This is a genomic window from Demequina maris (genome assembly GCF_000971155.1).
In the GTDB taxonomy this organism is placed as follows: domain Bacteria; phylum Actinomycetota; class Actinomycetes; order Actinomycetales; family Demequinaceae; genus Demequina; species Demequina maris.
Genome location: NZ_BBLX01000012.1, coordinates 1 through 93,092, shown reverse-complemented (window position 1 = coordinate 93,092; position 93,092 = coordinate 1). Strand labels below are relative to the sequence as shown.

At 71.6% G+C, this 93,092-nt stretch carries 86 protein-coding genes, 5 tRNA genes and 1 pseudogene; 46 read left to right on the top strand and 46 right to left on the bottom strand.

Going from position 1 to position 93,092, the window contains the following annotated elements; all coding sequences use genetic code 11:
* Nucleotides 1-97: 97 nt before the first annotated feature.
* Nucleotides 98-568, bottom strand: a complete 471-nt coding sequence (bcp, locus tag AOM02_RS12515) for a thioredoxin-dependent thiol peroxidase (protein WP_062299716.1) — start codon at nt 566-568, stop codon at nt 98-100.
* A 109-nt stretch (nt 569-677) separates the two neighbouring features.
* Between bcp and AOM02_RS12510 the strand changes: the two genes are divergently transcribed.
* Nucleotides 678-750, top strand: a tRNA-Lys gene (locus AOM02_RS12510).
* A 62-nt stretch (nt 751-812) separates the two neighbouring features.
* Here AOM02_RS12510 and AOM02_RS12505 read toward each other — a convergent pair.
* Both AOM02_RS12505 and AOM02_RS12500 read right to left on the bottom strand, forming a co-directional pair.
* Entirely contained in the window at nt 813-1,484 is a 672-nt protein-coding gene (locus tag AOM02_RS12505) for an SDR family NAD(P)-dependent oxidoreductase (RefSeq protein ID WP_062299715.1), read from the bottom strand.
* A complete protein-coding gene (locus tag AOM02_RS12500; RefSeq protein ID WP_062299712.1) occupies nt 1,481-2,911 on the bottom strand; it encodes a DUF6421 family protein in 1,431 nt (476 codons plus the stop codon). Before AOM02_RS12500 ends, AOM02_RS12505 begins: the two co-directional genes overlap by 4 nt.
* A 154-nt stretch (nt 2,912-3,065) precedes the next feature.
* On the opposite strand from AOM02_RS12500, the gene AOM02_RS12495 reads away from it, so the two are divergent.
* Together AOM02_RS12495 and AOM02_RS12490 are read left to right on the top strand one after the other, a co-directional pair.
* Nucleotides 3,066-3,521 carry an Lrp/AsnC family transcriptional regulator gene (locus AOM02_RS12495; protein ID WP_062299709.1) on the top strand — a complete coding sequence of 152 codons (456 nt, stop codon included), beginning with the start codon at nt 3,066-3,068 and terminating at the stop codon, nt 3,519-3,521.
* Between the two features lie 344 nt (nt 3,522-3,865).
* A complete protein-coding gene (locus AOM02_RS12490) occupies nt 3,866-4,918 on the top strand; it encodes an NAD-dependent epimerase/dehydratase family protein (RefSeq protein ID WP_062299707.1) in 1,053 nt (350 codons plus the stop codon).
* Nucleotides 4,919-4,985: 67 nt separating this feature from the next.
* Here AOM02_RS12490 and AOM02_RS12485 read toward each other — a convergent pair whose 3' ends face one another.
* The 3 genes from AOM02_RS12485 to AOM02_RS12475 form a co-directional block, all read right to left on the bottom strand.
* Complete coding sequence (locus tag AOM02_RS12485; protein WP_062299705.1) at nt 4,986-5,972, bottom strand: glycine betaine ABC transporter substrate-binding protein; 987 nt, start codon at nt 5,970-5,972, stop codon at nt 4,986-4,988.
* Between the two features lie 132 nt (nt 5,973-6,104).
* Complete coding sequence (locus AOM02_RS12480; protein ID WP_228373848.1) at nt 6,105-6,836, bottom strand: ABC transporter permease; 732 nt, start codon at nt 6,834-6,836, stop codon at nt 6,105-6,107.
* Nucleotides 6,833-7,534, bottom strand: a complete 702-nt coding sequence (locus AOM02_RS12475) for an ABC transporter permease (protein WP_228372638.1) — start codon at nt 7,532-7,534, stop codon at nt 6,833-6,835. Before AOM02_RS12475 ends, AOM02_RS12480 begins: the two co-directional genes overlap by 4 nt.
* A gap of 59 nt (nt 7,535-7,593) precedes the next feature.
* On the opposite strand from AOM02_RS12475, the pseudogene AOM02_RS12470 reads away from it, so the two are divergent.
* Nucleotides 7,594-8,319: pseudogene (locus AOM02_RS12470) on the top strand (ABC transporter ATP-binding protein); the annotation flags it as partial.
* A 73-nt stretch (nt 8,320-8,392) separates the two neighbouring features.
* On the opposite strand, the gene AOM02_RS12465 reads toward AOM02_RS12470, so the two are convergent.
* From AOM02_RS12465 to orn, 3 genes are all read right to left on the bottom strand, one after another.
* The gene (locus tag AOM02_RS12465) at nt 8,393-9,058 is read right to left on the bottom strand and encodes a DUF4126 domain-containing protein (RefSeq protein WP_082099619.1); all 666 of its coding nucleotides are present in this window, start codon (nt 9,056-9,058) and stop codon (nt 8,393-8,395) included.
* A 101-nt stretch (nt 9,059-9,159) separates the two neighbouring features.
* Nucleotides 9,160-9,235: transfer RNA gene (locus AOM02_RS12460), tRNA-His, on the bottom strand.
* 42 nt (nt 9,236-9,277) lie between these two features.
* A complete protein-coding gene (gene orn, locus AOM02_RS12455) occupies nt 9,278-9,895 on the bottom strand; it encodes an oligoribonuclease (protein WP_062299694.1) in 618 nt (205 codons plus the stop codon).
* A gap of 136 nt (nt 9,896-10,031) precedes the next feature.
* On the opposite strand from orn, the gene AOM02_RS12450 reads away from it, so the two are divergent.
* The 9 genes from AOM02_RS12450 to AOM02_RS12410 all read left to right on the top strand — a co-directional run bounded on the left by AOM02_RS12450 (nt 10,032) and on the right by AOM02_RS12410 (nt 19,630).
* A complete protein-coding gene (locus AOM02_RS12450) occupies nt 10,032-10,388 on the top strand; it encodes a GntR family transcriptional regulator (protein ID WP_062299691.1) in 357 nt (118 codons plus the stop codon).
* Complete coding sequence (locus AOM02_RS12445; RefSeq protein WP_062299689.1) at nt 10,385-11,275, top strand: ABC transporter ATP-binding protein; 891 nt, start codon at nt 10,385-10,387, stop codon at nt 11,273-11,275. Before AOM02_RS12450 ends, AOM02_RS12445 begins: the two co-directional genes overlap by 4 nt.
* Nucleotides 11,272-12,033, top strand: coding sequence for a hypothetical protein (locus AOM02_RS12440; RefSeq protein ID WP_062299687.1), 762 nt, complete (start codon nt 11,272-11,274; stop codon nt 12,031-12,033). Before AOM02_RS12445 ends, AOM02_RS12440 begins: the two co-directional genes overlap by 4 nt.
* A gap of 280 nt (nt 12,034-12,313) precedes the next feature.
* Nucleotides 12,314-13,315, top strand: coding sequence for an ABC transporter substrate-binding protein (locus AOM02_RS12435; RefSeq protein ID WP_062299685.1), 1,002 nt, complete (start codon nt 12,314-12,316; stop codon nt 13,313-13,315).
* Between the two features lie 107 nt (nt 13,316-13,422).
* Complete coding sequence (locus AOM02_RS12430) at nt 13,423-14,958, top strand: sugar ABC transporter ATP-binding protein (RefSeq protein ID WP_062299682.1); 1,536 nt, start codon at nt 13,423-13,425, stop codon at nt 14,956-14,958.
* On the top strand, nt 14,955-16,019 hold the full coding sequence (locus tag AOM02_RS12425) for an ABC transporter permease (protein ID WP_062299679.1): 1,065 nt from the start codon (nt 14,955-14,957) through the stop codon (nt 16,017-16,019). Before AOM02_RS12430 ends, AOM02_RS12425 begins: the two co-directional genes overlap by 4 nt.
* On the top strand, nt 16,016-17,038 hold the full coding sequence (locus AOM02_RS12420) for an ABC transporter permease subunit (RefSeq protein ID WP_062299677.1): 1,023 nt from the start codon (nt 16,016-16,018) through the stop codon (nt 17,036-17,038). The genes AOM02_RS12425 and AOM02_RS12420 overlap by 4 nt, the downstream gene beginning before the upstream one ends.
* A gap of 55 nt (nt 17,039-17,093) precedes the next feature.
* Entirely contained in the window at nt 17,094-18,611 is a 1,518-nt protein-coding gene (locus AOM02_RS12415) for a sugar ABC transporter ATP-binding protein (protein WP_062299675.1), read from the top strand.
* Nucleotides 18,612-18,613: 2 nt separating this feature from the next.
* On the top strand, nt 18,614-19,630 hold the full coding sequence (locus AOM02_RS12410) for a LacI family DNA-binding transcriptional regulator (protein ID WP_062299673.1): 1,017 nt from the start codon (nt 18,614-18,616) through the stop codon (nt 19,628-19,630).
* 4 nt (nt 19,631-19,634) lie between these two features.
* On the opposite strand, the gene AOM02_RS12405 is transcribed toward AOM02_RS12410, so the two are convergent.
* From AOM02_RS12405 to AOM02_RS12395, 3 genes are all read right to left on the bottom strand, one after another.
* On the bottom strand, nt 19,635-20,744 hold the full coding sequence (locus AOM02_RS12405) for an NADH:flavin oxidoreductase/NADH oxidase (protein ID WP_062299671.1): 1,110 nt from the start codon (nt 20,742-20,744) through the stop codon (nt 19,635-19,637).
* 106 nt (nt 20,745-20,850) lie between these two features.
* Nucleotides 20,851-21,450, bottom strand: a complete 600-nt coding sequence (locus tag AOM02_RS12400; RefSeq protein WP_062299669.1) for a TetR/AcrR family transcriptional regulator — start codon at nt 21,448-21,450, stop codon at nt 20,851-20,853.
* A gap of 9 nt (nt 21,451-21,459) precedes the next feature.
* Nucleotides 21,460-22,185, bottom strand: coding sequence for a TetR/AcrR family transcriptional regulator (locus AOM02_RS12395; protein ID WP_062299667.1), 726 nt, complete (start codon nt 22,183-22,185; stop codon nt 21,460-21,462).
* Between the two features lie 113 nt (nt 22,186-22,298).
* Here AOM02_RS12395 and AOM02_RS12390 point away from each other — a divergent pair, with 113 nt between their 5' ends.
* Nucleotides 22,299-22,991, top strand: a complete 693-nt coding sequence (locus AOM02_RS12390) for a DUF4386 domain-containing protein (RefSeq protein ID WP_062299664.1) — start codon at nt 22,299-22,301, stop codon at nt 22,989-22,991.
* Between the two features lie 57 nt (nt 22,992-23,048).
* On the opposite strand, the gene pntB is transcribed toward AOM02_RS12390, so the two are convergent.
* Together pntB and AOM02_RS12380 are read right to left on the bottom strand one after the other, a co-directional pair.
* The gene (gene pntB / locus AOM02_RS12385; RefSeq protein WP_062299662.1) at nt 23,049-24,455 is read right to left on the bottom strand and encodes a Re/Si-specific NAD(P)(+) transhydrogenase subunit beta; all 1,407 of its coding nucleotides are present in this window, start codon (nt 24,453-24,455) and stop codon (nt 23,049-23,051) included.
* Nucleotides 24,455-26,014 carry a Re/Si-specific NAD(P)(+) transhydrogenase subunit alpha gene (locus tag AOM02_RS12380; protein WP_062299660.1) on the bottom strand — a complete coding sequence of 520 codons (1,560 nt, stop codon included), beginning with the start codon at nt 26,012-26,014 and terminating at the stop codon, nt 24,455-24,457. Before AOM02_RS12380 ends, pntB begins: the two co-directional genes overlap by 1 nt.
* Before the next feature lie 288 nt (nt 26,015-26,302).
* Here AOM02_RS12380 and AOM02_RS12375 point away from each other — a divergent pair, with 288 nt between their 5' ends.
* The gene (locus AOM02_RS12375) at nt 26,303-26,938 is read left to right on the top strand and encodes an SRPBCC family protein (RefSeq protein WP_228372637.1); all 636 of its coding nucleotides are present in this window, start codon (nt 26,303-26,305) and stop codon (nt 26,936-26,938) included.
* 767 nt (nt 26,939-27,705) lie between these two features.
* On the opposite strand, the gene AOM02_RS12370 is transcribed toward AOM02_RS12375, so the two are convergent.
* Nucleotides 27,706-27,778 (bottom strand) — tRNA-Arg (locus AOM02_RS12370).
* A gap of 165 nt (nt 27,779-27,943) precedes the next feature.
* On the opposite strand from AOM02_RS12370, the gene AOM02_RS12365 reads away from it, so the two are divergent.
* The 5 genes from AOM02_RS12365 (at nt 27,944) to AOM02_RS12345 (ending at nt 34,057) form a co-directional block, all read left to right on the top strand.
* Nucleotides 27,944-29,536 (top strand): dynamin family protein, encoded by a 1,593-nt coding sequence (locus tag AOM02_RS12365; RefSeq protein WP_062299658.1) that lies wholly within the window; start codon nt 27,944-27,946, stop codon nt 29,534-29,536.
* Nucleotides 29,533-31,020: a GTPase gene (locus AOM02_RS14535; protein ID WP_169746638.1), complete on the top strand. Its 1,488-nt coding sequence runs from the start codon at nt 29,533-29,535 to the stop codon at nt 31,018-31,020. The genes AOM02_RS12365 and AOM02_RS14535 overlap by 4 nt, the downstream gene beginning before the upstream one ends.
* Nucleotides 31,021-31,154: 134 nt before the next feature.
* The gene (locus AOM02_RS12355) at nt 31,155-31,709 is read left to right on the top strand and encodes a single-stranded DNA-binding protein (protein ID WP_062299653.1); all 555 of its coding nucleotides are present in this window, start codon (nt 31,155-31,157) and stop codon (nt 31,707-31,709) included.
* 106 nt (nt 31,710-31,815) lie between these two features.
* The gene (gene ettA, locus AOM02_RS12350; protein ID WP_062299650.1) at nt 31,816-33,498 is read left to right on the top strand and encodes an energy-dependent translational throttle protein EttA; all 1,683 of its coding nucleotides are present in this window, start codon (nt 31,816-31,818) and stop codon (nt 33,496-33,498) included.
* 79 nt (nt 33,499-33,577) lie between these two features.
* On the top strand, nt 33,578-34,057 hold the full coding sequence (locus tag AOM02_RS12345) for an acyl-CoA thioesterase (protein WP_062299647.1): 480 nt from the start codon (nt 33,578-33,580) through the stop codon (nt 34,055-34,057).
* A 266-nt stretch (nt 34,058-34,323) separates the two neighbouring features.
* On the opposite strand, the gene AOM02_RS12340 is transcribed toward AOM02_RS12345, so the two are convergent.
* The 6 genes from AOM02_RS12340 to AOM02_RS12315 form a co-directional block, all read right to left on the bottom strand.
* Nucleotides 34,324-35,220 (bottom strand): glycine betaine ABC transporter substrate-binding protein, encoded by an 897-nt coding sequence (locus AOM02_RS12340; RefSeq protein ID WP_062299644.1) that lies wholly within the window; start codon nt 35,218-35,220, stop codon nt 34,324-34,326.
* A gap of 143 nt (nt 35,221-35,363) precedes the next feature.
* A complete protein-coding gene (locus AOM02_RS12335; protein WP_062299641.1) occupies nt 35,364-36,305 on the bottom strand; it encodes an ABC transporter permease in 942 nt (313 codons plus the stop codon).
* Nucleotides 36,305-37,603, bottom strand: a complete 1,299-nt coding sequence (locus tag AOM02_RS12330; RefSeq protein ID WP_062299638.1) for a quaternary amine ABC transporter ATP-binding protein — start codon at nt 37,601-37,603, stop codon at nt 36,305-36,307. Before AOM02_RS12330 ends, AOM02_RS12335 begins: the two co-directional genes overlap by 1 nt.
* 339 nt (nt 37,604-37,942) lie before the next feature.
* Nucleotides 37,943-38,818, bottom strand: coding sequence for an acyl-CoA thioesterase (locus tag AOM02_RS12325; protein WP_062299635.1), 876 nt, complete (start codon nt 38,816-38,818; stop codon nt 37,943-37,945).
* Nucleotides 38,818-39,240 (bottom strand): globin, encoded by a 423-nt coding sequence (locus tag AOM02_RS12320; protein ID WP_062299632.1) that lies wholly within the window; start codon nt 39,238-39,240, stop codon nt 38,818-38,820. The genes AOM02_RS12325 and AOM02_RS12320 overlap by 1 nt, the downstream gene beginning before the upstream one ends.
* A gap of 11 nt (nt 39,241-39,251) precedes the next feature.
* Nucleotides 39,252-40,343: a mechanosensitive ion channel family protein gene (locus AOM02_RS12315; RefSeq protein ID WP_169746637.1), complete on the bottom strand. Its 1,092-nt coding sequence runs from the start codon at nt 40,341-40,343 to the stop codon at nt 39,252-39,254.
* 64 nt (nt 40,344-40,407) lie between these two features.
* Between AOM02_RS12315 and malQ the strand changes: the two genes are divergently transcribed.
* A complete protein-coding gene (malQ, locus tag AOM02_RS12310; protein ID WP_062299627.1) occupies nt 40,408-42,552 on the top strand; it encodes a 4-alpha-glucanotransferase in 2,145 nt (714 codons plus the stop codon).
* Nucleotides 42,553-42,603: 51 nt separating this feature from the next.
* Here the strand turns inward: malQ and pepN (AOM02_RS12305) are convergent, their stop codons facing one another.
* Together pepN (AOM02_RS12305) and pepN (AOM02_RS12300) are read right to left on the bottom strand one after the other, a co-directional pair.
* Nucleotides 42,604-45,198 carry an aminopeptidase N gene (pepN, locus tag AOM02_RS12305; RefSeq protein ID WP_062299625.1) on the bottom strand — a complete coding sequence of 865 codons (2,595 nt, stop codon included), beginning with the start codon at nt 45,196-45,198 and terminating at the stop codon, nt 42,604-42,606.
* Nucleotides 45,199-45,454: 256 nt separating this feature from the next.
* Nucleotides 45,455-48,049 (bottom strand): aminopeptidase N, encoded by a 2,595-nt coding sequence (gene pepN / locus AOM02_RS12300; RefSeq protein ID WP_062299622.1) that lies wholly within the window; start codon nt 48,047-48,049, stop codon nt 45,455-45,457.
* 83 nt (nt 48,050-48,132) lie between these two features.
* On the opposite strand from pepN (AOM02_RS12300), the gene AOM02_RS12295 reads away from it, so the two are divergent.
* Nucleotides 48,133-48,567 carry a GNAT family N-acetyltransferase gene (locus tag AOM02_RS12295; protein WP_062299619.1) on the top strand — a complete coding sequence of 145 codons (435 nt, stop codon included), beginning with the start codon at nt 48,133-48,135 and terminating at the stop codon, nt 48,565-48,567.
* 31 nt (nt 48,568-48,598) lie between these two features.
* Nucleotides 48,599-49,978, top strand: a complete 1,380-nt coding sequence (locus AOM02_RS12290) for an MFS transporter (protein WP_082105086.1) — start codon at nt 48,599-48,601, stop codon at nt 49,976-49,978.
* A gap of 45 nt (nt 49,979-50,023) precedes the next feature.
* Here AOM02_RS12290 and AOM02_RS12285 read toward each other — a convergent pair whose 3' ends face one another.
* The 4 genes from AOM02_RS12285 to AOM02_RS12270 all read right to left on the bottom strand — a co-directional run bounded on the left by AOM02_RS12285 (nt 50,024) and on the right by AOM02_RS12270 (nt 54,431).
* A complete protein-coding gene (locus AOM02_RS12285) occupies nt 50,024-51,370 on the bottom strand; it encodes a hypothetical protein (RefSeq protein ID WP_062299617.1) in 1,347 nt (448 codons plus the stop codon).
* Nucleotides 51,367-51,906, bottom strand: a complete 540-nt coding sequence (locus tag AOM02_RS12280; RefSeq protein ID WP_082099623.1) for an RNA polymerase sigma factor — start codon at nt 51,904-51,906, stop codon at nt 51,367-51,369. The genes AOM02_RS12285 and AOM02_RS12280 overlap by 4 nt, the downstream gene beginning before the upstream one ends.
* Before the next feature lie 108 nt (nt 51,907-52,014).
* Entirely contained in the window at nt 52,015-52,602 is a 588-nt protein-coding gene (locus AOM02_RS12275; protein ID WP_062299613.1) for a hypothetical protein, read from the bottom strand.
* A gap of 68 nt (nt 52,603-52,670) precedes the next feature.
* On the bottom strand, nt 52,671-54,431 hold the full coding sequence (locus AOM02_RS12270) for a chloride channel protein (protein WP_228373847.1): 1,761 nt from the start codon (nt 54,429-54,431) through the stop codon (nt 52,671-52,673).
* Between the two features lie 70 nt (nt 54,432-54,501).
* Between AOM02_RS12270 and AOM02_RS12265 the strand changes: the two genes are divergently transcribed.
* Nucleotides 54,502-54,957, top strand: a complete 456-nt coding sequence (locus AOM02_RS12265; RefSeq protein WP_062299610.1) for a MarR family winged helix-turn-helix transcriptional regulator — start codon at nt 54,502-54,504, stop codon at nt 54,955-54,957.
* Between the two features lie 6 nt (nt 54,958-54,963).
* Here AOM02_RS12265 and AOM02_RS12260 read toward each other — a convergent pair whose 3' ends face one another.
* Together AOM02_RS12260 and AOM02_RS12255 are read right to left on the bottom strand one after the other, a co-directional pair.
* Nucleotides 54,964-55,440 (bottom strand): tRNA (cytidine(34)-2'-O)-methyltransferase, encoded by a 477-nt coding sequence (locus AOM02_RS12260; protein WP_062299607.1) that lies wholly within the window; start codon nt 55,438-55,440, stop codon nt 54,964-54,966.
* Between the two features lie 66 nt (nt 55,441-55,506).
* Entirely contained in the window at nt 55,507-56,388 is an 882-nt protein-coding gene (locus AOM02_RS12255) for a trypsin-like serine protease (protein ID WP_062299604.1), read from the bottom strand.
* A gap of 169 nt (nt 56,389-56,557) precedes the next feature.
* Here AOM02_RS12255 and AOM02_RS12250 point away from each other — a divergent pair, with 169 nt between their 5' ends.
* Together AOM02_RS12250 and AOM02_RS12245 are read left to right on the top strand one after the other, a co-directional pair.
* Entirely contained in the window at nt 56,558-58,402 is a 1,845-nt protein-coding gene (locus AOM02_RS12250) for an ABC transporter ATP-binding protein (RefSeq protein ID WP_062299601.1), read from the top strand.
* 33 nt (nt 58,403-58,435) lie between these two features.
* Entirely contained in the window at nt 58,436-60,136 is a 1,701-nt protein-coding gene (locus tag AOM02_RS12245; RefSeq protein WP_062299598.1) for an alpha-glucosidase, read from the top strand.
* Between the two features lie 156 nt (nt 60,137-60,292).
* Here AOM02_RS12245 and AOM02_RS12240 read toward each other — a convergent pair whose 3' ends face one another.
* Nucleotides 60,293-60,880, bottom strand: coding sequence for a DUF3558 domain-containing protein (locus AOM02_RS12240; RefSeq protein ID WP_062299596.1), 588 nt, complete (start codon nt 60,878-60,880; stop codon nt 60,293-60,295).
* Nucleotides 60,881-61,022: 142 nt separating this feature from the next.
* A complete protein-coding gene (locus tag AOM02_RS12235) occupies nt 61,023-62,960 on the bottom strand; it encodes a M13 family metallopeptidase (RefSeq protein WP_062299594.1) in 1,938 nt (645 codons plus the stop codon).
* A gap of 199 nt (nt 62,961-63,159) precedes the next feature.
* On the opposite strand from AOM02_RS12235, the gene AOM02_RS12230 reads away from it, so the two are divergent.
* Nucleotides 63,160-63,612: a ribose-5-phosphate isomerase gene (locus AOM02_RS12230; RefSeq protein ID WP_062299591.1), complete on the top strand. Its 453-nt coding sequence runs from the start codon at nt 63,160-63,162 to the stop codon at nt 63,610-63,612.
* 9 nt (nt 63,613-63,621) lie between these two features.
* Here AOM02_RS12230 and AOM02_RS12225 read toward each other — a convergent pair whose 3' ends face one another.
* The 3 genes from AOM02_RS12225 to AOM02_RS12215 form a co-directional block, all read right to left on the bottom strand.
* Nucleotides 63,622-64,881 carry a GNAT family N-acetyltransferase gene (locus tag AOM02_RS12225; protein ID WP_062299589.1) on the bottom strand — a complete coding sequence of 420 codons (1,260 nt, stop codon included), beginning with the start codon at nt 64,879-64,881 and terminating at the stop codon, nt 63,622-63,624.
* A 103-nt stretch (nt 64,882-64,984) separates the two neighbouring features.
* A complete protein-coding gene (locus AOM02_RS12220; protein ID WP_062299586.1) occupies nt 64,985-66,253 on the bottom strand; it encodes a GNAT family N-acetyltransferase in 1,269 nt (422 codons plus the stop codon).
* Nucleotides 66,254-66,340: 87 nt separating this feature from the next.
* Entirely contained in the window at nt 66,341-66,850 is a 510-nt protein-coding gene (locus AOM02_RS12215; RefSeq protein ID WP_062299582.1) for a CoA-binding protein, read from the bottom strand.
* Between the two features lie 165 nt (nt 66,851-67,015).
* Between AOM02_RS12215 and AOM02_RS12210 the strand changes: the two genes are divergently transcribed.
* Nucleotides 67,016-67,516, top strand: a complete 501-nt coding sequence (locus AOM02_RS12210; protein WP_062299580.1) for a Dps family protein — start codon at nt 67,016-67,018, stop codon at nt 67,514-67,516.
* Nucleotides 67,517-67,618: 102 nt separating this feature from the next.
* Here the strand turns inward: AOM02_RS12210 and AOM02_RS12205 are convergent, their stop codons facing one another.
* The 3 genes from AOM02_RS12205 to cysK form a co-directional block, all read right to left on the bottom strand.
* The gene (locus tag AOM02_RS12205) at nt 67,619-68,551 is read right to left on the bottom strand and encodes an aldo/keto reductase (protein WP_062299577.1); all 933 of its coding nucleotides are present in this window, start codon (nt 68,549-68,551) and stop codon (nt 67,619-67,621) included.
* Between the two features lie 88 nt (nt 68,552-68,639).
* Nucleotides 68,640-69,287 (bottom strand): serine O-acetyltransferase, encoded by a 648-nt coding sequence (gene cysE, locus AOM02_RS12200; protein WP_082099626.1) that lies wholly within the window; start codon nt 69,285-69,287, stop codon nt 68,640-68,642.
* A 49-nt stretch (nt 69,288-69,336) separates the two neighbouring features.
* Nucleotides 69,337-70,272: a cysteine synthase A gene (gene cysK / locus AOM02_RS12195; RefSeq protein ID WP_062299574.1), complete on the bottom strand. Its 936-nt coding sequence runs from the start codon at nt 70,270-70,272 to the stop codon at nt 69,337-69,339.
* A 374-nt stretch (nt 70,273-70,646) separates the two neighbouring features.
* Between cysK and AOM02_RS12190 the strand changes: the two genes are divergently transcribed.
* From AOM02_RS12190 to AOM02_RS12170, 5 genes are all read left to right on the top strand, one after another.
* Nucleotides 70,647-71,114, top strand: coding sequence for an SRPBCC family protein (locus AOM02_RS12190; RefSeq protein ID WP_062299571.1), 468 nt, complete (start codon nt 70,647-70,649; stop codon nt 71,112-71,114).
* A 56-nt stretch (nt 71,115-71,170) separates the two neighbouring features.
* Entirely contained in the window at nt 71,171-71,641 is a 471-nt protein-coding gene (locus AOM02_RS12185; protein WP_062299569.1) for an SRPBCC family protein, read from the top strand.
* Between the two features lie 197 nt (nt 71,642-71,838).
* Nucleotides 71,839-72,255 carry a DUF1761 domain-containing protein gene (locus tag AOM02_RS12180; protein ID WP_062299566.1) on the top strand — a complete coding sequence of 139 codons (417 nt, stop codon included), beginning with the start codon at nt 71,839-71,841 and terminating at the stop codon, nt 72,253-72,255.
* A 46-nt stretch (nt 72,256-72,301) separates the two neighbouring features.
* Nucleotides 72,302-73,249 (top strand): aldo/keto reductase, encoded by a 948-nt coding sequence (locus AOM02_RS12175; RefSeq protein WP_062299564.1) that lies wholly within the window; start codon nt 72,302-72,304, stop codon nt 73,247-73,249.
* Between the two features lie 75 nt (nt 73,250-73,324).
* A complete protein-coding gene (locus tag AOM02_RS12170) occupies nt 73,325-76,207 on the top strand; it encodes an aminotransferase (RefSeq protein WP_062299561.1) in 2,883 nt (960 codons plus the stop codon).
* A gap of 101 nt (nt 76,208-76,308) precedes the next feature.
* On the opposite strand, the gene AOM02_RS12165 is transcribed toward AOM02_RS12170, so the two are convergent.
* Nucleotides 76,309-76,379 (bottom strand) — tRNA-Gly (locus AOM02_RS12165).
* Between the two features lie 90 nt (nt 76,380-76,469).
* Here AOM02_RS12165 and AOM02_RS12160 point away from each other — a divergent pair.
* The 3 genes from AOM02_RS12160 to AOM02_RS12150 all read left to right on the top strand — a co-directional run bounded on the left by AOM02_RS12160 (nt 76,470) and on the right by AOM02_RS12150 (nt 79,265).
* A tRNA-Pro gene (locus tag AOM02_RS12160) sits at nt 76,470-76,543 on the top strand.
* A 468-nt stretch (nt 76,544-77,011) separates the two neighbouring features.
* Entirely contained in the window at nt 77,012-78,865 is a 1,854-nt protein-coding gene (locus AOM02_RS12155; RefSeq protein ID WP_228373846.1) for an alkyl sulfatase dimerization domain-containing protein, read from the top strand.
* A gap of 28 nt (nt 78,866-78,893) precedes the next feature.
* A complete protein-coding gene (locus AOM02_RS12150; RefSeq protein WP_082105085.1) occupies nt 78,894-79,265 on the top strand; it encodes a SpoIIAA family protein in 372 nt (123 codons plus the stop codon).
* A gap of 416 nt (nt 79,266-79,681) precedes the next feature.
* On the opposite strand, the gene AOM02_RS12145 is transcribed toward AOM02_RS12150, so the two are convergent.
* Nucleotides 79,682-80,101: a DoxX family protein gene (locus AOM02_RS12145; RefSeq protein WP_062299552.1), complete on the bottom strand. Its 420-nt coding sequence runs from the start codon at nt 80,099-80,101 to the stop codon at nt 79,682-79,684.
* 132 nt (nt 80,102-80,233) lie between these two features.
* Here AOM02_RS12145 and AOM02_RS12140 point away from each other — a divergent pair, with 132 nt between their 5' ends.
* From AOM02_RS12140 to AOM02_RS12130, 3 genes are all read left to right on the top strand, one after another.
* Nucleotides 80,234-80,815 carry a hypothetical protein gene (locus AOM02_RS12140; RefSeq protein WP_062299550.1) on the top strand — a complete coding sequence of 194 codons (582 nt, stop codon included), beginning with the start codon at nt 80,234-80,236 and terminating at the stop codon, nt 80,813-80,815.
* Between the two features lie 40 nt (nt 80,816-80,855).
* Nucleotides 80,856-81,452, top strand: coding sequence for a cation efflux transmembrane domain-containing protein (locus AOM02_RS12135; RefSeq protein ID WP_062299546.1), 597 nt, complete (start codon nt 80,856-80,858; stop codon nt 81,450-81,452).
* A 62-nt stretch (nt 81,453-81,514) separates the two neighbouring features.
* On the top strand, nt 81,515-81,736 hold the full coding sequence (locus AOM02_RS12130) for a hypothetical protein (protein WP_062299543.1): 222 nt from the start codon (nt 81,515-81,517) through the stop codon (nt 81,734-81,736).
* Nucleotides 81,737-81,746: 10 nt separating this feature from the next.
* Here the strand turns inward: AOM02_RS12130 and AOM02_RS12125 are convergent, their stop codons facing one another.
* Together AOM02_RS12125 and AOM02_RS12120 are read right to left on the bottom strand one after the other, a co-directional pair.
* Nucleotides 81,747-82,133: a DUF1304 domain-containing protein gene (locus AOM02_RS12125; protein ID WP_062299540.1), complete on the bottom strand. Its 387-nt coding sequence runs from the start codon at nt 82,131-82,133 to the stop codon at nt 81,747-81,749.
* The gene (locus tag AOM02_RS12120; protein ID WP_062299537.1) at nt 82,133-82,717 is read right to left on the bottom strand and encodes a GNAT family N-acetyltransferase; all 585 of its coding nucleotides are present in this window, start codon (nt 82,715-82,717) and stop codon (nt 82,133-82,135) included. The genes AOM02_RS12125 and AOM02_RS12120 overlap by 1 nt, the downstream gene beginning before the upstream one ends.
* 32 nt (nt 82,718-82,749) lie before the next feature.
* Between AOM02_RS12120 and AOM02_RS12115 the strand changes: the two genes are divergently transcribed.
* Nucleotides 82,750-83,307 (top strand): NYN domain-containing protein, encoded by a 558-nt coding sequence (locus tag AOM02_RS12115; RefSeq protein ID WP_062299534.1) that lies wholly within the window; start codon nt 82,750-82,752, stop codon nt 83,305-83,307.
* A 14-nt stretch (nt 83,308-83,321) separates the two neighbouring features.
* Here AOM02_RS12115 and AOM02_RS12110 read toward each other — a convergent pair whose 3' ends face one another.
* Nucleotides 83,322-83,789 (bottom strand): MarR family winged helix-turn-helix transcriptional regulator, encoded by a 468-nt coding sequence (locus AOM02_RS12110; protein ID WP_062299531.1) that lies wholly within the window; start codon nt 83,787-83,789, stop codon nt 83,322-83,324.
* A gap of 206 nt (nt 83,790-83,995) precedes the next feature.
* Between AOM02_RS12110 and tig the strand changes: the two genes are divergently transcribed.
* A complete protein-coding gene (tig, locus tag AOM02_RS12105) occupies nt 83,996-85,321 on the top strand; it encodes a trigger factor (RefSeq protein ID WP_062299528.1) in 1,326 nt (441 codons plus the stop codon).
* Nucleotides 85,322-85,416: 95 nt separating this feature from the next.
* On the opposite strand, the gene AOM02_RS12100 is transcribed toward tig, so the two are convergent.
* The 3 genes from AOM02_RS12100 to AOM02_RS12090 all read right to left on the bottom strand — a co-directional run bounded on the left by AOM02_RS12100 (nt 85,417) and on the right by AOM02_RS12090 (nt 87,139).
* The gene (locus tag AOM02_RS12100; protein WP_062299526.1) at nt 85,417-86,001 is read right to left on the bottom strand and encodes a DUF4190 domain-containing protein; all 585 of its coding nucleotides are present in this window, start codon (nt 85,999-86,001) and stop codon (nt 85,417-85,419) included.
* A gap of 78 nt (nt 86,002-86,079) precedes the next feature.
* On the bottom strand, nt 86,080-86,520 hold the full coding sequence (locus AOM02_RS12095; RefSeq protein WP_062299523.1) for a DUF4190 domain-containing protein: 441 nt from the start codon (nt 86,518-86,520) through the stop codon (nt 86,080-86,082).
* Nucleotides 86,521-86,632: 112 nt separating this feature from the next.
* Nucleotides 86,633-87,139 (bottom strand): DUF4190 domain-containing protein, encoded by a 507-nt coding sequence (locus AOM02_RS12090; RefSeq protein WP_062299521.1) that lies wholly within the window; start codon nt 87,137-87,139, stop codon nt 86,633-86,635.
* 177 nt (nt 87,140-87,316) lie between these two features.
* On the opposite strand from AOM02_RS12090, the gene AOM02_RS12085 reads away from it, so the two are divergent.
* The 4 genes from AOM02_RS12085 to AOM02_RS12070 all read left to right on the top strand — a co-directional run bounded on the left by AOM02_RS12085 (nt 87,317) and on the right by AOM02_RS12070 (nt 91,249).
* A complete protein-coding gene (locus AOM02_RS12085; RefSeq protein ID WP_062299720.1) occupies nt 87,317-87,895 on the top strand; it encodes an ATP-dependent Clp protease proteolytic subunit in 579 nt (192 codons plus the stop codon).
* 5 nt (nt 87,896-87,900) lie between these two features.
* Nucleotides 87,901-88,587 carry an ATP-dependent Clp protease proteolytic subunit gene (locus tag AOM02_RS12080; RefSeq protein ID WP_062299718.1) on the top strand — a complete coding sequence of 229 codons (687 nt, stop codon included), beginning with the start codon at nt 87,901-87,903 and terminating at the stop codon, nt 88,585-88,587.
* Nucleotides 88,588-88,813: 226 nt separating this feature from the next.
* The gene (clpX, locus tag AOM02_RS12075) at nt 88,814-90,070 is read left to right on the top strand and encodes an ATP-dependent Clp protease ATP-binding subunit ClpX (RefSeq protein ID WP_062299519.1); all 1,257 of its coding nucleotides are present in this window, start codon (nt 88,814-88,816) and stop codon (nt 90,068-90,070) included.
* A 249-nt stretch (nt 90,071-90,319) separates the two neighbouring features.
* Complete coding sequence (locus AOM02_RS12070; RefSeq protein WP_062299517.1) at nt 90,320-91,249, top strand: endonuclease domain-containing protein; 930 nt, start codon at nt 90,320-90,322, stop codon at nt 91,247-91,249.
* A gap of 44 nt (nt 91,250-91,293) precedes the next feature.
* Here AOM02_RS12070 and AOM02_RS12065 read toward each other — a convergent pair whose 3' ends face one another.
* Nucleotides 91,294-92,373, bottom strand: coding sequence for a flavin-containing monooxygenase (locus AOM02_RS12065; RefSeq protein WP_062299515.1), 1,080 nt, complete (start codon nt 92,371-92,373; stop codon nt 91,294-91,296).
* 65 nt (nt 92,374-92,438) lie between these two features.
* Between AOM02_RS12065 and AOM02_RS12060 the strand changes: the two genes are divergently transcribed.
* A complete protein-coding gene (locus AOM02_RS12060) occupies nt 92,439-93,074 on the top strand; it encodes a TetR/AcrR family transcriptional regulator (RefSeq protein WP_062299513.1) in 636 nt (211 codons plus the stop codon).
* Nucleotides 93,075-93,092: the final 18 nt, after the last annotated feature.

Below are 93,092 nucleotides of genomic sequence, written 5' to 3'. Positions count from 1 at the left end.
TGGCAGTCCGAGACCTCGCGAAACCGTCGCTCAGCTCCCCGCAGCGGGCGCAGCGGGGACCGGCGGGTGGCGCGAGGCGGGGCGGAGGCGGGGTAGGTCAGCCGAGCTTGAGGTCGCGGCGCAGCTTCGCCACGTGGCCCGTCGCCTTGACGTTGTACTGCGCGAGGGCGACCTTGCCGTCCTCGTCGACCACGACGGTGGAGCGGATCGAGCCCTCGACCTCCTTGCCGTAGAGCTTCTTCATGCCCCACGCGGCGTAGAGGTTCTGGATCGCGAGGTCCTCGTCCGACACGAGCGTGAACGTGAGGCCCTCCTTCTCGCGGAACTGCGCAAGCTTGGCGGGCGAGTCCTTGGAGATGCCGACGACGTCGTACCCGGCGGCGTTCAGCGCGTCGAGCGAGTCGCGGAAGTCGCACGCCTCGGTGGTGCAGCCGGGCGTCATCGCGGCGGGGTAGAAGTAGAGGATGACCTTCCTGCCGCGGAGGTCGGCGAGGCTGAAGGTGCCGGTGTCGGTGGGGGCGGTGAAGTCCGGGGCGGTGTCGCCCACGCTCAGACGGTTGTCGCTCATGGGGTCCACCGTAACGGTGGCCGCGAACGCCCGGCCGCCCCCCGGTGCCGATTTCACTTTGCGCGGCAAGTCCTGTATCGTTATTTCTCGCGCCGCGATGGTGTGCGATGCGCCTCTAGCTCAACTGGCAGAGCAGCTGACTCTTAATCAGCGGGTTCAGGGTTCGAGTCCCTGGGGGCGTACGGAGTGCGAAGGCCCGGTCCATGAGGACCGGGCCTTTCGCGTTTCCAGGGGAGTCCCGGGCCTACTCCGCGCCGATCTCGACGATCGACCCGTTCACCTCGGCCCCCGCGTCCCACAGCCCCACGAACGCCTCGGCGACGGCCTCCTCGCGCCCCGCGAGGCTTGCCACGCGGAAGACGACCGCCGCCGCCGTGGGAGCCGCGCCCGCGTCGCGCGCACCTTTGTCGAAGCCGTGCGCGACCGCCCGGACCCACGCCTCGCTGGCCGCCTTGACGGCGGCGTAGCTCGCCCCGCCCGCGAGCGGACGGGCGACCGCCGTCGACGAGACGATCGCGAGCCGGCCCGCGGGGGAGCGGGTGAGGTCGTCGAAGAACGCCCGCGACACGTGGCGGAGCGCGGTGAAGGAGGCCTCGAGGACCCGGTAGTCCGCCTCGGACTGCCCCGCGAGCCCTCCGCCGCCGCGCCACCCGCCCACGAGGTGCAGCACGCCGTCGACGCGCACGTCGTCCGCGTGGAGCCTTCCGGCGAGCGCGAGCACCGCGGCCTCGTCGGCGAGGTCGGCCACCTCGCATCGGGCCCCGAGCGTCGCCAGCGGGGCGAGCCGCTCGGGGGAGCGCCCCACGGCCACGACGCGCGCGCCCGCGGTGACGAGCGCGCGGGTCGCCGCGATGCCGACGGCGCTGGTCGCGCCCGCGACCAGCACCGTCCGCCCGGCCAGACTCGGAGCGGTCACGCAGCCGTGCCCCCGATGCCCGCGGTCGACTCGATGACGGGACCCATCTTCTTGTCGAGCGCCTCGTAGAACATCGACAGCGGGAACTCGTCGTCCATCACGAGGTCGGTGTAGCCCTTCGGCGGCCCGGCGAGCACCTCGCGCGGCAGGCCCGCCGCCCAGGCGGATGCCGGGTTCGGCGCGAGGACGCCCGAGATCAGCTCGTACGCCTTGAGCCAGTGCACGGGCTTGGGCCGGTCGATGGACTCCCAGTACAGGTCGTTGATGCGGTCGCTGAGCTCGACGACCGCGTCCGCGACCCGGGCCCAGTCGACGCTGAGCTCCACGTCGCGCCACTCGAGCACGTGCTGCTGGTGCAGCCACGCGAACAGCAGCTGCCCGCCGAGCCCGTCGTAGTTGCGCACCCGCGACCCGGTGATCGGGAACCGGAAGATGCGGTCGAAGAGCACCGCGTACTGGACGAGCGTCGCGTGACGGCGCGTGTCCTCCTCGGTCGCCGTGAGCTCCTCGCCCGCCGCCGCGCGGGCGTCCAGCGTCCGCTGGATCCGGACGGCCTCGCGGAACGCCGTGAGGTCGCAGCGCAGCTCCTCCAGCGTGTAGAGGAAGAACGGCATGCGCTGCTTGATCATGAACGGGTCGAACGGCAGGTCGCCGCGCATGTGGGTCCGGTCGTGGATGAGGTCCCACATCACGAACGTCCGCTCGGCGAGCGCCTGGTCCTCGAGCAGCGCGGCCGCGCCCTCGGGCAGCGCCAGCTTGGTGACGTCGGCGGCGGCCGCGACGACGCGGCGGTAGCGCGCGGCCTCGCGGTCCTGGAAGATCGCGCCCCAGGTGAAGCGCGGGATCTCCCGCATCGCGACGGTCTCGGGGAACAGCACGGCCGAGTTGGTGTCGTAGCCCGGCGTGAAGTCGAGGAGCCTCAGCGACACGAACAGCGCGTTGCCGTAGTCGCCCGCCTCGAGGTCCGCGATGAAGTCGGGCCAGATCGCCTCGGCCAGCAGGGCCTCGACGTGACGCTCGGACGACCCGTTCTGCGTGTACATCGGGAACACGACCAGGTGGCGCGTGCCGTCCACGCGATGGCGCTGCGGCTGGAACTCCACCAGGGAGTCGAGGAAGTCGGGCTCGCCGAAGCCGCCGTCGACCCACCGCGCGAAGTCGCGGGGGAGCGCGTCGAGGTACGCGGCGTCGTGCGGGAACAGCGGGGCGAGCGCCCGGATCGCGCCGACGATCGTGTCGACATGGCCGCGGGCGGCCTCGTGCTGCGCGGAGTCGGGGATCGCGCCGTTCTTGACCTGCATCGGCTGCAGCGCGGTCGCGGCGGCCTTCAGGCGCCGCCAGGCCCCGCTCGACTCGACGAGGCGCACGTCCTCGACCACCTCGGGCTCGCCGATGACGGGCTGCGTGGTGCCAGCTGACAGGGACATGGGGACCTCCCTCGACGCTTTGATGGAACTTTTCCTGCGCAACGTACGCATTACAGGAAGCATTTCATCGGACGATGCGTGGGTCAAGGATTCTGCCTGTCCCGGGCGGCGTCGCGCGCACGCCTCAGAGGGTGCATGCGGTAGCGTCCCTGTCATGCAGGATCCGGTCGACGCGCGGCTCGTGGCGGAGGTCTCGCGCGATGCCCGCGCGACCCTCGCGCAACTCGCCGCGCATGTCGGGCTGTCGACGTCCGCCGTCCAGGCGCGGCTGCGCCGGCTCGAGGCGAGCGGCGTCATCACGGGGTACATGGCGCTCGTCGACCCGGGATCCGTCGGGCGCCCGCTCTCCGCCTTCATCGAGATCACGCCGTTGGATCCGGCGCAGGTCGACGAGGTCCCGCGGCTCATCGAGCATCTCACCGCGGTCGAGGCGTGCCACTCGATCGCCGGCGACGCGAGCTACATGCTGTTCGTGCGTGTCGGCACGCCCCCCGATCTGGAGACGCTGATCCGCGACATCCGCCAGGCCGTGAACGTCACCACGCGCACGACCGTGGTGCTCCAGACCTTCTTCGAGAACCGCCCGCTGGTCCCCGCCGACCAGGACTGATCCGCGCGCCGCGCCGCGCGGAACGTGCAGCGAAGCCGCCGCATCGGCCCCCTCGCGCGCTCCGAATCGTCGCGCAAGAACCGTGCGAATCGCGCAAACCGCCGGAATCAGCACTGGCGAATCGCCCATCCGTGCGCTAAAAGTAAGAACGTGGGCAAAAGGGACAAAGCCGGACGGAAGTGTCCGGTGGAGGACCTCGAACCCGCCGGGTGAGGGCAACGACCTCCTAGGCCGAGGGGCTGGGGGAGCGGGGTCGCGATCCGTCCAGGGGGGATCACAACATGGGGGAAGTGATGGACATGGCTGAGCGGGCTGAGGGCATGCCGGATTTCACTGGCAGGACCGTGCTTGTCACGGGGCACAGCGGCTTCATCGGCGCGTGGCTGACGACGGTGCTCGAGCACCTCGGAGCCAACGTGATCGGGTACTCGATCAACGACGATCCCTCCGCGGCCGCGCGCGCGGAATGGCTCGGAGACGTCTGCGCGCGGCAGTACGAGGCGGACATCCGCGACCGGGACACGCTGTTCTCGGTCATCGAGGAGCACCGTCCCGACCTCGTCTACCACCTGGCGGCGCAGGCGCTCCTGTGTCGCGGCTTCGACGACCCGCACCTCACCTTCGAGGTGAACCTGCGCGGCTCGCTCAACGTGCTCGAGGCGGCGCGCCTCGGCATGATCCCGGCGCTCGTGCACGTCACGTCGGACAAGTGCTATGTGCCCATGAAGCCGGGCGACAGCAAGCTCACCGAGGACAGCCCGCTGGGCGGCGTCAGCCCGTACTCGGCGTCGAAGACCATCGCGGAGATCCTGTTCCGCGAGTTCACCGACCTCGCGCGCCTCGACGGCGCGCCGTACCGCGCCACCTCGGTGCGGCTCGGCAACGTGATCGGCGGCGGTGACGACGCCGACCGGCTCGTGCCCAACTGTATCCGTGCCTTCGAGGACGAGCGTGTCTTCGCGGTCCGCGACCCGCTGGCCGTCCGCCCGTTCCAGCACGTCCTCGACGTCGTCGCGGGCTTCGTGCTCGCCGGGACCCGGCTGCTCGGCGCCGACGAGCGCGCCGTCGACGCGCTCAACTTCGCGCCGCCGAGCTCGGGCTACACCGCAGGCGAGATGGTGTTCGAGCTCGCCCGCGCCTGGGGCGAGCCGTCGCTCATCAGCCCCGCGTGCGAGGCCTGCGCGTTCCCGGAGGACAAGCTCCTCTGGCTCGACGGCTCCAAGGCCTCCGAGATGCTCGGCTGGCAGCACGCGTTCGACCTGCGCGGCTCCGCCGAGCGCATCGTCGACTGGGTGCGCTGGGTCGACGCGGGCATGTCGCCGGCCGACGCCACGCGTCGCCAGGCGGCCGAGTACTTCGTCCGACCCGTGGTGCACCACCTGCACGCCGCGGCCTGACGACCCTCAGACGAAGGCCCGGCCCCCACGGGGGACCGGGCCTTCGTAGCGCGCGGGTGCGGGACGGCTAGCCGAGCTCGCCGTCGGAGCTGAAGACCAGTCCCACCATGACCTCGCCCTGGCGCAGCGCGGCCTTGGTGAGCGGGCCGCCCGGGTCGAGCGAGGAGAACTGCGACACCTCGAGGCCGTACTCCTCCTCGAGCCCGATCTGGCAGAACGGGCGCTCCGGGCACTCCGGGGGCCCGCCGAGCGAGATCGTGCCGCAGGTCTCGGCGAGCTCGGTGAGCGACGTGACGCCGTACTCGTCGGCGAAGGCCTGCGTGACGGCGAAGGCGTTCTGGTCCTGCGCCGCGGCCGGGGCGCCGAAGACGAGGCCCGCGGTCTCGGCGAGCGGCTCGAGCGCGGCGACCGTCGCGTCGACGTCGCCCGAGGCGACCGCGGCGGCGTCCGCGCCGTTCTGGTCGACGTTGAGGAACTCCGTCACGGTGGCGGCGTACTCCGGCACCACCTGGATGTCGCCCTTCTCGAGCGCGGGCAGGTACGTCTCGCGGCTGCCGATCGTGCGCACCTCGGTGTCGAAGCCCGCCGATGCCAGCACGGCCGAGTAGATCTCGGCCACGGTGATGTTCTCGGAGAAGTTCGCCGCGCCGATCACGACGCTCCCGGACCCCTGCTCGGGCGACTCGATGGAGTTGTCGGCCACGTACTGCGTCGCGGCCTCCTTCGAGGTCTGGCGGTCGATGTCGACGGCCTTGTTCAGCTGGATGAGGTCGTCCGTGGTGAGCACCGCGGACACGGCGTCGAGGCCGGCGAGCAGCTCGGGCGTCGCGGCGTCCGCGTTGACGGCCGGGATGAGGTTGTCGGCGTTCTGCAGCATCAGGTCGTCGGCGAGCACGGTGAGCGCGTCGCCCGGGACGGGCAGGCACTCCTGCGCCATCGCGCCGCCCTCGGAGGCGGATCCGGACGACTCGGCCTCGGAACCTCCCGACGCGCATCCGGCCAGCAGCAGCGTGCCGGCGGCGGCCGCGACGATCAGTGGGTTTCTCGTTCGCATGTCACTCCTCGGGTAGGGGACTCACAGGGCCGCAACCTCCGACGCGGGCGCGTTGTTCCCGTGCGGCCCGGTTTCCAGGGTATTCATCGTTCGGCGCCCGCGCACGGGCGGACGGGTGGACGATGCGTCGGCTCAGGTCGCGACGGCGGCGGTGAGGCGCAGCGGGGCCGGGGTGACGGCCCGCTGCACGCGGCCGAGCACCCAGTCGATGCCGAGGCACACCGCGGCGACGAGGATGCCGCCGGCGAGCACCTGCCCGTAGCGCTGCGTGGCGAGCCCGGTGTTGATGATCACGCCGAGGCCGCCGCCCGCGACGAGCGCGGCGAGCGGCACGGTCGCGACCGTCTGGGTCGCCGAGGTGCGCAGCCCGGCGGCGATGAGCGGCAGCGCGAGCGGCAGCTCGACCCGGAGCGCGACCTGGAGCCGCGTCATGCCCTGCCCGAAGGCCGCCTCGCGGACGTCGGCGTCGACGCCCGACATGCCGGTGAACGTGTTGGTGAGGATCGGCGGGAACGCGAAGATCGCTGCTGCGATGATGACGGCGCGGTTGCCGAAGCCGATCGCCGACGCCGCGAACAGCGTGAGCAGCGCGAGGGTGGGCATCGCGCGCGACACGTTGGAGATCACCGTCGTGACGCCCCCGCCCCGGCGCACGTGGCCCAGCCAGAGGCCGAGCGGCAGCGCGACGGCCGCCGCGATGCCGACCGCCGCGAACGACATGTAGATGTGCTCGATCGTGAGCGCGATGATCGAGTCCTGCTGGAAGCGCAGCGACCCGTCGAAGCTCGTGCCGAACATGCCGTTGGCCCCCACCCAGCTCTCGGGGGTCGTGAGGTAGTCCCACGCGTCGCCGATCGTGCTCACGCGGAGGCCTCCGCGGTGCGGGCGGCGGCGCGTGCGCGGCGCGACCGCCGCCGCGTGCCCCGCTGCCACGGCATCAGCCACCACCCGAGCAGCACGAGCGCGAGGTCGAGCACGAGCGCGAGCGCCAGGCACAGCAGGGAGCTCGTCGCGATCTGGGCACGGTAGTTGGACTGCATCCCGCGGAACATCAGCTGGCCCAGCCCGCCGTAGCCGACGACGACCCCGACCGTGACGAGCGCGACCGTGGACACGGTCGCGATCCGCAGGCCGGCGAGGATGCTCGGCAGCGCGTTGGGCAGCTCGACGGCGAACAGCATCCGGTTGCGCGTGTACCCCTGCCCGCGGGCCGCGTCGACGATGTCCGGGTCGACCCCCTGCAGGCCGACCACGGTGTTGCGCACGAGCACGAGCAGCGCGTACGCGACCAGCCCGATCAGCACCGTGGTGCGCCCGATCCCCGTGAACGGCGCGAGCAGCGCGAACAGCGCGAACGACGGCACCGTGTAGAGCACGCCGGTGACGCCGAGGATGGGCCCGGACAGGCGCGGCGAGCGGCGCACGAGCACGGCGAGCGGCAGCGCGATCGCCGCCGCGATCGCGACCGCCTCGAGCGTCAGCGTCGCGTGGATGACGAACTGCTCCCAGACCTCGTCGCCGCTGCGCTGCAGGTAGTCGAGCGACAGCCAGGGATTGTCCACCCCTCGACCGTACACGGCGCTCCGGCGGGTCCCGCGGGGTCGCGCGCTACGGTGGACCGATGGACACCAGCGGGATCGTGCTCGAGGCCGTGCGCAAGGTCTACCCCGACGGGACCGTCGCGGTCGACTCTCTCGACCTCGAGGCGCGCCCCGGTGAGGTGCTCGCGCTCGTGGGTCCCTCGGGCTGCGGCAAGTCGACCACGCTGCGCATGATCAACCGGCTGGTCGAGCCCAGCTCGGGCCGCATCCTCGTCGGCGGGACCGATGTGATGGGCCAGGACCCCGTCGAGCTGCGGCGCGGCATCGGGTACGTCATCCAGCACGTGGGCCTGTTCCCGCACCGCACGGTCGCGCAGAACGTCGCGACGGTGCCCGGCCTGCTCAAGTGGGACAAGGCGCGCACCGCGGAGCGGGTCGCGGAGCTGCTCGACCTGGTGGGGCTGCACGCGGACACGTACGGGCCGCGCTACCCGCACGAGCTGTCGGGAGGCGAGCGTCAGCGCGTGGGCGTGGCCCGCGCGCTCGCGGCCAGGCCGCCGGTGATGCTCATGGACGAGCCGTTCGGCGCGGTCGACCCGCAGGGCCGGCGCCGGCTGCAGCGCGAGTTCCAGGCGCTCCAGCGCGAGCTGGGCCTCACGGTGGTGATGGTGACGCACGACATGCGCGAGGCCGTGCTGCTCGCGGACCGCATCGCGGTGCTGTCGCGCGGCGGCGTCCTCGAGCAGCTGGGCACCCCCGACGAGGTCACCGGTCAGCCGGCGAACGACTTCGTCGCGGACTTCCTCGCGGACTTCGGCGAGGCGCCCGCGGCGTGACGCGCGCATCGTCCGGCGGGACGATGCACCGGTCGGGAGGGTCTCAGCGCCAGCGGCCGCGCCACCACGGCGTCTTGATGCCGGCGGCGGCGCGCTCCTCGCGCTCGGCGCGCTCCTCGGCCTCGAGCTGCGCGCGCCGGCGGCGGCGCCTGCGGCCGGTGGTGACCACGCGGTAGAAGACCGCGCCCATGGCGATGAGCACGACGACCACGAGGATCGGCACGAAGATCGCGATGAGGCTGAGCGCGACCGCGGTCGCGTCCTCCGCGAACGACGCGACCGGCGCGCCGGTGCCGGCCGTGGCGGCGTTGACCGACGGGCGCGACGCGGACTTCGCGGTGTGGACGCCGGCCGCGATGATCGCGCCGACGATGCCCGCGATGAGCGGGTTGTCCTGCCAGAAGTTGCTCTGGTCGATCACCTGCGCGGCGGCGGTGGCGGCGAAGATCACGCCGCCGACCAGCGGGCGCACGAGCGACTGCAGGAGGTCGTTGATGTGGTCGACGCCGGGGATCTTGTCGAGGACGAGCTCGGCGGCGAGCAGGAGGAGGCCGATGATGATCGCGGGCCACGACTGCAGCCAGTCGAGCTGCTCGGGCAGGACGATGAAGTCCGTGAAGCGCGCGAACAGCCCGACCATGACGAGCGGGATGAACGCGTTGAGTCCCGCGGCGGCGGACAGGCCGGCGCCGGTCAGGGCTGCGAACATGGGACCTCCTCAGATGCGCGCCGCGGGGCGGCGCCCCCGCAAGGATAGACCGCGCGGGAACGTCGAAGCCCCCGGCGTCCCAGACGCCGGGGGCTTCGTGATGGGGTGGCTAACGGGACTTGAACCCGCGGCCCCCGCGACCACAACGCGGTGCTCTACCAGCTGAGCTATAGCCACCATCGGCCCTCACGAAGAGGGCCACGGAAGAGTATACCGGGTCTACGGCGCGGCGGTTGACGCGTCCGGCGTGACGCTCGCCGCCGCCGCCTTGGCGGCGTCCGAGTCCGGGCCGGGCAGCGGCACGAGGATGGTCTCGCGGTAGTAGCGCAGCTCCGTGATCGAGTCGCGGATGTCGCCGAGCGCGCGGTGGCCGCCCGTCTTCGCGGGGGCCTGGAAGAACACGCGCGGGTACCAGCGGCGCACGAGCTCCTTGAAGGAGCTCACGTCGACCACGCGGTAGTGCAGGTGCTCGATCACCTGCGGCATGTCGCGCTCGAGGAACATGCGGTCCATGCCCACGGTGTTGCCGGCGAGCGGCGACTTGCCGGCGACCGGCACGTGCGCGCGGATGTACGCGAGCACCTGCTCCTGCGCGTCCTCCATGGTGGTGCCGTGCTCGAGCTCGGGCAGCAGGCCCGACTCGACGTGCATGTTGCGCACGAAGTCGCCCATGCCGGCGAGCGCCTCGTCCGACGGCTTGATCACGACGGACACGCCGTCGCCCAGGATGTTGAGGTCCGAGTCCGTCACGAGGCACGCGACCTCGACGAGGGCGTCGGCGCCCACGTCGAGTCCCGTCATCTCGCAGTCGATCCAGACGAGAGGGGTGTCGGTCATGGCCCTCACCTTACCGAGCGGCGGGGACACGGGCGCGGCCCGTCCGTCCCAGGGACGATGCGCGCCCCCTTGACAGCGTCCGGCACGCATGGTTGGTTAGTTAGTGAAGTAACTAACCAGTAGACCGGGAGGGCACGTGGACGACGGCAGGCCGATCTTCCAGCAGATCGCGGAGCGGCTCGAGGCGAGGATCCTCGACGGCTCGCTGCCGGAGGAGTCCCAGGTGCCGTCCATCAACGAGCTCGCCGTGTTCCACCGCATCAACCCGGCCACCGCCCTCAAGGGCGTGAACCGGCTGGTGGACGAGGGGACGCTCTACAAGCGACGGGGGATCGGGATGTTCGTGGCGGAGGGCGCACGGGCGCGGCTGCTGGCCGCGCGGCGCGACACGTTCCGGGAGGAGCACATCCGGCCCCTCGTCGAGAGGGCCGCGACGCTCGGGCTGAGCCCGGCGCAGCTCGCGGACATGATCAGGAAGGAGGCGGGGGAGTGACCGCCATCATCGAGGCCACGGGCCTCAGTCGCCGCTTCGGCGCCGTCCGCGCCGTCGACGACGTGACGTTCGCCGTCGAGGAGGGGTCGATCTGCGGACTGCTCGGGCGCAACGGCGCCGGCAAGACCACGCTCATGAACCTCGTGACGGGGCAGGACTTCGCGAGCGCCGGCACGGTCCGCGTGTTCGGCGAGGACCCCGTCGAGAACGCCCGCGCGCTCACGCGCCTGTGCTTCATCAAGGAGTCGCAGAGCTACCCCGACGCCTACCGCGGCCGCCACGTGCTCGCGATGGCGCCGCACTTCTTCCCGCACTTCGACGCGGCGCTCGCGGAGCGGCTCGTCGCGGACTTCGGCGTCCCGGTCGACCGCATGGTGAAGAAGATGTCCCGCGGCCAGCGCTCGGCGATCGGCGCGATCGTCGGCATCGCGTCGCGCGCCGAGCTGACGCTGCTCGACGAGCCCTACGCGGGCCTCGACGCGGTGGCACGGCACATCTTCTACGACCGCCTGCTCGAGGACTACGCGGCGCACCCGCGCACCATCGTGCTGTCGACGCACCTCATCGACGAGGCGGCCGACCTGCTCGACCACGTCCTCGTCATCCACGAGGGCCGCCTCGAGATCGACGCGGACACCGAGGAGCTGCGCGGCACGGCCTCGACCCTCGTGGGTCGCGCCTCGGACGTCGAGGCGTTCGTCGCCGGTCGCGAGGTGCTCGCCCGCGAGCACATCGGCGGGATCTCCTCGGCGACCGTCGCGGGGCTGGGCGCCGACGACAAGGCGCGCGCCGCATCGTCCGGCCTCGAGGTGACGCCGGTCTCGCTCCAGCAGCTCATCGTGCGCCGCACCGGCGGCGCGACCCGCACCGAGGAGGCGGCATCATGACCGCGATCGCCGACACCGCGCGCCCCGGGGCCCTCGTGCCCGCCGGCCGCCGCGTCTGGAACGTCGTGCGCCTGCACGTCGCGAACCCCTGGCCCGCGCTGATCCTGCCGTGGATCGTGCTCGTGTCGATCCACGCGCTGACGTGGTCCATCTGGGCCATCATCAGCCACTACGCCGGGCCGGGCATCGAGGAGGACGCGTTCCGCTACGCCGGCGGCGTGAGCTGGCTCGTCATCTACATGATGATCATCGCGATCCAGGCGATGAACGCCGGCTTCCGCTTCGCGCTCGGCTTCTCGTCGACGCGGCGCGACTACTACCTGGGCACCGTGACGTTCTTCGCCATCATGGCGGTGGTCTTCGGCATCGGCCTCGGGCTGCTCGCGCTCCTCGAGCGCGCCACCGACGGCTGGGGGCTCGACGGCTCGTTCTACGCCCCGGCGTACCTCTACGACGCGCCCTTCGCGGTCGTCGCGTTCCACTACTTCGCGCTCTACCTGCTGTTCACCACGATGGGAGCGATGATCGGCGCGCTGTTCGTGCGGTGGCGCGCGAACGGGCTCTACCTGTACTTCGGGGCGCTCGCGCTCGCGGTCGTGGCGCTCGTGTGGTGGCTGCTGGACGCGGGTTGGGGGCCCACGGCCGACTTCTTCACCACCAACCCGCTGGCGGTGGTGATGGCGTGGACGCTCCCGGTGAGCGTCTCCTTCGCCGCCGTCGGCTGGGTGGTGCTGCGCCGGGCGCCCGCGCGCGGCTGACGCGCACGGCGCCGACCGGGCCCGCGCATCGTCCCTCCGGACGATGCGCGGGCCTCGTCGTCCCGGAAAAGAGTGAGCATTCACATTCGCGGGCACGCGTCCCCGGGCTGAGAGCGCGACCATGCGCGTGCCGCTGTTACAGAAACGTGACCGTTGCGCACTTGTGAGGGTTCACATTGTGAGCGCTAATATCCAAAGCACGGGGTCCTTCGCGGGGCTCCGGGGGCAACGCGCTCGACCACCGGCAAGGACGCCGGACCAGAACAGGGAGGTTCTGAGAATGAAGAAGCGTTTTCTTTCGACGATCGCGATCGCGGGTGCCGCAGCCATGGCGCTCACGGCGTGCTCGTCCGACTCCGACCCCGCCGCGAGCGGCTCGTCGGGTGACGGCGGCGGCGGCGGTGGCGATGTCATCACCGTCGGCTTCGCGCAGACCGGTTCCGAGTCGGGCTGGCGCTCGGCCAACACCGAGTCGATGAAGACCGCGTTCTCCTCGGAGAACGGCTTCGAGCTCGTCTTCAACGCCGCGGACAACGACACGGCCGCGCAGATCGCCGCCGTGCGCTCGTTCATCAACCAGGGCGTCGACGCGATCGTCATCGCGCCGATCGTCGAGGACGGCTGGGACGACGTGCTGCAGGAGGCCGCAGACGCCGGCATCCCCGTGATCCTCGAGGACCGCACGGTCTCCGCCTCGGACGACCTCTACGCGGCCTGGATCGGCCTCGACTTCGAGCAGGAGGGCGTCACCGCGGGCGAGTGGGCCGCCGCCGAGTTCGGCGACACCGAGACCAACATGGTGGTGCTCGAGGGCACCACGGGCTCGGCTCCCGCCAACGACCGCGCGACGGGCTTCGACGCCGCGATCGAGGGCACGATGATCACCAAGATCGACTCGCAGACCGGCGACTTCACCCGTGATGGCGGCAAGTCCGTGATGGAGGGCTTCATCCAGAACTACGGCGTCGACGGCATCGACCTGGTCTACGCGCACAACGACGACATGGCGCTCGGCGCCATCGAGGCGATCGAGGCGGCCGGCGCGGTGCCGGGCGAGGACATCAAGATCATCTCGATCGACGCGGTCCACGACGGCATGCAGGCGCTCGTCGACGGCAAGATCAACTACATCGTCGAGTGCAACCCGCTGCTCGGCGACCTCGTGGCCGCGGCGGTGACCGGCGTGGTCAACGGCGACTCCGTGGAGGCGGTGCAGTACGTCGAGGACCTCGCCTTCGACCAGGCCGCGGCCGAGGCGGCGCTGCCGGACCGCAAGTACTGATCCTCGCGATCACGACCTTGCAGGGCAGGGACACCGTTCGGGGGGCCGGCGCCAGCCGGCTCCCCGGACGGGCCCCCGCGACAACCCGAGCCAGAAAGCTGCACACCATGCCTGCGGACAACGAGGTCCCCCCGATCGTCGAGATGCGCGGAATCACCATCCGCTTCCCCGGCGTGCTCGCCCTCGACAACGTCGACTTCACCCTCCGGCCCGGCGAGGTCCACTCCCTCATGGGGGAGAACGGCGCCGGCAAGTCCACCCTCATCAAGGCGCTCACCGGCGTCTACGCGATCGACTCCGGCACCATCACGGTGGCCGGGGAGCAGCGCACCTTCCACACCGCGGCCGACGCCCAGGAGGCGGGCATCTCGACGGTGTACCAGGAGGTCAACCTCTGCGCGAACCTCACGGTGGGCGAGAACGTCATGCTCGGCCACGAGCCCCGCAGGGCGGGCGGCATCGACTGGCGCGCCACCCAGCGGGAGGCCGCGCGCCACATGGAGAGCCTCGGCCTCGCCATCGACCCGCGCTCGATGCTCGCGAGCCACTCGATCGCGATCCAGCAGCTGGTCGCGATCATCCGCGCGATGGTCCTCGAGGCCAAGGTGCTGATCCTCGACGAGCCGACGTCCAGCCTGGACCGCGGCGAGGTCGACCAGCTCTTCGCCGTGATCCGGGACCTGCGCGCCAAGGGCGTCGCGATCCTGTTCGTGTCGCACTTCCTCGACCAGGTCTACGAGATCTCGGATCGCATCACGGTGCTGCGCAACGGCGCGCTCGTGGGCGAGCACCCCATCGAGGAGCTGCCGCGCGACGCGCTGGTCACCAAGATGATCGGCCGCGAGCTCGAGGACCTCGCCACGCTGGAGAAGTCCTCGCACCGCGCGATCGACCGCACCGGCACCCCGGTCGTCAAGGCCGAGGGCCTGGGCAAGCGCGGCGTGCTCGAGCCCGCCGACCTCGAGATCTACGAGGGCGAGGTCGTCGGCATCGCCGGACTGCTCGGCTCCGGGCGAACCGAGCTGGTGCGGCTCCTCTACGGCGCCGACCGCCCCGACGCGGGTCAGGTCGAGGTCCAGGGCGCGCCCGCGAAGGTGCACTCGCCCCGCCACGCGATCGACCACCGCATCTCGTTCTCGTCGGAGAACCGCCGCGAGGAGGGCGTGGTCGCGGACCTCACGGTCGCGGAGAACATCGTGCTCGGCATGCAGGCCCGGCAGGGCTGGATGCGCAAGGTGCCCAAGAAGGACCAGGACGCGGTGGTCGCCGAGTACATCGAGGCGCTCGGCGTCCGGCCGGCGAACCCGAACGCGCTCGTGGGCAACCTCTCCGGCGGCAACCAGCAGAAGGTGCTCCTCGCGCGATGGCTCGCGACGGCGCCCGAGCTGCTGATCCTCGACGAGCCCACGCGCGGCATCGACGTCGGTGCCAAGGCCGACATCCAGAAGAAGGTCTCCGAGCTGTCGTCTCAGGGACTCTCCGTCATCTTCATCTCCTCCGAGCTGGAGGAGGTGCTTCGATTGGCACAGCGGGTCGCGGTGATGCGTGACCGCAGGAAGATCGGCGAGCTCGACGCGACCCAGGTCGATCTCGACGGGCTCATCGACTACATCGCCAACGCCGGCGAAGGGAGCGCGGCATGAGGTCCATCTGGAGGCACCGGCTCTTCTGGCCGGTCGTGGCGCTGCTGACGCTCATCGCGGTCAACTCGATCGCGCGCCCCAACTTCATCAAGCTCAGGGTCCGCGACGGCGAGCTCTTCGGCGCGATCATCACGATCCTGCGCGACAGCGCGCCGCTCATGCTCGTGGCGCTCGGCATGACCATCGTCATCGCGACGCGCGGCATCGACCTGTCGGTGGGCGCGATCATGGCGGTCTCGGGCGCGGTCGCGCTGACGATCATCGACGGCTCCGACGACCCGGGCAACCTCGCGACGGTGCTCATCGCCGTGGTCGTGGCGATCCTCGTGTCGATGGTGCTCGGCGTGTGGAACGGCTTCCTGGTCTCGGTGCTCGGGATACAACCGATCATCGCGACGCTCGTGCTCATGCTCGCCGGCCGCGGCGTCGCGCTCCTCATCACCGGCGGGTTCATCACCACGGTCAACTCCGAGCCGTTCTCGTACATCGCGACCGGCTACCTGTTCGTGCTGCCGTTCGCGTTCTTCATCTCGGTGGCCGCGATCACGGTGATCGGCCTCGTCGAGCGCCGCACCGCGCTGGGCGTGCTCACCGAGGCCGTGGGCATCAACCCCGAGGCGAGCCGGCTCGCGGGCGTGCGGTCGCGCGGCATCATCTGGGGCGCGTACATCGTCAGCGGCACGCTCGCGGGCCTCGCGGGCATCCTCTACGCCTCGAACATCCGCGCCGCGGACGCGAACGCGGCAGGCGTCTTCATCGAGCTCTACGCGATCCTCGCGGTGGTGCTCGGCGGCACGTCGCTCAACGGCGGCAAGTTCTCCATCGCGGGCACCGTGATCGGCGTGCTCATCATCCAGACGCTCGACTCGACCATCCTCTTCCTGGGCGTCCCGTCCGCGCAGAGCCCCGTGTTCTTCGCGGTCGTCGTGGTCGTCGTGGTGGTGGTGCAGTCGCCGCGCATCAGGAACGCGTTGGGGAGGATGTCCCGCTCACGGAAGCCGAAGGCGGCCGTGGCCGCGGCCGTGGTCGAGGACAAGCAGAAGGCTGAGGTGGGGCGATGACCGCGATGGCGACCCGGACCGAGTCCCGGGAGTCGGGCCCCTCGTTCCTCCAGACGTTCGTGAGCCGGCACGGCAGCATGATGCCGACGTTCGCGGCGGTGGCGATCCTGCTGGTGCTGTTCGTCGGGGCGGAGATCTTCCTGCGTGGCGACTTCATCACCCCGCGCAACATCTCGGCGCTGCTGCTCGACAACGCCTACCTCCTGGTGCTCGCGGTCGGCATGACGTTCGTGATCCTCACGGGCGGCATCGACCTCTCCGTCGGCTCGGTGATGGCGTTCTCCGGCATCCTCGGCGCGAAGCTGCTCGCGGAGGGCGTGCCCGCGTTCGTCGCGGTGCCCGCGATGCTGCTCGGCGGCGCCGCGATCGGCCTCATGATCGGCATCCTCGTCCAGTACTTCAACGTGCAGCCGTTCATCGCATCGCTCGCGGGCCTGTTCCTGGGACGCGGCCTCGCGTACGTGGTGAGCCTGTCCTCGATCAAGGTGGAGGAGCCCGGGATCCTGTGGCTCCAGTCCACCCGCATCCGGCTGGGCGACTGGTACATCACGCCCACGGGCCTCATCGCGCTGGGCGCGGTCGCGGTCGCCGCGTTCGTGCTCCACCTCACGCGGTTCGGGCGCACCATCTACGCGATCGGCGGCAGCGAGCAGTCGGCGCGCCTGATGGGCCTCAAGGTGGCCCGGGCGAAGGTGATGGCCTACGTCATCAGCGGCCTGTGCGGCGGCCTCGCCGGCCTGGTGCTCACCGCCTACTCGGGCGCCGGCTATCCGCGCAACGGCATCGGCACCGAGCTCGACGCGATCGCCGCCGTCGTCATCGGCGGCACGATCCTCACCGGCGGCCGCGGCTACGTCATCGGATCGATGATCGGCGTGTTCGTGTACGGCACCATCAAGACGATCATCTCGTTCATGGGCGCCGAGCAGTCCTGGATGCAGATCATCGTCGGCGCGCTGCTGCTGCTCTTCATCGTGGTGCAGAGGGCCATCGTGGCCCGATCGGAGGGTCGACGTTAGCGGTCTGCCAGCCGCGTCGACCGTCGCACCTCGTCCCTGCCCTGATAATGGGGCGGTGGACGAGGTGCGGCCGTTGCTGGAGCTCACCGGCGCGACGGTGCGCTTCGGTGCCGATGCCGCGCTGGACCGCGTCGACTTCCGGCTGTTCCCCGGCGAGGTGCACTCGCTCATGGGCGAGAACGGCGCCGGCAAGTCGACGCTGATCAAGGCGATCACCGGCGCGCTGCCGCTCGACGAGGGGGAGCTGCGCCTCGAGGGCGACCACGTGGCCTTCGCGAGCCCCCACGAGGCGCAGGCGGCGGGCATCAGCACCGTCTACCAGGAGATCGAGGTGCTGCCCAACCTGTCCGTGGCGGAGAACATCTGCCTCGGGCGCGAGCCGCGCCGCGGCGGGGTCATCAGCACGCGGCTCATGCAGGCGCGGGCGCGCGAGATCCTGCTCGACCTGGGGCTCGACATCGACCCGGCGTCGATGCTCGGCCAGCACTCGGTCGCCGTCCAGCAGCTCGTCGCCATCGCGCGCGCGATCTCCACCGACGTGCGGATCCTGGTCCTCGACGAGCCGACCTCGAGCCTCGACCTGGACGAGGTCGGCGAGCTGTTCCGCGTCATCCGTGACCTCAAGTCCCGCGGCGTCGCGATCCTGTTCGTGTCGCACTTCCTCGACCAGGTCTACGAGATCTGCGACCGCGTCACGGTGCTGCGCGACGGCGCGTTCGTGGGGGAGTACCTCACGACCGAGCTGCTGCGCATCGACCTCGTGCAGAAGATGCTCGGCCGCGACGTGGCCGACCTCAAGGAGCGCGACCACCCGGACGATGCGGGGCCCGAGGCCGCGGTCGTCCTGCGGGCGCGCGGCGTCACCGCGCGGCACGGCATCGCCGACGCCGACGTCGACCTGGGCGAGGGCGAGGTGCTCGGCGTCGCGGGCCTGCTCGGCTCCGGTCGCACCTCCCTCGCGCGCGCCCTCACCGGCGTCACGCGCACCGACGCGGGCACCATCAGCGTCGAGGGCGAGGACGTCCACCTGGACTCGCCGCGCCGCGGGATGGCGCTGGGCATCGTCTACTCGTCCGAGGACCGCCGCCGCGACGGCATCGTCGCGGAGCTGAGCGTGCTCGACAACATCACGCTCGCGCTGCAGTCCGAGCGCGGCGTGCTCCGGCAGATCCCCGCCGCGCGGCGCCGCGAGCTCGCGGCGAGCTGGGTCGAGGCGCTCGACATCCGCCCGCCGGACCTCGACCGGCCCGCGGGCACGCTCTCCGGCGGCAACCAGCAGAAGGTGCTGCTCGCGCGGCTGCTCGCGCTGTCCCCGCGCGTGCTCGTGCTCGACGAGCCCACGCGCGGCATCGACGTCGGCGCGAAGGTCGAGATCCAGAACCTCGTGGGCGAGCTCGCCGACAACGGCATGTCGGTGATCTTCATCTCCGCCGAGCTGGAGGAGGTGCTGCGCGTCGGCGACCGCGTCGCCGTGGTCCGCGACGGCCGCATCGTCCGCACGGCGCCGGCCGGGCTCCTCACCGCCGACTCGCTGCTCGCGCTCGTCGCGCAGCCCGACGAGGACGGCGAGTAGGCATGCCGGAGGACAAGGGCGCGAAAGCCGCGAACATCTTCGACGTCGCGCGGCTCGCGGGCGTCTCGCACCAGACCGTGTCGCGCGTGCTCAACGGCATGCCGAACGTGCGGCCCGCGACCAAGGAGCGGGTCGAGAAGGCGATCGCGCAGCTGCACTACAGCCCGTCGCCCGCGGCGCGCGCGCTGGTGACGCGGCGCACCCGCACCATCGGCCTCCTCACCCCGACGGTCACCGACCACGGCCCCGCGGCCGTGGCGATGCACATCAACATCGCGGCGCGGGAGGCGCGCTACAGCGTCGACGCGGTGAGCGCCCCCGAGGACGACCCCGCGGTGGTGCGCGCGAGCATCGAGGGGCTGCTGCGGCAGCGCGTCGACGCGATCGTCGTGGTGGTCGCGCAGGCGGCCGCCCTCGAGGTCGTGCGGGGCCTCGACCTCGGCATCCCCGTGGTCGCCGCGGCGTCGACGCCGCATCGTGACCCGCGCATCGTCTCCATCGACCAGTACCGGGGCGCGCGCGCCGCGGTGCGCCACCTCGCCGAGCTCGGCCACACGCGGATCCTCCACCTCGCGGGCCCGAGCGACGCGCCGGATGCGGCGGAGCGGGAGCGCGGCTGGCGCGACGAGCTCGCCGCGCGACGCCTCGAGGTGGTCGAGCCGGCGGTCGGCGACTGGTCCGCCGCGAGCGGCTACCGGCTCGGCGCGGAGCTGGACGTCGAGCCCGGCCAGGCGATCTTCGTGGCGAACGACCAGATGTCGATCGGGCTGCTGTCGGCCCTGCGCGGGCGCGGGCTGCGGGTGCCGGAGGACGTGAGCGTCGTGGGCTTCGACGACATCCCGGAGGCGGGCTACCTCTACCCGCCGCTCACCACGATGCGTCAGGACTTCGAGGCGCTCGGGCGGCTCGTCATGCACAAGGTGCTGGTCGCGCTCGAGGAGCACACCGCGGACACCGCGGACACGCCGATCCCGACGCAGCTCGTGGTGCGGGGATCGACGCGCGCGGTCGACGCGTAGCGGCTCAGGCCTCCGCGGCGACGAGCTCCGGGCGGCCCGTGAAGGATGCGCGGCGGTACTGCGGCGGCCAGTAGTCGATCTCGGCGCCCAGCTCGTGCGCCGCGCGCAGCGGCAGGTGCGGGTCGCGCATGAACTCGCGGCCCACGAACACGGCGTCGGCCTGGCCGGAGGAGACGATGGCCTCGGCCTGGCGTGCGTCCACGATCTGGCCCACCGCGGTGGCGGCGATGCCCGAGCGCTCGCGGATCGCGGTCGCGTGCGGCACCTGGTAGCCCGGGGCGACCGGGATGCGGGCGTCGGGGACGAGGCCGCCGGTGGACGTGTCGACGAGGTCCGCGCCGGCCTCGCGCAGCCACTGCGCGACGGTCACGGTGTCGTCGAGCGTCCAGCCCTCGGGCTCGCGCCAGTCGGTCGCGGAGACACGGACGAAGACGGGGACGTCGGGGCCCGCCACCTCGCGGACGCGCCGCACCACGTGGAGCAGCAGCCGCGCGCGGCCGACGAGGCTGCCGCCCCAGCGGTCCTCGCGGGTGTTCGACAGGGGGGAGAGGAACTGGTGGAGGAGGTAGCCGTGCGCGGCGTGCACCTCGAGCACGTCGAAGCCGGCCTCGAGCGAGCGGCGTGCCGCCTCGGCGAACGCGTCGACCACGGCGGCGATGCCGTCCTCGTCGAGGGCGACGGGCTCGGCGTAGCCGCCGAAGGCGATCGCGGACGGCGCCACCGTGGTCCAGCCGCCCTCGCTCGCGGGGACGGTGCCCGAGCCGGTCCACTCGCGGTACGTCGAGGCCTTGCGGCCGGCGTGCGCGAGCTGGACCGCGGCGAGCGCGCCCTGGCCGTGGATGAAGCGGACGATGCGCGCCCACGCGTCACGCTGCGCGTCGTCCCAGATGCCCGTGTCCCACGGGGAGATGCGGCCCTCGGGGAGCACCGCCGTCGCCTCGGCCATCACGAGCCCGGCGCCGCCGCGCGCGAACGAGCCCAGGTGCACGAGGTGCCAGTCGCCGGGCACGCCGTCCTGCTCCTCGCACGAGTACTGGCACAGCGGGCTCACCCACAGGCGGTTGCGCGCCTCGACGGCGCGGAGGGGCAGGGGCGAGAACAGTGCTGACGTCATGCGCTTCCTTCGACGGGGGGACCGGTCCCATGATGACGGGTGCCGGTGAGGGGAGGAACACCCGGAGGTCCCGGGGGATTCCTGCACGCGGTGCGGTACGGGCGGCTCAGGCGCGCGCGACCGCGAACCACATCGGCGGGATGAGCGACAGGAGCGCGTCCACCGCCTCCGCGGGATCGTGCGGAGGCGCGGAGTTGAGCCACGCGCGCAGGGCGCCCGCGGTGCCCTGGCCCACGAACGCGGCGGCCATCGCGACCCGCGTCGCCTCCGGCCCCACCTCGGGCGCGCCGTGCGACCGCGCGAGCGCGCCGAGGCTCACCTCGACGTGGTTGGCGAGCAGCGTCGCGAGCACCGAGCCGCGCGGGTCGTCCGCGGCGGTGAGGCCCTGCCGGTAGACCGCCTGGTGCGCGAGCACGTGGTCGACGAGCGTGAGCTCGGACGAGCGCCAGATCTGCTCGACGTCGACCGGGCCGTTCGCGACCCGGCCGAGGAAGTCGCCGCGGATCTCGTCGAGCTCCCGCTCGAGCACCTGCGCGAGCAGCGCGGCGGGCGAGGTCGCGTGGTTGTAGAACGTCGCCCGGGTGACGCCGGCGAGGCGCGCCACCTCCGTCACGGACACCCGCTCGATCGGGCGGTCCGCGGCCAGCGCGAGGACCGCGTCGGCCAGCGCGTCGGCGCTCCGAGCGAACCGCGGATCGGTGGTCACGGGCCCAGCCTAGCCCTCCGCACCTGCGGCGACGCCCTCCCACGGCGTCCAGCCGCGTGCGTCCAGCGCCTCGGTCCCGTCCAGGATGAGGTCGAGCGCGAACGCGAACTCGAAGTCGTCGTCGCAACCGGCGCCCACGGTGGTGTCCGGGTCGTGGCCCGCGCTCATCGCGGACTCGAGCACCGCGGGCCACCGCGCCGCCATCGCGGCCATCACGGCGGCGATCTCGTCGGGGTCGGTGGGCGGCGGCCCGGAGGCGCCGACCTCCTGGGTGAAGCCCCAGATGCGGCTGCCGAGCGCGTGCATCGCGTGGTGCGTGAGCTGCGGCGAGACGCCGCCGCCGCGCAGGATGCGCAGCATCGCCTCCATGTGGTCGAGCATCGCCGGCGTGGGGGCGGGCCGGGTCTCGAGCGCGCGCCACGCCCACGGGTGGCGCTGGAGCGCGCGCCGGGTGTCGAGCACGCGGGTGCGGGCGGCGGCCTTCCACCCGGCGCCCGGCTCATCCGGCGGGGGCGGGACCTCGGCGAGCACCGTCTCGACCATCCCGTCGAGCAGCGCCTCCTTGTCGCGGACGTGCTTGTACAGCGCCATCGGCACCACGCCGAGCCGGTCCGCGAGGGTCCGCATGCTCAGCCCGTCGAACCCGGCCTCGTCGGCGAGCGCCACGGCCTCCTCGAGCACGCGCTCGCGGGTGAGCCGCGGACGTCGGCCTGCGGGGTGCTCGGGCTCGGGCATCGGATCTCCTCGTCGTGATCTCTTGACGGTGTACGTCATACACCTTACTGTGAACGCGTTATAGGTGTACGCCGTACACCTCGCGTTCACCGCAGCTTCGAAGGGGGAGCCCCATGCACACCGATCGCCGCCTCGCCGCCCTCGCCGGCGCCCTGTACCTCGTCACCCACGTCACGTCCGTCGGCGCCGTGATCCTCTACGGCCCGATGGTCACCGACGACGCTTGGCTCGCCGGCACCGACCCCGGCACGCCGCAGCTCGTCGGCGCGCTGCTCGACGTCGCACTCGCCGTCGCCGCGCTCGGCACGGGGCTGTTCCTGTTCCCGCTGCTGCGACGCCACGCGCGGGTGGGCTCGCTGTCCTACGTGACCCTGCGCGGGCTCGAGGCCGGCGTCATCCTCATCGGCGCGACCGCCGTGGTCGCCCTGGTCGCGCTGCGTGACGCGGGGGAGGCGGCCGGCGCCGCCGGGCTCGCGCTGCGCGAGCTGTACTCGGGCACGTTCCTCGTGGGCGCGGGCCTCGTGGTCGGCGTCCACACCGTGGTGCTCGCGTCGGTGCTGTGGCGCCTGCGCGCGGTGCCGCGCTGGATCCCGGCGGTCGGCATCGCGGGCGCGGTGCTCGTGACCGCGTCCAACCTCACCGTGATGTTCGGCCTCCAGGGCGAGGTCACGACCGCGCGCTCGGTCGCCGCCATCCCGATCTTCGTCTGGGAGATCAGCCTCGCGATCACCCTGCTGGCGCGCGGGCTGCGCCTGCCGGCCGAGGCGCCCGCCGCATCGTCCTCCCGCGAGGCCGTCGCGGCCTGAACGCGCACGAGGGCCCGATTCCCGTACTACGGGAATCGGGCCCTCGCGGTGTAGGAGCTAGACCGCGGCGCCGTCGCGCGAGCGCAGCTCCGTGAGGATCGCCTCGACCTGCGTCTTCGCGTCGCCGAACAACATCGCCGAGTTGTCGCGGAAGAACAGCGGGTTCTGGACGCCCGCGTAGCCCGTGGCCATCGAGCGCTTGAAGACGATGCACTGGCCCGCCTTCCACACCTCGAGCACCGGCATGCCGGCGAGCGGCGAGCCCGGGTCCTCGAGCGCGGACGGGTTGACCACGTCGTTGGCGCCGATGACGAGGACCACGTCGGTCTCGGGGAAGTCCTCGTTGATCTCGTCCATCTCGAGCACGATGTCGTACGGCACCTTCGCCTCGGCGAGCAGCACGTTCATGTGGCCGGGCAGGCGGCCGGCGACCGGGTGGACGCCGAAGCGCACCGTGACGCCCTGGTGGCGCAGCGTCGAGACGAGGTCCGCGACGGGGTACTGCGCCTTTGCGACGGCCATGCCGTAGCCGGGCACGATGACCACGGACGATGCGCCGGCGAGGAGCGAGGCGACCTCGGGGGCCTTGACCTCGCGGTGCTCGCCCTGCGGGCCCTCGGACGCGGTGGTGCCGCCCTCGGTGCCGAAGCCGCCGAGGATCACGGACAGGAACGCGCGGTTCATGGCCTTGCACATGAGGTAGGAGAGGATCGCACCGGACGAGCCGACGAGCGCGCCGGTGACGATGAGCAGGTCGTTGCTCAGCATGAGGCCCGCCGCGGCGGCCGCCCAGCCGGAGTACGAGTTGAGCATCGACACCACGACGGGCATGTCGCCGCCGCCGATCGCCGCCACCAGGTGGAAGCCCAGCAGCAGCGCGATCGCGGTCATGATCGCGAGCGGCACGATGCTGTCGCTGGCGAGGTACCAGGCGAGGAGCCCCGCGCTCGCGACGAGCGCGCCCAGGTTGAGCCAGTTGCGGCCGGGCAGCGTGAGCGGGCGGGACTTCATGCGCGCCGACAGCTTGAGGTACGCGACGATCGACCCGGTGAGCGTGACCGCGCCGATGAGGATGCCGAGGAAGACCTCGATCTGGTGGACCGGGTCGGCCTCCTCGGTGAGGTGCGAGTTGAAGCCCACGAGCACCGCGGCGGCGCCGACGAAGCTGTGCAGCATCGCGATGAGCTCGGGCATCTGCGTCATCTCGACGGTGCGGGCGCGCCACGTGCCGATCGAGGCGCCGATCGCGAAGACCATCGCGATGAGCAGGGCCGTGACGAGCACGGGGCGCTCGGACTGGTCGAGCGAGAGGACCACGGTCGCGGCGAGCGCGAGGCCCATGCCGACCATGCCGAGGATGTTGCCGCGGCGTGCGGTCTCCTCCTTGGCCAGGCCCGCGAGGGACAGGACGAACAGCACGGCGGCGACGACGTAGGTCGCCTGGGCGAGCGAGGTGAGGGTCATCATGCGTCCTTCCGGAACATGCCGAGCATCCTGTAGGTCACCAGGAAGCCACCGAAGATGTTGATGCTGGCCACGGCCGCGGCGATGAACGCGAGCGTCGACACCACCGCGTCGTCCGAGCCGATCTGCAGGAGCGCGCCGACGAGGATGATGCCGGAGATCGCGTTCGTCTGGGACATCAGCGGCGTGTGCAGCGAGTGCTTGACGTTCGAGATCACGTAGAAGCCGACGATGACCGCGAGGGCGAAGACGGTGAGGTGCTGCACCGTCGCGGAGTCCGCGAAGGAGAGCAGCACGAGCGCGGCGACCGCGCCGGCGCCGTAGAGCCAGTTGCGGCGCCTGGCCTTGCGCGCGGCGGCCTCGGCCTCGGCGCGCGCCTTCTCCGCGAGCTCCTCCTCGGTGGGGCCCTGCGCCGCGGCGGGCGCGGGCGCCGCGGAGACCGACACGGGCGGCGGCGGCCACATGATCTCGCCGGCGTGCGCGACGGTCATGCCGCGCTGGACCGGGTCCTCGAGGTCGAGGACCAGGACGCCGTCCTTGCCCGGCGTCAGCAGCTCCATGAGGTGCACGATGTTGGTGCCGAACAGCGTCGACGTGTGGCGCGGCATGCGGCTCGTGAGGTCGGTGTAGCCCACGATCGTCACGCCGTTGTCCGAGACGACGGTCTCGCCCGGGACGGTGAGCTCGCAGTTGCCGCCGCCCGAGGCGGCGAGGTCGACGATGACCGAGCCAGGCCGCATGCCCGCGACCACGTGCGCCGTGATCGTCGTGGGGGCGGTGCCGCGCACGAGCGCGGTGGTGATGACGACGTCGGCCTTGGCGGCCTCCGCTGCGTACACCCGCATCGCGGCGGCCTGCTGCTCCTCGGTGAGGGGCTTCGCGTAGCCGTCCGCGCTGATCTCCTGCTGCGCCTCGGGCGCGTGGACGAACGTGCCGCCCATCGACTCGATCTGCTCGGCGACCTCGGGGCGGACGTCGAAGGCCCGGACCTGGGCGCCGAGCGAGCTGGCGGCGCCGATCGCGGCGAGGCCCGCGACGCCGGCGCCGATGATGAACACGGTGGCGGGGGCGGTCTTGCCGGCGGCGGTCACCTGGCCGGTGAACATGCCGCCGTACTGCTCGGCGGCCTCGATCACGGCCCGGTAGCCGGCGACGTTCGAGAGGGTGGAGAGGACGTCGATGGCCTGCGCGCGGGAGACGCGGGGGACGGCGTCGAGGGCCAGGGCGGTGGCGTCGCGCTCGTTGAGGGCCGCGAGCAGCTCGGGGTTCGACTGCGGCGACATCATCGACACGACGGTCGTGTTCTCGCGCAGGCCCCACACCTGCTCCTGCGTGGGCGCGTTGACGCACGTGACGACGTCCGCGCTCCACGCGGCCTCGGTGTCGACGAGCGTCGCGCCCGAGGCCTCGTACTGCTCGTCGAGGAAGCTCGCGGAGGTGCCCGCACCCTTCTCGACGTCGACCTGGTAGCCCAGCTTGATGAGCTGGGCCACGGAGGCGGGGCTCGCGGCGACCAGCCGCTCGCCCGCTCGCGTCTCCGCGGGGACTCCTATGCGCATCGTCCATCCCGTCCCGCGCATCCCGGCGGCGGCCGCGACGCACGTGTCTCGGTCGACCCGCGGAAGGACTGTCGCCGACACGGGCTGCGGGTCGAGCTCGTGATTGCCTCCTCGCAGGCTAGTGGACGGCATCGGTCCTGATCTGGGACCTGTGCACGGTTATGGTCCCGGATTCCTGCGCAGCGACGATGCGGTGGCGGCGGCGCGGGAGCATGATGAGCGGGAGGGCAGGGGGTCGCCGTGGGGGCTGGAGGTCGTCGAGGGTCGCGTCCGCCCGGCGTCGGCATCGTGCCGGCGCTCGAGGGCGCCGGGCTCATCGCGCTGCACCTCGCCGCCACGCCGCTCGCCGGTGACGGGCGGCTGCACTGGGGCACGGTCGGCACCGAGGCGGCCGATGCGCTGCCGGGCGACGACCTCGTGCCGGACCCGAGGTGGGCGTACACCCTGGGCGTCGACGTCGCCGCCCCGCCAGCGGCGGTGTGGCCGTGGATCGCGCAGATCGGTCAGGGCCGCGGCGGCTTCTACTCCTACCAGTCACTCGAGAACCTGCTCGGGTGCCGCATCGTCAACACGACGGAGGTGCTGCCCGAGCATCAGCACCCGGTCGTCGGCGACGAGATCCGCCTGCATCCGGAGGCGCCGCCGATGCGGGTCGCGGTCGTCGACCCGCCTCGCGCGCTCGTGCTCGTCGGTGCGCCGGCCGACGTCGGCGGCGAGCAGGGCGGGGGAGCGGCGACCTGGCAGTTCGTCGTCCGGGAGGCCCCGGGCGGCGGGAGCCGGCTGCTCACCCGCGGCCGGTACGACTACTCGGACGACTGGGGGAGCCGGCTCGCGTTCGGGCGCTTCCCGCTCGAGGCGATCGCGTTCGTGATGAGCCGCCGGATGATGCGCGAGATCGCGAGGCTCGCGGAGGGCGGGGCCTGAGGGCGCCCCCGGCTGGATTCGAACCAGCGACCTGCGGATTAGAAGTGCCCAGCAATAGACCCGGCCCATTCCGGGCGCTGCGAATGGCTCGTCACGCCTCGTCCTGTCCGTTCCGGAGCACGATTCCCGAGCAGCCCCGTCGGTTCCGGTGACATGTGAGGGCTGTCTCGTCCTAGTCGCGTGCACACAGCGTGCACACAGCCGTGTTCCTCAGGCGGTCAGCATGCCAGGAGTCTCTCAAGCGCTGCGACGCTGGCTGCGTCCCATGGCCAGAAAGCCATCACTCGGGCGTCTCGGCTGCCTGATCGGAGTCGGAGCGTGCGCAACCAAGCGCCGGGGAGAAGGTGTATGTCGCGAGCTTCCTCCCAGATGACTTCTACAGGAAGCTCAAGTTCTTCGCGACGAACTCGGGCGAATGGCACCCAACTACTGCATTCAACGATTAGGCGACCTTCGTCGACTTCTATAGTCGCCCACGGCCGACGACCGCTCGCCATTCCGAGCAGCCGGACGACCATGCCGATTCCGTAGATGCCAACCAGTATGAAAGCCACGTTTCGGACCCTCGTCGCCGTATCGTCTACGAAGATCCAACCGTAGTTTGGATCCGCCATGGAGAAACCAGACCACGCGATGATTCCCGTGAGCACGAGGAATGCGCCAGCGAATCCCAGCCTCGGGCGCAAACCGCCCCCAAATGTCGTCCGCAACTCGACCGCGGCACAGGAAGAACCCACGTCCACCATTTCCATCTGATGAATCACCGGCGCCCCCGGCTGGATTCGAACCAGCGACCTGCGGATTAGAAGTCCGATGCTCTATCCACTGAGCTACGGGGGCCGGCGGCCGGAGCCGCGCACCTAGGTTACCGGCGGCGGCACGCGCGCCCCGCGCATCGTCCCGTTGCCGGCCGGGCGCGTGAGCGGGGCGACGCGTGCCCGTGCCGCCTGGTAAGTGACCTCCGCGCTAACCTGTTCGCATGTTGAGGATCGGGTGCGTCGTCGCATGAGCATGCGACCCATCAAGACGTGGTCGTATCCCGGCAACCTTCTGGATGCCCTGGTCGACACCCGGCGCGTGGTCGCCGGCGTGCAGCTGCCCCTCCCCGTCGCCGGCGTCGAGGACGCGCGCGCGACCATCCAGCGGATGCTCGACCAGCTCGACCACCACCTCATCCCGCGCGTGCGCGAGGAGGCCTCGCCCGCGATCGTGGTGGTCGCCGGCTCGACCGGCGCCGGCAAGTCGACCGTGGTGAACGCGCTGGTAGGCGAGCAGCTGACCCCGTCGGGCGTGCTGCGTCCCACCACGCGCGTGCCGCACCTCTTCCACCACCCGCTGGACACCCCGGTGCTGTCCGACGTCGCCAAGCGCGCCAAGGTCATCGCGACCGAGGCGGTGCCGCGCGGGCTCGCGCTCGTCGACTCTCCCGACCTCGACTCCATCAGCGGCGAGAACCGCGAGATCGCCCATCTGATGATGGAGGCCGCGGACCTGTGGATCTTCGTCACGACCGCCGCCCGCTACGGCGACGCGGTGCCTTGGGAGGCGCTGCGCGCCGGCGCGGATCGTGGCGCGTCCATCGCAGTCGTGCTCAACCGCGTCACGGTCGACGTGGCCGCTCAGGTGCGCCGCGAGCTGGTCGACCGGCTCGCCGAGGAGCACCTCGAGACCCTCCCGCTGTTCGTCATCCCCGAGGCGCCCAACCGCCAGTCGATCGTCCCGCGCGACGTCGTCGGCGGCCTCGGCCGCTGGCTGGACTCCGTCGCCGCCGCGTCCGCCACCACCATCGTCGAACGCACGCTCCACGGCGCCGCCGAGTCGCTCAAGGAGTGGCTCGAGACGCTCGCCGAGGCGATGGACGACCAGTCCGCCGCCGCGAAGGACGTCCGCGGCGAGGTGCGGCGCGCCGCGGCCCAGGTGTCGCACGAGGGCGGCGAGCGCTGGTGGGAGACCATCGCCACCGGCGCGCTCACCGCCCGCTGGCAGCAGGCCACGGCGGACGGCGGAGCGCTGTTCAAGCTGCGCAACAGCATGTGGGTGCGCCGCGGCGCCGCCCGGGAGCAGCGCGACGAGGTGTTGCACGCGATCTACCGCGACCTGCTCGAGGCGGTCGAGTCGCGCCTGGTCTTCGCCGCATCGTCCGTCGCCGAGGCGATGGAGGACGCGCTGCGGCGCGCCGACACCGGCGTGGGGCCGTGGCTCGCGGAGCGGCGCGACCCGCGCGACGCGCGGCAGGCGCGGGAGCGTCAGGCCGCGGACGCGTCGCGGCGGTGGGTGCACCGCTGCCAGGAGATCGTGCTCGAGCTGCCCGGCGTCGACAACGGCATCCAGGTGATCGGCGAGCCGGGCCTCACGACGGCCCTCGCGAGCGCCGCGCTCGGCATCGAGGAGGCGCGCACGGTGCTGATGATCCTCACGTCGCCGCAGGCCGTCGGCGCGGCGGTCGACGCGGCGCGCGAGGAGCTCGACGGCGCGCGCCGTCACTGCGTGAACCGCGAGTCGCTCGACATGATGCGGCCCACCGACATCCCGTCCCTCATGCCGGACTCGTCCGCGAAGATCCGCCTGCGCCGCGCGGAGCTGAGGGGGCTGCTGTGAGCGTGAGCTTCGAGGACCTGCCCCCGCACGACGAGACCACGGTGCTGCGCGAGCGCGTCGAGCGGCTCCGCTCGTCGCTCGACTGGGCGCGCGAGGCCATCCCCACGCCCATCCGCGACGAGCTGCACGCGGCCGTCGACCGCTGCGACGAGCGCCTCCACCTGGGAATCGACTGGACGGTCGTGGCGCTCGCGGGCGGCACCGGCTCCGGCAAGTCGACCCTCTTCAACGCCATCACGGGCGTGGACTTCGCGGTGCCGGGCGTCGCCCGCCCGACGACCTCCGACGTGAGCGCCGCCGTGTGGGGCCCCGAGCGCGCCGATGCGCTGCTCGACTGGCTCGGCGTGGCGCGCGACCGCCGGCTGCGGCGCTTCGACGCCATGGGCACCATGCCGGATCCCGCGCTCGCGGGCCTCGTGCTGCTCGACCTGCCCGACCATGACTCGGTGAACCCGCACAACCGTGAGGTGGTCGACCGCATCGTGCCGCAGGTCGACCTGCTGCTGTGGGTGGTCGACCCGCAGAAGTACGCGGACAACGCGATCCACGAGGGCTACCTCCGACAGACGTCCGTGACGGGCCAGCCGTCGCTGATGGTGCTCAACCATGTCGACCGGCTCACCACCGAGGAGGGCTGGGAGGTCGCGCGCGACCTCCAGCGCCTGCTCGCTCTCGACGGCATGCACTCGGTGCCCGTCATGCCGGTGAGCGCCCGCACGGGCCAGGGAGTCGACGTGCTGCGCGCCGAGCTCGAGGGCGCCGTGCAGGCGCGATCGGTCGCGGCCGAGGCGGTCGCCGCGGACCTGGTCGCCGCCGGCCGCACGCTGGAGCGCGCGCTCGCGCGCGACGCCGAGCCGGTGCTGCCCGACGTGTCCGAGCTGGTCGCCGCGCTCGCGGCCGCCGCCGGCGTCGATGCGCGCGCCGAGGCCGCCGCGGCCGTCGTCGCGGGCCGCTCGTCCTCGGTGCCGGCGCAGGAGCCGATGCGCCTCGAGGTGGTCGACCGCGAGCGGCTGGACTGGATCGACGCGGCCTCCGAGGGCCTGCCGGTGCAGTGGCGGATCGTCATCGGCGAGGCCGTCGCGCCCGCGGACGAGCTCACCGCTGCCGTCGACGAGGCGCTCGCCGCCGTCACCTGGCCGGAGGCGCGCCACGCGTCCTTCGGGCGCCGCCGGTCCGGGGCGAGCGCGATGGAGAAGGAGATGCTGCGGCTGGGCCGGGAGGCCGTGCACGCGGCGATCGAGCCCGGCATCGTGCGGCCGACCCAGCTCATCCACCAGGCGTACCGCAACCTCGACGAGCTCACGGTGATCGCGCGCGCATCCGCGCCCGAGGGCGCGGGCGAGCCCGTGGAGCCGGACGTCGAGCCGGAGACCGTGGTGCCCGAGGTGGTCGAGGTCGAGGACGAGCCCCTGCCCGCCGACATCTGGGCGCCGGTCCACCAGGACCGCCACGAGCGGCACGACCGCCACCTGCACGACGGCTGAGCGCGCCGCGCGGCCGATGTCCCCGGCCGCGTCGCCGCGTGCCGGCGTCCCCTGATCCACGCAGGACCGCGCGACGTCCACCCGACCGCTCGCACCCTGGACCCAGCCGCACCGTGCGGCGCCAGGGAGGAAGCATGAACGAGCTGACCATCACCGTGACGGGGTGGGCCGCGTCGGACGCCAAACTGTTCGTGGGGCAGGGTGACCTCGCCCTCACGTCGTTCCGGCTCGCGTCGACGCCCCGCTACTTCGATCGCGAGAAGAGCGCGTGGGTCGACGGCGTGACCGAGTGGTTCACCGTGCGGACGTTCCGCTCCGCGGCCATCACCGTCGAGAAGTCCATCAAGAAGGGCATGCCGGTGGTGGTGACCGGACGCCTGCGGACCAGCACGTGGGAGGCCAAGGACGGGCCGCGGGTGGACCACATCATCGACGCCACCGCCGTGGGCCCCGACTGCACGCGCGGACTCGTCAACGCGTTCTCGCGTGCCGTCGGCGACGCGTCCATGACCACGGCCGATGTCAGCGCCGCCGCGGGCGCCATCGAGGCGTCGCACGAGGGCACCTCGGGCGACGGATCGGCGGACGATGCGGTCGACGCCTCCGCGTTCGAGACCGAACCGCCGGACGTCGACGAGGACGAGCTCGCCGCGACGGAGGCGGAGGACGCGCCCCAGCCGGCGTACTGAGCGGGTGCGCGGGCCGCCCGACCACGGCGGCGCATCGTCCTCCCGTAGGCTAGGGGGCGGCATCCGGGCGCCCGCGCGCCCGCTCAGGACAACCGACGGAGCAGCAGTGGCAGAGTTCATCTACACCATGCAGAAGGCGCGCAAGGCGCACGGCGACAAGGTCATCCTCGACGACGTGACGATGGCCTTCTACCCGGGCGCGAAGATCGGCGTGGTGGGACCCAACGGCGCAGGTAAGTCGACGATCCTCAAGATCATGGCGGGCATCGAGCAGCCCTCCAACGGCGAGGCGCGCCTCACCCCCGGCTACACGGTCGGCATCCTCTTGCAGGAGCCGCCGCTGAACGAGGACAAGGACGTCATCGGCAACGTCCGCGAGGGTGTCGGCGAGATCTACGAGAAGCTCGAGCGCTTCAACGCGATCTCCGAGGAGATGGCGAACCCCGACGCCGACTACGACAAGCTGCTCTCCGAGATGGGCACGCTCCAGGAGGAGCTCGACCACGCGAACGCGTGGGATCTCGACGCTCAGCTCGAGCAGGCGATGGACGCGCTGCGCTGCCCGCCGCCGGACGCCGACGTCAAGGTGCTCTCCGGTGGTGAGCGCCGTCGCGTCGCGCTGTGCAAGCTGCTCCTCGAGAAGCCCGACCTGCTGCTCCTCGACGAGCCCACCAACCACCTCGACGCCGAGTCCGTGCTGTGGCTCGAGCAGCACCTCGCCAAGTACCCCGGCGCCGTGCTCGCCGTCACCCACGACCGCTACTTCCTCGACCACGTCGCGGAGTGGATCTGCGAGGTCGACCGCGGCCGCCTCTACCCGTACGAGGGTAACTACTCGACCTACCTCGAGAAGAAGCAGGAGCGCCTGCAGGTCCAGGGCAAGAAGGACGCGAAGCTCGCCAAGCGCCTCAAGGAGGAGCTCGAGTGGGTGCGGTCCAACGCCAAGGGCCGCCAGACCAAGTCGAAGGCGCGCCTCGCGCGCTACGAGGAGATGGCCGCCGAGGCGGAGCGCACCAGGAAGCTCGACTTCGAGGAGATCCAGATCCCGCCGGGCCCGCGCCTGGGCTCGACCGTGATCGAGGCGAAGAACCTCAAGAAGGGCTTCGGCGACCGCACCCTCATCGACGGGCTGTCGTTCTCGCTGCCGCGCAACGGCATCGTCGGCGTCATCGGCCCCAACGGCGTCGGCAAGACCACGCTGTTCAAGACCATCGTGGGCCTCGAGCCGCTCGACGACGGCGAGCTCAAGGTCGGCGAGACGGTCCAGGTGTCGTACGTGGACCAGAGCCGCGGCGGCATCGACCCCAAGAAGTCGCTGTGGGAGGTCGTGTCCGACGGCCTCGACTACATCAACGTCGGCAAGGTCGAGATGCCCTCGCGCGCGTACGTCAGCGCGTTCGGGTTCAAGGGCCCGGACCAGCAGAAGGCCGCCGGCGTGCTGTCCGGTGGTGAGCGCAACCGCCTCAACCTGGCCCTCACGCTCAAGGAGGGCGGCAACGTGCTGCTCCTCGACGAGCCGACCAACGACCTCGACGTCGAGACGCTCGGCTCGCTCGAGAACGCGCTTCTCGAGTTCCCCGGCTGCGCCGTGGTCGTCTCGCACGACCGCTGGTTCCTCGATCGCGTCGCGACGCACATCCTCGCGTACGAGGGCACCGAGGAGGACCCGGCCAAGTGGTTCTGGTTCGAGGGCAACTTCGAGTCCTACGAGGCCAACAAGGTGGAGCGCCTGGGCGCCGAGGCAGCCCGTCCGCACCGCGTGACCTACCGCAAGCTCACCCGCGACTGACCTCGCGACCGATTCCATGACGCCCCTCGCCTGGCATCAGGCGGGGGGTGTCGTCGGTTCTGGCGCTAGCGTGGCCTCCATGACACGCATCCACGTGCCGATCACGCTGCGGTGGTCGGACCTCGACGCCTACGGCCATGTCAACAACGCGGAGATGCTCCGCTTGCTCGAGGAGGCGCGCATCCGCGTCTTCTGGGCGGACCGCTCGGCCGCGGAGGAGCACGAGGTGCCGCACACCGCGCTCATCGCGGGCGGGCCCGACGCGGAGACGATCACGCTCATCGCCGCGCAGCAGATCGAGTACCTCGAGCCGATCCCGTACATGCGCCGCCCGCTCGACGTGCAGCTGTGGATCGGCCGGCTCGGCGGAGCGAGCATCGAGATCTGCTACGAGGTGTGGTCGCCGTCCGACGCGCAGGAGCCCGTGCTCTACGCGAAGGCCGCGACCACGTTGGTGCTGGTCGACTCCGCGACGCAGCGGCCCCGCCGCCTCACCGACGCGGAGCGCGAGGCATGGAGCCCGCACCTCGACGAGCCGGTCGGGTTCCGGAAGCGCTGAGCGGTGGGGTGCCGATGGCGGAGCGTTGCGGTGGGCGGCGGCATACATCCGTTCGCGCATATCACCGTGACGTGAAACAGCGGTGCGTCGGGCGTGGTGTTGAACGGGAGCCCGGCCCGTTCGCGGCTGCCATTTCACCCCACGCTGACATACGTGAACGAGAGTGGCGCCGCGCCCGCGGGACGGGGACCGCGCCGCCGGGGCGGGCACGCGAAGGCGCCGGCCGCCCCGGAGGGACGACCGGCGCCTGCGATCCGTGCTGAGTCTTACGCGGTGAGCGAGTCGACCCACTCCTGGTTCGCGGCGACCCACTCGGACACGATGTCCGCGTAGTCGGCCGTGTCCGCGCCGTTGAGGGCGTTCTCGAGGTCGTACAGGTGGTCGGCGTCCATGGTGAACGCGCCCATCCACTCGGCGACCTCGGGGAAGTCCTCGCCGAGGCCCGAGCGGCCGTAGGTCACGATGTTCTCGGCCTCGCCGAGCGTGCCCTCGGGGTCCTCGAGGTTCTTGAGGTCGTACGCGCCGTAGGCCCAGTGCGGCTCCCACAGCGTGACGATGATGTTCTCGCCGTTCGAGGTGGCGGTGTCGAGCTCCGACAGCATCGCCGGGGTCGACGAGGTCAGGAACTCCATGTCCTCGAGGCCGTAGGTCGGGATGACCGCGTCCTGGACGGTGGCGGTGAGGCCCGCGCCGGGCTCGATGCCGACGATGCGGTTGCCGAACTCGTCGGCGTGCTCGGCGAGGTCCGCGAGCGAGTCGACGGGCGCGTCGGCGTTGACCGCGACGGTGAGGGCGGCGGAGTCGAACCAGGCGCCGAGCTCCTCCATGTCGTCGCCGAACTCCTCGATGTACGAGGCGTGGGTGAGCGGCAGCCACACGTCGGTCACGACGTCGTAGTCGCCGTCCGCGACGCCCTGGAAGACGACGGCCGGGTCGGCGTACTCGAGCTCGACGTTGTAGCCCTGGGCCTCGAGGACGTTCTCCCACAGGAGCGAGGTCGCGAGCGACTCGTCCCAGCCGTTGAACACGGCGAAGGTGAGGTCGCCGCCGGCGGCCTCACCGGAGGCGGCGGTGTCGGAGTCGGCCTCGGAGGACGAGCAGCCGGCGAGCACGAGACCGCCGGCGGCGGCCATGGCGAAGGGCGCGAAGGCGCGAAGCTTCATGATCTTTTTCCTTTCGCAGCGAGGGGTGTCTCCCCTCGGAGTGAGCACCGGCCGCCCCTTTCCGGGCAGGGCGGGGTGCACGCGGCTCCCTCAGAAGCCGCGAGGTCTGGGGCATCGTCCGGCGGGACGATGCGGGGGTGGGGTCAGTGCGAGGCGACCGGGCGGCGTCCGCCGCGGGCGACCTCCTCCTCGGCGTCGAAGCGGGCCTGCTGGTCCGCCTCCTTCTTGGCGACGTACGACCGCCGCCACCGCGAGTACAGGCCGAGGCCCTTGCCGAACGACGCGGTGAACCGGTCGAGCAGGATCGCGAGCACGACGACGGACAGGCCGGCCTCGAAGCCGAGGCTGACGTTGAGCGCGGAGATCGCCTGGGCGACGTCGCCGCCGAGGCCGCCCGCGCCGACCAGGCCGGCGATGACCACCATCGACAGCGACAGCATGATGATCTGGTTGATGCCGGCCATGATCGACGGCATCGCGAGCGGGATCTGGATCTGACGCAGGATGCGGCGCGGGTGGGCGCCGAACGCCTGGCCGGCCTCGACGACCTCCTTGTCCACGCCGCGGATGCCGAGCTCGGTGAGGCGCACGCCGGGCGCCATCGCGAAGATCAGCGTGGCGATGATGCCGGGGGCCACGCCGATGCGGAACAGGCCGAGCGCGGGCACGAGGTAGACGAACGCCGGGAGCGTCTGCAGGAAGTCCATGACGGGCTTGAGGATCTTCGACACGGTGTCGTTGCGCGCCGCCCAGATGCCGAGCGGGAGCGAGATCACGACGGCCAGGAACGCGGCGACGAGGACCAGCGCGAGCGAGTCGATCGCGTTGTCCCACTGGTTGACTCCCATGATGAACAGCAGGCCGAACGTCGCGCCGACTGCGAACTTCCATCCGCGGGCGAGGAGCGCCGCGACGGCGACGAGCGCGATCACCACGAGCGCCGGGGGCGTCGCGAAGACCCAGTCGACGGCGTCGAACATCCAGATGAACAGCTGGCGCAGGGCCTCGAACAGCCACGAGAAGCTGTCCTCGAGCCAGTCGAAGAAGCCGTCGATCCAGGTGCCGACGGGGATGCGGAACTCCATCAGATGGCCTCCTTGGCGTGGGCGGCGCGGGATCCGACGGCGGACTCCAGCACCTGGTCGACCACCTCGGCGGGCAGCGGGTCGGGACGCGGGGTCGCGGTCGCGGCGGCCTCGGGCTCGCCGCCGAGCGCCGCGAGCAGCGTCACGCGCGGGATCACGCCGACGAGGCGGTCGCGGGAGTCGAGCACACCGAGGGGGAGCGCGGCCTCGAGGGACGGGATGAACAGGTCGGCCAGCGCGGTGTCGGTCGCGACGGCGCCGTGGTCCGAGCGGATCACGGGCGCGAGGTCCTTCTCGCCCCGTCGGACGAGGTCGAAGACGTCGCGGTCGCGCACCCAGCCGACGATGGTGCGGTCCTTGTTGACCACGTAGGCGCCGGCGAGCTGCTCGTCGCGCATGATCGTGAGCGCGGCGCGGGGGCCGGCGCCGATGTGGACGACCGCGCGCGGCTTGCGCATCACGGACTCCGCCGTGAGCACCTTGGTGCGGTCGACGTCCTGCACGAACTGCTCGACGTAGTCGTTCGCGGGGTTGGTGAGGATGTCCTCGGGCGAGCCGATCTGGACGATGCGGCCGTCCCGCATGACGGCGATGCGGTCGCCGATGTACATGGCCTCGTTGAGGTCGTGCGTGATGAAGATGATGGTCTTGCCGAGCTCGGCCTGCAGCTCGAGCAGCTGGTCCTGCATCTCGCGGCGGATCAGCGGGTCGAGCGCGGAGAAGGCCTCGTCCATGAGGAGCACGTCGGTGTCGGCCGCGAGGGCGCGGGCGAGTCCCACGCGCTGCTGCATGCCGCCGGAGAGCTCCGAGGGGTGCTTCTCCTCCCACCCCTTGAGGCCCACGATCTCGGTGACCTTGCGGGCGCGGGCGATGCGCTCGTCGAGCGCGACGCCCTGGATCTCGAGGCCGTACGCGACGTTGTCGAGCACGGTGCGGTGGGGGAGCAGCGCGAAGTGCTGGAAGACCATCGAGATGCGCTTCTGGCGGATCTCCCGCAGGCGCTTGGCCGGGATGTCGGTGATGCGCTCGCCCGCGACCTCGACGGTGCCGGCGGTCGCGTCGTGCAGCCCGTTGAGCATGCGGATCAGGGTCGACTTGCCCGAGCCGGACAGCCCCATCACCACGAAGATCTCGCCACGGCGCACCTCGAACGAGGCGTCGATCACGGCGGCCGTCGTGCCGGCGCCGAGCTCGTCGCGCGGCGTGCCGCGGTGCAGCTGGATCACCGCCTCGTCGGCGTGGCGGCCGAAGACCTTGTACAGGCCTTCGGCGCGCAGGGCGATCGTGTCGTCGTTCATTCGGTCCTTCAGCTCCTGGGTGTCTCAGGTGCGCAAGGGCCTCGGCTAGCGAGAGGACTCGCAGCCGTCGGACGGCAATCACGGGCCCGCCGGGCAGCGCCGGTCGGCGCCGCTACTAGCGCTCCGGCGCGTCATCCGGGGAGGGGCGCGCCAGGAGGCCTTTGGCTGGTCATTGACGTTCTCATGACTGGCTCTTGCCAGTGGGAACGGCCCTGCGACCGTAACAACCGGGACCCGCCCCGTGTCCAACCAGATCACGCTTCGTTACAGAAATGAAACATTCCAGAAAGCACGAAAGGTTGCCCGAGGCCGAGGATGAAGGACCTGCTAGATCGCTGGTCAGGGCAGGCGGATCATGCCCTCCTGGGCGGCCGAGGCGACGAGCCTGCCGTCCTCGGAGAAGATCCACGTGCCGGTCAGACCGCGCCCGCCCTGGGCGGTCGGCGAGTCCTGGACGAACAGCAGCCACTCGTCGGCGCGCGCCGGGCGGTGCCACCACATGGCGTGGTCGAGGCTCGCGAAGGAGATGTCCGGGGTCACCCAGGACGCGCCGTGGCGGCGCAGCAGCGGCTCGAGCATCACCTGGTCGGAGCCGAAGGCCAGGAGCGCGCGGTGCATGAGGTCGCCGCCGTCGATCGGCCCGCGCAACCTCATCCAGGCCGTCTGGTACTGCTTGGGGCGCTTGTCCGGGCCCAGGAACAGCGAGCCCTCGACGTGTCGCACGTCGAACGGCGCCTTGGTCAGCCAGAAGTCGGCCGAGGGGTGGCCCGCGAAAGGAGCCAGCACGTCGATGCCCGACCGGACGGTCTCGGGACCGGGCACCTCGGGCATCGTCACCGCGTGCTCGGGTCCCTCCTGCTCGACCTGGAACGAGGTGATCATCGACAGGATCGGCCGGCCGTTCTGCAGCGCGTGCGTGCGCCGCGCGGAGAACGACCGCCCGTCGCGCAGCACCTCGACCTCGAACTGGATGGGGTGCGCGGCGTCGCCCGCCCGCAGGAAGTAGCCGTGCAGCGAGTGCGCGAAGCGGTCCTCGGGCACCGTCGCGCCGGCCGCGAGGAGGGCCTGCGCGAGCACCTGGCCGCCGAACACGCGACCGCCCGGCATGGGCAACGAGTCGCCCTCGAAGCTCGTGTCGCCGAAGCGGCGCAGGTCGAGGACGGCCATCCCGGCGGCGACGGCGGATTCCGCCCAGGTGTCCTCGATCGCGGTCATCAGCTCTCCTCCGTCGGCTCGAACGTGTTCACCATCGAATGCGCGGCGCGCTCGAGGTAGTCCATCAGCGTGACCGCGTTCAGCGGCGCGAGGTTCTGCCGCGCCACCGCCTCGCGCATGTGCGCGATCCAGCGGTCGCGTGCGTCGGGGTTGACCTTGAACGGCATGTGCCGCATCCGCAGGCGCGGGTGGCCGCGGGTCTCCGAGTAGGTGGTGGGGCCGCCCCAATACTGCTCGAGGAACAGCGTGAGGCGCTCGACCGCGCCCTCCATGTCGTCCTCGGGGTACATGGGCCGCAGCACGGGGTCGGACGCGACGCCCTCGTAGAAGGCGCGCACGATCGCGTCGAAGGTCGCGTGGCCGCCCACCGCGTCGAAGAACGACTGGCCGTGCTCCTGCGCGGGTCCGGCGCCCACGCTCATGCCGGGGGTGCTCACTCGTCGTCCGCGTCGTTCGCCGGAGGCAGGGGCCGTCCGTCCTGGTCGACGGGCTGCTCGTCGCCCGCGGGACGCGCCGAGTCGTGCAGCAGGCGCTTGGGTCCGTGCGAGTCGACCACCATGGCCTCGCCCGGCACGGCGAGCTCGATGCCGCGCTCGGCGAAGATGCGGCGCATCTCGTGGCGCACCTCGCGCTGCACGTCCCATTGCGTGGCGGGGTTGGTCTGGACCAGCAGGCGCAGCATCACCGCGTTGTACTCGAGCGACTCGATGCCGGCGACCTCGGGCTCGCCCAGGATGGACGCCGCGACCTTCTTGTGGCCCTGCTGCGCCGCCTTGACGGCGTCGATCATGGCCTCCCGGGCCGCCTCGATGTCCGTGTCGTACGCGAAGCGCACCTCGACGAGCGCGCGCGACCACATGCGGGTCATGTTGCCGACGCGGGTGATCTCGCCGTTCGGGACGTACCAGACGGTGCCGTCGAGCGACCGCAGCCGTGTGCACCGCAGACCCACCTCCTCGACCGAGCCGGTGGCCTCGCCCAGGTTGACCACGTCGCCCACGCCGTACTGGTCCTCGAGAAGCATGAACACGCCGCTGAGCACGTCCTTGACGAGCGACTGCGCACCGAAGCCGAGCGCGACGCCGACCACACCGGCGGAGGCCATGAGCGGACCGACCGGCACGCCGACCATCGACAGCACCGTGGTGACGCCGATCGTCACGAGCACGACCGCGAGGGTCGAGTTGAGGACGCGGCCGATGGTGTTCGCGCGCTGGCGGCGCCGCTCGCCCTCGAGCCGCAGCTCCATGGTGTCGGGCTCGGCGACCTTGATCTTCGCCTTGCGCATCGCGCGGCGGGCCCGGCCGTCGAGAGGCGTGCCCTTCTCGATGCCCATGACGACGCCGCGGATGACGGCCCGACCGACGAACCACACGATGACGAGCAGCAGGATCGCGAGCCCGAGCCCGATGAACTGGCCCGACGTGTCGCTGGTGAGATCCTCCCAGAGGTTCTGCACGTCGCTGGCGGCGCCTTCGAGGGTGGGGGACGGCGAGGGCTCTGGCGAGGTCGAGAGAGTCAGCACCCCAACAGAGTAGCGAGCGCGCGCCGCCGCCCCTATACACCCTCGCATCTGGCAGGATTGACACGTGATCGATGCGCCCGAGGTCGAGCGTGAGGCTCCGTCGGAGGCCCTCGTCGCGCTTGCGCGCGCCTGCGGCGTCTCCGTCGAGTACTTCGCGATCGACGGAACCCAGGTCCAGTGCTCCGCCGCGGCGATCCGTGCCGCCCTCACCTCGATGGGGCTCGACGCCTCGTCGGACCTCGCGTGCGAACGCGCGCTCGAGGCCCTCGAGGACCAGGAATGGTCGAGGCTCGTGCCGCCCGTCACGGTGCTGCGCGCCGGTGAGAGCCGCGAGATCCCCGTCCACGTCGTCGACGGCGACCCCGCCTCGGTGAGCCTGCGGCTCGAGTCCGGCGAGAGCCGCGACCTCGCGCAGCTCGACCGCTGGGTCCCGCCGCGGAAGGTGGGCCTGCAGACCCTCGGCCGCGCGACCTTCGAGGTGCCCGGCGACCTGCCGCTCGGCTGGCACGTGATCGAGGCCGAGACGACGGGCCGCCGCGGCCGCGGCTACGTGGTGGTGACGCCGGCCCGCGTGACGATGCGCGACGACGTCCGCGCGCATCGTCCCTGGGGGCTCACGGTGCAGCTGTACTCGCTGCGCTCCGAGCGCTCGTGGGGCATCGGCGACCTCGCCGACCTCGCCGACCTGTGCGCGCTCGGGAAGTCGCGCGCGGAGGCCGACTTCGTGCTCATCAACCCGCTGCACGCGACCGAGCCGGTGTCCCCGATCTCGAACTCGCCGTACCTGCCGACCTCGAAGCGCTACATGTCGCCGCTGTACATCCGCGTCGAGGACATCCCCGAGGTCGCGTACCTGCCGTCGCAGCAGCGCGCGCTGCTCGCGTGGGAGGCGGAGCGCCCGCAGCGCACCAACGACACCGACGAGCTGCTCGACCGCAACTCGATCTGGCGCCTCAAGTCGGCCGCGCTCGAGGAGGTGTTCCTCGCACCGCGCTCGGCCGGCCGCGAGGCGCTGTTCGAGGCGTTCTGCCTGCGCGAGGGCGCGGCGCTCGAGGACTTCGCGACCTGGTGCGCGATCGCCGAGGCGCACAAGGGCCTGCCGTGGCCCGACGAGTTCGACTCGCCCGCCTCGCCCGCCGTGGCGCGCTGGCGCGACGAGCACGCCGACCGCGTCCTCTACTACGCGTGGCTCCAGTGGATCTGCGAGGAGCAGCTCGCGAACGCGCAGGCGACCGCGAAGCGCGCCGGCATGAGCATCGGCGTGATGATCGACCTCGCGGTGGGCGTCCACCCCGAGGGCGCGGACGCCTGGTCGTACCAGCGCGTGCTCGCGCAGGGCCAGAGCATGGGCGCGCCGCCGGACTTCTACAACGCGCTCGGCCAGAACTGGTCGATCCCGCCGTGGCAGCCGCGCGCGCTCGAGGCGGCCGCCTACCTTCCGTTCCGCGACATGGTCCGAGCCGCGATCCGCAACGCGGGCGCGCTGCGGATCGACCACGTGCTCGGCATGTTCCGCCAGTGGTGGGTGCCGGAGGGGCACATCCCGGTCGACGGCGTCTACGTGTACGTCGACCACGAGGCGCTCATCGGCATCATCGCGCTCGAGGCCGAGCGTGCCGGGGCGATCGTGATCGGCGAGGACCTCGGCACCGTCGAGCCGTGGGTGCGCGAGTACCTGCACGAGCGCGGGCTCCTCGGCACGTCCATCACGTGGTTCGAGCGGCACGACGACGGAGCCCCGCGCCTGCCCGAGCACTACCGCGCGGACACCCTCGCGGCCGTCACCACGCACGACCTCCCGCCCACCGGCGCGTACCTCGCCGGCGAGCACGTGCGCCTGCGCGCGGAGCTCGGGATGCTCGGCGGCGGCAGCATCGAGGACGCGCAGGCGGAGGCCGAGCGCGAGCGCCAGGCGTTCATCGACATCATGCTCGAGCGCGGCTGGATCCTCGGGGACTACAACGAGGAGGACCTCATCGCGGGCCTCCACCGGTGGATCCTCGACAGCCCCGCGGTGCTGTCGGGCATCGCGGTCACCGACGCGGTGGGCGACAGGCGCGCCCAGAACATGCCCGGCACGGACACGGAGTACCCCAACTGGTGCGTGCCCGTGACGGACGGCAACGGGGTCCCCGTGCTGCTCGACGACCTGTTCGAGCACCCGCGCGTGCGGCGCCTCTTCCGGGCCGTCAAGCAGGCCCGGGGCTAGCGCCCCGTCACGTGGGACGATGCGGCGGTCGCCGCATCGTCCCTGCGCACGTCAGCGGGGGATCGCCATCCGGCTCACGGTCTGCGCCACCTGCGCGCGGCGCACGTGGTCGAGCGCCTCGACGACGGCCTTGCGCAGCACGCTGGGCGCGTCCGCGTGGTCCGTGAGCCAGTGCTCGAGGCGGTCGGCGAGGCCGTCGACGCGTCCCGTCAGCTGGATGGGCAGCGTCAGGCGGGCGACGCGGACGCCCACGAAGCCGGCGTTCGCGTCGTAGTAGCGGCGCAGCGAGCCGAGCAGGTCGTCGAGCAGCGGCGCGAGCAGGCCCGGGTCGACCGCGCGGGCGAGGCCCGCGGCGAGCTCGAACTGCACGGCGTTGATCGCCGGGCCGTCCGCCGGGCGCACGAGCGCGTCCCATGCGGCCTGCTTGGCCTCGACGGTCGCGACGGAGGCGCGCACGCCCGCGGCGCGGCGCTGGCCGGCGGCGGAGACGTCCATCGACGCGTAGTGGTCGATCTCCTCGACGCCGATCCCGCCCGCGGCCGCGAGGCCGGCGAGCAGGTCCCACGTGAGGTCGGAGTCGATCTCGACGCCCGGGATCTCCGCGGTGTCCTCGACGAGCGCGCGCAGCCGCAGCGCCTGCTCCGTGGTCGACGCGAGCTGCGCGTATCCCTTGAGGAGCTGCAGCTGGATGTCGGAGCCGTGCTCCGCCGCCGCGAGGGCGGTCCACAGCCGCTCCGCCGCCGCCTCGGTGATCTCAGCGACGAGCTCGGGGGCCAGGTAGCGGCGCAGCGCCACGATCATGACGGCGACGTGCGACTCGGCGGTCGCGGAGTTGTGCACGTGCGGCAGCAGCGTGAGCACCGCGTCGATGTAGCGCTGGGCGGGCAGCGAGCCGTCGCGCGTCATGTGCCACAGCGCGTCCAGCACGGTCGCCTGCACCATCGGGTCGGCGATCGCGTCGATGTGCGCCTCGAGGGTCGCGAGCGACACGTCGTCGAGGTGCAGCTTCGCGTAGGTGAGGTCGCGGTCGTTGACGAGCAGGAGGTCGGGGCGCGGGCGGCCCACGGCCTCCGGGATCTCGATGAGCTCGCCGCCCACCGTCGCCGCCACGGACCACTCGCGGTCGAGCGTGCCGTCGCGCAGCACGTAGCCCGCGATCTCCACGCCGTGCGGGCGGGGCACCGGGTGCTCCGCGGGGACGTCCTCGTCGACGGCGAGGCGGGTGAGGTTGCCGTCGTCGTCGGTCGCGAGCACGGCCCGCAGGGTGGTGACGCCGGGCGTCTCGAGCCACACGCGCGCCCACTCGTCGAGCGGGCGGTCGGCGGCCTCCTCGACCTCGGCGAGGAACTCCGCGAGGGTCGCGTTGCCGTGGTGGTAGCGCTGGAGGTACGAGGCGACGCCGCCGAAGAACGCGTCCTCGCCCACGTACTGCGCGAGCTGGCGCAGCGCGGAGGCGCCCTTGGCGTACGTGATCATGTCGAAGGCCGAGACCGTGGCCTCGGTGTCGGCCACCTCGGTGACGATCGCGTGCGTGGTGGGCAGCTGGTCCTGGACGTACGCGACGGACTTGCGGTTGGCCGCGAAGGTCACCCACGCGTCCTTCCACTCCGAGATCTCCGCGGCGGCCCACGTGCCCACGAACTCCGCGAACGACTCGTTGAGCCACAGGTCGTCCCACCACTTCATCGTGACGAGGTTGCCGAACCACATGTGCGCGAGCTCGTGCAGCACCACCACGGTGCGGAACTCCTGCTCGGCGGCGGTGGGGCGGCCGCGGAACAGCAGGCGGTCCTCGGAGATGGTGACGCAGCCGACGTTCTCCATCGCGCCCAGGTTGTACTGGGGCACGTAGACCTGGTCGTACTTCTCGTAGGGGTACTCGGTGCGGAACACGCGCTCGTACAGCTCGAGGCCGGCCTGCGTGTCCGCGAGGACGCGGTCGCCGTCGAAGTGCTGCTCGAGCGACGGGCGGCCGTAGACGCGGGCGGGCAGGTCGCCCTTCGCGCTGTGGAGCACGCCCTCGTGGTACGCGTACGGGCCGGCGACGATCGCGGCGACGTACGAGGGGATCGGCACGGTGCGGCCGAAGGTCCAGCGCGCGAGGCCGTGCTCGGACCCGCCGACGGTGGTGGCGCCCTCGACGTAGGCCGGCTCGGGGGTGGGGGAGTTGGAGACGACCATCCAGTGGTCGGGCACGACGACCGAGAACGAGAACTCGCCCTTGATGTCGGGCTGGTCGAAGCACGCGAAGGCCGCGCGGGTGTCGTTCGCGGCGAACTGGCTGTAGAGGTACACCTCGCCGTCGGCGGGGTCGACGAAGCGGTGGATGCCCTGGCCGTCGTTGCGGTAGCCGAAGTCGCCCGCGATCCGCACGACGTTGTGCTCCGCGAGGTCCGTCAGCTCGATGCGGCCGTCCACGTGGGCGGCGGGGTCGAGCGTCTCGCCGTTGAGCTCGATCAGGTCGATGCGCGGCGCGACGGCCTCGATGAACGTGGACTCGCCCGGGACGGCGGCGAACTCGACCGTGGTGTCGGAGCGGAAGGTGTCGCCCTCGGCGGTGAAGTCGAGCGAGACGGAGTAGCGGGCGCGCTGCACGATCGCGTAGCGCTCCGCGGCCTCCTGCTTGGTGAGGTTCAGACCTGGCATGCCTTAAGTCTGGCAGTGCCGGGGCCCTGTCCGCGCCTCGGGGGACCTCGCCGCAGCCCTCGCCCCGCCGCGGGGAGCTCAGCGACGGTTATGGGAGGTCTCGGACTTCTGCGGGGAACTGGGCGACGGCATGCGCGTGGCCGGGACGCACCGACGGCCGCACCCCAGAGAGGGATGCGGCCGTCGGTGAGCTCCCCGCAGGAGTCACGGATGTCCGGAAACCGTCCGTCGTCTCCCCGCAGGAGGGAGGCGGGGGCTAGTAGGCCAGGTCCGCCGCCTGCGCCTTGAGCGCGCGGCGCACGCCGTCCTTGCCCTCGCTGATGAGGCGCTTGAGCGCGTCGTGCGCATCCGCGTTCGCCTCGAGCCACGCGAACGCCTTGTCCTGGAGGTCCGGGACGCGGCCCGCGAGCTCGACGGGGTACAGGCCCTCGATGAGGTTCGCGGCGATCTCGTTCGTCTTGGTCGAGTAGATCCGGCGCAGCGCGTCGAAGTACTCGTCGACGAACGGGACCAGCAGGTCGAGGTCGTGGACGTGGTTGAAGCCCGCGATGGTCTCGTACTGCAGCGCGTTCGGCAGGTCCTTCTCCGCGTTGATGAGCGCGTCGAACGCGGCCCGCTTGGCCTCGGGCGTCGCGATCGCGGCTCGGGCGTGCGCGGCGCGGCGCTGGCCCGACGCCGTCGCGTCCTTCGACAGCTGGAGCTCGATCGCGACCTCGCCCGCGCGGCCGCCCGCGACCAGCGCGATGAGCAGGTCCCAGGTGAGGTCCGTGTCGATGGTGAGGCCGTCGATCTGGATCTTCCCGTCGATCAGCGCCTGCACCGTGTCGTACATCGAGTCGACGCACGCGAGCGACGCGAACGCCTTCACGAACTGGAGCTGGCTGTCCGAGCCGGGCTCGCACGCGACCATGAGGCGCCAGATCTCGCGCGCGGTCGCCGCCTGCACCTCGTCGGTGTGCGACGGGTGGACGTACAGCGAGATCGTGGTCGCGAGCTGGCGCAGCAGCACCAGCACGGTGGTCGACTCGGTCTCGCCGCCGATGTTCTTCAGCACCAGGTCGATGTACTGGCGGGCCGGCATCTCGGCGTCGCGGGTCATGTCCCACGCCGCCGCGAGCACCATCGAGCGGGCCAGCGGGTCCGTGAACTTCGAGACGTGCTCGACCGCCGCCGCGAGCGAGTCCTCGTCGAGGCGGACCTTGGCATACGCGAGGTCGCCGTCGTTGACCAGGATCAGCGCGGGACGCTGCTTGCCGATGAGCTCGTCGATCGGCGAGAGCTCGCCGTCGATGTCGGTCTCGACGTGCAGGACGCGCTCGAGGACCTCGTCGCCGTCCTCGTTCACCACGACGTCGTAGCCGCCGATCGCGAGACGATGCGGGCGCTGGGTCGGCCACTGGGCCGGGACCTCCTGGCGGACGGCGAACGACGTGATGACCCCCGCATCGTCCGTCTCGATGACGGGGCGCAGCGTGGTGACGCCGGCCTTCTGCAGCCACACGTCGGACCAGCCGGACAGGTCGCGGCCGGACGCCTTCTCGAGCTCGACGAGCAGGTCGTCGAGCGTCGCGTTGGCGTGGTGGTGCTTGCGCATGTACTCGGCGACGCCGGCGAAGAACTCGTCCTGGCCCACCCACGCGACCAGCTGGCGCAGCACGGACGCGCCCTTGGCGTAGGTGATGCCGTCGAAGTTGACCTCGACGTCCTCGAGGTCCTTGATGTCGGCCATGATCGGGTGCGTCGAGGGCAGCTGGTCCTGGCGGTACGCCCACGACTTCTCGAGCGCGTTGAACGTCACCCACGAGTTGCGGTACTTGGTGACCTCGGCGGTGGCGAGCGTCGACGCGAACTCCGCGAACGACTCGTTGAGCCACAGGTCGTTCCACCACCTCATGGTGACGAGGTCGCCGAACCACATGTGCGCGAGCTCGTGCAGCACGGTCACGGTGCGGCGCTCGACGCGCGCCTGCGCGGTCTTGGAGCGGAACACGTAGTCCTCGAGGAACGTGACGCAGCCCGCGTTCTCCATCGCGCCCGCGTTGAACTCGGGGACGAAGATCTGGTCGTACTTCTCGAACGGGTAGTCCGTCTCGAACTTCTCCTCGTAGAAGGCGAAGCCCTTCTGGGTGTCGTCGAGGATGACGTCCGCGTCGAGGTACGGCGCGAGGCCCTTGCGGCAGTACACGTTGGCGCTCAGCGTGCCCTTGCGGCTCTCCACGGTGCCCTCGACCTCGTGGTACGGGCCCGCGACGATCGCGGTGACGTAGCAGGGGATGCGGGTCGTGGGGGAGAAGCTCCAGGTCGCGATGCCGCGCGCGGTGCCGGCGATGTCGATCGAGCCCTCGGCGGCCTCCTTGGCGGAGGGCGAGTTCGACAGCACGTGCCAGTGCTCGGGCGCCGTCACGGTGAACGTGAACGACGCCTTGAGGTCGGGCTGCTCGAAGACGGCGTACACGCGGCGCGTGTCGGCGACCTCGAACTGCGAGTAGAGGTACACCTCGCCGTCCTCGGGGTCGACGAAGCGGTGCAGGCCCTCGCCGGTGTTCATGTAGGCGCAGTCGGCGACGACGGTCAGCTCGTTCTCGGCCGCTAGCGCCGGCAGCGCGATGCGCGAGTCCTCGAAGTGCGTCGCCGGGTCGAGCTCCTCGCCGTTGAGGGTGATGCTCAGCACCTGCGGTGCGATGAGGTCGATGAAGGTGCTCTCGCCCGGGGTTGCGGTGAAGCGCACGGTGGAGGTCGAACGGAAGGTGGTGTCCGACGTGGTGAGGTCGAGGGCGACGGTGTAGGTGTCGACCGCGACGATGGCGGCGCGGGCCTCGGCCTCGGCGCGCGTGAGGTTGGTACCTGGCATGGCGCGATTGTGTCATGACGCTGTCACGTGCGCGTGCGGTGGTGCATCCGGTGGACGATGCGCGTGTCGGTTAGCGTCGAACCATGGCCGATGCGGCGCTCAGCATCCGGGCGGCGACCTTCAAGGACGCCCCCGTCGTCGCGGGCTTCGCCGCCGATCTGGCGCTCTCCTCGCCCCCCGACGCCGACGGGGTCGCGGGGGCGCTCGCGGCTCTCGTGGGCCAGTTCGGCGTGGGCGTGCTCATCGCCGAGCACGAGCTCGAGCCGGTGGGCTACGTGGTGGTGCACCGGCTGCCCGCGCTGTTCGCCGGGGGCGTCGTGGCGGTGGTGGAGGAGCTGTACGTGGTCCCGGAACGTCGCGGCGAGGGGATCGGCGCCGCGCTCATGGAGCGTGCCGAGGGGGTCGCGCACGACTGGGGCGCGGCGTACGTCTGCGTGGCGACGTCGCGTGCCGTCGACTTCTACAAGGCGCTCGGCTACGAGCCGACCGCGCGCTTCCTCAAGAAGGGCCTCGACTGACGGTGTCCGCGCCCGGCCCTAGAATCCTTCGGTGACCCAGGACCCCGCCGGCGCCGCGCCCGAGACCGACACCCCCGCATCGTCCCGCCGCGGTCTGTCCCGCCACCTGGTCGACATCGCGCCGCTCAAGGCGAGCCCCGCGTTCGCGCGGTTGTGGATCGGCGGCGCGATCTCCGGGATCGGCGCGTTCATGACGCAGGTCGCGGTGGGACTGCAGATCTACGAGATCACGGAGTCGACGTTCATGGTCGGCCTGGTGGGCGGCATCGCGCTGCTGCCGATGGTCGTCGCCGGCCTGTGGGGCGGCATGATCGCGGACGTCTTCGACCGCCGGAAGGTCCTCATCGCCTCGTCGCTGGTGGCGTGGGCGTCGACGATCGCGCTCGCGGTCCTGTCCTTCTGGGACCAGCACCTGCAGGCGGACGGCACGCACGCCGCGGTGTGGCCCTTCTTCGTGGTGACGACCCTCAGCGCGGTCGCGTCGACCATCTCGAACGCCACCCGCGGCTCCGTGGTGGGACGCATCCTGCCGCCGGAGATGATCAGCCGGGCGACCGCGCTCAACGGCATCTCGTTCGGCGCGATGCTCACCATCGGCCCCGCGCTCGCGGGCGTGCTCGCCGCCGGCGTGGGCCTGCCGTGGACCTTCACGATCGACGCGGTGCTCTTCACCGCGGGCTTCCTCGGCATCTGGATGCTGCCGTCGCTGCCGCGCCTGGGCGAGCAGGTCGAGGCGGGCTGGCCCGTGCTCAAGGAGGGGCTCTCGTTCCTCAAGCGCAGCCCGAACATACGCATGAGCTTCGTCGTCGACATCATCGCGATGACGTTCGGCCGCCCGTACGTGCTGTTCCCGGCGCTCGGCGCGACCGTGGTCGGCGGCGGCTCGCTGACCGTCGGCGCGCTGACGGCGGCCGGCGCGGTGGGCACGATGCTCACGAGCCTGTTCTCCGGCCCGGTCGCCCGCGTCCACCGCCACGGCGTCGCGATCTCGCGCGCGATCCAGGTGTTCGGCCTGTTCGCGGCGCTGTTCGGGGTGGCGGCGCTGCTCGCGACCACGCTCGGCCACGAGCCTGCCGAGGGCTGGGGCGGCGTCCACTGGGCCACGCTCATCGTGCTGGCGCTGTGCATGGCGGGCATGGGCGCCTCGGACGAGGTCAGCGCGATCTTCCGCCAGACGATGATCATCCAGGCCGCGCCCGACGAGATGCGCGGCCGCCTCCAGGGCGTGTTCATCGTCGTCGTCACGGGCGGGCCCCGCATCGGCGACCTCTACGCCGGCATCCTCGCGACCGCCGTGGCGCTGTGGTTCCCGCCGCTGCTCGGCGGCGTCGTGATCATCGCGCTGATCGCGATCCTCACCCACGCGCAGCGGGCCTGGCGCGAGTACGACGCGCAGGCGCCCACGCCGTAGCGCCCGCGGGGACGATGCGGCAGGGGCCTCGCGTCGCCGTGGCGGCTACGGCACTACGACGACGCTGGTGACGGAGTCGACGATGTCGATGCCCCCCGACGGGAACGGGACGAGCTCGGTCCATTCGCCGGTGTCGAGATCGGCCGCCACGAGGACGCGCGGGCTCGAGTCGCCGCCGCAGCCGGCGGTCACCTCGGTGTAGAGCACCGGACCGGACGAGCCGGCGAAGCGCCAGATGCTCGGGCCCGGGTGGACCTCGTCGCCCGTGCCGGGCACCTCCGTGAGGGTCCCGCCGTCGAGCTCGTAGAGACCGGTGGGGCACCAGTCGTAGCCGGCCTGCCCGGCCTCGACGACGAGGTGGCCGCCGACCACGGTCGCCGCGCCGGTGGCTCCCAGGCTCTCGTTGTAGGAGCCCGAATGCAGCACGGTCGTGCCACCGTCGGCGTCGAGCCGCAGCAGGCTGGTGTGGTCGCCGTCCGCACAGTCGAACGCTCGCGACCCGTCCGGGAACGAGGTGCGGAGGAGGCACCAGTCGCCGTCGCTCTGGACCTGCGACAGCGCGACCGGGAGGTCCGCGGCGGGCGGCCATGCGGCGGTGGTGCCGCCGTCGAGGGTGAAGTACATGGAAGGCGAGTCGAAGCCGAGCGAGCCGGCCCGGAACACGGGGGCGCCTGCCTCGTCGAGCGTGAGCCTGCTCCACCACCCCAGGCCCTCCGGGATGTCCTCCGTGCCGTCGGAGTACGCGCCCGTCACCAGGTCGAGCGTCCCGAAGGTCGAGAAGGCCTCGGGCGCGAGACCCTCTCCCGAGGTCCGCACGGCGGTCGCGGCGGTCGCGCCCGGCTCCCAGCCGTAGACCTCGTAGGCGACGTCGCCGGGCAGCTCGATCAGCTGGTAGCGGTCGCCGTGGGGCGAGATCAGGTAGACGACCTGAGGGCCGGTCGGCCAGTCCTCGCCGTCGTACCAGCGCTCCTGGTACGTGACGAGGCTCCAGCCGGATCCGGCGGAGGCCCACACCTCGGGGGTGATCGCCTCGGCCGAGGGCAGGTGCTCGGACTCGGTGACCGTGCCCGCGAAGCCGGGGTCGTCGAAGGTCGGCTCCGGGCTGGGCGTCGCCGTCGGCGACGTGGAGATCGAGGGGGTCGGCGTCGGCGTCGCGGAGGCGGACGGCGTCACCGCGACGGGGGCGGGCGCACGGTCAGGGGCCAGCGCGTACGCGCCGGCGCCGACCGCGGCGACCACGAGGACGGACGCCACCGACGTGACCGCGGCGCGGACCCGCCGGCGTCGCTTGACCACGGTGCGGGTGCCGGGGACGTCGAACTCGTCGGCGTCGCGCAGCGAGGCCGCCAGGCGCGCGTCGCGCTCGTGGAACATGTCGCGCAGCTCGCTCATCGCGCACCTCCGTTCGCGGTCACGGGGGCCGCCTCGACCTCGCCCAGCGCCTCCCGGGTGCCGAGCGTCGTGTTGAGCGCCTTGAGCCCGTCCGAGACGTAGCGCTTGACCGCGCCCTCCGACAGGCCCAGCACGTGAGCGGTCTCGCGGATCGACATGTCCTCGACGAACCTCAGCACCACGCAGGCCCGCACCCGGGGCGCCAGGGTGGCCAGCGCATCGTCCAGCGCCTCGCCGGTGGCGACGCGCTCCGCGTGGTCGGCGACCGCCTCGGGCACGGCCGTGCGGCGCATCCGCTCACGCTCGGCCGCACGCTTGCGCGTCCCGTCGATGAAGCGCGTCGCGATCGCGCGGCGTACGTACTGCTCGGCCTGCGCGACGGACTCGAATCCGCGGTGCTTGGAGAACACCGCGATCACGGCGTCCTGCACCAGGTCGTCGGCCTCGGACGGGCCCGCGAGCATCGTCGCGAACGACAGCAGCCGTCCGCGGCGCTGCGACCCCAGCTCGAGGAGCATCGGCTCCCAACGCGTCATCGTCACCCCCAGATCGCCCCTAGGACGCGACAGGATGCCGAAAAGGTTGGGGGCCCGTCCCGCCGAGTGTTGCCGGGACCCTAGCGGACGATGCGGCGGAGGCCGAAATCAGCCCTCGGCGGCCTCCGGGTTGAGGCTCGCGGCGACCTCGCGCGCGATCGCGAGGGTCATCGCCTTGCCCTCCTTGCGCCCGGGCTGGATGTAGGAGACCTTCACGAAGTACTCGTCGACGCCCATGCCGATGGTGCGGCGGCTCGGCAGCGCGTACGCGTCCGTGGCGCCCTTGATCTCCTTCTGCACCGTGAAGGTCTTGCCGAAGACCGCCTCGGCGAGCTCGCGGTGACGCGCCGCGTCCGGGTACTCCCAGTTGATCTCGACCTGGACGCGCGGCTCGGAGCGCTCCTCGTTGTGCGGGCGCCACTCGCAGATGTTGCGACCCTCGTAGGACAGGCTCGAGTTGAACTCGCCGTCCGCCATCTTGAGCCCGACGATCTTGTTGAGCGTCTTGAGGGTCATGACGTCGCACGGGTCGGGGGTGCCCGCGGGCGCGGTCGCGACCGCGGACACGGTCGGGTCCGTCAGCGACGACGCGTCCGCGCTGGGCTCGGCGTCCGAGGCCAGCGGCGTGCAGCCGGCGAGCACCACCGCGGCGCCGACGGCGGCGGCGGTCCAGGCGGGCAGGAGGCGAAGCGTCATGCGGGGGTCCCTTCGATCACGACGAGGGTAGCAACCGCCCGGGCCGGCGCCGACGTCCCGCGCTCACGTCACACGGCCGCGGACGCGAGGCGGCGCAGCACCGCGTCCTGCTGCAGCCACCCGACGAGCGTGCCGTCCTCGACGACCGCGAGGCCGTCCGCGCCCTCGTCGTCGAGCAGGCCCTCGAGCACGTCGTCCAGCGCGTCGGTGGGGGCGACGCCGGGGCGGCGCTCGAGCAGCTGGCCCACGATGACCTCGGCGGCGTCGTCGTCCCCCGTGACGGCGCCGGCGGCCGCCGAGGACGTGACGACCCCGAGATAGGCGCCGTCGCGGTCGACCACGGGGAGCGTGTGGCGGCGGGCGGCGACGAGCGCTCCGACCGCGTCCGCGGCGGGCAGTCCGCGGCGCAGGGTCGGGGGAGCGGCGGACATGAGGTCGCTCACCGTCGATCCGGCGAGCACGCGGGTGTCCGCGCGGCGCGTGATGTCGATGCCGCGGCGGCGCAGCTTCAGCGTGTAGATCGAGTCGTGCGAGAGCCGGCCCGAGAGTAGGGTCGACACGGCGACGGCGAGCATGAGCGGCAGGATGATCGTGTACTCGCCGGAGAGCTCGAAGATGATCAGCACGGCCGTGATGGGCGCGCGTGAGGCGCCGGCGAAGACCGCGGCCATGCCCACCACGGCGTACGCGCCTGGGTCCAGGTCGAGGCCCGGCATCAGCGCATCGGCCCCCTGTCCGAAGGCTGCGCCGAGCATCGCGCCCAGGAACAGCGACGGCGCGAACACGCCGCCCGAGCCGCCGATGCCGATGGTGAGCGAGGTGGCGACGATCTTGCCCACGAGCAGGATCACGAGGAAGCCGATCGCATACCGGCCCATGACCGCGCCTTCGAGCACGGGGTAGCCGACGCCGTACATCTGCGGCAGCGCGAGCAGCAGCAGGCCGAGCAGCAGGCCGCCCACCGCGGGGCGCGCCCACTCGGGGCCGCGCCACGCGGCGTCGCACAGGTCCTCGATCTTGTAGAGCACCCGGGTGAAGGTCACGCCGACGAGCGCCGCGAGCACGCCGAGGACGACGTAGAGCCCGTACTCGCCCAGGTGGCCGACGCTGAACTCGGGCAGCACCAGGAACGGCTCGTCGCCCAGGAACACGCGCCCGATGACCGATGCGGTGACGGCGGAGATGACGATCGCGCCGATCGAGCGCGCGGCGAGCGTGCCGAGCAGCAGCTCGAAGGCGAAGAACACGCCCGCGATCGGCGCGTTGAACGTCGCCGCGATGCCGCCCGCGGCGCCGCAGGCCACGAGCATGCGCACGCCGTTCTCGTCGAGCCGGGCGGCGCGGGCGAGCGACGAGCCCAGCGCGGAGCCGATCTGGACGATGGGCCCCTCGCGTCCCACCGAGCCGCCCGACCCGATGGTGACGGCCGAGGCGAGCGCCTTGACGAACGCGACGCGCGCGGGGATCCGGCCGCCGCGGCGGTGGATCGCGTACATCACCTCGGGAACGCCGTGGCCGCGCGCCTCGCGGGCGAAGCGCTGCACCAGCGGGCCGTAGATGAGGCCGCCGACGACCGGGGTGAGCACCACGAAGAACCCGCCGAGCCACGGCAGCCACGGGTGGGCGGGGTGGCCGGTGGTGCCGGCGTAGTCCGCGTGCCCGGTGAAGATCCAGGTCGCGGTCTCGACGAGCCAGCGGAAGGCGATCGCGCCGAAGCCGCCGAGGATGCCCACGACGAGGGCCAGGGCGATGAGCACGGTGTTCTCGGAGCGGCGGAACCGGGCGAACGACCACGCGCGGTCGGGCCGGGTGGCGGCATGCGCGGACAACGGGAGATCCTCACGTTTGTACGGAAGCAACCTTTGGACCCTAGCAGACGTGTGACGCTACGGTGGAGCCGTGCACCCCGACGCCACCGCCGCGACCCTGGTCGCCTCCCGTGCCCTGCTCGGCATCGTCGCGCGCTCGCTCGCGCCGGCACTCGCCGAGGTCACCGTCCCCCAGTTCCGCGTGCTCGTCGTGCTCTCGACCTCGGGGCCGCAGCGGATGGGCGACCTGGCCGAGCGCATCGGCATCCACCCGTCGACGCTCACGCGCACGGTCGAGCGCCTCCGCACGGGCGGCTGGATCACGCGGTCCGAGGCGCCGGACAACCGTCGCGAGGTGCACGTCGACCTCTCCGAGGCCGGCGCCGAGCTGGTCGCGACCGTGACGGAGACGCGCCGGGAGATGCTGCGCGAGATCCTCGCCTCGGCCTCGCCCGAGGATCAGGAGGCGGTGCGCGTGGGCATGGAGGCCTTCGCGCGTGCGGCGGGGGAGCCCGAGGTCACCGAGCTGCGCGAGCTGGGGATCTGAGCCCGCTCACTCCATGTCGCCGAAGCCGAGTTGGCGCGCGGCCTCGTAGATGACGATCGACGCGCAGTTCGCGAGGTTGAGCGAGCGCCGGCTCGCGAGCATCGGGATGCGCACCCGCGACGTCACGCGCGGGTGGTCCATGACGTCCTCGGGCAGCCCCGTGGGCTCGGGCCCGAACATCAGGATGTCGCCCGGCTCGTACGCGATGTCCGTGTAGACGGTGCCGGCGCGGGCGGTGAAGGCGAACACACGCGCCTCGGGCAGCGCGTCGAGCATCGCGTCGAGGTCGGCATGCACGGTGACGTTCGCGAGGTCGTGGTAGTCCAGCCCGGCGCGGCGGAGCTTCGAGTCCTCGAGCTCGAAGCCGAGCGGTTCGACCAGGCGCAGCGGCGCGCCGGTGACCGCCGACAGGCGGATCGCGTTGCCCGTGTTCTCGGGGATGCGGGGCTCGAAGAAGGCGATCGACGGCAGGGCGGGGGGCATGGCGCCAGTCTGGCACGGGCCGGCGGCCGCCCCCGCGTCGGGGACGGCCGCCGGACGATGCGGGGGTCAGCCGAGCGTGGCGGGCTCGACCCCGTACTCGGCGAGGAAGTCCGCCGCCTCGTCGATGTCGACGCGCTGGAGGCCGTCGAGGTACCGGCAGTTCGACGTGTAGCCGTAGCTGGTCACCGCGACGAGGTAGCCGTCCTTGAAGGTCGGACCGCCGGAGTCGCCGAAGCACGTGCCGCCGGTGCCGCGGTTGTCGTTGCCGTTGCCGTTGACCTGCAGGATCTGCGGCGTGAGCTTCTGGCCCGGCTCCTGCGCGACGCGGCGGATGATCGGGTACGACATCGGCGTGGGCTTCTGCGGGCCGCTCTCGGCCTTGCGGACCTCGGTGCCGTAGCCCACCGTCGTGAAGATCGTCTTGTTGAGCTTCGGCTGCTTGAACGTGTCGAGGTAGCCGGTCGGGGCGATCGTCGCGGGCTCGATGTCCGTGATCGGGTCGTCGAGGACCACGACGCCGTAGTCGTTCCAGTTCTTGAGGTCGGTGAAGTCCGAGTAGCCGGGCGCGGTGTGCGCGGTGCCGGACTCCCACGTGCGGCCCTGCGCGTCGATCTGGTCGCCGTTGTAGCCGGTCTTGGGGTCGGCCTCGGGCAGGCCGCTCGGCGGCTCCTCGGCGATCACGGGGTCGAAGCTCACGATGGTGTCGCCCACCGTGCCGTCGGTGCAGTGCGCGGCGGTGAGCAGCACGGTCGGGGAGACGAGCGTTGCGCTGCAGCGGTAGCGGTAGACGTCTCCGGCGGAGTCGGGCGCGTAGAACGCGATCATCCCGACGTTGGGGTGGCCGTTCCCGTCGAAGTCGCCATCGGTCACGGCGGCGGCGGGGGTGGCGACCGCTGCTGCCAGGGTGGCGGCGGCGACGGTGCCCAGGGTAAGGATCCTGCGGGTCATTGCGTTCCTTCCTTGAGTCGGACCCCGGGGTGGGTCCGGAACGCCACGTTAGGGGCAAAACATCTCGGAACGCGCAATTGTCATCAAAGCCCTAGACTTCGGCGTCTGCCAGGGGACCTAGGCTGTCGACATGAGCCATCCCGCGCCCGCCGGCAGCCGCCGCGCCGCCATGGGCGGCATGCCCGGCCGCGGCATCGCGAGCCGCGACGAGGACGCCCAGCGCGCCCTCAACGCCGAGGCGCCCGACATCCCCGACCTGTGGCCGCGCGTCGTCGCGCTGTTCCGGCCCTACCGTGGCGCGCTCGTCACCACCGCGGTCCTCGTGGTCGCGGCCGCGGGCGCGACGGTGATCCCGCCGCTCATCGTCGAGCGCATCTTCGACAACGCGCTGTTCCCCGCCTCGGGCGACGTCCAGCTGGGCCTGCTCGCCGAGCTCGTCGGCGTGATGATCGCGATCTACCTCGTCGCGGCGGGCCTGCAGATCTGGCAGACGTATCTCACGTCGTCCGTGGGCAACCGCGTCACGGGAGACCTGCGGGAGCAGCTGTTCGCGCGCCTGCAGTCGATGGAGCTCGCGTTCTTCACGCGCACCAAGACGGGCGTGATCCAGTCGCGCCTGCAGAACGACGTGGGCGGCGTCTCCGGGGTGCTCACCACGTTCGTGTCGAGCATCGTCGGCAACACCGTCACCGTGCTGGCGAGCCTCGTCGCGATGGTGCTGCTCGACTGGCGGCTCACGATCCTCGCGGTGATCCTCATGCCCGCGCTCGTCGTGGTGCAGCGGCGCGTCGGCCGCGTGCGCGCCCGCATCGCCGGCCGCACGCAGGAGTCGCTCTCGGAGCTCACGGCCATCACCCAGGAGACCCTGTCGGTCAGCGGCATCATGCTGTCGAAGGTCTACAACCGGCAGCGCCTCGAGACCGACCGCTTCCGCAAGGAGAACGCGACCCAGATCCGCCTCCAGGTCCAGCAGGCCATGACCGGCCAGTGGTTCTTCGGGCTCGTGTCCGTGGTGATGTCGTCGGTCCCGGCGGTCATCTACCTCGCGGCGGGCGCGCTCATGGACCGCGGCTCCACCGCGGTCACGGCCGGCACCATCGTCGCCTTCACGGCGGTGCAGGCACGCCTGCTGTTCCCGCTCATGGCGCTCATGCGCGTCGCGCTCGAGGTGCAGACGTCGCGCGCGCTCTTCGCCCGCATCTTCGAGTACCTCGACCTCGAGCCCGCCATCCGCGACGCCGAGGACGCGGTCCCGGTCGAGGACGCGCCCGGTCCCATCGGCGCGGTCGAGTTCCGCGAGGTCGTCTTCCGCTACCCGGGCACGCGGGACGATGCGCCGCCCACCCTGGACGGCGTGTCCTTCCGGGTCGAGCCCGGCACCACGCACGCCTTCGTGGGGCCGTCGGGCGCGGGCAAGACCACCGTCGTATACCTGGCGGCGCGCCTGCACGAGGCGAGCGGCGGCGAGGTGCGCTTCGCGGGCGAGGACGTGCGCCGGCTGCGGCACGAGTCCGTCGTCGAGCACGTGGGCGTCGTGAGCCAGGAGACCTACCTCTTCCACGCCACCATCGCGGAGAACCTCCGCTACGCCCGGCCCGACGCGACCGACGCCGAGCTCGAGGACGCGTGCCGCCGGGCCGACATCCACGACGCGATCCTGGGCTTCGAGGACGGCTACGACACGATCGTGGGGGAGCGCGGCTACCGGCTGTCGGGCGGCGAGAAGCAGCGCGTCGCGATCGCGCGCGTGCTGCTCAAGGACCCGCCGGTGCTGCTGCTCGACGAGGCCACGAGCGCGCTCGACACCGTCTCCGAGCGCGTGGTGCAGGCCGCCCTCGACCGTGCGGCGGTGGGCCGCACGACCCTGGTGGTCGCGCATCGTCTCTCCACGATCAGGGGCGCGGACGTCATCCACGTCGTCGAGCGCGGCCGGATCGTCGAGTCCGGCTCGCACGCCGAGCTGGTCGCGGCGGAGGGGCTCTACGCCCGGCTCGCGGCCCAGCAGGCGGACTAGGGTGGATCGAGCGACGATGCGAGAGGAGCGCCCGTGAGCGACGACTGGTGGAAGTCCGCGGTGGTGTACCAGGTGTACCCCAGGAGCTTCCAGGACTCGGACGGCGACGGCATCGGCGACCTCAACGGGATCCGCTCGCGCCTCGACCACCTGGCGTGGCTCGGCGTCGACGTCATCTGGCTGTCGCCCATCTACGCGTCGCCGCAGGCCGACAACGGCTACGACATCGCCGACTACCAGGCCATCGACCCGACCTTCGGCGACCTTGAGGACTTCGACGCGCTGCTGACGGCGGCGCACGCCCGCGGGATGAAGATCGTCATGGACCTCGTGGTCAACCACACGTCGGACGAGCACCCCTGGTTCCTCGAGTCCCGCTCGTCGAAGCGCAGCCCCAAGCGCGACTGGTACTGGTGGCGACCGCCGCGCGAGGGCTTCGAGCCCGGCGCCACCGGCGCCGAGCCCACCAACTGGCGGGCGTTCTTCTCGGGCCCGTCGTGGGCCTTCGACGAGGAGTCGGGCGAGTACTACCTCCACCTGTTCCACCAGAAGCAGCCGGACCTCAACTGGGAGAACCCCGAGGTCCGCGAGGCCGTCTACGCGATGATGAACTGGTGGCTCGACCGCGGGGTCGACGGCTTCCGCATGGACGTCATCAACCTCATCTCGAAGACCCTGCCGCTGCGCGACGGCGAGCCGCTGCCGGGCGGGCTCGGCAACGGCTTCCCGCTCTACGCGTGCGGGCCCCGCAACCACGAGTTCCTCCAGGAGATGCACCGCGAGGTGTTCGCCGGGCGCGAGGGACGGTTCCTCACCGTGGGCGAGACGCCCGGAGCGACGGTGGACGATGCGGTGCTGTTCACCGACGCCGAGCGGGCCGAGGTCGACATGATCTTCCAGTTCGAGCACGTCGACGTCGACCACGGGCCGCTGGGCAAGTTCGACCCGCAGCCGCTCGACCTCGTGCGCCTCAAGTCGATCTTCGCGCGCTGGCAGCACGCGCTCGCGGAGCGGGGCTGGAACTCGCTGTACTGGGACAACCACGACCAGCCGCGCGTGGTGTCGCGCTTCGGCGACGACCGTGACCACTGGGCCGCGTCCGCGAAGGCGCTCGCGGCCGTGCTGCACCTCATGCGCGGCACGCCGTACATCTACCAGGGCGAGGAGATCGGCATGACGAACGCCGGCTTCACGTCCATCGACGAGTACCACGACGTCGAGTCGCTGGGCGCGTACGACGAGCTCCGCGAGCTCGACGTTCCCATCGAGCGGATCATGGACGGGCTCGCGGCGCAGAGCCGCGACAACGCGCGCACCCCCGTGCAGTGGGACGCCTCGCCGCACGCCGGCTTCACCACCGGCACGCCGTGGCTTCCGGTGACGCGCAACCACACGTGGCTCAACGCGGAGGCGCAGCGCGAGGACCCGGACTCGGTCGCATCGTTCTACCGCGCGCTCATCGCGCTCCGGCACTCCGAGGACGTGGTCGCGCACGGCTCGTTCGAGATGCTGCTTCACGAGGACCCGCAGGTGTTCGCGTACCGCCGCGTGCTCGACGGCACGGTGCTGACCGTGGTGGTGAACGTCTCGGGCGCGGACGCGACCGCGCGCGTGGACGTCGCGCACGGCGGGCTCATCCTGCACAACCTCGGCTCGGAGGCGACGCCCTACCCGGCCGGCGCGGGCGAGATCCCGCTCGGCCCGTGGGAGGCCCGGGTCTACCTGCACCGGTAGCGCGCATCGTGCCTGGTCGGCCGCGCCCCCTCACCGCAAGTCACACATCTGGCGATCGGTATCCGGCGGCCGAACGGGGATCCGCGTGTACCCGGCGTCAGATGTGTGACTTCTGGGGCTGCGGCGGGGCTGAAGTGGGGGCCGAGGTGCTGACGGCTAGAGGTTCCCCGCCACGACCTCGGCGATGTCGGCCGTGATGGCGGTGAGGTCGCCCTCGTCGCCGCTCATGTAGGACACCTCGACGAACACGTCGTCCACCTGCATGCCGAGGATCGTGCCCTCGCCGACGGCGTAGGCGTCGGTCGCGCCCGCCACGTCGACGTCGGCGGACGCCCCCATCCACTCCTCGGTGGACTCTCGCTGCGACGCCGCCAGGTCCGCTCCCGCCACCACGAGCACCTGCACGATGGGGAGGGGGCCGTCGATCGCGTTCCACACGCACGACGCCTGCGTCTCGGTGGCGATGTCCTCGGCGAGCACGCCGCCCCCGAAGCCGACGCCCGACGCCGCCTCGAGGTCCGCGGCCGACAGCAGGTCGCACGGGTCCGGCAAGCCTGTCGCTGCGGCGGCGTCCACCGTCGCGGGCTCGGTGGCGGAGGCGCTCGCGGCAGCATCGAGGGGACCGCACGTGGACGACGGCGTGATGCACTCCGGCTCCGGTTCGCGGTCCGTCCAGCAGCCGCCGACCCCCAGGGCGACCGCCAGCATCGTCGCGGCCAGGCCCGCCACGGTCCTCGCGCTCATCCCGAATCCCCTGTCCGCGCCGAGCTCCCCCCACCTGGTCTAGCACCGGGTGCCACCGGGCGCGCGGCGAGACCCCGCGCGGCCCGCACACAGGACGTCCCGGGCCCCTCGGGGGCCCGGGACGTCGCGGCTCAGAGAGCGATCACCAGATGGAGACGCGCTCCTCGGGGGCGAGCCACAGCTCGTCCTCGGCCGACACCTCGAACGCCTCGTACCAGGCGTCCATGTTGCGCACGATGCCGTTGACGCGGAACTCGCTGGGCGAGTGCGGGTCCGTGGCGAGACGCGTGACGAGCGCCTCGGAGCGGACCTTCATGCGCTCGGTCAGCGCGTAGCCGATGAAGAAGCGCTGCACCGCGGTGAGGCCGTCCACCTCGGGCGCCTCCGCGATCGGGTGGCCGAGAGCGATCTCGTAGGCCTTGAGCGAGATCTCGACGCCCGCGAGGTCGCCGATGTTCTCACCCACCGTGAGCGCGCCGTTGACGTGGTGCGAGCCGGCGAGCTGCGCGGGGGAGTAGCCGTTGTACTGCTCGATGAGGCGCTTGGCGCGCTCCATGAACGCGCTGCGGTCGTCCTCGGTCCACCAGTCCTCGAGCGCGCCGGTGCCCGAGTACTTCGAGCCCTGGTCGTCGAAGCCGTGGCCGATCTCGTGGCCGATCACCGAGCCGATGCCGCCGTAGTTGACCGCGTCGTCCGCGTCGGGGTGGAAGAACGGCGGCTGCAGGATCGCCGCGGGGAACACGATCTCGTTCGCGACGGGCAGGTAGTAGGCGTTGACCGTCTGCGGCGTCATGAGCCACTCGGAGCGGTCGACGGGCTTGCCGATCTTCGCCCACTCCCAGTCCTCCTCGAACGCGCTCGCGGCGCGCACGTTGCCCACGAGGTCGTCGGGCGACACCTCGAGGCCCGTGTAGTCGCGCCACTTGTCGGGGTAGCCGATCTTGGGCGTGAACTGGCGCAGCTTCTCGAGCGCCTTGTCCTTCGTCGCCGGCGTCATCCAGTCGAGGTCCTCGATCGAGACGCGGTACGCCTCGATGAGGTTCGCGACCAGCGCGTCCATCTGCTCCTTGTACGCCGGCGGGAAGTGGCGCGAGACGTACTCCTGGCCCACCAGTTCGCCCGCGACGCCCTCGACCAGGCTGACCGCGCGCTTCCACCGCTCGCGCTGCTCGGTCGCGCCCGACAGCACGGTGCCGTAGAAGTCGAAGTTCGCCTTGGAGAGGTCCTCGGTGAGGTACGCGGCGCGAGAGTTCACGATGCGCCAGCGCAGGTACGCCTTCCAGGTTTCGAGGTCCGTCTCGGCCCAGATCTTCGCGAAGGCCGTGAAGTACGACGGCTCGCCCACCACGAGGAGCGCGTGCGCGGCCTCCGGCATGCGGATCGCCTCCGCCCACACGGACCACTCGAAGCCGGGCGCGTCGGCGGCGAGGCCGTCGAGCGTGGTCGGGTTGTGCGTGAGCTCCGCCTCGCGGGTCTTCACCACATCCCAGTGCTCGCGCGCGATCGCGGTCTCGAGGCCCACCACGGTGGACGAGTCGAAGGCGAGACCCGTGAGGCCCGCCATGCGGTCGACGTGGGCGACGTACTTCTCGCGCGTCTCGGCGTGCGCGTCGTCGCGGTAGTACGCCTCGTCGGGCAGGCCGATGCCGGACTGGCCCAGGTAGACCACGTTGCGGTCGGGGTCGAGGCGGTCCGCGAAGACGTAGTAGCCGGCGGTGCCGGAGATGCCGTCGCGCTGCAGCTCGCCCATCGCGCGGGCGAGCTCCTCGTGCGTGGTCGCGGCCTCGACCTTCGCAAGGTCCGGCTCGAGCGGGCTCACGCCCAGCGAGTTGACACGGTCGACGTCCATGAACGACGCGTACAGCGCGCCGATCTGGCTCTCGCGGTCCGCCTCCTCGATGATCACCCGCACGTGCTTCTCGGCCTCGTCACGGAGCGTGTAGAACGAGCCGTCCGCCGACCGGTCGCCGGGGATCTCGTGCGTCGCCTCCCACGGCCCGGAGACGTACCGGAAGAAGTCGTCCTGCGCACGGACGGTCGGGGAGAACTCGGACTGGTCGATGCCGGAGTGGAGCGTCATGCCTCTCACCCTAGGGGTGGACGATGCGCGGGACGCGGCGGTTTCGCTCACGGCGAGGCCGCGGTCGGGTGATTGCCAATGACAGATGTGACCGGTGTGGCCCGAGGGACTCGTGCGTGGAGGCACAGCGCTCCTTCCCGCATCGTCCGTCACCACTGTCATTGGCAGCCCACGTCGCGCGCGCTGGCAGAATGGGCTCATGCGCATCCACATCGCCGCCGATCATGCAGGCTTCGAGCTCAAGCAGCACCTCGTCTCCCACCTCACCGGTGCCGGCCAGGAGGTCGTCGACCACGGCGCGTACGAGTACGACGCGCTCGACGACTACCCGCCGATGTGCATCGCCGCGGCCGAGGCCGTCGCCGCGAGCGACGGCGCCGACCTCGGCATCGTCATCGGCGGCTCGGGCAACGGCGAGCAGCTCGCCGCCAACCGCGTCACCGGCATCCGCGCCGCGCTGATCTGGTCGGTCGAGACCGCGAAGCTCGCGCGCCAGCACAACGACGCGCAGATCGGCTCGATCGGCGCCCGCATGCACTCGCTCGAGGAGGCCACCGCGATCGCGGACGCGTTCATCGCCGAGCCGTTCTCGGGCGACGAGCGCCACCAGCGCCGCATCGACCTCATGAAGGACTTCGAGGCGCAGCGCTAGGCGCCGCGCTCAGAAGTCCCAGTTCGCCAGCGGCGCGACGGGGGACAGCATCGCGATCGCGAGCTCGCGTGCCTGACCCGGCGTGTGCTCGCGCACCAGCCCGGCCCGCACCAGCGCCTCGAGCGAGGTGGCGCCTAGGTAGCACTGCGACAGGTGACGGATGTCCATGGTGAGGTCCGGCGCATCGTCCGTCCGCGTCACCTCGGCCTCGCCGCCCGCGACGCGCAGTCGCCACGTGCCGGTGTTGCCGGGGACGTGCTTGTCGGCGAGCTCGATCGCGACGTCGCAGTCGTGGAAGTACTCGCGCGCCGCGAGCGCGGTGGGCACGTCGAGCAGGCGCACCCACAGGTTGTCGATGACCTTCGAGCGGACCCCGCGGGGATCCTTGAGCTGGTGCAGCAGCGGGTCGTCGGTGGCGAGGTTCTCGGTCATCGTGGTCTCGACCAGGTCGAAGTCGGTCAGCGTCTCCCACAGGCGCTGCGCGGCGGCCGGCGTCAGGGCGCCGTGCTCGCGCACCTGGCACACGCCGTCGTGGATGCCCACGGACGAGCGGGCATGGCGGCGGAAGAACGCGTACGCGACCGGCTCGCCGGCGTCCTCGACGATCGCGAGGCGCCACCGCTCCATCCCGCGCCGGTTGCCCACGGGGTCCGTGAAGCGCGCGTTGCGGCCCGAGCCGACGGCGTTGATCACCGTGCCCGGGCGGTCGAGCCGGGCCTGCAGCCCCGCGACGAGCACGTCGTGCTCGTCGAACGAGGCGCGCTCGAGACGCACCGTGAGGTCGTCGGACCCGTCGATGTCCCACATCTTCGCGCCGCGCGGGATCTCCGCCTTCACCGTCTGCGAGCCCATCCCGTAGCCGAAGCGCGCGTAGATGGGCGCCTCCATCGCGTAGAGCACCGAGACCGCCTCGCCGCGCGCGAGCGAGCGCTCGAAGTGGTCGTGGATCATGCGCGTCATCAGCCCGCGGCGACGATGCGCGGGGTGCACGCCCAGCCACGACAGCCCCGCGGTGGGCACCCTGCGGCCGCCCGGCACCACCATCTCGGTGCCGAAGCTCGCGTGCACCGCGGCGACCTCGCCGGTGCGGCCGTGCCGCGCATCGGTCACCTCGAGCGCGCGGGCGCGCTCGACGGGGAGCGCGCCCACGTAGTCCTGCCGGTCCTCCCTCAGCCATTCGCCGACGAAGGCCCACTGGACCACGTCGAAGAACTCGTCGAGACGGTCCTCCGGGATGGAGATCGGTCGGTATCCCTCTGCCTTCTTCATCCCTCCACCGTGTCACGACGCGCGGCGGTCTCCCAATCCTGTGGGGTTGCTCACCCGCGGGAATGCGGCCTGGCAGAGGGGACGATGCGCGCCGCCGTGGCCGTCAGAAGAACAGGTTGCAGACCGGCGCGGAGGTGGACTCGAAGGCCGCGGCGAGCGCGTGCACGGCGCCCGGGGTGCGCTCCTCGATCAGCCCTGCCGAGGCGAGCGCGCCGAGGCTGACACCGCCCAGGTAGGCGGCCGACAGCTCCTGCACGCCGATCACGAGGTCCGGCTCCTGGCCGGGCGCGGCCTCGACGTGGCCCTCGCCGTCGCGCGACGTGACTCGCCACGGCCCCGCGTTGTCGTGGAACAGGGGGTCCGTGACCTCGATGACGGCGTCGACGGGGCACAGGTACTCGCGCGCGGTGAGCGCGGCGGGCACGTCGACGATGCGCAGCCAGATGTTGTCGTGGATGCGTGCGCGAGCGCTGCGCGGGTCCTTGAGCAGCCACAGCAGCGCGTCGTCGGTCGCGAGCGGGGACGCCTTGACCGTGCCGATGAGGTCGAGGTCGAGCAGCACGGACCAGAGGCGGTGCGTGGCGGCGGCGCCGTCGGCGCCGAACGACCACGTGTGCAGCGTGCCGCCGGGGATCGCGTCGTCGTCCCACTTGCCCTCCCGCCGGAACAGGGCGTAGGCCACGGGGGTGCCGTCGGGCTCCTCGACCAGCAGGATCCGCATGCGCTCGCTGTCGCGCCGGTGCGCGCCGGGGTCGGCGAAGCGCGCGCGCAGCGCATCGGCGTGATCGAGCGTGGGCGTGCCGGGGCGCTCCATGCGCCGCTGGATGCGGGCGAGCGCCGCGCCGTGGCGCTCGAGGCTCGCGTCCTCGATCCGCACGCGCAGCTCGGCCGCGCCCGGGATCTCACGAAGCCCCGCGCCGCGGGGGAGCCGCACGTCGATCTGGCGCGCCGCCAGCCCGTAGCCGAAGCGCTGGTAGATCTCCGTCTCGGCGGCGTAGAGCGCGGACGCGACCTCGCCGCGGGCGCGCGCATCGGCGAGATGGTCGCCCATCATCGCGCGCAGCAGGCCGCGCCGACGGTGGCCGGGGTGGACGCCCACCCAGGTCAGCCCCGCGACGGGCACGAGCGAGCCGCCGGGCACCCGCAGCCGGAAGGTGTAGGAGGCCGCGACGCCCGCGAGCCGGCCGACCTCGCCGTGCGCGGGGTCCTGGATCTCCATCGCGCGGGTCCGCGAGAACGGGATCTCGGAGGCGTACGCGTCCAGGTCCTCGGCGCGCATCTCGCCCGTGAAGGCCCACGTGTTGACGTCGAGCATCTCGCTCGCGCGATCAGGGGCGAGCGAGATCAGGCGATACCCGGGCGTGACGGACATATCGCCATGGTGGCATCGGGGACGATGCGCGGCCCGGCACGTGCGCGGCGCGTCGTCGCGTGGATGTCGCGGGCCGGGACGCCCGGTTCAGAGCGCGCGGAAGGACTCGATGCGATCCGCGAGGCGGCGGTACTCGACCTTGATGCAGCGGTTCTGGACCGCGACCATGCCGGCACCGCGCGCGGTGGCCATGGCGTCAGGGTGCGTGATGCCGAGCTGGAGCCACAGCGCCTTGGCGTGGACGTCCACGGCCGAGGCGGCGATCGCGGGGGTGAACTCCGCGCGACGGAAGACGTCGACGAGGTCGACGGCGACGGGCAGCTCGGCGAGCGAGTCGTAGAAGCCGTGCCCGCGGATCTCCTCGCCGTTCGCCGCGGGATTCACGAGGTACAGCTCGTACGGGGTGTTCTCCATGAGCCACACGGCGATCTGGTAGCTCGTGCGGGACGGGTTGGGGGAGCAGCCCACGACCGCGACGCGCTGGGTGCGCGCGAGCGCGAGGGCGAGCTCGTCGTCGCCCGGCGCGTCGGCGAGGACGGGGGCGGGGCAGTGCTCGGCGGACGCCTTGCGGTGGTGGTCGAGACGCATGTGCTCCATGCCCCCGGAACGTATCAGGGCGGGGTCTCATTCCGTCAGGTGCGGAGGTCACGGGTGGCCGTGCGGGCGGCGGGCGGGGCGGGAATGACCGAGCGCCGAGTCCGGTTGGCCTCAGAGGACGGCGCCGTGATCCTGCGGTGCCGCAGACCGGATAGAGGAGGACCCATGGCTGCCACGACGCCCGTGAAGACGACCGAGTCGACCCCGAGGATCGGGATCAAGGCGGAGGACCTCAAGGCGATCAACGCGGGGCTCGCGCAGGTCCTGTCGGACACGTTCACGCTCTATGTGAAGACCCACGGCTACCACTGGAACGTCACCGGCCCGCACTTCCGCTCGCTGCACCTGATGTTCGAGGAGCAGTACCAGGAGCTGTGGGAGGCGGCCGACGTGCTGGCCGAGCGCATGCGCGCGCTCGGCTCCGGCGCTCCCGGCTCGTTCGCAGAGTTCCTCGAGCACGCCTCGATCACCGACAACGAGCGCACCACGGACGCGATGACGATGGTGGAGAACCTCGCGCGCGACCACGAGACGCTCGCGCGCCTCGTCCGCCCGCTCGTGGAGGTCGCGGAGGACGCCGGCGACGGGGCCACCGCGGACCTGTTCAACGCGCGCCTCGCGGTGCACGAGCAGGCGGCGTGGATGCTGCGGTCGTTCGCCGCGTAACCCGCGCATCGTCCGCGGGGAGGTCCCCGAACGCCGCCCCGCACCGCACGAAGGCCCCCTCTCCCTGACTGGGAGAGGGGGCCTTCGCATGCGGCCCGCGGGTCAGGGCACCGTGTGGCCCGCGGCGCGGAACATCTCGTACCACTCGGAGCGCGCGAGGTGCACGTCGGCGCCCTTGGCCGCCGCCTCGACGCGCGACGGGGTGGTGGTGCCCAGCACCACCTGCATCTGCGCCGGGTGGCGCGTGAGCCATGCGACGGCGATCGCCTCGGCCGGCACCTCGTACTTCCACGCGAGGCGGTCGATGACCTTGTTGAGCTCCTCGTAGTGCGGGTTGCCCAGGAACGGGCCGGTGAAGAAGCGCGACTGGAACGGCGACCACGCCTGGAGCGTGATGTCGTTGAGGCGGCAGTAGTCGACGATCCCGTTGTCGCGGTCGATCGACTGGTCGAGGTCGCCCATGTTCATCGCGATGCCGCTCGCGATCGACGGTGCGTGGGTCACGGACAGCTGGATCTGGTTGGCGACGAGCGGCTGGCGCACGCTGCGCTTGAGCAGCTCGATCTGGCCCGGCGTGTGGTTGGAGACGCCGAAGTGGCGCACCTTCCCGGCCGCGTGCAGCTCGTCGAAGGCGCGCGCGACCTCGTCGGGCTCGACGAGCGCGTCGGGGCGGTGCAGCAGCAGGATGTCGAGGTAGTCCGTGGCGAGCGCCTCGAGCGAGCCGTGCACGGACTCGATGATGTGCTCGTACGAGAAGTCGAAGTACGGGCCGGGCTGACGGATGCCGCACTTCGTCTGGATCGTGAGCGCCTCGCGCTGCGACGGCGTGAGCTGGAGGGCCTCCGCGAAGCGGCGCTCGCAGCCGTGGTACGGCGGGCCGTAGAGGTCCGCGTGGTCGACGAAGTCGATGCCCGCGTCGAGGGCGGTCTGCACGAGGGTGCGGACCTCCTCATCGGACTTCTCGACGATGCGCATGAGGCCGAGCACGACGGCGGGGGCCGTGATCTCGGTTCCGGGCAGGGTGAACGTCTTCATCGACTGGTCTCCTTCGAGGTGGGATGACTCCAGTCTAGGGACGCGGAGAGGCCCCCCGCCCACGGGCGAGGGGCCTCTCCGGGACCCGCTAGATGTAGTACATCGCCGGCTCGCGGATGGGCTCCGGGGGAGCGTCCGGGTCCGGGTGGCGGTGCGAGTCGCCCGAGTCCACGGCCGAGGCGGCGGTCGACGCCTCCGTGGGTCCGGGGTGGTTGCGGATGACGGCGGGGATGCCCACCGCGGTCGCGCCGTCCGGCACGTCCTTGACCACCACCGCGTTGGCGCCGATGCGGGCGTCCGGTCCCACCCGCAGCGGGCCGAGGACCTTCGCGCCCGCGCCGATGACGACGCGGTCGCCGATCGTGGGGTGGCGCTTGCCCGGGCTCATCGTGGTGCCGCCCAGGTTGATGCCGTTGAACATCAGCACGTCGTCGCCCACGACGGCGGTCTCGCCGATGACGACGCCCATGCCGTGGTCGATGAACACGCGCCGTCCCAGCTGCGCGCCGGGGTGGATCTCGATGCCGGTGGCACGGCGCGCGTACTGGGAGACGAGACGTGCGTACGAGCGCATGTTCCGCTTCCACAGCCAGTGCGCCAGCCGGTGGTACCAGACGGCGTGGACGCCCTGGTAGGAGCCCGCGATGACCCACCACGCCGGTGCGGCGGGGTCGCGCTGCCTCGCGGTGCGGATGTCCTCGAGCGCTCGGGCGAGCGCTCCGATCTCGGCTGCCATCTGGATACCTCCGGGTGGGGACTGCTGGGTGGTGCGTGGAGGGCGGGGATCAGTCCATGAGGTCCGAGTAGAGGACCGAGGACAGGTAGCGCTCACCGAACGACGGGATGATCGCGACGATGGTCTTGCCGGCGTTCTCCGGGCGCTTCGCGACCTCGATGGCGGCGTGGATGGCCGCACCCGAGGAGATGCCCACGAGCAGGCCCTCCTTGCGGGCGGCCGCACGGGCCGTCGCGACCGCCGTCTCGGCGTCGACGTCGAAGATCTCGTCGTAGATCTCGGTGTTGAGGATCTCGGGCACGAAGTTCGCGCCGATGCCCTGGATCTTGTGCGGGCCGGGCTGGCCGCCGTTGAGGATGGGCGACTCGGCCGGCTCGACACCGATGATCTGGACGCTCGGCTTGCGCTCCTTGAGCACCTCGCCGACGCCGGTGATGGTGCCGCCGGTGCCGATGCCCGCGATGACGATGTCGACCTCGCCGTCGGTGTCGGCCCAGATCTCCTCCGCCGTGGTGCGGCGGTGGATCGCGGGGTTCGCCTCGTTCGCGAACTGGCGGGCGAGGATCGAGCCGGGACGCTCCTCGGCGATCTTGTTGGCGGCCTCGACCGCACCGCGCATGCCCTCCGGGCCCGGCGTGAGGACCAGCTCCGCGCCGAAGGCCCGCAGCAGCGCGCGGCGCTCCTTCGACATCGTCTCCGGCATGGTGAGGACCACGTTGTAGCCGCGGGCCGCGCCGACCATGGCGAGCGCGATGCCGGTGTTGCCCGACGTCGCCTCGATGATCGTGCCGCCCTCCTTGAGCGAGCCGTCCGCCTCGGCGGCGTCGACGATGGCGACGCCCAGGCGGTCCTTGACGGAGTTCGCGGGGTTGTAGAACTCGAGCTTGCCGAGCACCGTCGCGTCGACTCCCTCGGTCAGCTGGTTGATCTTGACGAGGGGGGTGTTGCCGATGAGGGCGGTGACGTCCTCGTAGATGCGTGCCATGGGCTTCTTTCCTCTTTTCCCTTGAGAGGTGGGTGTTCCGGGGTGCACAACGCAGGAGCATCAGGATCGATGCCCGGGGCGAGCGCTGGGTGCGGACGAGGCTCGGCCGGTGGCCGGGCGAGGCGCTTCCAGCGCTCTACAGACAGCAGCAGCCGCAGCAGCGGCCACAGGTGTCATCGAGAGCGCACGCGAGGAGGGCAGAGCCAAGTGCGGTGACCGCACGGCGCTCGATGCTCATCTCCCCGACCTTTCGTGGGCTTCGGGGTCAGGCTAGCGCCGCGCCCACGACGCCCGCAACCCTCCGGGCGGGACGCCCTTCCTGCTATTACGGTGGGAGGAGGGGCGCGCCCCGAACGCCCCGAGGAGGAGGCGTCATGCCCGGGCCGCTGGATGTGTCGGTCGAGAGGGAGGGCCTCGTGCCTGCGTCCGCCAAGGACGTGTGGCATGCGCTCACGGACCCGGAGCTGCGCGTCGAGGTGTTCACGATGGTCAGCCAGGCGGTGACCGAGGCCGGGATCCCCGGCGAGGTCGGGCACGTCATGCAGTTCACGGAGAAGGACGCCGGCAGCGAGCCCGTGGTGGTGCGGCTCACGACCGTCGCGACGGACCCGTACCACCGGCTCGTGCAGGAGCGCGTGGGTCCCGACGGCGTGTTCACGTCGACCACGTTCCTGTCGGAGTCGGAGGACGGCACGCTCGTGCGCAGGGTCTTCCACGTGTACCACTCGAACCCGTCGATCGCGGAGCGCGCGATGCGCCGGGCCATCTCGACCTTCTTCTCGCTGGGCGGCACCGTCCGGCTCAAGGCCGACATCGGCGACCTCATCAGGCACTTCTCCTGACCGGCGCATCGGTCGGGGAGGGTTAGCCTGAGCGGAGCCGGCAGAGGGGACGGGTCATGGTGGGGCACAGCGTGCGCGCCGAGAAGGAGATCGCGGCGGCGGTCGAGCGGGTCTGGGACGTCATCACGGACCTGGACTACGCGTCGGAGGTCATCCCCGCGATCGTGAGCCTCGAGCGGCTCGAGGGCGAGGGCTACGCGGTCGGCGTCCGGTGGCGCGAGACCCGCAAGATGTGGGGCCGCGAGGAGACCGAGGAGATGGAGGTCGTCGAGGTCGACGCGCCTCGGTCCACGGCGATCCATGCCGAGTCCCGCGGCACCGAGTACCGGACGGTCTACTCGCTCGAGGAGGTCGACGGCGGCACGCGCCTCGTCTGCGACTTCTCAGCCGAGACCCCGAGCCCGGGTCCGGCGCAGCGCATCGGCTGGCTGCTGTTCGGCAAGGCCGGCATGAAGGCGACCCAGAAGGCGCTCGCGCAGGACCTCGAGCACATCGCCGCGGCGGCGGAGGGCCGCGAGCCCGCCTGAGCCGCGCATCGTCCCGCCGCCCGCCCGCCTTCCTGACGCAACCGGCGTACAGGATCGATCCCGCCATGCGGCACCAGGGACGATGCGCGTGAGGGCGGTCTCGTACGCCGGTTGCGTCGGTGGCACGGGCGTCGGTGCCAGGGGATACGCTCGCGGTGAGGGGCCGCAGCGGCGACCCGTGGACCCGGGGAGGGGTCATGGACTGGTTCACGTTCGACGGGATCGACTGGATCGGGGTGCTCGTGGCGTTCGTCGTGAGCTTCGCGATCGGCTGGTGGTGGTACTCGCCGGCGGGCTTCTGGAAGGTATGGCGCGACAAGGCCGGGGTCACCGACGACCTCATGAAGGACGCCAACATGGGGGCGGCCTTCGGCGGCACCATCGCGTTCAACATCCTCGGCGTGATCCTGCTGGCGATGCTGATGAACGGCCTGGGCGTCGAGGACTGGACGGGCGGGCTGCTGCTCGGCGCGCTCATCGGCCTTGTGTTCCGTGGCGGCGCCCACGCGATCCACAACGGCTTCGCGGTGCGCAGCCCAGCGGTCACGGCGATCGACACCGCGCACGACACGGTGGCGCTCGCGGTCGCGGGCGTGATCCTCGGGCTGTTCTAGGTCCTCGGTCCGGGAATCTCGCGCGGCGTCGATCGTTGACATCTGCATGACAGCAGAGATCACCGCCACCGCACTCGGAACCCTCGACCTGTCGCGCGCCTCCCTGGCGCTCGGCGGCAACGTCTTCGGCTGGACCGCCGGCCGCGACGCCTCGTACGCGATCCTCGACGCCTTCGTCGGGGGCGGCGGCGTCATGATCGATACCGCGGACGTCTACTCGGCATGGGCCGAGGGCAACGGCGGCGGCGAGTCCGAGACCGTCATCGGCGAGTGGGCCGCGAGCCGCGGGCGCCGCGACGAGATCCTCGTCGCCACGAAGGTGAGCCAGCATCCGCAGTACGCGGGCCTGTCGGCGGAGAACGTCGCCGCGGCCGCGCGCGCCAGCCTCGCGCGCCTCCAGACCGACCGCATCGACCTCTACTACGCGCACTTCGACGACGCCTCCACCCCGCTCGACGAGACCGTCGCCGCCTTCTCGCGCCTGGTGGACGAGGGCCTCGTGCGGGAGATCGGCATCTCCAACTACAGCGCCGACCGCATCGACGAGTGGTTCGCGATCGCCGAGCGCGACGGCCTCCACCGTCCGGTCGCGCTCCAGCCTCACTACAACCTCATGGAGCGCGACTTCGAGGGCGAGCTGCGCTCCGCCGCGGAGCGCCACGGCCTCGGCGTGCTGCCCTACTGGGCGCTCGCGAAGGGCTTCCTCACCGGCAAGTACCGCGACGGCGAGGACGTCGACAGCCAGCGTGCCGCGCAGGCCGGCGAGTACCTCGACGACCGTGGCCGCCGCGTGCTCGCGGCGCTCGACGCGGCGGCCGAGGCCAACGACGTGCCCGTCGCCGCCGTGGCCCTCGCATGGCTGCGCGACCAGCCCACCGTGGTCGCGCCGATCGCGTCCGCACGTACCGTCGAGCAGCTCGAGCCGCTGCTCGCCGCCATGACGCTCGAGCTGACCTCCGAGGAGCTCGCGGCGCTGACGGAGGCCTCCGCCTAGCGAGATCTCGCTCGGCCCGCGGCGTCGCGCGCGTCGCGGGCCGAGCGCCGCCGGTCGTGCGACGATGCGCTCATCATGAGCGCCGACCACGACCTGGCCTCCCTGCGTGCGCTCGCCGCGCGGGACTGGGGCCTCGACCTCGCCGAGGCCCGCGACCTCGGCAGCAACGAGGACCGCAACGTCCTCCTCACGCTTGCCGACGGCACGCGCCGGCTCCTCAAGGTCTCGCATGCGGGCGTGCCCCGCGACTCGCTCGAGGCGCAGGACGCGGCGCTCGCGCACCTCGCGGCGGACCCGGGTGTGGCCGCCGCCGTGCCACGCGTGCATCCGGCCCTGGACGGCGCGCGCATCGTCCCGCTCGGGGACGGGACCCACGCTCGGCTGCTCGACTTCCTCGACGGCGAGCCGCCCGTCGGCGCCGCCCGGCTGCCGGAGGGCCTGCCCGCCGCGCTCGGCGCGACCGCCGGGGCTGTGACGCGCTCGCTCGAGGGCCTCGACCACCCCGGCCTGGCGTCCGGGGCGTGGGACCTGCGCCGCGCGCGGGAGGTCCTCGACGATGCCGCGCCCGTCCTCGAGACCGACGAGCACGCCCGGCTCGCGGCCCTGCTCGAGGCCGCCGGTGCGCGCCTCGCGGAGGTGGCCGGCCGCCTGCGCGTCCAGGCCGTCCACGGCGACCTCACCGCGGACAACGTGCTGGTCGACGGCGACGGTGCGGTTGCCGGGATCATCGACCTCGGCGACGTCGGGCTCGGCTGGACGGTCGGGGAGGCCGCCATCCTCGCGTGCGCGCTCCTGCAGCACGACGGCGCCGCCGTGCGGGACTCGCTCGACGCGGTCGCCGCCTTCGACCGCGAGTCGCCGCTCGCTGAGGAGGACGTCGTCGCGCTGTGGCCTCTCGTGGTCGCGCGCGCGGTGGTGCTGGCGGCGGCGGGGGAGCGGGTGCTGGCCGAGGACCCCGCGAACGACTACGCCCGAGCGCGACGGCCGCTGGAGGCGCGCATGCTCGAGCGCGCGCTCTCGCTCGGACTCGACGAGGCCGAGCTGCTCGTGCGGCACGCGCTCGGGCGGGTGCCCGAGCCGGCCTCGCGCACCTTCACGCCGATGATCGCCGGGCTGGTCGACGCGCCTGAGGCCGACCTGTCGGTGACGTCCCCCGCGTACGACGCCGGCGCGTGGCTCGAGCCCGGCGCTCTGCGGGCCGCGCTGGCCCAGGCGCGCGGCGACGGCGCTGGCGCGCTCAGCCGCTACGACGAGCACCTCCTCCTCCCCGACGCGGGACGCGCGGGCACGCCTCGCTCGCGGCTCGCGGGGCGAGCGATCGCCGTCGCGCCGGGCACCCCGGTGGTCAGCCCGAACGGCGGCGTCGTGGCGGCGGTCGACGGCGACGCGCTCGCCGTCCGTGTCGACTACGGCCCGGCGGTCCACCTGCGCGGCGTCGCGCCGGCGGTCGCCGCGGGCACGCGCGTCGTCGCGGGCGAGACGCTCGCGCACGCCGCGGCGGCCGGCGACGGCGCGGCCGTGGTGCTGCTGTGGCAGTCGGTGCTGCCCGGCCTCACCCCGCCCGCGCGCATGGCGCCTGGCAACGACGAGGCGTGGGCGGCGCTCTGCCCGGACCCCGCCCCGCTGCTCGGCCGAGTCCCGGCGAACCTCGCGTCGTCCCCCACGCCCGAGGCGCTGCTCGCCGCCCGCGACGCGTCCTTCGCCCGCGTCCAGGAGCACTACTACGATGCGCCGCCGCGCATCGAGCGCGGCTGGCGCCACCACCTGCTCGACACCCGCGGCCGCGGCTACCTCGACATGGTCAACAACGTGGCGATCCTGGGCCACGGCGAGCCCCGGGTCGCGGACGCCGTCGACCGCCAGCTGCGGCTGCTCAACACCAACTCGCGCTTCCACTACGAGGCGGTGGTCGCCTTCTCGGAGGAGCTCGCCGCCCGCGCGCCCGAGGGCCTCGACTCCGTGCTGCTGGTCAACAGCGGCTCGGAGGCGGTCGACCTCGCGATCCGCGTCGCGCGCGCCGCCACCGGCCGCACCGACATCCTCGCGCTCACCGAGGCGTATCACGGCTGGACCGTGGGGGCCGATGCGATCTCGACGTCGCTCGGGGACAACCCGGGCGCGCTCGAGTCGAGGCCTGAGTGGGTCCGCCTGCTCGACGCGCCCAACACCTACCGCGGCCGGCATCGCGGCGCCGACGCGGGCCGCTATCTCGAGGACGCGCTCGCGCGGCTCGCGGAGCTGGACGATGCGGGGGTCGCCCTGGCGGGCCTCGTGGCGGAGCCGATCTTCGGCAACGGCGGCGGCATCCTGCTGCCCGACGGCTACCTCGCGGGACTCGCGGAGGCGGTGCGGGCGCGCGGCGGCATCGTCGTATCGGACGAGGTGCAGGTGAGCTACGGCAGGCTCGGCGCGCACTTCTGGGGCTTCGAGCAGCAGGGCGTGGTGCCGGACGTGATCGCGGTCGCGAAGGCCATGGGCAACGGCCACCCGCTCGGCGCGGTCATCACGACGCGGGAGATCGCCGAGGCGTTCGCCGTCGAGGGCTCGTTCTTCTCCTCGGCGGGCGGGAGCCCCGTGAGCTGCGTGGTCGGGTCGACGGTCCTGCGCGTGCTCGACGAGGACGGCCTGCAGGAGAACGCGCGGGTGGTGGGGGAGCGGCTGCGCGGCGGGCTGCTCGGCCTGTGCGATCGGTTCCCCGCGCTCGGCGCCGTCCACGGGATGGGGCTCTACCTGGGCGTCGAGGTGGTGCACGGCGGGCCGGACGAGCCGGATCCGGCCGGCGCGCTCGCGATCTGCGAGGCGCTCCTCGACGAGGGCGTCATCGTGCAGCCCACCGGGGACCACAAGAACGTGCTGAAGATCAAGCCGCCGCTCACGATCGACGACGATGCCGTTGCGCGGTTCCTGCGGGCGCTCGACCGCGTGATGGTGCGCCGCGAGGCGTGGGCGGCGTTGTAACGCGCCGACCGCATCGTCCGCCGCGCATCCTCGTGGCGCATCGGTGCCGCCCCGGAACGACGAAGGCCCGCTCCTGACGGAGCGGGCCCTCGTGCGACGCGAGCGGGTGACGGGAATCGAACCCGCGTGATCAGTTTGGAAGACTGAGGCTCTACCATTGAGCTACACCCGCGAAGCCGACCGGCGCTGACGCGCGCTCGGCGCGTACTAGAGTAGCGGAGCCTCGCGCGAGCGAGGGACAACGCGCCCCGATCGGGCGCGACGGGGTGTAGCGCAGCTTGGTAGCGCATCTGCTTTGGGAGCAGAGGGTCGCAGGTTCAAATCCTGTCACCCCGACGGTGAAAGTCCTGGTCACTCGTGAGTTCCCAGGACTTTCCTGGTTGGTGAGGCACGGCCACGTCATCAAGAACTCATCACTTCGGCCTCTCTCGGGCCCTTGCTCAAGGCTGCCGTTCCGGCAAGCGGACGATCGTGCCGGCGGGTCCCGGACGTCGTGGGCGCCCACTCCGAACCTCCGGGGTGGGGCCGCCTCGGTGACGAGCAGGCAAGACGTGCCGCGAGGCCGCGGACAGTCCCTGTCGTGGCGGCAGTCGGGCCAGGCGCTACCTGCCGGACAGAGAAGTGGGCGGGGCCGAGGGCCAGGCTGATCCAGTGGGACCAAGGGCCTAGCCCGGTCCCGATGCCGGTGGCAACGTGGAACTGGGCCAGTTCGGCTTCGAGTCGGTGGATTCGCCCCCGTGCTCCGCCATCGTTCTGGTTGCGTGAGCGCACGTGAGGTCGGTGAGTCGTGGTCGGGCTGACCGTGTGGTCGCGAGCAGCAAGTCTCAAAGAGGAGGCCGTGACATGTCACAGCACAACGACCTGGGTGGTCTGGTCCGCAGCACGGATCCGGAGATCTTCACGAACCCCGAGGTGCTGAAGCACCTCGCGAAGGTGGTGTGGGCCGATCCGGGCGGCAATCTGGCGTTCACGGAGGAGTCGTCCAAGGTGGCTCCGGCGCAGACGGCGTGGGCTCGGCAGATGGACCCGACGATCTTCGAGGTCGTCGAGGGGCGCATCTACCACGCGTCGGGGTTCCAGCTGTGTTCCACGATGATCATCGTGGGCGATGAAGGACTGATCATCGTCGACCCGGGAGAGAACGACGGCCGTGCCGCGGCGACCCGTGCGGCATTCGCGCAGTTCAGCGATCTGCCCGTGAAGGCGGTCGTCTATTCGCACCGGCATCCGGACCACGCGTTCGGTGCGAAGGGCTGGGGGGTCACCGATGAGCAGGTCGCGTCGGGCGAGGTCGCGATCATCGCATCGGAGAACTTCGTCACCAACCTGATCAATGACACCGGCGTGGTCGGCAACATCCTCTCGCAGCGCACCGCCTACTCCGGCCCCTACCTGGGACGCGGGGAGGAGGGGTTCGTCAACATCGGTCTGGGCCCCAGCTTCACCGCCGGTCAGCTGTCTCTGTTCCTGCCGACTGTCGAGGTGCCCGAGTTCGATCCGTTGACGATCACGATCGCGGGTGTCGAGGTCGTGTTCTTCGGGGCGTACGGGGATGCCGATACCGATGAGATCTGCCTGTACGTGCCCGAGTACCGCCACGTCCATGGGTCGGAGACGATACAGGGCGAGACGTTCCCGAACCTGTACACGCTGCGTGGCACCGGGTTCCGGGACCCGAGCAAGTGGGCCGGCGGCATCGACCGGCTGCTGCCCTATGCGGAGAAGTCCGACACCTACTCCGGGTCGCACATGCGTGCGTGGGTTGGCAACGAGTTCATCGTGGAGCGGATCACGAACTACCGTGACGCGATCCAGTTCGTGTTCGACCAGTCGGTGTACTGGATGAACCTCGGTTACAAGATGGAGCAGCTCGCCGAGAAGGTGATCCTGCCCGACAACCTGGCCCGCGATCCGTGGCTCATGGAGTACTACGGCACGGTCGCGCACTCGGTCCGCAACGTCTACACCGGCCTGCTGGGCTGGTACCAGGCTGACGCGACCGAGCTCGCCCGCCCCGGCTTCTCCGACCTCGCGCGGCGGTACGTCGACGCGATCGGCGGGCGCGACGCGGTCGTGGCGCAGGCGTCGACGGCGTTGGATGCCGGCGACTACGGGTGGGCGGCCGAGCTGCTCACGCATGTGACCCGCGTGGACCCGGACGACACCGAGGCGCGAGGGCTGAAGGCGAAGGCGCTGCGTGAGTGGGGGTACCTGCAGACCAATATCTACTGGCGGTGCATGGCGCTCTCGGCCGCCGGCGAACTCGACGGCACCCTGGACCGCTCGATCGTGTGGAACTTCGCCGACCCGGCCATCGTCGCGGTGCTGCCGACGACGAAGATCCTCAAGACCTTCCGCGTCCGTCTCAACGCCGAGCGCGCCCAGGGCGTCGGGCTGGTCGTCGGGATCGACGTGACCGACACGGGCGAGAAGGGGACGTTCCGGGTCCGCAACCAGGTCGCCGCGTTCCGCGAGGACGTCATCGATGACGATGCCGACGTGGTCCTCGCCGGGACGAAGCAGCAGGTGCTGGGTGCGTTCATCGCCGGGTCCGCCGGCGACACCACCGTCACCGGGGATGCCGCGGCACTGGCCTCCTTCTTCGGACTGCTGGATCAGATCACCCCCAACGGGGTCAACCTGGTGCTGCCGAACTAGCGGCGAGCCGTGACCTGACAAGCACTGGATGGAGAACAATCTGATGACCATTTCCGTTTCGGAACGCAGCACCGGCAGCGCCCTCGGCTTCGTCGTCTCCGGCGATGTCACGAAGGCCGACTATGACGAGGTCCTCGTTCCCGCGGTGGCATCCGCGCTCGAGCAGCACGACACCGTGAAGGTGATGCTCGACCTCACCGACTTCCGCTGGGAGAAGGCGGGGGCGTGGGGTGCGGACCTCCACTTCGGGCACGAATACCACGAGAGGATCGCGCGCATGGCGATCGTCGGCCACAAGAAGTGGGAAGAGCGCCTCGCTCATCTCGCGGCGCCCTTCTGCGCGAAGGAAGCCGCATACTTCGACGATCAGGATGCGGCCTGGGCCTGGCTCCGCGGCTGATCGCCGACGGCAGCACGGGCTGGTTCTCGGCCAGTCCTCGTGGGCATCGGGTTGCGAAGGCGCGCTGATCGTTGGAATGCCGAAATCGCCCGCGACGACCAGGCAGTGCGCCGCACCTGGCCAAGGACCGCCGTGCTGAGGATCGCGCGCCCCTCACCAACCCATCAGATTCGGCCGTGACCGACCGGAAGCGACCGGGTGCAGCCGGAATGAGCGAAACGCCCGGCTCCCTCACCACACCAGGGAGCTTGCGAGATTCCGAGACGTGCGCGACGGTCCGGAAGGTGGCCGGATCCTCCAGAGGGTCGCAGGTTCGATCCTGTCACCCCGACCACCGCGATCCGCGGTAGGCGACCCGCTCGCACGCGCGAAGGGGCGGGCCGATCGGCCCGCCCCTTCGGCATCGCCGGTGCCGCTCAGGCGATGGTGATGAGCGGCTCGGTGATGGTGAGCCCCGCGGCCGCGCCCTGGCTCGCGAAGAGCAGGAACAGCGCCAGTGCGCCGCCGATCAGGCCCAGGTTCTTGTTGAACGAGATCTGCTCGGTCTGGCGCGCCTGGGGGTCGGACTCCTTCCAGAACGCGTGCATGAAGAAGGTGATCGGGATCAGCGTGGCGGCGATCAGCAGCGCGCCGATCTCGCCGTACACGCCGAGCAGGATCATGAGGCCGCCGACGCCCATGGCGATGCCCGACGCGATCACGCCGGCCTTGCCGCCGGGGGCGCCCTTGTAGTCGGCGTACTGCGCCATCGCGTTCGCGTTCGCGACGTGCCCGACGGCGGACAGCAGGAAGATGACCGCGAGCAGGACGCGGGCGATAAGGAAGACGGTGTCCATGAGGGAGATCCTTTGAATGCTTGTAGGTTGAAGTAAATGTAGGGCCGGAGTGTTGACGTGTCAACTACCGTCTCCGCGCGCGCGTCGCGCGGCGGTGCTTCACTGAGGAGAGCGCGACACCAGGGGGGCGCCATGGCGACGGAGGACGGACCGCGGCCGGACGATGCGGAGGGCGGCACCGATCGCCACACAACGCGGACGCGCCGCACGGTCGGCGCATTCGTGGTCGCCGTGTCGACCATCATCTGGTGGCCGGCGTTCACCCTCGGCGCGTGGGGCCGCGTGTTCTTCGAGCAGATCCTCATGGTGTGGGCGGCCGCGACCGCGGCCCTGATCGTCGTGCTGCTCCGCCAGAGCGGTCCGCCGGTCAGCCGGTGGGTGCTGGCCAGCCTGCTGCTGCCCACCGTGTGGATCGTCGCCGAGTTCGCCCCCACGGGCCAGCATCCCCTCCTGGCCGAGCTGGTGCGGTGGTTCGGCGTGGTCGTCACGGTGCTCGGCCTGCCGGCGATGGTGTGGGTCCTGCTCCGGACCGTCCGACCTGACCTGATCGAGTCGGTCCCGGCACGCGGTTGGGTCGCGGCCGCCGGCGCCCTCGTCACGATCGCCGCGCTCAGCGCGCTGCTGGGCTGGCTCCACCCGTACTACCTGCAGTGCGAGGACTTCACGATCAGCGGCAACTCGGCGCCGCCGCGGTGCGCGCCGGGCAGCGGCTGAGCGGCGCCGAGCACGCGGGCACGCCTGGCATCCTGGGCGCATGGCTCGCCTCGACCCGCTCCGCCGCGCCGTGCTCGCGGTCGCCCTCATCAACCTCGCCTACGCGGTGGTCGAGTTCACGGTGTCGCAGCTCATCGGTTCGGTCGCGCTCGTCGCGGACTCGATCGACTTCCTCGAGGACGGCATCCTCAACCTGCTGATCTTCTTCGCCGCGGCATGGCCGCTGCACCGGCGCTCGCGCGTGGGTCACGCGCTCGCGATCGTGATCCTCGTGCCCGCCCTCGTCACGCTCGTCACCGCCGTGGCGAAGATCCTCGACCCCACGCGCCCCGAGACGGTCCCGCTCACCGTCACCGCCCTCGGCGCGCTCGCGGCCAACCTGACGGCGGCCGCGATCCTCGCCCGCCACCGCCACGCGGGCGGCTCGCTCGCCCGCGCGGCGTGGCTGTCCGCACGGAACGATGCGCTGGCCAACGTCGCGATCATCGCGTCCGCCGCGATCGCGCTCGCGTGGGTGTCGGGCTGGCCCGACATCGTCGTCGGCGTGGGGATCGCGCTGCTCAACGCCGACGCCGGGGTCAAGGTGTGGCGCGCGGCCTCGAAGGAGCGGCTCGAGGCCAAGCAGGCGGAGGCCTGACGAGCGGAGTCCTCGCACCGATACCCTCCCGGGTATAGCCTCGAAGGCGAGAGGAGACCCTCATGTCATTCGTCCGCTTCATGAGCTCACCCGCCGGCCGCTGGACCCGGTCGCTCGCGGGAATCGCCCTCGGCATCGTCGCGGTGGTGCTGGGAGGCGCGTGGATGTGGCTGCTCGCACCCGCCGTCGTCTTCATGGCGGTCGGCGCGCTCGACGTCTGCCTGCTCGCGCCGCTCGCCGGGCTGCCGATGTCCGGCCCCAAGGTGCGTGAGATCGCGCGCTGAACCGCGCGTCTCAGACGAGCGCGATGGTGAGCGCCACCACCGCGAGCAGCGGCAGAGTCCCTTGGATCGCCGCCGCCCGCGCATAGGCCCTCGACCCCGAGATCAGCACGAGCGCCGCCGCGACCATGGACCCGCAGCCGGCGTAGACCAGCGCCGCCCCGGCCGCCGTCGCGCCGGTCGCCAGGAGCACGATGCCCACGACCGTCACCACCGCGAGGAACAGGTTGTAGAAGCCCTGGTTGTAGGCGAGCGCCCGCGTGACCCGCGCATCGTCCTCCGACGCGATCCCGAACACGCGCCGCGTCGACGGCCGCATCCATGCGACCGACTCGAGCCAGAAGATGTACGCGTGCACGAGCGCCGCCAGGCCCGCGAGCACCATGGCCGCCGCGAGCATCACAGCTCCACGCGCATGACGGCGCGGCCCGGGGTGGGGCGGGAGACCTCGGTCATCCCGGCGGCGGCGAACACGGACAGGGACCCCACGAACAGGTCGGACGCCGTCCCGGCCTCGGCCCGCGGATAGCCCTCCACCGCCGTCGCGCCCCGCGCGCGGGCATGCGCGACGGCGGCCACGGCCAGCTCCTTCGCGAGCCCCCGCCCACGGAAGCCCTTGCGGACCACGAAGCACGTGACCGCCCACACGCCCGCATCGTCCTTGTCCTCGTCGCGGCCGGTCCACGGGATGCGCGCGGTCCTCAGCCGCGGGTACGCGAGCCGCGGCTCGACGGCGACCCAGCCGGCGGGCTCCTCGCCCACGTAGGCGACGAGGCCGGACGTGGCGGCCGCGTCCGGCCGGCCGCACGCGGCCTGCTCGGCCAGCGCATCGTCCCGCGCCTCGCGCCCGGTGGACTGCCACCGCGACTGCGCCAGCTTGAACCACTGGCAGCGGCACGAGTTGGCGTCGCCACCCTCGCTCATGATCAGGTCGAGGTCGTCGCGGGAGGCCTGGTTGGCAGGGACGATGCGCGGATCGCTCATGCGGTCAGGCTAAGCCAGCGTAGGCTCGCGGCATGGCTCACAAGCGCGTCACCTACGTCCTCGTGGACGGCGAGAACATCGATGCCACCCTCGGCACCTCCATCCTGGGCCGCCGGCCGCGGCCCGAGGAGCGTCCGCGTTGGGAGCGCGTGCTGCGCCACGTCGAGGAGCGGTGGGGTCAGCAGGCGCAGGGCCTGTTCTTCCTCGCGGCCAACAACGAGCTGCCCATGACGTTCGTGCAGGCGCTGCTCGCGATCGGCTTCCGGCCGGTGCCGCTGTCCGGCTCGGCGGGGGAGAAGGTCGTCGACATCGCCATCCAGCGCACCATGGAGGCGCTGCGCGAGCGCGACGCCGATGTGGTGCTGGTGAGCAACGACGGCGACTTCGTCGACGGCGTCGAGGACCTTCTCGACGGCCGCCGGGTGGGGCTCGCGGGCTTCGTCGAGTTCCGCAACAGCGGCTTCATCGAGCTGCAGGAGCAGGGCCTCGAGTTCTTCGACCTCGAGTACGACGTGCACGCGTTCAACGAGACGCTGCCGCGCGTGCGCATCATCCCGATCGCGGAGTTCGACCCGGCGCAGTTCCTGTAGGCGGGATCCCCGGCTCAGACGGGACGCGGCCCTTGGGGCGCGGGCGGCTCGGGGTCGAGCGCGTCCCCGTCGAACGACGCGATGCGCGCGGCCGCCCCGGCGATCACCGCCCAGTCCTCGTCGGTGAGGTGCGCGAGCCCCGGCAGGATCATCGCGGACAGCTGCGCGTGCCACGCCTCCGCCTCGTCGCTGCCCGCGTCCGTCAGCGCGACCATGTCGGAGCGGCTGCCGCCGGCGTCGAGATGCCGCGCCACCAGGCCGCGGTCCTCGAGCATCGCGACGCTGTGGGCGAGGGCGGGGGCCGCGATGCGCAGGGCCGCAGAGAGGTCGCGCATCGACATCGCGCCCTCGGAGTGCAGCGTCGCGAGGAGCTGGCGCGTGGACGATGCGGTGCGGTCCCCGTGCGCCGCCACCGTCACCCGGATCATCCGGTGCACGGCGGTGACCAGCTCCGAGAGCGCGGCCTGACGATCATCGTCCATGGCGCCTATGGGTACGCCCACCCGGCGCGGTCGTCAAGAGGAGCGGGGGCCGCCGTTCCGCATCGTCCCGAATGTCTTCCGCATCGCGAGGTATGTCCGTCGAATTGGCCGTTGCCCGTGCGGCGCGTACGATTGCAGGGTTGCCCGAACAGCGGGAGCCACCGGAGCCTCCGCGGGCCCCACACAACCGACGCCAGGAGTACGTAGTGACCAGCGCCCTCGAGAAGATCGACGCCACGACCGTCAAGCTCACGGTCAACCTCACCGAGGCGGACCTCGCCGACAGCATGAAGCACGCCTACGAGCACGTGGGCAAGCAGGTCCAGATCCCCGGCTTCCGCAAGGGCAAGGTCCCCGCGAAGGTCCTCGAGCAGCGCGTGGGCAAGGGCGCGATCATCGAGCACGCCGTCAACGACGGCCTGCCCGGCTGGTACTCGGAGGCCGTCCGCGAGACCGGCATCCGCCCCTTCGGCCAGCCCGAGGTCGAGGTCACCAAGGTTCCCGGCATCGTCGAGGGTGACGAGGGCCTGGAGTTCACCGCGGTCGTCGAGGTGCGCCCCGAGGTGACCCTCCCCGCCGCCGCCGACCTCACCATCGAGGTCGAGCCGATCGCCGTCTCCGACGAGGACGTCGCCGAGCGCCTCGACGCGCTCCGCGAGCGCTTCGGCACCCTGGTGGGCGTCGACCGTCCCGCCGCCGAGGGCGACTTCGTCACCATCGACCTCACCGCCGTCATCGGCGACGAGACCATCGACACCGTGCAGGGCACCTCCTACCAGGTGGGCGCCGGCAACATGCTCGAGGGCATCGACGAGGCCATCACCGGCCTCTCGGCCGACGAGGAGACCACCTTCGAGGGCCCGCTCGCGGCCGGCGACCACGCCGGTGAGACCGCGCAGATCACCGTCAAGGTGACCGCCGTCAAGACCCGCGAGCTCCCCGAGGCGGACGACGACTTCGCGCAGCTCGCCTCCGAGTTCGACACCATCGACGAGCTCCGCGACGACCTCAAGTCGCAGGCCGCGCGCATCAAGACCAACAACCAGGCCATGGAGGCCCGCGAGAAGCTCCTCGAGAAGCTGACCGAGGCCACCGAGTTCGAGCTCCCCAAGAAGGTCATCGAGAACGAGGTGCACAACCACCTCGAGAACGAGAACCGCCTCGAGGACGACGAGCACCGCGCCGAGGTCACCGAGGAGGCCACCAAGGCCCTCCGCACCCAGATCCTCCTCGACCAGCTCGCGGACGACCTGGACATCGACGTCGAGCAGCCCGAGCTCCTCGACTACCTGATCAACTCGTCGCGCCAGTACGGCATGGACCCGGGCACCTTCATCCAGCAGGTGGAGCAGGCCGGCCAGATCCCCGCCATGGTCGCCGAGGTCGCCCGCTCGAAGGCCACCGCCTTCGCTCTGCGCCGCGCCACCGTGGTCGACACCGCGGGCGCCGCGGTGGACCTCTCCGAGGTCATCGGCTCGATCGAGGACGAGAAGGCCGAGGAGGCCGCGGCCGCCGACGCCGCCGCCGAGTAATCCTCGCGACCCGCTCGCAGACGCGACGAGGCCCCGGTCACCGCAAGGTGGCCGGGGCCTCGTGCCGTCTGCCGGGGATTTGCCGGGTTGGCCGCTCAGGCGGCCATCGCGTTGTCGAGCTCGTTCTGGATGCTTGTCCACCAGTCGACGCACTCGGGGTCGGAGGCGCAGCTCGCGATCCCGACGATCACCGCGATGAGCACGATGATCCCGATCACGATCTGCACGTAGCCCAGGATGAGGCCCGCGATGCCGAGGCCCTTGAGGTCGGCCTCGCCCTTGTTCGACGCGGACACGCCCAGGTGGCCGAAGATCACGCCGACCAGGCCCAGGCCCAGGATGCTCGTGACGAAGGACGTGATGTTCATCCACGTCTTGGCGCCGGACTGACCCGGCGGGCGCTGCGGCTGCTGCGCGTACCCGGGCTGCGCGGGTCCCGGCTGGGCGTAGCCGGGCTGCGGCTGCTGATACGGGGGCGCGGGCTGCTGGTACGGCGGTGCGGCCGGGGGGACCGATGCGGCGGCGGGCTGCGCGGGTGCGCTCGGCTGAGCCGTCGGCTCGGGCGCGGCCGCCGGCTCGGGCGCGGCGGGCGTCGGCTCGGTCGACGGCGCGGGCTCGTAGGCGGTGGGCTCCGCCGGGGTGGGCTCCGGCGGCTTCTCGTTCTCGTCTGGCGTGGACATCGTCCCTCCTTAGGGCGCGACTACGGGACCTTCCCTCAGGCTAGCGGCGGCGGGCCGCGGAGGCGCGGGGAGGCGGCGCTACGCCGTCTCGGTGCACCAGTCGGCGGGGTTGTCCCCGCCGCACTCGCTCGCGATCCATCCGATCGCGACGAAGAGCACGATCATCGCGACGATGCCGAGGATCGTGATGACGTACCCGATGATGAGGCCCGCGAGGCCGGTGCCGCGGTTGTCCGCCTCGCCGCGCTTGGCCGCGCTCAGGCTGAGGTGGCCGAAGACGATGCCCGCGATCGCGGTGAACCACGTGAACAGGCCCACGAGCGACAGGATGAGCGACGTGGTGCCCATCCAGTTCTTCTCGCGGGACGATGCGGGGGCGTAGCCGCCGTCGGGCGGCTGGGCCTGCGGCGCGGGCTGCTGCGCGTAGGCCGGGGGCTGCTGCGCGTACATCGGCTGCTGCGGCTGGACGCCGCCCTGGTCGGGGGTGGGACCGTACGGGTCCTGCGGTGCGTTGGTCATGGCGTCCTCCTCGCCGCCCCGGTGGCGGCTCCTCCTCGACGCTAGCGAGCGGGGCCGTGCCCGCGCATCGTCCGCGCGCCGGATCCGGCCCTGATCCCGCCTCGGGGTGGCGCTACTGGACCGTGACCGTCGAGCTCGACGCGACGAGCGCGATCGCGATGACGAAGTACGCGATGCCGGCGAGCAGGCCCAGGTAGCCGATGACGAGGCCGGCGATGCCGATGCCCTTGTAGTCCGCGTCGCCGCGCTTGGACGCCGCGACGCCGAGGTGGCCGAAGATGATCGCGAGCAGCGAGCCGACCACCGGCACGAGCAGCGCGCAGACCAGGGACGTGACGTTCATCCAGGTCTTCGTGGGTCGCGCCGCGTACCCGCCGTAGTACGGCTGCTGCGCCGCGGGCGCGGCGTAGCCGGTGGGCGCGTAGGCCGGGGGCGGGGTCGGCGAGGTCGCGTCGTCGAGCACGGGGATGCTCCCCGTGGAGACCGGCGCGGGCGGCGCCACGGTCATCTCGGAGACGGGCTCGGGCTCCCAGCTGTCCGGACCCGGCGCGCTCGGCTGGACCGGGCGCATCGTCCCCTCGCTCTGGGCCTGCAGGAACGGGTCGTCGTGCGTCGGCATGCGTGTCCCCTCATCGCGGGCGTCCCTCGCGCCCGCGTCGACCGTAGCGGTTCACCCCGTAGCGAAACCAGGGGGGTAACGGCATCGTGACGTCGGTCGTGCGCGTTACTGTCGACCAGGACGCTCGACAGGAGGAGACACGTGAACGAGATCACGGCCCGAGGCGAGGGGCCCAGCATGGGGCTCAACGACTCGATCTTCAACCGGCTGCTGCGCGAGCGCATCATCTGGCTGGGCGACGAGGTGCGCGACGACAACGCGAACGCCATCTGCGCCCAGATGATGCTGCTCGCGGCCGAGGACCCGGACCAGGACATCTACCTGTACATCAACAGCCCCGGCGGCTCGATCACCGCGGGCATGGCGATCTACGACACGATGCAGTACATCAAGCCCGACGTCGCCACCGTCGCGATGGGCATGGCGGCCTCGATGGGCCAGTTCCTGCTCTCGTCCGGCGCGCCGGGCAAGCGCTTCGCGACGCCCCACGCCCGCGTGATGATGCACCAGCCCTCGGGCGGCATCTACGGCACCGCGACGGACATCCGCATCAACGCGGAGCTCATCATGCACATGAAGAAGGTGCTCGCCGACCTCACCGCCGCGCAGACCGGCAAGACGATCGAGCAGATCACCAAGGACGCCGACCGCGACCGCTGGTTCACGGCGGACGAGGCCCTCGAGTACGGCTTCGTCGACAAGGTCATCAAGCACGCGGCCGAGGCCGGCGACAAGTCCCAGGGAGGCAAGGCGTGAGCGAGATCCAGCGAGCGTTCCAGGCGGCCGGTCGCACGGCCGGCGAGTTCGGCGGCGGGGCCTACGACGCCCCCACGTCGCGCTACATCCTTCCCCAGTTCGAGGAGCGCACGGCCTACGGCTTCAAGCGCCAGGACCCGTACGCGAAGCTGTTCGAGGACCGCATCATCTTCCTCGGCGTGCAGATCGACGACGCCTCGGCGGACGACGTGATGGCGCAGCTCCTCGTCCTCGAGTCGCAGGACCCGGACCGCCTCATCACCCTGTACATCAACTCGCCCGGCGGCTCGCAGACCGCGCTCACCGCGATCTACGACACGATGCAGTACATCAAGCCGGAGATCCAGACGGTGTGCCTGGGCCAGGCGGCCTCGGCCGCGGCGGTGCTGCTCGCCGCGGGCACCCCGGGCAAGCGCCTGGCGCTGCCCAACGCCCGCGTCATGATCCACCAGCCGCGCATCGAGGGCGGCGCGCGTGCGCAGGCCTCGGACATCGAGATCTACGCGGAGGAGATGCTCCGCATGCGCGAGTGGCTCGAGAACACGCTCGCCTTCCACTCGGGTCAGACCGCGGAGAAGGTGCGCGAGGACATCGAGCGCGACACGTTCCTCTCGGCCGAGCAGGCCAAGGAGTACGGCCTCGTGGACCAGGTCCTCGAGTCCCGCAAGGGCACGCAGATCATCCATTCGTAGGGATCTGCCGGCCGTCCACGAGGGGCGCCGCGCGCGGAGCGATCCGCGGCGGCGCCCCTCGTGCGTTTCGGGCGCGTGTCGGGAAGGTCACGATTCCCCGGAGCGTTCCATCGTTGTGCCTGCTAGCGAGGATCGGGCCTGACGGGCTCGGCGCGCCGTCTCCCGCATGTCGGAGGGCGTGGGTAGCCTGGAGTGGCACGACGGCGTTCGTGAGAGGAGCCCCCACATGAACCGACCCGCCGACAGCGGCGACCTGCTCAAGTGCTCGTTCTGCGGCAAGACGCAGAAGCAGGTGCGCAAGCTCATCGCGGGCGGGGGCGTGTACATCTGCGACGAGTGCATCGAGCTGTGCAACGAGATCATCGAGGAGGAGTTCGCGGAGCAGGTCGAGGCCGAGCTCACCGAGCTTCCCAAGCCCCGCGAGATCTTCGACTTCCTCGGGCAGTACATCGTGGGCCAGGACAGCGCCAAGCGGGCGTTGTCCGTCGCCGTGTACAACCACTACAAGCGCGTGCGTGCGGGGGAGACCCGCCTCAAGGGCGACGAGGACCAGGTGGACATCGCCAAGTCCAACGTCCTCTTCATCGGCCCCACCGGCACCGGCAAGACGTACCTGGCGCAGACCCTCGCGAAGATGCTCAACGTGCCCTTCGCGATCGCGGACGCCACGGCCCTCACCGAGGCGGGCTACGTGGGCGAGGACGTCGAGAACATCCTCCTCAAGCTGCTGCAGGCCGCCGACTACGACGTCGACAAGGCCCAGCGCGGCATCATCTACATCGACGAGATCGACAAGGTCGCCCGCAAGGCCGAGAACCCGTCGATCACGCGCGACGTGTCCGGCGAGGGCGTGCAGCAGGCGCTGCTGAAGATCCTCGAGGGCTCGGTGGCCTCGGTGCCGCCGCAGGGCGGGCGCAAGCACCCGCACCAGGAGTTCATCCAGATCGACACTACCAACGTGCTGTTCATCCTCGGCGGCGCCTTCGCCGGCCTCGAGGAGATCATCAGCTCGCGGGTGGGGCGCAAGGGCATCGGCTTCGGCGCGACGCTCAAGGAGCAGGACAACACGGACCTGTTCTCCGAGGTCACGCCCACGGACCTGCACAAGTTCGGCCTGATCCCCGAGTTCATCGGCCGCATGCCGGTCATCGCGACCGTCAACCCGCTCGACGTCGACGCAATGGTCAGCATCCTCACGCAGCCCAAGAATGCGCTGGTGAAGCAGTACCAGCGCATGTTCGAGCTGGACAACGTCGAGCTCGAGTTCGACGACGAGGCCGTCCGCGCGATCGCGGAGCAGGCGCTCGAGCGCGGCACCGGCGCCCGCGGCCTGCGCGCGATCATGGAGGAGGTCCTCCAGGAGACCATGTTCGAGGTCCCCGGCCGCGACGACATCGCCCGCGTGATCGTCACCCGCGAGACGGTCCTCGACCGCGCCCGCCCGGCCTTCGAGGGCCCGCTGGAGGAGCAAGGCGCGGCCTAGCCTCCCGCCTGCCCCCTCTGCTGTACCCCGCCCCACCCTCGCGCCGCCCGCCTCCATTGCGGCACCATCCCCGCCGCGCTGCGGGGAACTCAGCGACGCTTTTCAGAGGTTTCCGACTCCTGCGGGGAACTGAGCGACGCTCGCCCCGTCCAGGCGCACCGATGTCCCCAGCCCGCGGTGGTGCCCTCCGCCGTCCCGAGCGCGCCGTGAAGCGCCCGCCGCGCGCGCGGCCCCGCCTACAACGGAGCCATGACTCACCTCAGGTCGCTCCCGACCGCCGACGCCACCGGCTCCCTCGCCGAGACGCTGCGGCGGTATCCCCGGGCCTTCACCTTCGAGGAGCTCGTAGGGCTGTCCTCCGAGCGCAAGGCGCGGACCTCCGTGGCACGAGGCGAGGCGGTGCGACTCCTCCCGAACGTCTACGTCGGCGCCGTGCACGCCGACTCCTTCACCGCGAGGGTCGATGCCGCTCTGCTGTGGGCAGGACCGAACGCCGCGCTGTCGGGAGTCGCCGCGATGTTCCTGTGGGGCTTCGTCACCGATCCGCCCGCCCAGATCGAGATCGCCATCCCGCATGCGGAGCGGCCCTACCCGCCGTCCTGGATCCGGCTCCGCCGGCTCACATACACGCCACCCACCGTGCGGCTCGGACGGGCGACCGTCGTGGGCCCCGACCTAGCGGTGATCTTCGGCTACGGGATGCTGCCGCGCGACCGTCGGGCGACCGCGGTCCACCGGGCGTTCAGCACCGGCTTCACTACCCCGCGCGGGCTGCAGGCGGCGCTCGAGCGGGTGCCGAGATGTCTCGCACGCAAGGAGCTCACCCGGCGTATCGACTCCGCGGCACGTGGAGCCGAGAGCTACCTCGAGGAGAAGGGCCTGCGGAACGTCTTCAACACCAAGGAGTTCGCCCGTCTGCTCCGCCAGCACCTCGTGCGCGCTGCGGGGGAGACGTACCGCCTCGACATGTACGACCCCGCCACGATGACCGCGATCGAGCTCGACGGCGCCGCCTTCCACACCGACCCGCTGAGCAGGCAACGCGATCTGCGGCGCGACGCCAACCTGGCGCGGGTCGGCATCCAGACCGTGCGGCTGACCTATCGCGACATCACCGAGCGACCCGAGTGGTGTCGGGCGCTGGTGCGGGGCGTGCTCGAGGCGCGCAGCGCGCGGTGAGCGACCGCCGGTCTCGAGCTGCCGGCGAGCAGCCTGAGGATCCGTCAGCCCGCCCCCGGCACGAGAGCGCGCGCGGGAGCGAGCGCCGCCACCACGCTGGCCGCGTCCTCGCCCACGCCGCCTAGCAGCGGAGAGGCCAACCGAGTCTGGAACGGCATCCCCACGAAGCTGAGCCCCGGCGCCTCGGGCACGAGGCCGAAGGGCGCCACCGGGAATCCGTGTGCGTCGCGCTCGAGTGCGGGGATGTCGATCCACGACAGGTTCCCGCGGTAGCCGGTGCACCACAGCACGGCATCGACGTCGAGCGGCGCGCCATCGGCGACGGGGAGGCCCCTGTCGACGCCGTCGATCCTGCCCGCCCGGCGGACGCCCGCGGCCGCGACGTCACGTGCGGAGATGCGGATCAGCGGTGCGCCGTGCGCCAGCGCCCGCGGCGCGACCCTGCGGCCGAGGGGTGTGCGACGATTCAGCACCTTCGTGATCATGACCCACCATGCACCGCCCGCGACGGCGAGCAGCGCGTCGGGCGGGTGGGGTGTGGGGCGACCCGCGATGGTCACCTGGCGGCCGGCCCGTGCGAGGTCGACCGCGAGCTCGGCGCCCGACGTCCCGAAACCCACGACCAGGACGCGCCGCCCGGGCACGTCAGCAGGGGAGCGGTAGCTGTCGGAGTGCAACTGGGTGATGCTCGGGTCGAGTCCGGCGCCGACGTCCGGCACGTGCGGGAGCGAGGTCGCGCCGGTCGCCACCACCACCGAGCGCGCCGCCAGGGCCCCGGTCGACGTCTCGAGCGCGAAACCGCCCGCGTCGCGCGAGAGCCGGGTCACCCTCGCGCCGTGCCGCACGGCGATCCCGTGCACCTCCCGGTAGCGTGCCAGGTAGTCCGCGACCTCGTCCTTCGTCGGGAAGTACCCGCGCGGCTTCTCCCAGGGAAGGCCTGGCATGGTCGAGTGCTGGACGGGCGTGAACAGGCGGAGCGAGTCCCAGCGTCTGCGCCACTGGTCGCCGGGGGAGGCGCCCGCGTCGAGCACGACGTGGTCGACTCCCGCCCGGCTGAGGTGGTACGCGGCGGCGAGTCCCGCCTGGCCGCCTCCGATGACCACGACATCGTGCTGATCGTCCATCGCGCACCTCCGGACACGCGCTTGATGGAACCATGTTCCATTCACTAGAACGCTATTCTAGTTCCGTGGATGACGTCAAGACCTCTCGCGGATCCCGTGCCCATCGCCGGCACGCCGAGGCCACGCGCTCGCGCATCGTCGAGGCGGCACATCGGCTCATGGTTCAGAAGGGGTACGGCCGGACGTCGATCAGCGACATCGCGCGAGCGGCGGACGTGGCCGTGCAGACCGTCTACAACGCGGTCGGAAGCAAGCGTGAGGTCCTCGATGCCGTGCTGGACGCCGTAGCCGCGGGTCCGGGGGCGCCGCGGCGCGTACCCGAGTTCATGGCGGAGAGGGCAGGAGCGACCTCCACGGCTCGCGAGATGGTCGCGGTGCTCGCGACGTGGTTTGCGGAGTCCCAGCCGCGCGTCGCGCCCGTGATCCGGCTCATCCGCGAAGCCGCCGCGCACGACGATTCGATCGCCGAGCTGGAGCGGCGTCGAGCCTCCCAGCGGCTCGCGAACTACGGGCGCGCCGCCGAACAGCTCCGCGAGCGCCCGGGCGCCCGGGAGCTGCCGCGCGAGGACGTCGCCGCGATCATCTGGAGCATCGGGCATCCGCAGACCTACGCCCAGCTCGTCGAGGTCGAGGGATGGTCGATCGACGCGTACGCGGGCTGGGTCGAGCGCTCCCTCGCGGTGGCGTTGCTCGAGGGCTGAGCGGGCCGAGGCGTCGCT

Excerpts from the sequence above, each read along its gene's own strand:
- bcp (WP_062299716.1), bottom strand. The coding sequence starts at position 568 with ATGAGCGACAACCGTCTGAGCGTGGGCGACACCGCCCCGGACTTCACC.
- AOM02_RS12500 (WP_062299712.1), bottom strand. The coding sequence starts at position 2,911 with ATGTCCCTGTCAGCTGGCACCACGCAGCCCGTCATCGGCGAGCCCGAG.
- AOM02_RS12495 (WP_062299709.1), top strand. The coding sequence starts at position 3,066 with ATGCAGGATCCGGTCGACGCGCGGCTCGTGGCGGAGGTCTCGCGCGAT.
- AOM02_RS12485 (WP_062299705.1), bottom strand. The coding sequence starts at position 5,972 with ATGCGAACGAGAAACCCACTGATCGTCGCGGCCGCCGCCGGCACGCTG.
- AOM02_RS12465 (WP_082099619.1), bottom strand. The coding sequence starts at position 9,058 with ATGTTCGCAGCCCTGACCGGCGCCGGCCTGTCCGCCGCCGCGGGACTC.
- orn (WP_062299694.1), bottom strand. The coding sequence starts at position 9,895 with ATGACCGACACCCCTCTCGTCTGGATCGACTGCGAGATGACGGGACTC.
- AOM02_RS12440 (WP_062299687.1), top strand. The coding sequence starts at position 11,272 with ATGACCGCGATCGCCGACACCGCGCGCCCCGGGGCCCTCGTGCCCGCC.
- AOM02_RS12435 (WP_062299685.1), top strand. The coding sequence starts at position 12,314 with ATGAAGAAGCGTTTTCTTTCGACGATCGCGATCGCGGGTGCCGCAGCC.
- AOM02_RS12430 (WP_062299682.1), top strand. The coding sequence starts at position 13,423 with ATGCCTGCGGACAACGAGGTCCCCCCGATCGTCGAGATGCGCGGAATC.
- AOM02_RS12425 (WP_062299679.1), top strand. The coding sequence starts at position 14,955 with ATGAGGTCCATCTGGAGGCACCGGCTCTTCTGGCCGGTCGTGGCGCTG.
- AOM02_RS12420 (WP_062299677.1), top strand. The coding sequence starts at position 16,016 with ATGACCGCGATGGCGACCCGGACCGAGTCCCGGGAGTCGGGCCCCTCG.
- AOM02_RS12410 (WP_062299673.1), top strand. The coding sequence starts at position 18,614 with ATGCCGGAGGACAAGGGCGCGAAAGCCGCGAACATCTTCGACGTCGCG.
- AOM02_RS12405 (WP_062299671.1), bottom strand. The coding sequence starts at position 20,744 with ATGACGTCAGCACTGTTCTCGCCCCTGCCCCTCCGCGCCGTCGAGGCG.
- AOM02_RS12395 (WP_062299667.1), bottom strand. The coding sequence starts at position 22,185 with ATGCCCGAGCCCGAGCACCCCGCAGGCCGACGTCCGCGGCTCACCCGC.
- AOM02_RS12390 (WP_062299664.1), top strand. The coding sequence starts at position 22,299 with ATGCACACCGATCGCCGCCTCGCCGCCCTCGCCGGCGCCCTGTACCTC.
- pntB (WP_062299662.1), bottom strand. The coding sequence starts at position 24,455 with ATGACCCTCACCTCGCTCGCCCAGGCGACCTACGTCGTCGCCGCCGTG.
- AOM02_RS12380 (WP_062299660.1), bottom strand. The coding sequence starts at position 26,014 with ATGCGCATAGGAGTCCCCGCGGAGACGCGAGCGGGCGAGCGGCTGGTC.
- AOM02_RS12365 (WP_062299658.1), top strand. The coding sequence starts at position 27,944 with ATGAGCATGCGACCCATCAAGACGTGGTCGTATCCCGGCAACCTTCTG.
- AOM02_RS12355 (WP_062299653.1), top strand. The coding sequence starts at position 31,155 with ATGAACGAGCTGACCATCACCGTGACGGGGTGGGCCGCGTCGGACGCC.
- AOM02_RS12345 (WP_062299647.1), top strand. The coding sequence starts at position 33,578 with ATGACACGCATCCACGTGCCGATCACGCTGCGGTGGTCGGACCTCGAC.
- AOM02_RS12340 (WP_062299644.1), bottom strand. The coding sequence starts at position 35,220 with ATGAAGCTTCGCGCCTTCGCGCCCTTCGCCATGGCCGCCGCCGGCGGT.
- AOM02_RS12335 (WP_062299641.1), bottom strand. The coding sequence starts at position 36,305 with ATGGAGTTCCGCATCCCCGTCGGCACCTGGATCGACGGCTTCTTCGAC.
- AOM02_RS12330 (WP_062299638.1), bottom strand. The coding sequence starts at position 37,603 with ATGAACGACGACACGATCGCCCTGCGCGCCGAAGGCCTGTACAAGGTC.
- AOM02_RS12325 (WP_062299635.1), bottom strand. The coding sequence starts at position 38,818 with ATGACCGCGATCGAGGACACCTGGGCGGAATCCGCCGTCGCCGCCGGG.
- AOM02_RS12320 (WP_062299632.1), bottom strand. The coding sequence starts at position 39,240 with ATGAGCGTGGGCGCCGGACCCGCGCAGGAGCACGGCCAGTCGTTCTTC.
- pepN (WP_062299625.1), bottom strand. The coding sequence starts at position 45,198 with ATGCCAGGTCTGAACCTCACCAAGCAGGAGGCCGCGGAGCGCTACGCG.
- pepN (WP_062299622.1), bottom strand. The coding sequence starts at position 48,049 with ATGCCAGGTACCAACCTCACGCGCGCCGAGGCCGAGGCCCGCGCCGCC.
- AOM02_RS12295 (WP_062299619.1), top strand. The coding sequence starts at position 48,133 with ATGGCCGATGCGGCGCTCAGCATCCGGGCGGCGACCTTCAAGGACGCC.
- AOM02_RS12285 (WP_062299617.1), bottom strand. The coding sequence starts at position 51,370 with ATGAGCGAGCTGCGCGACATGTTCCACGAGCGCGACGCGCGCCTGGCG.
- AOM02_RS12280 (WP_082099623.1), bottom strand. The coding sequence starts at position 51,906 with ATGACGCGTTGGGAGCCGATGCTCCTCGAGCTGGGGTCGCAGCGCCGC.
- AOM02_RS12275 (WP_062299613.1), bottom strand. The coding sequence starts at position 52,602 with ATGACGCTTCGCCTCCTGCCCGCCTGGACCGCCGCCGCCGTCGGCGCC.
- AOM02_RS12260 (WP_062299607.1), bottom strand. The coding sequence starts at position 55,440 with ATGCCCCCCGCCCTGCCGTCGATCGCCTTCTTCGAGCCCCGCATCCCC.
- AOM02_RS12255 (WP_062299604.1), bottom strand. The coding sequence starts at position 56,388 with ATGACCCGCAGGATCCTTACCCTGGGCACCGTCGCCGCCGCCACCCTG.
- AOM02_RS12250 (WP_062299601.1), top strand. The coding sequence starts at position 56,558 with ATGGGCGGCATGCCCGGCCGCGGCATCGCGAGCCGCGACGAGGACGCC.
- AOM02_RS12240 (WP_062299596.1), bottom strand. The coding sequence starts at position 60,880 with ATGAGCGCGAGGACCGTGGCGGGCCTGGCCGCGACGATGCTGGCGGTC.
- AOM02_RS12235 (WP_062299594.1), bottom strand. The coding sequence starts at position 62,960 with ATGACGCTCCACTCCGGCATCGACCAGTCCGAGTTCTCCCCGACCGTC.
- AOM02_RS12230 (WP_062299591.1), top strand. The coding sequence starts at position 63,160 with ATGCGCATCCACATCGCCGCCGATCATGCAGGCTTCGAGCTCAAGCAG.
- AOM02_RS12225 (WP_062299589.1), bottom strand. The coding sequence starts at position 64,881 with ATGAAGAAGGCAGAGGGATACCGACCGATCTCCATCCCGGAGGACCGT.
- AOM02_RS12220 (WP_062299586.1), bottom strand. The coding sequence starts at position 66,253 with ATGTCCGTCACGCCCGGGTATCGCCTGATCTCGCTCGCCCCTGATCGC.
- AOM02_RS12215 (WP_062299582.1), bottom strand. The coding sequence starts at position 66,850 with ATGGAGCACATGCGTCTCGACCACCACCGCAAGGCGTCCGCCGAGCAC.
- AOM02_RS12210 (WP_062299580.1), top strand. The coding sequence starts at position 67,016 with ATGGCTGCCACGACGCCCGTGAAGACGACCGAGTCGACCCCGAGGATC.
- AOM02_RS12205 (WP_062299577.1), bottom strand. The coding sequence starts at position 68,551 with ATGAAGACGTTCACCCTGCCCGGAACCGAGATCACGGCCCCCGCCGTC.
- cysE (WP_082099626.1), bottom strand. The coding sequence starts at position 69,287 with ATGGCAGCCGAGATCGGAGCGCTCGCCCGAGCGCTCGAGGACATCCGC.
- cysK (WP_062299574.1), bottom strand. The coding sequence starts at position 70,272 with ATGGCACGCATCTACGAGGACGTCACCGCCCTCATCGGCAACACCCCC.
- AOM02_RS12190 (WP_062299571.1), top strand. The coding sequence starts at position 70,647 with ATGCCCGGGCCGCTGGATGTGTCGGTCGAGAGGGAGGGCCTCGTGCCT.
- AOM02_RS12185 (WP_062299569.1), top strand. The coding sequence starts at position 71,171 with ATGGTGGGGCACAGCGTGCGCGCCGAGAAGGAGATCGCGGCGGCGGTC.
- AOM02_RS12180 (WP_062299566.1), top strand. The coding sequence starts at position 71,839 with ATGGACTGGTTCACGTTCGACGGGATCGACTGGATCGGGGTGCTCGTG.
- AOM02_RS12175 (WP_062299564.1), top strand. The coding sequence starts at position 72,302 with ATGACAGCAGAGATCACCGCCACCGCACTCGGAACCCTCGACCTGTCG.
- AOM02_RS12170 (WP_062299561.1), top strand. The coding sequence starts at position 73,325 with ATGAGCGCCGACCACGACCTGGCCTCCCTGCGTGCGCTCGCCGCGCGG.
- AOM02_RS12150 (WP_082105085.1), top strand. The coding sequence starts at position 78,894 with ATGGAGAACAATCTGATGACCATTTCCGTTTCGGAACGCAGCACCGGC.
- AOM02_RS12145 (WP_062299552.1), bottom strand. The coding sequence starts at position 80,101 with ATGGACACCGTCTTCCTTATCGCCCGCGTCCTGCTCGCGGTCATCTTC.
- AOM02_RS12140 (WP_062299550.1), top strand. The coding sequence starts at position 80,234 with ATGGCGACGGAGGACGGACCGCGGCCGGACGATGCGGAGGGCGGCACC.
- AOM02_RS12135 (WP_062299546.1), top strand. The coding sequence starts at position 80,856 with ATGGCTCGCCTCGACCCGCTCCGCCGCGCCGTGCTCGCGGTCGCCCTC.
- AOM02_RS12130 (WP_062299543.1), top strand. The coding sequence starts at position 81,515 with ATGTCATTCGTCCGCTTCATGAGCTCACCCGCCGGCCGCTGGACCCGG.
- AOM02_RS12125 (WP_062299540.1), bottom strand. The coding sequence starts at position 82,133 with ATGCTCGCGGCGGCCATGGTGCTCGCGGGCCTGGCGGCGCTCGTGCAC.
- AOM02_RS12120 (WP_062299537.1), bottom strand. The coding sequence starts at position 82,717 with ATGAGCGATCCGCGCATCGTCCCTGCCAACCAGGCCTCCCGCGACGAC.
- AOM02_RS12115 (WP_062299534.1), top strand. The coding sequence starts at position 82,750 with ATGGCTCACAAGCGCGTCACCTACGTCCTCGTGGACGGCGAGAACATC.
- AOM02_RS12110 (WP_062299531.1), bottom strand. The coding sequence starts at position 83,789 with ATGGACGATGATCGTCAGGCCGCGCTCTCGGAGCTGGTCACCGCCGTG.
- AOM02_RS12100 (WP_062299526.1), bottom strand. The coding sequence starts at position 86,001 with ATGTCCACGCCAGACGAGAACGAGAAGCCGCCGGAGCCCACCCCGGCG.
- AOM02_RS12095 (WP_062299523.1), bottom strand. The coding sequence starts at position 86,520 with ATGACCAACGCACCGCAGGACCCGTACGGTCCCACCCCCGACCAGGGC.
- AOM02_RS12090 (WP_062299521.1), bottom strand. The coding sequence starts at position 87,139 with ATGCCGACGCACGACGACCCGTTCCTGCAGGCCCAGAGCGAGGGGACG.
- AOM02_RS12085 (WP_062299720.1), top strand. The coding sequence starts at position 87,317 with ATGGGGCTCAACGACTCGATCTTCAACCGGCTGCTGCGCGAGCGCATC.
- clpX (WP_062299519.1), top strand. The coding sequence starts at position 88,814 with ATGAACCGACCCGCCGACAGCGGCGACCTGCTCAAGTGCTCGTTCTGC.
- AOM02_RS12070 (WP_062299517.1), top strand. The coding sequence starts at position 90,320 with ATGACTCACCTCAGGTCGCTCCCGACCGCCGACGCCACCGGCTCCCTC.
- AOM02_RS12065 (WP_062299515.1), bottom strand. The coding sequence starts at position 92,373 with ATGGACGATCAGCACGATGTCGTGGTCATCGGAGGCGGCCAGGCGGGA.